This window comes from Endozoicomonas sp. ALB091 (assembly GCF_049310265.1).
In the GTDB taxonomy this organism is placed as follows: Bacteria; Pseudomonadota; Gammaproteobacteria; order Pseudomonadales; family Endozoicomonadaceae; genus Endozoicomonas.
In genome coordinates this window covers 807,207-922,549 of the sequence record NZ_JBLYNQ010000003.1, presented here as the reverse complement: position 1 = coordinate 922,549, position 115,343 = coordinate 807,207, and the positions used below count along the sequence as shown (strand labels likewise).

Sequence of the window (115,343 nt, the reverse complement as noted above, 5' to 3'; positions counted from 1 at the left end):
GCAGTTACTGCTATTTTCCTAAGTGCGCCATTATCGGCTTGAGTGCATTGTTCAGGGGAATTACCGGTGGCATGCTGGATATTGACCATTAAATTTCGATTCGATAACTGTTTTACCGGTATTTTCTGATGTTCAACCGATGATGGCTGAGGGGGCAATAAAGATGACTTTGTCTGACTTGCAATAGGGGGGGGATGATTAATTGTGTTCACAACTTTGAATCCTTTGTTTTAGTGGTTATAAAAAATTTTCTGGATTTCAAGTCATCTTCGGCTTAAAAAATTCTTTTAATGTAAGCTGTCAATCAATCAGTTTTAAATCACACGTATCCTCTGAAGACATTCAAACATTTTTTCTTTGTCGTCTTCGGACAGGTGCGTTGCATTTACTAACCTGACAAAGTCTTGCTGCATGTTATTATCAAACTTTCCTCCATTGTAAAGATATGCGCTGATTTGACTCACGATCTGTTTACCAAGCTCTATCAGCCTGGGCCTGACCTCAGAATCCAGGTCACGGTATTTTTTATTTGCTGGCCTGGCAGAAGACCATTGATCAATATACCCCTGTTGAATAGCCTTGGCCGCATTCATCTGTGCCTGAAAAAAATGTTTCATGGAATTCGAGTCTAAACCAGCATTTTCAGCATCAGACATGGCCTTCTTAAGCACCATTTTTTCTCTGGTTAAATCTTCAACAGCCCGATTCTCCGTGCCCTTGAATAAGGCTACATCTTCCATATAAGTCAGCCGCTGGTTGATTAACTCAAAGATGCCATGTAATTGCTGATTTTTGCCCGGTAAAACCTCAGTTACTGGTGTTGTTTCAGGGGGGGTATCGGGCTGTAGAGTAAAGCCTGTAGAATTTACCAGCCTGTTTTGTTCAGTTATTGCAACTTTTTGAAACGTGCCATCACTGGCTTGGGCACATTGTTCCGGAGAATGCTTGATATTTACCATTAAATCTGGATCTGTTAGCGGTTTTACCGGTTTTTTTTTATCTTCAACCGATGATGGCGGAGGATATTCGGAATTTGTCGGACTTTTCGTAGTGGATGCTTGATTAACCGGGTTCACAGATTCGAGTCCTTTGTTTAAGGGATGTAATAATTTTCTTTGATTCAAACCATTTTCAGGCTATCAGCAATACAGCTTAACAGGAGCTATCAATCAACAAACTAACTATGTTGTCAGTAACTCTAACGGACTGTCATTTATGAGGCAGGTTTCGGCGCACATTCAGTGAGATAAGCAGAATGAGCAAGCAGCAGTGCACAAGGCAGGAAATGGCTGGATTTTCATCGGTGGGGCAGGAATATGGTATTCGAATCTATTGAGCAATTGGCCAGGCGGGTTCCTGTTCAGCCAGTGGATACCGGGTGGCTATATGAACTGGGCGTATCCCTGGATATTTTGCGCCTGGATCAACTTGACCCCGAGATCAGCGGTAACAAGTGGTACAAGCTGAAACACAATCTTATTACCGCGCAGCAGGAGGGCAAATCGGCCATTCTCAGCTTTGGTGGTGCCTGGTCCAATCATATTCATGCACTGGCTGCGGCGGGTCATCGGTTTGGCATGCCAACCATTGGCGTTATCAGGGGAGAGCCGGGGGAATCTCTGTCAGCAACCTTGACCGATGCGGTTAACTGGGGAATGCAATTACACTACCTGTCCAGAAGTGATTATCGTCGAAAGAATGAAGCCGTCTTTGTTAACCATCTTTTGCATCAATCAGGTTTGTCAGCCCGGGATGTGCATGTTGTACCGGAAGGCGGGAGTAATGTGTCCGGTGTGCAGGGTTGCCGCGAAATTCTGGCCGCAGGGGGCATCACTGCGGGGAGCTATGATGAGATCTGGCTGGCTTGTGGCACGGGGGCCACGCTGTCAGGGGTGGCGCTGGCTGCGGCAACAGAGATGCCACAGACGCAGGTGACCGGTGTCGCCGTCCTTAAAGGAGGCGATTTTCTGCGCGGTGATATTCATCACTACACCGGGCAGGCATTGGCTAACTGGACACTGTTGACGGACTATCATCATGGCGGTTACGCTCGCACTACCGAGGCGTTGCTGTCGTTTATCAAATCCTTTGAGATGGAGACGGCAATCCCTCTGGATCCGGTATACACCGGCAAGGTCATGTTTGCCATTCGGCATTCACTGGCGGAAAACCTGAAGCAAGGCCTTCCCTGCCGGGGCAGACGGCTGTTAATGGTTCATACCGGAGGGCTTCAGGGGCGGCGCGGAATTGATATAAAAATATAAGAGCAATGGTGCAGTGATGAATACTTCAATAGCCCGACAGATTGCCAGAATTGTTCTTGAAGGGTTCAGTGACTATCGAACACGCTTTACTGACATCACCCTGGGGGCTCGGGACCGTTTTCTGAAGGCGGACTGGAGTGCTGCACAAAATGCTGCCTCAGACCGGATTAACCTTTACCATGTTGCCGTCACCGATGTGATGACAACCCTGGCATCCCGGATTGAAGCGTCCTATCTCAGCGACAGTAGCTGCTGGCAGGATGTGCATGACGCTTACCTGGATTTGATCTCTTACCGGACCGACCCGGAACTGGCGGAAACCTTTTATAACTCCATCTACCGCAAGTTGTTCAGGGGCGAAGCGGTGAACCCCCGTCACTGTTTTATTCAGTCGGAATTTGATGGTTTTAAGGTGCACAGCGCCAGGGGCATTTATCGATCCTATGCTTTTAATGATAAAAGTAATGACCAAAGCCAGCAGCAGGGGCTGGTCAGCCAGGTTGGCCAGATACTGGATGATTTTCAGTTTGAACTGCCCTGGGAGTACCGGCGCAGGGATATTCGCAATATTATCCATGCGTTGCAGAAAGCTCAGCCATCATGGGTTCGGCGCAGTAATGTTCGGGTGGATGTGCTGAAGTGGGTCTTTTATCGGAATAAAGCCGCTTACCTGGTGGGAAGGCTGGTGGCCGGTGACGACCTGCAACCGTTTGTTCTGGCGGTTCTGAATAATGAACAGGGCGCGCTCTACGTTGACGCCCTGCTCTGTGAAAACGACAGCGTCAGTGTGCTGTTCAGCTTTACCCGCTCTTATTTCCTGGTTGATGCCCGGATTCCCTCCGAGTGTATTGAGTTTTTGCACACGCTGGTGCCTGAAAAAAAACGTGCCGAGCTTTATAACTCCATCGGTTTCTTCAAGCATGGTAAAAGTGTCTTCTATCGGGATTTTCTCCAGCATTTGCACCACTCTTCTGATCAGTTTGTCATCGCTCCGGGTGTCAAGGGCATGGTGATGTCGGTGTTTATGCTGCCTTCCCTGGATATGGTGTTTAAAGTCATAAAAGATCATTTCGCCCCGCCCAAAGATATCAGCAAGGCCATGGTTAAAGACCGGTACTATCTGGTAAAAACCCATGACCGGGTAGGGCGGATGGCCGATACTCAGGAGTACTCCAATCTGATATTGCCCCGTTCCCGGTTCAGTGATGAGTTGTTGCAGGAGTTGCGGCAGGTAGCGCCCTCTACCGTTCTTGTCTATGACGATAAGGTGCTGATTCGCCATCTATATACTGAGCGGCGAATGATGCCCATGAATATCTATGTTGAACAGTTGGTTGACCATGGCAACGAGCAGGCACTGGAAGCGGTGCTCGATGAATATGGCCGGGCGATCAAGCAATTGGCCGCTGCCAATATCTTCCCGGGCGATATGCTGCTGAAAAATTTCGGGGTCACTCGCCATGGTCGTGTGGTTTTCTACGATTACGATGAAATTATCTATCTGACCGAGTGCAATTTTCGCGATATACCGGAGGCGCTCTATCCAGAGCAGGAAATGTCCGCTGAGCCCTGGTATTCCGTTTCACCGGGGGATATTTTTCCGGAAGAGTTTCCGGTGTTTCTGTTTCCTGATCTGGCCATCCGCAAACGTTTTACCCGTCTTCATGGTGATCTTTTTACCGCCAGCTACTGGCGCAGTGTTCAGCAGCAGATTTCCCAGGGGCAGGTGATGGATGTATTGCCATACACGCCATCACTGCAACTGAAAAAACACCATGTTGACCGGGCTGCGTCCCGTCAAAAAACAGCGCCTGTGGTTTAACAGGCGCTACTTATGGTGTTCACGCTTTTTTCAGGTACTTGGTCAACAGAACAATTCGGACACCATTGACACGGCCTTCGATCTGTTCAGGATTACCGGTCAAAGAGATATTGCGTACAGCTGTGCCGCGCTTGGCAGTAAAGCCAGCACCTTTGACCGGCAGATCCTTGATCAGCGTGACTGTATCGCCCGCATTCAATACACTGCCGTTGCTATCCAGTGTGGGGGCTGCTGATTCTTCACTGCTTAATCCGGACTCTGCCCACTCACGGGTCTCATCATCCAGATACATCATATCCACCAGGTCCCGGGCCCAGCCTTCCGATGACAGACGGTTGAGCAGACGAAATGCCATGACCTGAACGGCGGGAACCTGGCTCCACATACTGTCATTCAGACAGCGCCAGTGATGAGTATCCATGGTATTTGACTGGTTGATCTGCCCAAGGCAGTTATCACAAACCAGAAGGCAGTGGTCCGGATGGGATGCATCGCTCTTTGGCGGCACAGGGTAAACGCTCAGGTCATTTTTTGAACTGCACAGTTCACATTGAGCGCCGCTGCGCTCCATCAGAGTTTGTTCGGTAGTCATAGGAGGGAATATTTGACCAAATGGAGGGAAGGCTAGTATGCCGGTAATTTCAGAAATCTCCAATCAAAGACTTATTAAACACTACCGTAGCAATTTGCAGTTTTCCTTTGCTGTGTGAGTAATACATTGGGTCAGTTCGCCATTGATTGTCACTCATCGGTTTTAGCCACTTTCATCGCTCTCTCAGGCCAGTCATCAGGCACAATAAACAAATGCATCTGCTGTTGCAGCGCCTGATGGATTGCCCTGATATACACCGGTCGTTTTTGCGGTTGCAGCTGGCGTATCAGCGCATCATGATCGAGCCAATCTGCAACAGGGTTCTGATTCAACCACTGCACTTTCTGAGGTATCTGGAAGCGGACATTCTTGGTGATGGACCGGGTACCCAGAAGGAAATGGCTTTGGGTTAACCAATAACCTTTCAGGTGATTCTGGTTGCAATACTCCGGTGGCGGGCATTGCGCTGTTATATGCTGTTCTGCCTGAGTTATCAGTTGGATGTCGTTCAGTTGCGGTATGGCTGTTTTATCTGTGCGGTACAGGGGATAAAAAAGCCTTCCCTGTATCAGGATCTCTTTAGCAACCGGCTGGACAATACCCAGCGTTAATAATGTTTCCCGCCCTTCATGGCTATCACTCAACAGGGCTTGATGATGGAGCAGGCAATCCATCTTGCGATCCAGCCGGTCCCTGAGCCCGGGGCCGACCCAATGTTGCCATGAAGACCCCACGGCATTGTCAGCTTCACCAGGCATACCCAGATAAAATTTAACGGCCAGCTCCCGATGGATAAACCGGTTTTTCCGCTGGTAGATAAGGTCATATTCACCCAGTGTGGCAGGCTGACCATTTTTCTCACCATTCACCTGCAGGTTAGCGACGATGGTCTGGCTATCAGGCAGCTGGCTCAGCAGGAATTGCCATAGGGTTTCGTTGAAAATGCCGAGCAGGGGATTGCCTTTTTGGTTAACCAGACTTTCCAGAAGGGCCAGTTGCTGTTGATCAAGAATCACCGGGGCTGTTCCGGCCGGTAAGGGGGAGTCAAGAAACAGAGGGCTGGCCGTACGATTAAATAATGGCGGGCTGTTTTGTACCCATTCTACTGCCTGTTGTAGAGTGCGATGTATGCTTTGATGTGAAAATCTGTTCATACTGACGTTTATATACTATTACATGATTTCAATGTAATTGATGGGTTCTTTTTATCAATGGCCTCCAAACTCTGTTTGTCCTGAGGAGCCGAAGGACGCTAAGAGTGAAAGGAGATTGTACACATCAAAATCATCGAAATAATGTACTATGGATAATATCAGTCAGAATCCACCTTGTTCATCTGCTGAAATACCTCAGAAGGATTCTCAATCTGTCAAGACAATCCTCACTGGATTTTCGCGAGCTGTTAAGTCTGTTGATCCAAAAAACATTCCCGGTGAAAAGAAAAGTAAGTCAGTAAATGTTCCCCAACATGTATCTCTGATTAGCCGTAAAGTCGAACAACTTAACCATCAGGGACGCACTTACCTGTTGCAGGTGGATAAGCCCCTGGATAGTGGCAATACAACCACAGAGTCTTCGGCCCTGCCTGTTAATACCTCCGGGATTTTGCAATACGTATCAAAGGGCGACCTGAGAAGATTCAACGGCAGGGCGAACAGTCTCTTTGATCATAAACCGATTGCTTGCAGGCATTTGGCCTATGCGTTTGCTACAGGCAAGTTTGGCACGAAAGATGGTGGCAAATTCACGTCCATTGATCGGCTTGATAAAATTTCCCGTCACAGCGGTATTAAAATGGATCAGGCCCTGAATGACACCACGGCTCATGGATATAAAACTGCACAGGAAGGTTATTACTTTGACCGGGCTGGCTTAGGCCAGGCACTTTATGCGGCTTGTCAACAGCAGCTGGTCGATAGCGAACAAAATAAAACCTATCTGTTTTCGTCACCGAACCATTTGATGGCTCTAAAGATAAACTGGTCGCCTGAGCGACCGGAAATAAAACTGGCCTTTTATGATCCCAACGACACCCTGAGAGTCCGACGACTCATCGTCCCTGACCTGCAAACCCTTAAGGCAATTAAAATAGAGCACCTTTTCCTGGATTCTTATTCAATCAAATTATATTACCCCGAGCCTTCTTTGGGGGGATGTTTAACTACGACAACGGTTGAGAGCCGGGCCGGTAACTCGTTGGTCAGGATTCTGGCGGATATGAATTCGTCCATCCTGTTTTTAATGCTCAGGAATGGACATTTTTCTTCGAAAACGGTGGATCAATTCATGGGGCAACTGAACCGGCTTGATCCATATAATCAAAAGATTGCCCTGATGGCGAAATCCGACAGTGGTTTTTCCGGGCTCTACGTAGCACTGCAAAATGGCCATGGTGAGTGTGTGGTGAGTTACCTGGATCGGGTCCTGGCCAGCTCCCTGAGCGACGAGGTCAAACTGAATCTGCTGATGGCGAAGTCCCCCAAGGGTTTTTCCGGGTTCTGTGTGGCGTTGCAAAACGGCCATGGTGAGTGCGTCAGGATTTACTGGGATCGGGTGATGGCCAGCCCCTTCAGCGAGGAGGTCAAACAGGGCTTGCTGAGGGCGAAATCCGACTGGGGTTTCGCCGGGCTCTGCCTGGCATTGCAAAACGGCCACGGGGAGTGCGTGAGGAGTTACTGTGATCGGGTGATGGCCAGCCCATTCAGCGACGAGGTCAAACTGGATCTGCTGATGGCGAAATCCGACAGTGGTTTTTCCGGGCTCTACGTAGCACTGCAGAATGGCCATGGTGAGTGCGTCAGGATTTACTGGGATCGGGTGATGGCCAGCCCCTTCAGCGAGGAGGTCAAACAGGACCTGCTGATGGCGAAATCCGACAGGGGTTTTCCCGGGCTCTGCATAGCACTGCAAAACTGCCATGGTGAGTGCGTCAGGATTTACTGGGATCGGGTGATGGCCAGTCCCTTCAGTGACGAGGTCAAACTGGACCTGCTGATGGCGAAATCTGACAGGGGTTTCCCAGGGCTCTACGTAGCACTGGAAAAAGGCCATGGTGAGTGCGTCAGGATTTACTGGGATCGGGTGATGGCCAGCTCCTTTAGCGAGGAGGTCAAACAGGACCTGCTGATGGCGAAATCCGACTGTGGTTTTCCAGGGCTCTGCGTGGCACTTAAAACTGGCCACGGGGAGTGCGTGAAGAGTTACCTGGATCGAGTCCTGGCCAGCTCCTTCAGCGACGAAGTCAAACAGGGCTTGCTGCGGGCGAAATCCGGCAGTGGTTTTCCCGGGCTCTATGTAGCACTGGAAAGTGGCCATGGTGAGTGCGTCAGGATTTACTGGGATCGAGTGATGGCCAGCCCCTTCAGCGAGGAGTTCAAACAGGACTTGCTGAGGGCGAAATCCGACAGTGGTTTTCCCGGGCTCTCCATAGCACTGCAAAATGGCCATAGTGAGTGCGTCAGGATTTACTGGGATCGGCTGATGGCCAGCCCCTTTAGCGACGAGGTCAAACTGAATCTGCTGATAGGGAAATCCGACAAGGGTTTTCCGGGGTTGTTTAAGGCGCTGCTAAATGGCCATGAGGCGTGCGCCAGGGATTACCTGAGTCTGGTTATGGCCAGTCTCTTCAGCGATGAGGTCAAACAAAACCTGCTGATGGCGACCCGGGGCAATGGTATTTCCGGACTCTACGTGGTGTGGGAAAATGGCAAACGGGAATGCTTCAGGACCTATGTTACAGAGGTTATCTATAGCAGCTTCAGTAACCTTGTTCAGTCTTGATAATGGTTTCGAAGCTTTATTGTGGCTGTTCAGGATGAGTTCTGCACTGTAAATACTGCTTTATTGGCCTTAATGTCTACCCTGAGAGCCTATGTATAGTATCAGGCAGAATCCTCCTCGCTCATCTGCTGGAACACCACAGAAGGATTCTCAATCTGTCAATGAAGCGACAATCCTCAATGGATTTTCGCGAGCTATTAAGTCCGTTGATCCAAAAAACATTCCCGGTGAAAAGAAAAGCAAGTCTGCCAATGTTCCCCAACATGCATCTCTGATTAGCCGTAAAATTGAACAACTTAACCATCAGGGACGCACTTACCTGTTTCAGGTGGATAAGCCCCTGGATAGTGGCAATACACCCATAGAATCCTCGACAGAGGCCCTGGCTGTTAATCCCTCCGGGATTTTGCAATACCTGTCAAAGGGCGACCTGAGAAGGTTCAACGGCAGGGCGAACAATCTCTTTGATCATAAACCGATTACTTGCAGGCATTTGGCCTATGCGTTTGCTACAGGCAAGTTTGGCACGAAAGAGGTTGGCAAATTCACGTCCATTGATCGGCTTGATAAAATTTCCCGTCACAGCGGTATTAAAATGGATCAGGCCCTGAATGACACTGCGGCTGATGGCTATAAAACGGCACAGGAAGGTTATTACTTTGACCGGGCTGGCTTGGGCCAGGCACTTTATGCAGCTTGTCAACAGCAGCTGGTCGATAGCGAACAAAATAAAACCTATCTGTTTTCGTCAATGAACCATTTGATGGCTCTAAAGATAAACTGGTCGCCTGAGCGACCGGAAATAAAGCTGGCCTGTTATGATCCCAACGACACCCTGAGAGTCCAACGGCTTATCGTCCCTGACCTGCAAACCCTGAAGGCGATTAAAATAGAGCACCTGTTCCCGAATTCTCATTCAATCAAATTATATTTCCCCAAGCTTTCCTTTGGTGGATGTTTAACCACGACAACGGTTGAGAGCCGGGCCGGTAACTCGTTGGTCAGGATTCTGGCGGATATGAATTCGTCCATCCTGTTTTTAATGCTCAGGAATGGACATTTTTCGTCGCCAATGGTGGATCAATTCATGGGGCAACTGAACCGGCTTGATCCATATCATCAAAAAATTGTCCTGATGGCTAAAAATGACAATGGTGTGCCAGGGCTGAGCATGGCATCACACAGGGGGAATGTTGAGTGTGTCAGGAAATACCTGGATTGGGTCCTGGCCAGCGCCTTGAGCGACGAGGTCAAACAGGATCTGTTGATGGCGAAATCCGACAGTGGTTTTCCCTGGCTCTGCGTGGCACTGCAAAACGGCCACGGGGAGTGTGTGAAGAGTTACCTGGATCGGGTGATGGCCAGCTCCCTGAGCGACGAGGTCAAACAGAATCTGCTGATGGTGAAATCCCCCAAGGGTTATCCCGGGCTTTACGCAGCACTGCGAAATGGCCATGTTGAGTGCGTCAGGAATTACCTGGATTGTGTCATGGCCAGCCCCTTCAGCGACGAGTTCAAACATAACCTGCTGATGGCGAAATCCCCCAAGGGTTTTCCCGGACTCCTTGAGGTACTGCGACATGGCCATAGTGCGTGCGTCGCGAGTTACCTGGATCGGGTCCTGGCCAGCGCCTTGAGTGACGAGATCAAACAGGACCTGATCAGGGCGAAATCCAACGATGGTTTTCCCGGGCTCTACGTAGCACTGCAAAATGGCCATGTTGAGTGTGTGAAGAGTTACCTGGATCGGGTGATGGCCAGCTCCCTGAGCAACGAGATCAAACAGAATCTGCTGATGGTGAAATCCCCCAAGGGTTATCCCGGGCTTTTCGGGGCGCTGCAAAACGGCCACGAAGAGTGTGTGAAGAGTTATCTGGATCGGGTGATGGCCAGCTCCCTGAGCGACGAGGTCAAACAGAATCTGCTGATGACGAAATCCCCCGGGGGGTATCCCGGGCTCTTCATGGCACTGGAAAATGGCCAGGCGGAGTGTGTGCAGAGTTACCTGGACCGGGTCCTGGCCAGCTCCTTAAGCGACGAGATCAAACAGAATCTGCTGATGGCGAAATCCCCCGGGGGGTTACCCGGGCTCTACGTGGCACTGCAAAATGGCTACGTTGAGTGCGTCAGGCGTTACCTGGATCGGGTCCTGGCCAGCGCCTTGAGTGACGAGATCAAACAGAACCTGCTGAGGGCGACATCCAACGATGGTGTTCCCGGGCTCTTCGAGGCATTGCAAAATGGCCATGGTGAGTGCGTCAAGAGTTACTGTGGGCGGGTGATGGACAGCGCCTTCAGCGACGAGATCAAACTGGATCTGCTGCTGGCGAAATCCGGTAAGGGTTTTACGGGGCTGTTCAAGGCGCTGCAAAATGGCCATGAGGCGTGTGTCAGGGATTACCTGAGTCTGATCATGGCCTTCAGTGATGAGGTCAAAAAAACTGCTGATGGAGACCTGGGGCGATGATATTTCCGGACTCTACGTGGTACTGGAAAATGGCAAACGGGACTGCTTCAGGACCTATGTTACAGAGGTTATCTATAGCAGCTTCAGTAATGATTCAAAACAATCAATGATATCGTCGACTCAGGCTAACTGAATGACCTTGCCCCGGATTCTGATTGCTTCAAATTATATTATCCCGGGCCTTCTTTGGGTGGAGCACCACTCTACTTGTCTTTTGTAGAACCTGTTGAAGAGTATGATGTATGCTTTGATGTAAAAATCTGTTCATGACTAACGTATACTAACTCACATTCTAAGGCGACATCACTGAGTTTATGGAACACTTCAAAATTGTCGGAGTAACCGGCCGCCAGGGGCGTATTCAGGTGGAGGATACTCTGAGACATCTGGCAGACTTTCTGCAGCAGCGGGGGGTGACCGTAGTTCTGGATGAACAGCTGGACGGTCTTTTGCCAGGTCACTCCTTTTCCATGATCAGCCGTGAGCAAATGGGGCAGCAGTGTGACCTGGTGATCGTGGTGGGTGGTGATGGCAGTATGCTGGGCGCTGCCCGGACACTGGCGCTGTACGATATTCCCGTGATCGGTATCAACCGCGGGCGGTTGGGATTTTTGACCGATATCTCCCCGGATGAGCTGGATGACCAGCTGGCAGAAGTGCTTGAGGGACGCTACCTGGCCGAGAGTCGTTTTCTTCTTGAGGCCCGCGTTCGCCGCCAGGGCAAGGTGATCGGCCAGGGGGATGCGCTGAATGATGTAGTGCTGCACCCCGGTAAGTCGACCCGAATCATTGAGTTTGAACTGTATATCGATGGGCAGTTCGTCTATAAGCAGCGGGCTGATGGACTGATTATTGCCACGCCAACCGGTTCAACCGCCTACGCGCTGTCCGGCGGTGGTCCCATTATGCACCCGAGGCTGGATGCCATTGTTCTGGTGCCCATGTACCCCCACATGTTAACCAACCGTCCCCTGGTGGTGGATGGCGATAGCGAGCTGAAACTGGTGATTCGCCATGAAAACACCATATCCCCGCAGATCAGCTGTGATGGACAGATTCATATCACCTCGGCACCGGGGGATGAAATCACGATTCATAAGAAGTCTCAGCGTTTAAAGCTGCTGCACCCTCTGAACCATAATTTTTATGAGTCCTGTCGTTCCAAGTTGCGTTGGAACTACCAGGAAGAGCGTTGTTAATTCAAGGACTTTTTTCACATTATGCATAGGGCATTGGAACTCCCCGGAGACATCGACCTGAGCGACCTATCCTACTTTCTCTATGCCCGGGGGATTCCCCATAAGGTCACAGAAGAGTCAGGCAAACAGGTGGTCTGGACTGAGAATGAGGAAAAGTCCCGTATTGTCACCAGCCTTTACCAGCAGTGGCAGTCCGGTGATTTAAAAGTGCTGGCAGCGCCCCCCAGGCCCGGTGTGAATGCGGGTGCCTTGCTCAAGAGCATTCCCTGGCAGAGCATACCGGTCACCTTGCTGTTGATGGTGGCCTGTATGGTGGTCGCGCTGATCACCCGTGCCGGTGCCAACTGGCAGGCAATAGCCTGGTTCTCCTTTATTCCCTTCGAGGTGGCTAATGGTTATCTCTACTTTGGCAGTTTTGTCATGGGGCTTGAACAGGGGGAGTACTGGCGGTTGATCAGTCCGATCTTTCTGCATTTTGGCCTGAGCCATCTGGCGTTCAATATGCTGGCTCTGTATATTTTTGGCAGTCGGCTGGAGACTCTTCAGGGGGGCATTCATCTACTGGCCATCATCGTCTTTACTGCGGTGATTTCCAATGTTACCCAGTACTTCTGGGGGGGCGATGAAACTATTTTTGGCGGCTTTTCCGGTGTGGTGTACGGCCTGATGGGGTATTGCATGACCCGGGAAAAGGTAGACCGGAACTGGCAGTTTGGACTCCCGCCATTTTACTACGGCTTTATGCTGACCTGGCTGGTGGTCGGTTATACCGGCGTTCTGGGTACTATTGGCTTTGGTAATATGGCCAATGCCGCACATACCGGAGGCCTTGTGGCAGGTTGTCTGCTGGGTGCCATTGCCGGTTTACTGTTTAAAGAAAAGGATTGAGATTCGATACCATGCAGTTAGATGCTTTTCTGGAGAAGATGACGCCTGCTATCCATCAGGCATTGAAGTTGGCGCTGGAACTGGGTAAGTGGCCTGATGGACGGGCCATGACGGAAGAAGAACGGGATGTCAGCCTGCAGGCGGTGATTGTTTATGAACACGAACACTTGCCAGAGTCACAACGGGTCGGCTATATGCCCGGCAAGTGCAAATCCGGTGGTACATCTTCTAAAGAGGACAGCTCTGCTGAAGAGGCCACCATCCTTCGTTTCAGGAACTAAAGACTCTCTATTTATGTTGATGTCGCTCTGTTGGTTGATAACAGGGCCGTTCTTACCCTACACAAGAGTACAACTGTGTCCGAAAGTACCATCACCGGATCGCTCAGCAAAATGCATTCAGACCTGTTGACCGGGACTGACAACAGCAAGAGCCAGGTTACCTACCAACTGCCCGTTGGCGATCAATTGCTGCCATTGAATGAGCTGCTGGGACAAAAGTTGTCCATGCAGTACCAGGGGGAAATTCATTGCTGCCACTGTGGCCGGAAAACCAAAAAGAGTTTTAACCAGGGCTTCTGCTATCCCTGTTTTAAAAAGCTGCCCCAGTGTGACAGCTGCATTATGAGCCCGGAAAAGTGCCATTATCATCAGGGCACTTGCCGTGATCCCGCCTGGGGAGAAACATTCTGTATGACAGATCATGTCGTCTATCTGGCCAACTCATCCGGTTTGAAAGTTGGCATTACCCGGGCAACCCAGGTGCCAACCCGCTGGATTGACCAGGGTGCCACGCAGGCCATGCCATTTATTCGCGTGGCGACCCGTCAGCAATCGGGGCTGCTGGAAGTGATCTTCAAGGAATTTATCAATGACCGGACCAACTGGCGGGCTATGCTGAAGGGGCCCGCTGACCCTCTGGACCTGCAGGATACCGCCCGGGAACTGTTGGACATGAACCATAGTCGGATTACCGCATTGCAGGAGCAATTTGGCATTCAGGCGATACAACCTTTGGCAGGTGTCAAGTCAGTAGATATCGACTCTTCTGCCGTACTGAATATTGATTACCCGGTGATTGAATACCCCGCCAAAGTCACATCCCGATCCTTTGACAAGGAGCCGTTGATTGAAGGTACGCTATTGGGTATCAAGGGACAGTATCTGATTTTTGATAATGGTGTGGTCAATATTCGTAAACATGCCGCCTATGAGGTGAGCGTGGCTGTAAATTAATCACAGTCCCTGTGCAAACGCTTATGAAAAAGACAACAGGATGGACAAGATGAAAGACTCGCAACCAAAAGCGATTTACCTGAAAGATTATCAGGCACCTGACTACTGGATTGATCAGACCAACCTGACCTTTGATCTCTTTGAAGACCATGCGATGGTTACCTCAGTGCTGAGTATTCGTCGTAATCCTGATAATCCCTCAGCCAGCGCTGCAGAAAACGCTCGGGAGAACATGCTTCCTGAGCTGGTACTGGTGGGGGATGACCTTGAACTTCTTTCTCTTGAAATTGATGACCAGCCATTCACGGACTTCAGGGAAGAGGATGGTTTTCTCAGGATTGCCTCACCCACAGAAGCGTTCACTTTAAAAACCGTCTGCCGCATCAAGCCCCAGGAAAACACCTCCCTGGAAGGGCTCTATAAATCCAATGGTATGTTCTGTACCCAGTGTGAGGCAGAAGGTTTTCGCAAGATTACCTACTACCTGGACCGTCCTGATGTGATGTCCCGGTTTATCACCCGAATCACCGCCGACAAGGCAGCGTATCCGGTGCTTCTCTCCAATGGTAATGATATTGAACGTGGCGAACTGGACCATGGCAGGCACTTTGTCACCTGGGAAGACCCCTTCAAAAAACCAAGTTACCTGTTTGCTCTGGTCGCGGGTAATTTGCAGTATGTGGAAGATCACTTTACCACCATGAGTGGTCGTGAGGTGAAGCTGAGGCTGTTTACCGAAGCGCACAATATTGACCAGTGCGATCATGCCATGATCTCTCTGAAGAAATCCATGAAGTGGGATGAACAGGTCTATGGTCGTGAATACGATCTGGATATTTTCATGATCGTCGCCGTTGATCATTTCAATATGGGGGCCATGGAAAACAAAGGGCTGAATATCTTTAATTCAGCCTGTGTGCTGGCCAGCCCGGAAGCGGCGACAGATGCCCGCTTTCAGCGGGTTGAAGCGATTGTTGCCCACGAGTATTTCCACAACTGGTCCGGTAACCGGGTGACCTGCCGGGATTGGTTTCAGCTGAGCCTGAAAGAAGGTTTTACCGTGTTCCGGGATTCGGAATTTTCCGCGGATATGAACTCCCGGGGGGTAAAACGCATTGAGGATGTCAATATTCTCCGTACCGCCCAGTTTGCCGAAGATGCCGGGCCAATGGCGCATCCGGTAAGACCTGAGTCGTTTATTGAGATTTCCAATTTCTACACCGTCACCGTTTATGAAAAAGGGGCGGAAGTCGTACGGATGATCCATGGTATTCTCGGGCCAGAGGATTTCCGCAAAGGGTCAGATCTTTACTTTGCCCGCCATGATGGTCAGGCCGTGACCTGCGAAGATTTTGTCAAAGCCATGGAAGATGCTTCTGGCCGCGACCTGGGGCAGTTCCGTCGCTGGTACAGCCAGGCAGGTACTCCAGTACTTAAGGTCAGTGATGAATACGATGAAGAGAACAGGCAGTACCGGCTGACCATTGAGCAATCCTGTCCCGCGACACCGGGGCAGAAGGAAAAGCTGCCGTTCCATATTCCGGTACGTATTGGCCTGCTGGACGGAGAAGGTGAGGATCTGCCGCTTAATAACGCCGGAGACACCGATCAGGTAGTGGATGTCAAACAGGAAAAGGAAACATTCACCTTTGAAAATATAGAAGAGCGCCCACTGCCTTCTATATTAAGAGGGTTCTCTGCGCCGGTGCGGGTCAGGTATGACTACTCCCGTGATGACCTGCTGTTCCTGATGGAAAACGACAGCGATCACTTTAACCGTTGGGATGCCAGCCAGCGTCTGGCCAGTGGTGTGATTGATGAAATGGTGGCGGCCCTGGAACAGGGCAGGGAGTGCAGCCCGGATGAAAGCCTGATCAAGGCGTTTGGGACGGTTATCACCGATGAGTCACTGGATCTGGCGGTAAAAGCTGAGATGTTGTCATTGCCATCGGAAGCGTCCCTGGCGGAACAGGCGATTGAGGTTTACCCGCAGTTTATCCATCAGGCACGCTTGACCGTCAAGAATGCGATTGCCTCTGCGCACCGTGAGTCGCTGGAAACTCTGTGGCGCTCTTTAAGCATCAATAAGCCTTACCGACCTGAAGCAGAAGATATTGCTGAACGCACGCTGAAAAATATCAGCCTGTCCTATCTGACCAGTCTGGATGATAAAGGCATGTTGGCGCTGGCGGAGCAACAGTATCACGGCGCGTCCAATATGACCGATCGTTTTGCGGCACTGGTCAGTATCGTTAATGCTGGCTGTCAGAATCGTGAGCTGATTGACGAAGTGCTGGCGGATTTCCTGGAACGTTATCAGGATGATACCAATGTTATGGACCAGTGGTTGTCGGTACAGGCCGCCAGCCCATCACTGGGAACCCTGGAACATATTCTGGCACTGATGCAGCATGAGATTTTTGATGCCACCAGTCCGAATAAACTGCGTTCTGTGCTGGGTGGTTTTGCCGGCAATATGAAGCAGTTTCACCGTGTGGATGGCCTGGGGTATGAGTTTCTGACAGATCAGCTGCTGGATCTTGATAAGAAAAACCCCCAGATTGCTGCACGGCTGATGACGCCTTTAACCCGCTGGCGTAAATTTGAGCCTGGCTGTCGTGAACGTATGCGTAAGGCATTGGAGAGAATTAAAGCAACGCCCGGCCTTTCTTCTGATGTTTATGAAGTAGTCACCAAAAGCCTCTGAGGTTTCGATTTAAGCCGGCTTCCTGAATAAGGTGCCGGCTTCCACAAGAATTCGCCCCATTCGTCCGGCGGCACAATAGCAGCGCTGGTTACATGACCCCAGCTTTTGGCATGTAAATCGATGGCAATGATTAAGCCGTGCGTTTCCACACCAGCTTATCGGCGAAGTCACCATCGGTGGCGCTGAGGGTTAGCAGGTCACCGTCAAACTCATACTTTCTTTCCAGAACAGTACCTGTCCACTGGGGTATCAGACTGTTTTTAATATGGTGTTGTACCATATCTCCGTTCACAGTAAATGGGCCACAATAGGCAACATAACCCATGCCGGAGCGGCAGAAGAGTTCTTTCAGTCGATCAAACTTCTGTTGTTTTTCAGCGGTCAATTCTGGTGCCTGGATACCTGCCGGGGGGGCGAGTTGCATACGAGCGGCAAACAGATGGCGACGATCCTGCGGTACGGGTGGACGATCTGTTTCCATCAGTGTGGCTGATACCCAACCGTTTTCAGTGTAGATAATATGGCCTTCGGAATTACCGTCAAATGGGTAGACAACATAGCCGGATGGTTTGTGGGTAACGGACCATTCCTCAAGAGCCCAGACGCCGACAAAGTCGTTAGTGTCAATCATTCTGTGTTCTCCTGCCAGGGGCTGTTGCCACCTTGGTGCCTTGATAGGACGAGCTGTTTATTATTCATGACAGGTGCCTTTTTTTATTGTTTTTTGCAAATATAAAACCGTTGGCTCGGCTAAAGCAGCCGTATACTAACACAAATTGCCGTTTATTATGCTCAACAGCCGCTGACAAAGCTGGTTGCTATCGGCAGCGATACCCTGCAATGAACACAACATGTTCAAGCGGGCAGATGGCTTTTTTTATCCACAATCGTTTTATTTTCACTATCTGCACCCGGATATACTTCGCTGTTCAATAATGTTTGTTTATACTCGTCTCACTAAAAAAATAATATAAAAAGAAGGGAAGTCGTATGCCTGTTGCCATTCTGTCTTTCGTATTACTGTCTGTTGCCATTCTGTCTTTCGTATTACTGTCTGTTGCAATCTTGTCAGCCGAATCGGTGTATGCCTTACCTTCAAAGTCTCCTGTTGACCGCCCGGCGGTCCAGTCCATAAAGGCAGCCAACAGTCTTCTACTGGATGTGACCCGCACTGATGGTGGTGTAAGGCTGGTTTCTGTCGGTGAGCGTGGTCACATTGTCTACTCCGATGATCACGGGGTCAGCTGGCAGCAGGCCAGTGTGCCAACCATGCAAATGCTGACGGCGGTGCACTTTCCCTCAGAAACGATTGGCTATGCCGTCGGTCACGATGCCATAGTACTGAAGACAGAAGATGGTGGCGAAACCTGGCAACAGGTGTATGTTGATCGTGAGGCAACAGTACCACTGCTGGATGTATGGTTTAGCGACAGCCTTCACGGCTTTGCCGTGGGTGCGTACGGTTACATTATTGAAACGGTAGACGGCGGCAGGAGCTGGGAATTTATCGATGACCGTATCGCCAATGACGATGAGTTTCACTACAACGCTATTAACGACGATGGTCAGGGCAACCTGTTTCTGGCCGGTGAGGCCGGTATCCTCTTTCGCTCTTCTGACGCGGGCCATTCCTGGGTAACTTTGGAGAGCCCGTATGAAGGTTCCTGGTTTGGTGTAAGTGGCGGGCATGGTCGTGTTCTGGTTCATGGTTTGCGGGGGAATATTTATCAGAGTGCGGACCTCGGGGAGACCTGGCAACCACTCAGCTCCGGTACCGATCAAACCCTGTTTGGTTCCACCAAACTGACCGATGGCAGTATTGCGCTGGTTGGCAATTCCGGGGCGGTACTGACCGGGTCTGGCGCGGAGCTGGCTTCAGGTACCAACAGTGGTCTGTCGGTTTCACACCGGCCGGACCGGATGACACTGAGTGCACTGGCACCCAGCAGCGATGGGTTTATTGTGGTTGTTGGCCAGGGTGGTGCCTACCGGATGACCCTGGAAGGCAGGGTGTTGGAGTAAAAACAGCTTTAAACGGTTTTATATTGTACGACTGTGAACGTGTTTGAACCAGACCATAAAAATAATTAAAAAATCCGGGGCAGCCAGTTATGTCGTCTTTTCATCATTCATCCCAATCCTCTCTATCCAGAGAAGGCAGCGAACCAATAGTGGAACGGATGATTTTCAATAATCGTCTGCGGGTTTGCCTGTTGTTCCTGCTGGTATCACTGTTTCTCACCTGGCAGCTGGTGACCGGACTGCGGATGGATGCCAGTTTCCAGAAAATGGTGCCACTGGAACACCCTTTTATCCAGAATATGCTTCGTCACATGGAAGAGGGGGGCAACTCCGGAAATACCATTCGCATAGCGGTGGCTCCCCGGGATGGCGATATTTTTTCCGCTGAGTATATGGAGTTGCTCAAGCAGATTAATGATGAAGTGTTTTATCTTCCGGGGGTTGATCGAAGCAATCTGAAGTCCCTCTGGACGCCATCGGTTCGCTGGATTGAAGTAACGGAAGAAGGCTTTACCGGTGGGACGGTGATTCCTGACACCTATGACGGCAGTCGGGCCAGCCTGGACCAGCTTCGGGAAAATATTCTGAAATCCGGCCAGGTCGGAAGGATCATTGCCAACGATTTCCGCTCCAGTATCGTCAGTGCCCCGTTGTTTGAGAAACATCCGGAAACCGGCGAAAGCCTGGATTACCAGCACCTTTCTGCCCAGCTGGAAGTACTGCGCAGCAAATATGCGGCACAGGGTGTTGATCTGCATATTACCGGAATTGCCAAGATTTTTGGGGATCTGTTTGAGGGTGTGAAAGCCATTGTCTGGTTCTTTATTATCGCCCTTGGCGTTACCAGCCTCCTGTTATTCCTTTATTCCCGCTGTCTGAAAAGCACTTTTATTCCGCTGTTGACGTCCATCATAGCGGTGGTCTGGCAGATGGGTCTGTTGGCTACCCTTGGCTATGGTCTTGATCTTTACTCGGTCCTGGTGCCTTTTCTGGTGTTTGCCATTGGCGTGAGCCACGGTGTCCAGATCATTAACAGTATCAGTGCCGAAACGGCCCGGGGGGCAAACGCCCTGACCGCTGCCCGCCGGACATTCCGAACCCTGTATATTCCCGGTATGGTGGCACTGATTTCTGATGCCATCGGTTTCCTTACCCTGCTGGTGATTGATATTCAGGTGATTCAGGATCTGGCGATTACCGCCAGTATCGGGGTTGCGACCATCATTTTAACCAACCTGGTTCTGCTGCCTGTGCTGATGTCGTTTATCACAGTCAGCAAACGCTCCGTTGACCATGCCAGAAAGAGCCAGCAGAAGGAGTCCCGGGTCTGGCAAGTGGTCGCCAAACTGGCCAGCCCGAAGGTAATGCCGGTGTCTATCCTGATTGCCCTGCTGGGCTTTGCTGCGGGCGCTTACAAGGCAACTGACCTGAAAATTGGTGACCTTGACCCCGGTGCCCCGGAGTTTCATCCGGACTCCCGCTACAACCTGGATAACCTGTTTATTAATAGCCATTACGCCACCAGTGCCGATCTGTTCGTCACCTATCTGGAAACTCAGCCCGAAGGTTGTAGCCGTTATCCGGTGATGGATGCCATCGACCGATATATGTGGCATATGGAGAATGTGCCGGGGGTTCAGTCTGCGCTCTCGCTGGTCACCGTGTCCAAGCAGGTGATTAAAGGGCTGAATGAAGGAAGTTTGAAATGGCAAAGCCTCTCCCGTAATCCTTATGTGCTGAACAACTCGGTGGGGAATGCGGCTGCACTGTTTAATGCCGACTGTTCCAGTGCACCGATTATCCTGTTCCTGGATGATCACAAGGCCGAAACACTGGAGCGGGTGGTTCAGACAACTCAGGCGTTTGCTGCTATCAATAACACCGAAGAGTTCCAGTTTGTGATGGCCAGCGGTAATGCCGGAGTAGAAGCGGCCATCAATGAGATTATTGCCCAGGCGCAGAATAAAATGCTGTTCTGGGTGTATGCGGTGGTCAGTATTCTCTGCCTGATTACCTTCCGTGCTGTGAAAGCGGTGCTCTGCATTATTATCCCACTGGGACTGACTTCGGTGCTCTGTCAGGCGCTGATGTCTTACCTGGGGGGTGGTGTAAAAGTTGCGACCCTGCCGGCCTGGGTGTGGGGATTGGCGTGGATTACGGAATATATATCTACAGTCGTTTAGAGAGTTTTATGAGGCAGGGTATGTCTCTGGAAGAAGCCTATTACGCAACGCTGAAAATAACCGGTAAGGCCGTTACCTTTACCGGTGTCACTCTGGCCATTGGGGTCGGTACCTGGATCTTCTCGCCGCTGAAATTTCAGGCGGATATGGGGATTTTGCTGACCTTTATGTTTGTCTGGAATATGGTTGGGGCTATTTGGTTGTTGCCTGCTTTGGCCAGGTTGTTGTTGGTGCCTCGGGTTGGGGGAGGGGTTTTGGCTGAAACATAAAAAAGTTGGCAGTGGGCAGTTGGCAGTGGGCAGTGGGTAGGTTTTTGATGGGGGGTGTTATTGTTGGGTAGTTATTTGTTGGTGGTTCATTGCTTTTCAAATTGAAACAAATGTATTAGTATCCGATCACGAAAAGTCACACGACATTCGCACAATAATAAAAATGCACCTTAATAAGATGTGCCTGAAGGGAAGTACTAATGAAAAAAATCAATCAATCCCTCTTTGCCCTGTCGACACTGACATTGGCCGTGCAGGCTGGTGCTGCTGGTTTTGCTCTGAATGAATCTTCAGCGGCTGCGGCAGGTACTGCTTATGCGGGGCGGGGTTCTAATGCAGAAGATGCTTCTATTATGGCGGCAAACCCTGCAGGTATTGCTCTGTTGAAAGAGCGGCAGGTGACTGTGGGTGGCGGTGTGGTTGTGCCAAAAGGTGATTTTAAGGGTACAGGTACCACTCCTTTAGGACCTACTAGCAGTAGTAATGATGAGTTTCTGAGCACTTCTTTGATCCCATTTGGTTATTTTTCAATGCCCGTAGATGATCGGCTCTCATTCGGTTTCGGTATCTACGCGCCATTTGGTTCTTCTACAGACTACAATGACGACTGGGCTGGGAAATATCTTGCTGATGAAACTCAAGTTACTATTGTTAATTTCCAGCCAACAGTCGCCTATAAGTTTTCTGATCAGCTCTCTTTAGGTTTAGGTGTTTTCGCTACCTATGGAGAAGGAGAACTCAGCCGTTTTATCAACCCTGCTTCACCCAGTGATAATGTTGTGATCAAAGGTGATGATGTGGCTTATGGCTGGAATATTGGTGCAATTTGGCAGCCACAAGAGTCAACATCCATGGGTGTTAGCTATAGATCAAGTATTAAGCTGAAGCTAAAAGGAGATGCTACTGGAACTGGTTCTATCTGGAATGCTTTAGGAGGTAGTGCAACGGAGAAAGCCAAGCTAGACATAACCTTGCCAGAGACCCTGGAGTTCAGTGCTACCCACGAGCTGGATGACCGGTGGACAGTAATGGCTGGAGCAACTTGGACACGATGGAGCCAGTTCGACAAGCTGGTCATTAGTTCTGATCAAGGAACTGGCCCTGTTTCTGGAGGTGATCCTTCAGATGCAGCAGTAATAACATATGTACCTGAAAACTGGAAAAATGTGTGGGCGTTCGCTGTTGGCGGTAGCTATAAATATGATGATAATCTCACCTTAAAAGCAGGTTATGCATTTGATCAAAGTCCAGTTAAAGATGAGTTCAGAACAGCTCGGATTCCTGATAGTGATCGTAACTGGCTGACACTTGGTGCCAAGTATGAGTTGGGCAATGACTGGACGGTAGATGCTGCTTATGGATATATGTTCGGATCCAAAGTAGAGATTGATGAGAAAAACTATCGATCTAATGGAAGCCCCGCAGGAAACCTGAACCTCAAAGGCGAATACAACAACACCGCCCACGTATTCAGCGCATCGGTAACCAAACGCTTCTAAAACCAAAGGGGCTTGTCTGAGCCTGTAAAAGTGATTGTAAAAGAAAAGCCCGGCCGTCGCCGGGCATTATTTTTTCTGCGGGTGGTGAATTTGTTGACTACTTTGTTGATATGAATAAATTAACAAAAGAAATCCCATGGGGGGGTATGAGTGCTAATGTATACACCTGCTTCACTTCAGCTCACCCTGGCGGCGCAGTCACTCCCTTCCGATAGTGAGATTGCCAGTGGCAAACAGGTATCTTCAAGGGCTGAAAAAAATGCTGGTACGTCTTTTTCAGGTCATATAATCAATGATTTCTCAGAGGCATGTTCAGGTACATCGACGTTAATGCCTGACTCAGATGGTGTTGCTGAAGCAAAGTTGGAAACCCCCAGTGACGAGCCAATAGTTTGCCGTTCTGTTACCTCTGCTGACGAGCTTTGCAGGAGAATCCGCCTGTTGACTCATTCAGCTTCCAGACCGTCCACCAGTGCAAATATTTCGCTTCCGGACATAAGAGAAGAGTGTGCTCATGATCCTCAGCCAGATATGGTACAGAAAAAGTATGTCCAGAATTTACATGGAAAATACGATTTCCAAACGCTGCGCATTAGCTTGATTCGGCAACATTTACACCAGGCACTGGAACCATTGCTATCTCTGTTGGCTGAGGACAAAAATGTAAACGGCGTCGTCAGGCATAAGGAGGATCCCCTTGTCGTATCCGTCGATATGGGGGCTTATAATCAGGGAAAGCTCCCTTCCTTAGGGCCCCATTTTGCTTCTCTGCTTATATACGAGGCTGATGATTCCCGCTACCCCTATGTATTCTGGGATACTGAAGGTTGCATTACGGTTAACAACTTGCTTCTGATCCGTTACAGTACGCCGGCTTTTTAATTGCCTGTTGCCGTTAAAAAACCTGTTCCCGTTAAAAAACCTTCTCGTTAAAAGAATAACGCCGCAAAACACCCGCAAACGGTCATTACCAGCAGTAGCTTTTTCAGTGTGTCTGGTTTGGCCTTAATGGCAAACTTTACGGAAAGATGTGCGCCAATGATATAGCCGATGGACAGAACCAATGCCGGAATCCAGGCCACCTGGTCACGGGCAATAAAGACGACCAGGGCCACTACCGTAAAAGCCAGGGTGCAGACCAGTTTCAGGGCATTGCCCCGCACCAGATCGTAACGGAGAACGCCACATACCGCCGCCAGCAAAATAAAGCCGACACCTGCCTGCACAAAGCCGCCATAGAATCCGGCTATGGCCAGGCCGACCCACGATTTCGGTGAGTCTGCCACTTTCAATGGCACAGTGCCTTCAGGTGGAACAATCATGGCTGGCCGCAGTACCATAATCAGGCTCATGGTGACCATGGCTCCCAGCAGCATGGGCTTTAATGCCCACTCCGGGCTGTAAGACGCGGTCACTGCCCCCGCCAGACCTCCCGCCAGGGTAGGGATCATCATGGGCAGAATCTCTCCAGTCTCCAGACGATTATGTTGCCTGAAGCCCAGGGCACCGGTCAGGCTCTGCAGGAAAATGCCAACCCGGTTGCTGGCATTGGCAATATCAGCGGGCATGCCCATGACCATCAGGGCTGGCAGCGTCAGGTTGGAACCTCCCCCTGCCAGTGTGTTGATGATGCCTGCCAGTATGCCCAGTGTAATCAGTATTGCGGATGATACTACCGTGACTTCCATAAATCGTTCCTGTTGTCGCCTTTTTGTTCGGGGAACCGAGGCTTTGTCAATTAAGTAAATCTATTAGGGGTATTCTTTTAATTAATTTTGATGTTCGATGGTTTGGCCGTAATCTTTATCACGTGAAAGACAAACGTTAAACCAGAAAACACTCTCCAAGAGAAGCGAAAAGGAAAATCAAATGACTCAATCTCTGATTAACACTGTGATCAAGCCATTCAAAGCCACTGCTTTCCACAAAGGCGAGTTTATCGATGTGACCGAACATAGCCTGCTGGGCAAGTGGTCAGTGGTCTTCTTTTACCCGGCTGACTTCACCTTTGTCTGCCCAACGGAACTGGGTGATCTGGCTGACCATTACGAGAAACTACAGTCCCTGGGCGTCGAAGTGTACTCCGTGTCAACGGATACCCACTTCACCCATAAGGCATGGCATGACAGCTCTGAAACCATCAAGAAAATCCAGTTCCCGATGATCGGCGATCCAACCGGCACCATCACCCGCAACTTCGGTGTGATGATTGAAGAAGACGGCCTGGCACTGCGTGGCACCTTTGTAATCAATCCTGAAGGTGAAATCAAGGCCATCGAAACCAACGACCTGGGCATCGGCCGCTCAGCCAAAGACCTGGTGCGTAAGGTACAGGCTGCCCAGTACGTCGCTGAGCATGACGGCGAAGTTTGCCCGGCCGCATGGCAGCCAGGTGAAGAGACTCTGGCACCGTCCCTGGACCTGGTTGGCAAGATCTAAGTAATAGATTACCGCTGATAGCCTGCCCGGACAGCCTGTTCGGGCAGGGCTCAAAGGCTGACCAGGAATACTGAATAAACCGTTGTTCAATATTCCTGGTCAGCTTTACAGAGGCTTGTCTGAGAAGCCCGGTCAGAACAAGCCTGATCGAAGCAAGTAAGACACCATTTTTATCATAAACAGGGGTGCGACCATGCTCGACACAAATATGAAAGTCCAGTTACAGAGTTACCTGCAAAACCTGAAAACAGCCGTTGAGCTGATGGTATTTCTGGACGACAGCGATAAGTCAGCGGAAATGGCCGCCTTGGCCAACGACATTGCCAGCCTGTCTGACAAGGTATCTGTCACCAAATCAGACAGCAGCAATGAGCGCAAACCCTCCATGCTGGTTCGCTCGGCGGCAACGGGCAGTGAAATCCGCTTTGCCGGCCTGCCCATGGGCCATGAGTTCACCTCCCTGGTACTGGCGCTGCTACACAGTGGAGGTCACCCCATTAAGGTGGATGATTCCGTGGCAGAGCAGGTAAAAGCACTGGAAGGTAACTACCGCTTTGAAACTTACGTTTCCCTCAGCTGTCAGAACTGCCCGGATGTGGTGCAGGCGCTGAATATCATGTCAGCCCTGAATCCCAACATCACCAATGTGATGATCGATGGTGCCTTGTTCCCGAACGAAGTGGACGAACGGAAAATCATGGCCGTACCCTCGGTTTACCTGAACGGTGAACTGTTTGCCCAGGGTCGTATCTCTCTGCAGGAAATCCTGAACAAGCTGGATACCGGGGTAGCAGCGCGTCAGGCCGAAGCCATTGCTGAAAAAGCACCGTTTGATGTGCTGGTGGTTGGCGGTGGCCCTGCCGGTGCCTCTGCTGCCATCTACAGTGCCCGAAAAGGCATTCGTACCGGTATTGTGGCGGACCGTTTCGGTGGTCAGGTGATGGATACCGTTGGTATTGAAAACTTTATCTCCGTTAAGGCGACGGAAGGCCCTAAACTGGCCGCAAGCCTGGAAGAACATGTCCGCGACTATGACGTGGATATCATGACTCAACAGCGTGCCAGCCGGATTGTGGCGGCGGAGCAGGTCGGTGATCTGATTCAGGTTGAGCTGGAAAGTGGGGCAACATTGCACAGTCGCTCACTGGTTATCGCTACCGGTGCCCGCTGGCGGGAAATGAACGTGCCCGGTGAGCAGGAATACCGGGGTAAAGGCGTCGCCTATTGCCCACACTGTGATGGCCCGCTGTTCAAAGGGAAAAAAGTCGCCGTCATTGGTGGTGGTAACTCCGGTATTGAAGCAGCAATCGATCTGGCAGGTATTGTTGAACATGTCACTGTTCTGGAGTTCGACAGCAAACTGAGAGCAGATGAAGTGCTGCAACGCAAGGCCCGCTCCATGGGTAATATCGATATCATTACCGAAGCACTGACCACTGAAGTGCTGGGCGATGGTGAGAAAGTGACCGGACTGCGTTACACCGACCGGGCAACGGATAACAGCAATACAATTGAGTTGTCGGGTATTTTTGTCCAGATTGGCCTGGTACCTAACGCCGAGTTCCTCAAGGGCACTCTGGAGTTAAGCCCACGTGGTGAGATTATCACCGGTGCCCAGGGGGAAACGTCTCTGCCCGGCGTGTTTGCGGCCGGTGATGTAACCACCGCACCTTACAAACAGATCATTATTGCAATGGGCGGTGGTGCAAATGCGGCGTTGGGTGCCTTTGATTACCTGATCCGGACGCCAGAGCCACAGCAGCAGAAAGCGGCTTGATTGTCGGTACTTTGGTATTTTGACATAAAACTTTTGAAGTTGTCATAAAGCTTTATTTTTGACCAAACAGACCTCGGTAACAATACTTCACGTGTTGTATAACCGAGGTCTTTTTTTATGTACTGCAGAAAACCCGGGAAATCCAGGGTTAACAATATTCATGTCGACGACAAATAAACAACCATATTTTGACTGGCCAACCTTGTTTCCCACGGTTATGTATTTCAGGGCTTTTTCACATCATCAAATTGTCTCGACACTGTCTAGACAATTGCACTGGAGCAATTTTCTGGAGCTGATCTACCTGAAAGAGCCGTTGGCACGAGACTTTTATGTGCAAATGTGCGGCATTGAGCGCTGGAGTGTTCGCACCCTGCGAAAACAGGTGGGAAGCTTGCTTTTTGAACGGACTATGGCTGCAAAACAGCCCGAAAAGTGCTTGAGGCGCGACTGAATGCCCTGCAAGAAACTGGCAGTATAGAGCCCGAGGTTTTGCTGAAAGACCCTTATTTACTGGATTTTCTCAATCTCAATGACCGCTACCTGGAAAAAGATCTTGAAGATGCCATTTTGTTGCGGGATATGGAGCAGTTTCTATTGGAGCTGGGCAAAAGCGGTATTCATGTGGCTGACTATCTGACCAGCCTGCCTCCCAGAGAATTACTGGAAGCCCGGTTCCAGCAAGCCATAAACAACGCTCGCCAGCGTCTGGCCAATAAAACCAGTGAGTCGTCTTCATGAGCATGGATGTCAGCAAAGAGATCGAGTTCCAAAATGACATTATCGCCCGAATGCAGGCCAATGGCTGGCAGCTGGGCAAGCCGGAACATTATGATCGGACGACAGCACTCTATACCGCCGATGTACTGTCGTTTGTTAAAGGCACCCAGCCCAAAGAGTGGCAGAAGTTCTGCAAGGTTTATCTGCAGGATTCTGAGGCGCACTTTATCAGGCATCTGGAAGGCACAGGCAGTGTTCAAGTAGAGCTTCTGCAATTGCTGATGCTGTTTTGCGGCAGCTTAAGTAATAGGTTTTATCAAAACCGTCCAGCGTTAATACAGTGCGTGCTGTTTTGTCATGATTAGCAACTCAATATTTTCATGATTGATCAGTAATGGTCTATGATTCTTTGGATTATAAAAAAATTATTCCAATTGCATGTAAAGGTTATATTGATATGAACACTGTAATAACCAAACAATCCGTTCCAACAAGTCAACCCGATACAACAAGTCAACCCGTTATAACAAGTCAACCCGTTCCAACAAGCCAACACATGCTGCAAAAAGTAAGTGAAAGCCGTGTCAAAAAGGCCGGTAACTGCTTGGCCAATACCGGCGGTGGAGTATTTTTTGGCTGGGTGTGTGCAATGTATTGGGGCGCTAGCTATCCTGCACCCATACTTACCGGGGTACTTGTCGGCTGCTTAGCTACCAGTGGCTCCGAAACAATAACAAAAATTTATAACAGAGTCATAACTTCAAAACCCCCGGCCGAGCAAGCACCTGAAACGGTTTGAACATTTGTTATGGGTTATTGCACCGGTTGACCGGTATGGAGTTCCAGACCGCCTGACACCGGCAGGTTAACGCCATTGCAGGAGCGGGAGGCATCGGAGGCGAGGAAGTACATGGCCTCGGCCACCTCTTGCGGGGTGCAGATGCGTCCTAGGTGGCTGACCGAGAATAGACTGCCCTACTGCGGTGGCAGCAAATTGGTCTAAAAATCCGCTTTTGTTCGGCAAATAGCCCCGCTATTCACCTCACAAAACCGAATTTTTATCCTCAATTTTCTGCCATTCTCGTTACGGGCGCTATTCTCGGTCAGCCTCCCAGGGGGTTAGCCTGGTTGAACTGATCGACGACATCGGTCGGGTTGGCCAGAAACATCGGCGTTGCACTGGCAGAAGGGCAGACATTATTCACCCGAATATTGTACTTGCCATAATCCAGGGCCATTGCCCTGGTCAGATTGACCACCGCTCCTTTTGCAGCATTATTAGCGGCCATGTTGTAGTCACCGTTCAGTTCGGACACCGAAGCGGTGTTGACGATAGTACCACCGCCGTTGGCAATCATGGATGGAACAAAGTATTTACTGGTCAGGAAAATGGATTTCACATCCACAGCGAACAGCGTGTCCCAGTCCTTGTGAATGGATCTGAGTCAGCACAGTGTCACCTTAAATACAGAAAAAACTTTTACAGCTCATTAGATTTTTTGACGCACGCGTCTAGTATGGTTCTACCTACAACAAATTGGCTGATGTTATGGATCCAGCAGCGCTTTCTAAAAAATCACCTGACATGTTGTCTGATGTAGTTAGCTCATCCAGAACAGTTGATACTCGTCTAGCCAGTACACCAGAAGTTAGAAATACGGCAGTTTATGGCAGGTTTTCCATAGCACGAACTTCTGATGCGCAGCCAGTCCATGGCGTGGATAGTGTAATACCCATGGTACCACAGGTAAGGGAACTTTCCCCTCTTTACATGTTTGGTTACGGAGTTTCAAGTGTCGATAATATACCAAGGAATTTGTCCCTGTATAATCATTATGCCATGGCCCCGGCGCTTGACCATTATCACCTGGGAGTACAGGCAGGGTTTGATATGGGCTCTGTTTACCGGTCACCTTATCGGATTGCTACTTCTACCCAGGTAGTGGATGTGGGTGGGGAGCCTTGTTCGTCAGCTTCTGCTGATACGGTAAAGAGCAAAGCTGATACGGTAAAGAGCAAAGCTGATACGAGCGAAATGGATGCCCAGCCAGTAGAACCTGAGTTTCTGGCACGTAGATTGCGGACCACCTTTCAGGATTGGCAACTTCAGAAACTTAATAATGCTTTTAAACGCAACAAGTATTTAACAACGTTTCAAAAGTATTCATTGGCTTCAAAGTTGAAGGTAAAAGAATCACAGGTACAAATATGGTTTCAGAATAAAAGATCGGCCATGAAAAAGCAGGCCTCTTTAGCCAGAGAAAGCAAAAGTGCTCGGTCTGTCACGGCATCGAAAGCAGCTGCTTCCCGGGTCCGTTCGACGAAGCAGCCAATGCCTTCAGCATCACGGCAGGAAGTTGGTGCTCAGCAGAGATATGAATTACTGCGCGAGAGGAAAGTAATCAGCTCGGCTATGGCTCAATCACCAGATGAAGCGTTGCAGTTAATATCAGCGAATCTCAAAGATATTCCTCAGGCACAATCTCCCCTTTCACTTGCTGACTATAGTCAATCCGGCAGTTCCGGGCCCGGACTTCCTGCAACTGCTCCAAGGGTTGAATTAACTGATGCTGATGATGAGTCATATTCTTTCACCTCAACTGAAACATGAGCTGGCAACTAAACGTCAACAGGCTTTACAGAATAACTTCTACCTGTTGACTGGATTTTTTGATGCTTGTATCTATTACCTATAACTAACTGGCTGATTTCATGGACCCTGCAGTGCTTTCCCCCGACCAATCTGGCACATCGTTGCGTGGCGCAGTTAGCGCATCTGAAAATGCTGACCCTCGTTCAGCCTCTGGACCAAAACCTGAAAATGCGACTTTCTGCGGCAGGTTTGCTGCAGCCCATCCTGATACTGAGCCAGTTTATTCCGGGCAAGAACCAGTTTGTTCTGTGGATGGATTATTACCCTGGACGTCACAGGCAAGGGACTTTATTGCGCTGGATAGATTTGGTATGGGAGTTGCCAGTATTGGTAATGTGTCAAGGAATATTCCCCTGCTTGACCAGCCTGCCATGGCATCAGCGTTTCCTCCTTATCACAATAGGCATCAGGGACTGGCTGGGCCTGATATGAGTTCTAGTCCCTGGCCTTTTGACCGGGCCGTTACTTCCACCAGAACAGCGGATGATCCGGTAGGAAGTTGCCAATCAGTTCCTTCAGGGAAGATAACGAGCCAAGCTGATACGAGTGAATCATATCCCCGGCAGGCAAGCACGGAACCTGCAGTACTCAGAAAACGATCATATGTGCCTGAATGGAAAGCTAAACAACTTGATAAGGCATTTCAATGCAGGGCTTATGTAACAATCCAGGAACGAGCTTTTCTGGCTTCAGAGCTTGATATGACAGAAGAGGAGGTTAAATTATGGTTTCAAAATAAAAGAACGAATATTAAAAAACGGTGTTTGTTGGATAGTGTAAAAAACAGCGCTCAAAATATGATGCCATCAAGAGCGGTTTCACGGGCCTTGGGGGATCAACAGCAAAGTGCTTCATTGCCCTGGCGTGGGTTTGGTGTGAATCAGACATATACATTATCTTGTGAGAAGTATGTAATCAGCAGTACTGTGGCTAAATCACCAGTTGAAGCGTTGGAAGATATGTTAGTACACATCGAAAGGAGTCCCGCAGTACGATTTTCCCGTTCAGTCGCTAATTACTGCCAATCCAGGCTTGCTCAACCTGAATCCTCTGCAACGACTTCAAATACTGCTCCGGGGAACTGAATAAGGTTGGTAATAAGCCAACTGTCGGCTTATCCATGATGGGCGACTGCAAAGGGAACACCAGGTGGCTGATAGCCATCTGACCTTTCTCACTGAATCAAGGTAAGGTAGCACTATCTTCATTTTCCACAATCTTCACAATGGCATCAGGGCAAAAAGGATTTCTTTTAAGTCGGCAGAGTTCAGACCGGCGTAATCAGACGGAAATGGTCTTCTGGGTAGTGACTGATGGGCAACCGGTATGCCTGTGATAGATAACGAGCTGGCCATCTTTTTTCTGCCAAGTCTGCTTTTCAGCAGGCTGAAGCATTACTGCTCCATGCTCAGATAACCTTTACCTTCCTGCCGTTTGTTGATATGGATTTTGACAACATCATCACGTCACAAACCAGTCTGTTTTAAAGTGTCAGTTTGAGCTTTCACCGGTAGGTGTCTATGTTCTGGGGAGTCCATTTTATTTCCCCGGGGTGTTGGTTTCATGCCCAATCTTGCTGATTTCCTGTTCCGGAGCGCTGCTGTTTATCCCGATAAAACCGCCATTGTTGCGGGTGAACGGCGTATCAGTTATCAGGTATTAAAAGATACGGCAGCCACTATTGGTCAGGGGTTGCAGCAAACAGGTATCCGGCCCGGTGACCGGGTGGCGGTCAGTTGCCCGAATATTCCCCAATTCATGATGGTTTATTACGGTATTCTCAGTGCCGGTGCGGTTGTGGTGCCGTTGAATATTCTGCTGAAGCCAAAAGAGATCGCCTATCATCTTACCGACAGTCAGGCTGTCGCCTATCTGTGTTTTCAAGGTTCGGATGAACTGCCATTGGGGCAGTTTGGACTTGAAGCCTGTCAACGGGTGAGCAGCTGTGAACACTTTTTTGTTATTACCGTAGACCTCAGCCAGGATGAATGGCGAGGTGAGTCCACGCTATCCGCATTGCTATCCGGCGGCTCAATGGCCGACCCGCAGGACAGGGCCCCGGAAGATACTGCCGCCATTCTCTATACGTCCGGCACCACCGGACGGCCAAAAGGTGCTGAGCTGACTCACTATAACCTGTCGATGAATGCGCTTATCTGCTCGGCCTTATTGATGACCGGTGTCAATGATAGTCATCTGGTGGTTTTGCCGTTGTTCCATAGTTTTGCCCAGACGGCCCATATGCTCCATGCCGTGGCATCAGCATCCACCATGGTGTTGATGGTTCGTTTCGAGGCATTGACAACCCTGAAGCTGCTGGCGCAGGAGCAGATCAGCTATTTCGCTGGTGTACCCACCATGTATATTGCCCTGAATGGTGCGCAGGCGGAGTTGTCTGCCGGTGAACGACAGGCCATTACCGATAAGTTGCGGTTGTGTGTCAGTGGTGGAGGCCCTATGCCTGTAGATGTTTTGCAGGCATTTGAGGGCAATTTCAACGTCACCCTTCTTGAAGGTTATGGTCTCTCGGAGACGTCGCCGGTCGCCTGTTTCAATACTCTGGATCAGGCACGCATTCCCGGCTCCATTGGTCGGCCGATTCCCGGTGTAGCACTGAAAGTGGTTGACGATGAGGGAAATGCTCTGCCTTTTGGTCAGGATGGTGAGCTGGCCATTCGTGGTCATAACGTGATGAAAGGGTACTTTAACAAGCCGGAACAGACGGCAGCGGTGTTGCAAGATGGCTGGTTCCGAACCGGCGATATTGCCCGCTGTGATGAAGCGGGTAACTACTACATAGTAGACCGGAAGAAAGATCTGATTATACGTGGCGGTTTTAATGTTTACCCCCGTGAGGTTGAGGAGGTGTTGCTCGCTCATCCCGATATTATGCAGGCGGCGGTCATTGGGGTACCTGATGATTATTACGTTGAAGAGATTATGGCCTGCCTGATCCTGCGTGAAGGTTGTGAGCTGTCGCCGGAATTGGTGAAGACCTGGGCACGGCAACAGCTTGGGGACTACAAATACCCGCGCTATGTACGGATTTTTCAGGAATTCCCGCTCAGTGCCACGGGTAAAGTATTAAAAAGAGCGTTGCGAGAGCAGGTGAAGGGAGAGCACTGACGGTAGACATTAAAAAGTAACCGGTTTTCTGACATGAATTCCTTAATGTCTACCCTGAGAGGGAGAGCATAAAGGGCTGTAGTCTTCGTTGTATTGACAGTTTTTTATGGCAATGGGCCGGTTTGTCTTATTAACCTTTCGCTATTTGGTGGTTGTTGATTTAAATACCGGGGTAGGACTGACGGGCGATTTCTGTGAAAATAGCCGGTTTTTCATCACAGCACCCAAGAATCCATGCCCACACCGAAAACCGCACCGGACCTTTTCTCCTATCCCAAGTACTGGGCTGAATGCTATGGCACGTCGCCCTGGTTGCCCATGTCCCGTAAAGAGATGGATGCGCTTGGCTGGGATTCCTGCGACATTATTATTGTGACCGGCGACGCCTATGTTGACCACCCCAGCTTTGGTATGGCGGTGATTGGCCGTTTCCTGGAATCCCAGGGTTTTCGGGTTGGGATTATTGCTCAGCCGGACTGGAGCAACCCGGAAGATTTCAAACGGCTGGGCAAGCCAAACCTGTTCTTCGGTGTGACTGGCGGCAACATGGACTCCATGATTAACCGCTACACTGCCGACCTGAAAGTGCGTAATGACGATGCCTATACACCGAACGCACAGCCGGGCAAGCGACCGGACCGGTCGGTGATCGTCTATAGCCAGCGCTGTAAGGAAGCATACAGTGATGTTCCGGTGGTGCTTGGTGGTATTGAAGCCAGTTTGCGTCGTATTGCCCAGTATGATTACTGGAGTGATGAAGTGCGTCGTTCCGTATTGATCGATGCCACCGCCGATATTCTGCTTTATGGTAATGCCGAGCGGGCGCTGGCCGAAGTGGCGGATCGATTGGCGAAAGGCATGACCATTCGGGAGATTGATGATATCCGGGGAACCGTGGTGATAAAACCGGCGCTGCCTTCCGGCTGGACTGAAATTGATTCATCACGGATTGACTGGCCCCGGGATATTCAGTCCCTGGAAGAAGCTTATGGCCTGAGCCCTTATGCTGAGGTAGAAGAGACGGTTTGTGATAGCAAAACCGGCAATCAGCCTGAGTCAGCGGGTGAGAATGACGTGCAGCCGGTGCGCATTATCCCCATGCCTCTGCATCGCAACCAGCAGCTGGACCCGGCCTCCACCTGCATACGGTTGCCATCATTTGACAAGGTGCGCAAAGACCCGGTGCTTTATGCCCATGCTTCCCGGGTACTGCACCAGGAATCCAACCCCCATAATGCCCGGGTGCTGGTACAGAAGCATGGCAACCGTGAACTCTGGGTGAACCCGCCACCCATCCCCCTGGCAACCCCTGAGATTGATGGTGTGTTTGGCCTGTTTTACCAGCGTCGTCCACACCCGTCTTATGGCAATGCCAATATTCCGGCCTACGAGATGATCAAAACCTCGGTCAATATCATGCGTGGCTGTTTTGGAGGGTGTTCTTTCTGTTCCATTACTGAGCATGAAGGTCGTATTATCCAGAGTCGCTCCCATGAATCGGTGATTGCCGAACTGGAAGATATTCGGGAAAAAGTACCGGGCTTTACCGGGCAGATATCCGACCTGGGTGGTCCAACCGCCAATATGTACTATCTCAATTGCAAGGATGACAAGATCCAGGCCAGTTGTCGTAGACTTTCCTGTGTCTTTCCGGGGATTTGTAAAAACCTGAAAACCTCCCACAAGAAGACCACAGAGCTGTATCGGAAAGCCCGTGCCCTGCCGGGTATCAGGAAAATTGCCATTGCCTCCGGCCTGCGCTATGACCTGGCGGTGGAAGACCCGGAATATGTGGAAGAGCTGGTGACGCACCATGTGGGTGGCTATTTAAAGATTGCCCCGGAACATACGGAAAAAGGCACCCTCGATCTGATGATGAAGCCGGGGATGGGCACCTATGACGCCTTTAAAAAGATGTTTGAACACTTCTCCCAAAAGGCAGGTAAAAAACAGTATCTGATTCCTTACTTTATTGCCGCTCACCCCGGCTGTGAAGATGAAGATATGTTGAACCTTTCTTTATGGCTGAAGAAAAACAAGTTCCGTGTGGATCAGGTGCAAACGTTTTATCCATCGCCCATGTCGCTGGCCACGGCCATGTATTATGCCCAGAAGAATCCGCTGAAGCGGATCAGCTACAAAAGCCCCCGTTTGTATACGCCAAGAACATTGGATCAGCGTCGTTTGCAAAAGGCCTTTCTCCGTTACCATGATGCGAAAAACTGGCCCTTCCTGCGCCAGGCCCTGCGGGATATGAATCGTTCCGACCTGATTGGTTCCGGTAAGCATCAATTGATTCCGGAAGAGGAAAACAAGGGGCAAAGAAGATCTGGCCAGCGGATACAATCGCAGGGTGATTTCCAGAAAGCCCGGGGCGGTCAGTGGGATAATCGCAATTCCAGAACATCAAAGAGTCCAACATCCCGGCAGAAAAAAGGTCGGGGCAGGTAAACTTAATGACCGTTTAAATATCTCCCGGGCATGGGAATGAACATTGTGTACATGGTTTCAATGAGTTTGACGAGCACAATCTCCGTTCACCCTGAGCGGAGTCGAAGGGTGCTTGGCACGATCTATCAGAGTCCGGAGTTTCCGCCTTTAGGCCCTATGGGTCCTTTGACAGGCTCAGGACGAACGAAGTGCGGAGGCACGACAACCCGTCAAACTCATTGACACCATGTGTCAGGCCAGTCCGGATGTCCGGACTGGCCTGTCTGTTAAAATAGCGCTGATTTTTCATTCTTAATGATATGCGCTTTATCTTCCTTGCATGTTCAGTAATCTATTCAGCAGATTGATTGCATAGTTGTGGGAAACAGCGCAGTTGACCGGATTACTCAACATGATGTCCCCTTTGTAATGGAACAGGTATTGTTCTGCGGGATTACTCTCGTCCGGAGTGTACTGGGGGTGAACAAACAGGCATGAATCTGCCGGATTCAGTTGTTCTGTTGCCAGGTACTGCTGATAGATGTCGGCCGCGTAATTGATCAATGTGTTCATTGTTTCAGGTTTTCCCAGCATAATTTCCAGAACACTGGTACGCTGTATGGGTGGGTACTGGGAAGGGCTGGCATTGGAATTTTCCCGTAAAGACACAGTTAGTCCCAATTCCTCTGCTTTTGCCTGCAATACATCGTATAACTCATCAAATCGGCCGTTATCCTTGTGCTGATGGTCGAGGTGCATGTGTATTGCATCCGGTTCCCGGGGGGTAAAACCGGAAATCAATTGGTTGATTTGATGATGGACCTGTTTGGCTTCGGCACTGTCCACTTTTGTCATGGATTCAGCTTCAACATGGGCGTAGTAGGCAAATAGCTGGGATTCAGATGGATAATACACTTGGCGTTCAATACCAAGCTTTGCCGCAAAGGATTCAGTTTCAGGGCTTTGTCCATGAAAGATTGGCTCTGATGCGAAACTGATACTGATCAGGGCAAAGGTACTTAGAAGGCCCAGGGCAAGAGATTTCATCTTGATATAATTCAACATATTAATGTTCCTTTTTGTTATCTATTTAATTATTTTTTCCAAGCTATTATATTTTTTGAGATTTTAAACTGACCTCCTGGTTAGTATTGCTAACAATCAATCCGTCAGTGGCAGTAACCGCTATAGGTATTGCCGGATCATAGTGTCCAAATCCTCAGCAGAAGATGGAATCCCGCGCCCGTGCATGGCGACAGCCATGTTGCATAACAGGAACAGGTTCAATGTGCCATTTTCCTGCAGTTGAGGGTGATCGAGGAGTTGTTCCAGTCCTCTTAATTGGGGTAACCCCTGTTTGTGCATCATGCCCGCAATGGCGCTGAAAAGGGTCATGTTCACTGCGCCATTTTCCTGCAGGTGAGGGTGATTGAAGAGTTGGTCCAGCTCCCTCAACTGGGGTAACCCCTGACTGTGCATCATGCCTGCAATAGCGCTGAAAAGAGGTATGTTTAATGCACCATTTTCCTGCAGGCGGGGGTGATTGAGGAGTGGCTCCAGCTCCCCCATGCGGGGTAACCCTTGATGGTGCATCATGCCTGCAATGGCGATGAAAAGGGGCATGTTTAATGCGCCATTTTCCTGCAGGCGAGGGTGTTTGACCAGTCGTTCCAACTCACGCAATCCAGGAAACCCGTGCCCATGCATCATGCCAGTAATGGCGTAGAATAGGGGCAGGTTATATGTGCCGTTTTCCTGCAGGCAGGGGTAATTAAGGAAGCGGTCCAGCGGACTCATTCGGGGCAACCCGTGATAGTTCCTCATGCCCGCAATGGCCCTGAAAAGGGGCAGGTTCAAGGTGCCATTTTCCTGCAGGCGAGGGTGATTGAGGAGTGCCTCCAGTTCCACCATTTGGGGTAGCCCACGACGTGGCATCAGTTCTGAAATGACTCTGAAAAGGCGCAGGTTCAATGCGCCATTTTCCTGCAGGCGGGGATGATTGAGGAGTTGTTCCAGCTGCCCCGTTCGAGGTAACCCGCGCCCGCCCATCATGCCTGCAATGGCTGTGAAAAGGGGTATGTTCACTGTGCCATTTTCCTGCAGGCGGGGATGATTGAGGAGTCGGTCCAGCTGCCCCATTGGGGGTAACCCACGCCTGTCCATCATGTCTGCAATGGCTGTGACAAGGGGCATGTTCAATGCGCCATTTTCCTGCAGCCGGGGGTGATTGAGGAAACGGCCCAGCTCACTTATTCGAGGTAACCCACGCTCGAACATCATTTTTCTAATGGTGCAGAAAAGTGACAGGTCCACTGCGCCATTTTCCTGCAGGCGGGGGTGATTGATGAATAGTTCCAGCGCCCTCATTTGGGGTAACCCTCGCCCTCGCATCATGCTTGCAATGATCATAAAAAGGGGTCGGTTCAATGCGCCGTTTTCCTGCAGGCAAGGGAGACTGAGGAGTTGGTTTACATGCGTCATCCGAAGAGAGCTGCGCCCGCTAGTCATGCTGGCCATGGCTCTCATAACGTCATGGTCCTGCAGGCTGGGGTGAGCGCCGGTTTGGCTCAACCAACTCATCAGGCCGGAGGGGAACCAGCGCCCGGGGCGGGCGGCAAATAACGAACGGGTGTTTGGATCTGGATAAGGGGTGTAGCGCTCGACGATAGGCCTTTGTTGGGCGCTCCTCTGGTTAAGAGTGGCTCTACATAGAGGACAGATATTTTCTTCCAGCCGCCAACGCCTCAGGCATTTTCTGTGAAACATGTGACGACAATCAGTCACCACGACTCTTTTTCCTGCAAACGGCGAAAGACAAACAGGGCAGTTGTCCAGCTCAGTTTGATAAGAAGTCGCTGGCTGGTTATTTTGGGCCGAGCCTGGTACTTGCATGTGCTTTATCTGACTTGAATCGGTTTGCGTTATCTTATTTGGTTCCCCGGGAGGCATTTTTCTGTGGCAACCAACGCTGAATGAATGCAATGCCAGTGTTAACCGGGTCCCGCTAATTTGTCGGCTGGTGTTCCAGATGTCAGGCCCCGAATACAATCAGGAGATCCATGCACCGTCTGTGGCCATGGATGGTCGCCAGGCTAAGAGCCGACATACCATCGTCAGTATGCTCATCGATCTGGATGCCCGGAGTGAACAGCATCGCTTCGATACACCTGAAGTGGCCGTGTGTTGCCGCCAGGTGGAGAGCCGTCCTGCCATTAACCTTTTTATTGACCTGGATACCGGGAGAGGCCAGTAACGCTTTGAGAGATCCTGTATTGCCGTGTTTAGCAGCGATCTGGAGAGCGGTCCAGCCCTTGTTGGTTTTCATATTGACCCGGATGTCTGGATTGGCCAGTAGTGTCTCGACGGACTTTGTATTATCGTATTTTGCAGCGATGTGGAGAGCGGTCAAGCCCTTGTAACTCCGCTTATTGACCCGGGAGCCGGGAGTGGCCAGCAACACCTTGAGGGACTCTGCACAGTTATTTATGGCCGCTAAGTGGATAGCCGTAAAACCATAAATATCCTGCCTGCTGACCTTGTCGCGTTGAACATGGGGCAGTAACAAATCGATGGCGTCTGGACAGTCGCTTAAGGCAGCGAAATGGAGAACTGTCCAGTTTATATTATCGGCGATATTGCTATCTGCTCCTGCGTCGAGCAGCAATTTCAGATGCTCGGATTTGCCCCATAATGCTGCGATCATCTGGGGCGTGACGCCATCGTAATTACTGGCATTGGTATTTACTTCGCTGTTAGCAAGCAGCTCTTTCAGGCATCCTGTGTCGTTTTCTTTTTTGCTGGTATACGGTTTGAGCATCCGGTAGCCAAAGAAGGCTTCATTGATATTTAAGCCCCTGGCAACGTATTGTTGACGGACCTCGGTGATGCCGATTTTGGTGGCAATATGCAGGGGCGTTTCGCAGAACTTATTGGTGGCATTGACACTTGCTCCATGGGTAACCAACCATTTCAGGCACTGGACGTTGCCATTCTCAGCCGCAATGTGCAGGGGCGTCCGACCCTCCTGATCAGCGGCTTTGACATCGGCCTGGTGGTTGATCAGTGCCTGGGCGCAATCGATATGGCCGGAATCAATGGCGATAGCTAACGGGTATACAGCCCAATCGGTGACCGCCGAGAGGTAAATCTGTGCTGCCAGACTGGCATCAAGGGCCAGAAGCTTGTTCAGTGTTGTCAGATCCCCGGTACGACAGACATGAAGCACCAGGGATTCACAATAAAATGAATCATTTTCCAGGATGCGGCTCCCGTTCACACGAACCAGCGGCAGTGCCGGTTGTTTGCAATCACAGCATTGGCGTTGATCGAGGCTTTTTCCCTTTTGCAGGTCACCGTCAAGCCATTCGGTGATGCATCCCAGGTGGAAAAAATGAGGTTTTGGTTGGCAGGAAGTTCGGACCGGTGTTTTGTGCCAGGCAGATTGCCCTGTGGTGACTTCGTTGCTACCAAGGCAGATAGAACAGGTAAATGAGGGATTTGTGTTGCTGCTGACGCTATTCATTTCTTTGGGCTGTTTTGATGCAGATAATGACTAGGACTGAAAACAGCAGGAAAAATTCCATAAAACAGCATTATGAACAAGGTGTTTCTGGATAAGCGTTTATAGTCGTATAAAAACAGCCACGGTAATTCAGAGCACGCTGAATAGATGGCGAACCTCTTCAATTCTGGCAAACCGTTTGACGCCGTGTTGGCGACTGTCAAAACGGATGGAGAAATTACGGTCATTAACCTCAATCACTTCTCCGCGACCAAAGATGGCATGATCAATAATGGCCTTGAGCTGCCATGGCGCGTCGGAGGGTATACTGGCTCCTGTGTTGGCAGAGCCCGTGGATTCGTCGTTTATCGCAATGTCGGGCACTGCTTCCAGTCGTTCGGCCAGTGTCGCCCGGGCTGAGCAGACGTAACGTCTTGATACTGGCGTAAGACCGATTTTATCGATGGCTTCAGCCAGGTCGTCATCGGCATCTTCATGGAGCAGGTTGCCCAGGGATAAGACATGGGGCAGGTTCATTTCCAGTAAAAAGGGGCTGATGCTGTCCTGGTGATCTTTTCCGGCAAGGGGTTGGCCATCAGCTGACCGTGAACGTTTTCCGGAATCTTTTTTGGCATCTTTGTTGGCATCTTTGTTGGCATCTTTGTTGGAAAGACGGGTGAGCTCGCCCTGTGCGGTAAACAGGTGTAATTGCTGTCTGGCACGGGTCATGGCGACATAGAGCAGGCGACGCTCAGACTCAATAGCATTACTGGTCCTGGCCGACAGGTTAGCCATTTCATCTTCCCTGAGGAACGGCCAGTATTGGCGGGTCAGTCCGGGGATTAACACAACCGGCCATTCCAACCCCTTGGAGCGATGGCAGGAGCTGAGCTTGATGCCGTGGTTCGATTGTTGTCTCTGATCTTTCTGTTGCTTCTGCTTCTCGATTAATTCAGCAATGTGCAGGCAACAGTGGGCGGTGTCTTCGTTCAGCTGTTTGAGGAAACGATGAAAACCTTTGATTGCCAGAATCTGTTCATCCGTTCTCTGTTCATTGAGGCTCATGGATTTGAGGCTGTCGTATATTTCGGATTGTTGAATATACCGGGCGATCAGCGTATGGGCCTTGTGTTTGTTGCCATTGTGCTCCAGCCATGAGAACAGTTCTGCCCTTTGTGTCAGTTTTCGCACCTGAAAGTCACTGATGTCTTTGATGTTGGCTGCCAGCTTGCCCAGGGTTTTACCCAATTGGTGGCTCTGGTCCTTCAGCTGCTGGCAAAGCCAGTCAATATACTGTTGTTTAAGGCCGATATGGGGCAGGGTCAGAAGTCTGGCCAACTTATGGGAACGAACCTCTGGCAGTAGCCCGGCAAAGCCACCACTGGCCAGGGTCATGGCATCGATCAGTGAGGCAATTTCCGGCCTTTGAAACAGCGAGGGGCCGTCACTGCTGTAGGGAAGGCCTATTTCCAGCAGGTTCAGCTCAATGGGCACGGCCTGGGCCCAGACCCGCACCAGAATGGCAATATCTTCCGGTGGTGTTCCGGATGCCAGATATTCGGTCAGCGCCTCAACCACAAAACGACTGTCGTCTGCACCCGGTTGGCTGATGCGAATCAGGGAGGGCGCGTTGTCCGGATGGGCAATGCAGAGCACATTTTTGCGGGACCGGTTCTGGCTGATTAAATGGCTGGCAGCCAGGGCAATACTGTGACCATAACGGAAGGTGTGGGGCATGGTGAGTTCTTTAACGTCACCGGTAGTGCCATAGTCCTGCTGGAAATGGTTCAGAATGTTGTCGATATTGGCACCGGCGAATTCGTAGATCGTCTGGTCGGGATCGCCAACGGCAATCATTCGGGCGCGCTGTCCGGCAATCAGCCGGGTAAACTGATGCTGAAGGGTTGAGGTATCCTGGTATTCATCAACGATAATAAAGTCCATTTTATCAGCCACTTTAGGCACCAGTTCCGGATGTGCCCGGATCAGAGTCACCGGGTCGTACAGCATATCGGTGAAGGTGATTGATCGTTGTTGATGGCGCCACTGCTCAAACTGATGAAACAGTTTGATGAAAAAGCGATACTCATCGGTATAACCGGATTGCTCAAACCATAGCTCAGGGCTGGTTAAATGGGCTTTGACCGATTCAATAAAGCTGATGGCTGCTTCGATCAGACGGGCGGCATCCGAGCGCATCCGGTCCTTAATGGTTTCCGGTGCCAGTTTCAGGATCAGTGTCCTGACCTGTAGCTCAACGACTTTCTCCGATAACGGTTGTTTGTTGTAGGGGGTTCTGATTTGCCAGCCTTCCAGAGTTCTCAGCAGTTTCAGACCTGTGGCGTGGTAGGTTCTGATTTCCGGAAGCTGCCGCTGGTTTTCCGGCATGTCTGCCAACGAACCACTGGCCAGGGTGCGAAGCTTTCTGGAAAAGTCGATCTGGGCCGCTTTATTAAACATCATCACCATCAATCGACGCGGGTCAGTCTCTTTGCACAGCAGGTTGCTGACCAGTTGTGCCAGGGTTGAGGTTTTGCCCGAGCCAGCCACGGCAATACAGAGGGCATGGTCTTTATCGTGGTCGGCAACTGCTTGCTGGTGGGGCGTCAGTTTCATTCAGTCAGGTGCTGTTGATAGCGTTTGGAAAGTGCAAGGCTAGCAAAATTTGCGCGACTTCCATAGATAGCGCATGCGTCATCTTCCGAAGCCGGGGTACGGAAATTTCGGTGGAGATAAAGCGACAATGACGGAATAATGAGGCCATCAACACCAAGGATCACCGTGTAATGGCTTCACTTTATTTCTATTTTTCTTCCATGGATTCGGGCAAGAGTACCTATCTTCTGCAGTCAGCTCATAATTATGAGAGTGCCGGTAAACGGGTGTTGTTGCTGGCTCCGGTGATTGATGATCGTTTTGGTGTCGGCAGAATCACCTCAAGGATTGGCCTGCAAAGTGAAGCGGTGGCCATTTCCCAGAGTGATGACCTGAAGCAGCAAATCGCCAGAGAGCACAGTGAAGACTATATCGCCTGTGTTATGGTCGATGAAGCACAGTTCCTGACCCCGGAGCAGGTGTGGCAACTGTCGGATGTGGTGGATGTGCTGGGTATTCCGGTACTTTGCTTTGGCCTGCGCACCGATGCTTTTGGTAAGGCGTTTGCCGGCAGTGAAGTGTTGCTCAGTATTGCTGATGAACTTACCGAGCTGAAAAGCATCTGCAAGTGCTGTGAGAAAAAGGCCAATATGCAGCTGCGTCTTGACGGTGATGGTAAGCCGGTAAAAAGCGGCAGCCAGGTGCAGATAGGGGGCAATGACCGCTATCTTTCTGTTTGTCGAAAGCACTATAAGTCGATGATGGGGCTTGGGAGCTAAGGAAATAACTTCCCTATTTTCATTGCCTGACTCCGTTCGGACTGAGCTTGTCGAAGTTCGGTGGCACGACCCTTCGACAAGCTCAGGGTGAACGGAAATAAAAGACAATTCCTAAGCGCTTCCCGTTGCCCGCCTTCCGCATAAGCATAAGCAGGCTGTCTTTTTCGGGCGGCAGGCAGCTTATTGACCATTCCTAACTCATCCAGCGCTGAACCCCTAGGGCGGTCATCACCAGTTCTACCGACAGTGCGGCCAGTATCATGCCCATTACCCGGATGATAATGGCCGAGCCATTGTGGCCAATCACCCGAAAGATCCGGTCGGCAAACAGCATCAGGCCACAGGTGACCAGAAGCACCAGCGTCATGGCACCGGCGGTCATGGCCTGCTGGCTGAAGGTTTTGACGTGATTGTCGGTCAGTACAATCACCGCCATAATGGCCCCGGGGCTGGCAATGGAAGGGACCGCCAGAGGGAATACGGCCAGTTGATGACCGGGTTCCCTGGATCCGGAACTGTCTTCAGGGTCAGAAAAAATCATCTGCAAGCCGAACAGGAACAGGATGATTCCGCCTGCCAGCTGCAGGGAGATCAGCTGAATGTTCATCGCCTTTAGAATAATCTGACCAAGAACCAGTGCCGAAAGGAGAATAACAAAGGCGTAAATGGTCGCTTTCAGGGCGACTCGGCGTTTTTGCGTTTCTGACAATCGTGCCGTCAGTCCAGTGAACAGTGCCAGAGTGCCGACCGGGTCAATGGTGGACCAGAGCATGATAAAGTCTTTGAAGAAAAGCTCCATAATAGTACCTGCCCAGTTGGTTATGGGTGTTATAGGATGAAGCCGGGCAGCCATTCCTGGGAATAGCGGTCAAACTGCGCAAATACCTGACGACATCTGTTCGTTATTTCATGGTTCCTGTACACATCCAAAATCTGGAAAAATGGCAACCATGACTGAATAAAAATATTCCTTCTTCTTCAATTAAATAAGACAAACGTCAATTGTCCAGTGATTAGGTACACAGCAGGAAAAAAAGTGACCAGTACCTATGTTTTGGCTATCGCTAACTATATATAATTTATTCTTATTTTTTTATTCGAAAAAACAATATAACAGAGCCTGAGTTAATTTCTAAGGCTGGATGTCGTTGCATGGAACTGTCACTTCTGCACGTTGTTGCTGCCATGGGGGTTGTTGGCCTGGGGGCTATTGTCCAGGGAACCATCGGCTTTGGCATGGCGGTTGTTGCCGCACCTTTTCTCTATCACATAGATCCTGCCCTGATACCGGGACCGCTGATTTTTTCCGTGCAGTATTTCAGGTATAACCGCTATTCTGTCTGCCGTTTGAAGGTATCCGGAGGTGAGACCGGGAGAGTGAGAAAGTTGACAGAAATCACTATTTTGGATAGTTTGTCACGCCATGCGCTGATTTGACCTTGGCTTGCGAGCGCATTACAAATTCCGCTAAAAGAAGGGTTTCAATTAAGAATTCCTTATGAAACCACTCTGTTAGCATCAGGGTGGTTTTTTTATGCATATGATTGAATTGAATAACCTGACCAAGGTGTTTGCCGCCGGGGGTACCGAGGTCAAGGCCATTGACGGAGTAAATCTGTCGGTGCCTGAAGGTGCCATCTACGGTGTGATTGGCTCCAGTGGCGCAGGGAAAAGCACGCTGATTCGTTGCGTCAACTTACTGGAGAAACCAACTTCCGGCCAGGTGCTGGTGGATGGTCAGGACCTGACTCTGCTACCAGAGAAATTATTGCGTCAGGCCCGTCACAACATTGGAATGATTTTTCAGCATTTCAATCTGCTGTCCAGCCGCACTGTGTATGATAATGTCGCTCTTCCCCTGGAGTTGGCCGGTGCCAGCAAATCAGAAATAGAACAGGCCGTTCTGCCCCTGCTGGAACTGACCGGGCTGGACTCGAAAAGAAACAGTTATCCTGCCCAGCTGTCCGGCGGTCAGAAACAGCGGGTGGCCATTGCCCGGGCCCTGGCCAGTAAGCCGAAAGTGCTGTTGTGCGATGAAGCCACGTCCGCACTGGACCCGCAGACTACCCGGTCAATTCTTGCCCTGCTGAAAGACATCAACCGTCAGCTTAAAATTACCATTCTGATCATTACCCATGAGATGGATGTGGTGAAAACCATCTGTGATCGAGTGGCCATTATGAGCTTTGGCAAGATCATTGAAGAGAATGAGGTAGAGCAGTTCTTTCTTAACCCCCGGACGGATCTGGCCAAAGAGTTTGTGCGCAGTGCGATTCATGAAAAGCCGGTGGCAGAAATTGAAGCCCGGTTCCAGTCTGAGCCCTGTGAAGGTGCCAGGCCGGTGGTGCGCATTACCTTTGTCGGGCAGGGGGTTGTCCAGCCGTTGATTACCAGGGCGGCAAGACAGTTCAACACGGACTTTAATATCCTGCAGGCAGATATTGAAACGGTCAATGAAAAAGCCATGGGCTTTTTGATGGTGGAAATTATGGGTGAGCCGGAAGGCATTGAGCAGTCGCTGCAGTTTTTGCAGGGCTTGCATAACTCACCAGACAATACGGTCCAGGTAGAGGTGATTGGTTATGTCAGCTGATGCATGGTCACTGTTGTTCAAGGCGCTCTGGGAAACCCTCTATATGGTGGCCTTTTCCGGAGGCATCAGCTTTCTGCTCGGTATCCCGCTGGGAGTGCTGCTCTACGTGACCCGGGAAGGGCGTATTCTGGAAAACCGCATTGCCAACCTGGTTCTGGGCGGTATGGTCAACGCCGGGCGTTCCATTCCTTTTATTATTCTGATGGTGGCTATCATCCCGTTGACGCGACTGTTGACCGGTACTTCCATTGGTACCACCGCCGCGATTGTGCCACTGACCGTGGCGGCGATCCCGTTTGTTGCCCGCATTGCCGAAGGTGCCTTGAATGAAGTGCCTTCCGGATTGGTGGAGGCCGCCCAGTCCATGGGGGCCAGCCCGTTGCAGATTGTTACCCGGGTGTTGCTGCCGGAGGCCAGGCCCGGGCTGATTAATGGCATGACCATTACGCTGGTAACACTGGTGAGCTACTCGGCCATGGCCGGTGCCATTGGTGGCGGCGGTCTTGGTGACCTGGGCATCCGTTATGGCTACCAGCGGTTTGATGGAGTCATCATGCTGGCCACGGTGGTGGTGTTGATTGCCCTGGTGCAATTGCTGCAGATGGTGGGTGATCGCCTGCAGCACTATTATGATCGCAGTCACTAATAATTATTTGTAAGGTGGGAATCCATCAACGTCACTAATGTTGATGGCATGTTGTTAAAGTCCGGGAGTAATCAATGACTTTTAATATTCTAAAAACAGTAAAAATCCTGGCCAGTTCGGCGGTATTAGCGTCAGCAGCATTGCTGGCAGGCTGTGGTCAGTCGGATGATCCAGAAGGCCCGCTGAAGGTGGGGGTGATGGCGGGGCCTGAGGCCGATGTGATGAAAGTGGCGGTAGACATCGCCAGACAGGACCATAATGTGGCTGTGGAGCTGGTGGAGTTCTCTGATTATGTGTCGCCAAACGTAGCGCTGTCGGACGGCAGTATTGATGCCAATGCATTCCAGCATCGCCCTTACCTGGACAGTATGGTGCGTGACCGGGGCTTTAAGCTGGTTGCCGTTGGTAACACCTTTGTTTATCCCATTGCCGCTTACTCAAAGACGTTGAAAGACATCAGTGAGTTGCAGGATGGAGCCAAAATCGCTATTCCCAATGACCCAAGTAATGAAGGCCGTACACTGATTCTTCTGCATCAGCGTGGCTTTATTAAGCTGAACGATGTGAATAATCTGGAAGCAACACCGGCAGATATCATTGAAAATCCCCGTGACTTCCAGTTTATTGAACTGGATGCGGCTCAGCTGCCCCGCTCACTGGATGATGTGGATATGGCCTTTATCAACAACACCTATGCGGTACCGGCGGGTTACACCCCAACCCGTGATGCCCTGCTGGTGGAAGATAAGGACTCTCCCTATGTGAACATCATCGTCACCCGTGAAGATAATCAGGCAGACCCGCGTGTACTGGCCCTGGTTAAGTCGTATCAGACGGATGCGGTGGAAACCAGGGCTGCGGAGCTGTTTAAAGGGAGTTCTGTGGCTGGCTGGAAGTAAATGTTCTACATGCTGGAAGCGGTTTGCTTCCGGCATTATTTATGCTTTATGGCCTTGAGGCCGTTAATCATCGTTACCCCTTCGTGTAAAGTGACCATCATCTGCCTCTTCTGGGATACTGATACCACTGGCCGGTTGGTTTGCGTTTGCGTTTGCTTAAGACGCTCAAGGTTCTTTATGACTTGTTGAGAAAGATGGTTGACCTTTAGAATCGTTATTTCACTTTCACTTTCACTTTCACTTTCACTTTCACTTTCTTCTCTTGTTTCTTTTTCTATAGAATGGCTTTGTGCAGTTTGGCTGCCAGTGTTGTCACAAGTGACCTCATCCGTATCATCAACAGTTGATTCGTCGCTGTCGTAATCAGTTGATTCGTCGCTATCATAAACAGTTGATTGGTCGCTGTCGCAAACAGCTGAGTCGTCGGTATTACTGCATGATGGCACATAATCTTTGGCATTTATCTCTAAGAAGGTACTGTGGTTTTCTCGCAACTGCTCATTTCTGACGGGTAAAACCTCAGTTTCTGTCGTCAGTTTATTGATTTTACTGGGCTGTAGAGGATCGCATGTAGAATTTGTCAGTCTTTTTTGAGGCGTTACGTTTTCTCTACACGAAGAAGCATCCACCAAAGGTTCTTTATTGTTCTGGCTGGTTGGCTGTTCAATTCCGGCATCATGCTCAGCATCGGGCTGTGCTGAGGTTCTCTCCAAATCTGATGGTTTTTGTGTATCGGCCTTTTTCTGTTGATTATCTGGCAAACACTGATGATTGTTACCGGAACCTGAAAGCGTAATGTTTACGGCTGAGGGGGAGGCGTCGTTTTTTTCTTCAACTCTCAATTTTTTGCGCGGCCGTGGTATGAGTATTTCAGGAATTGGTTTTCGTTTATGTCTTTCAGGTCGACATTTTACAACGGCAAAATCTCTCCATTTGAACAGATCTTTTCTATGAAAGTCCGGAGACATTGCATTTGATAACTCAACCCAAAGCGCCAAAAGGTAATAGCCATTGCGATCAGCTGAAATATTTGGTCCGTCTTTCATTCCCAGGGAAATATCTCGTAGAAACTTGAAGTGATCTCCGTCACTGTTCCTTTTTAAAAAATCCAGGAGTTTTTCTTTCTTTGGCCTGAATTTCCAGGCGCTTTCCTCAATGAAATCGTGATACTTAAACGCTTTTCCAATCATTTCATAGGCAGCTTCCACCCTGGTATTATCAGACTGACATATTTTCCTCAGAATGGGAGGAGTGAAAAATTTTTTGACCAGCCTGGGGGTTCTCTGATCCACGGTATTTTTTGTTAAACCAGTAAAACAGAAACGCTTGCCATCAAGAATGTAAATGGTTTGGTCATCATCTTCACACGGAGGAATTTTTTTGGAGCCAAAGTGGACATCAACATCCCGAAAGCCAAAGCTCCTGGCCTTTTTCAGTACGTCCTCAGCACTGGAGGTAGTCTTGGTAACAAAGTCCTCAAAAGTTCTGGGTTTGGAATATGTGTGATCAGTAGCAAATGCTTTGTCAGCACTCAGATCCATAATTTTATTCTCTTTAAATAGTCCGGAAAATCTAGCTCTCGACTTTGTGGTTGACAAGGAATCAGAAATGGTTGGAAAGTGGTTTCGCAGTGTGCAGGTTAATTCAGGCAATAGCAGAAGGATTAACCTTCTACCAGGTGGGTAAATGCTGCTAAAGCTTCCGGATCTCCACGTTTGATTTTATTCGCAATGACATAATGGAAAAAGTAATGGAAGTGTTCGTGATCCTGGGCCGCAAACAGGCATTCATCGCCCGGTAGTACCGGTGTGTTTTCGACCTTTTTATCATCGGCTACCATGGCCATGACCCGGCCATCGTTGTATAAACGCCAGCTGGTTACATGAACCAGTACAATCGTTTTAAACTGGTCTTCGGTCAGAATGGCATGGGTGCCGATGGTGTCGGGGATTTCCTGAATAATGACAGCTTCATCAGACTCTATGGGTGGGTAGTAATTGGCCGCGTTTTCCAGTTCCGCAACCTTGTGATCCGGTACGTCAAAAAATGCATGGTCGTGTATCTTGTCAAAGTAACCTTCCCAGTGGCCATTTAATGGGTCATTGAGCTCACGGGCAGGTACCACCTTATTCAGCCAGGGAATGAGGGCATCAACCGTGCCGTCTTTCATCATTGCCCAGCAGAGAATTTTCATGCTGAACAGCTTGCCCGGATTGGCATCATTGCTGTAGAGCATTTCCATACCGTCCAGTTCAGGAGCAATGCGCACAATCTGATGAAGGTTAACCTCGTCCAGAGGCTTGCGGGTGAACATATCGATGACATTGCCACTGTTATCATCGGGCTGAGTTTTATCTTCAGGTTCTTTGGCCATGAACAATCCCGGGTAAAGCTGAGTCTGGTAAAAATGAAGGAGTTCATAGCCCATATCGGCATGGTCGTATCATCCTGCACTATTGGTTGCAGTGGGGGAGCACAAACAGGAAGGTATGAATCCTGACGCTGATTAACAGACGCTTTGCACCACAAAGGCACAAAGAAGACTGGTAAGAGCAAAGATCAAACAAAAAAAATGCTTTTACTTTGTGTCTTTGTGGTTAAAACAAAAATATTACCGCAGGAGTATTAAGGCACTGGCCAGGTTTCTGGCTGCCCGGATCAGGTTCTCCTCACCTTTGGCCAGGGCCTCGGACAGTGGGACTGCACCGTGAACAATCGGGAACAACGCATCAATGCCACAGTCGTAGACCGCGTCAACATCGGAACCCACAGAGCCAGCCAGAGCAATCACCGGAAGATTGAACTGTTTGGCAATCCGGGCAACCCCCACGGGTGTTTTTCCCTGCGCGGTTTGTCCATCAATCCGGCCCTCTCCGGTAATCACCAGATCAGCGCCGATCAGTTTTTCTGCCAGGCCGACGGCATCCATGACGATGTCAATACCCGGTTTCAGTTCAGCATCCAGAAACGCCAGCAGGGCAGCACCCATGCCTCCGGCAGCGCCTGCTCCCGGCTGTTGCCCAACATCTTTGCCAAGGTCCCGTTGCAGAACGCTGGCATAGTGTGTCAATGCCTGGTCCAGTTGTTCGACCATCTCAGGAGTCGCCCCTTTCTGGGGACCAAACACTGCTGAGGCACCATTGGCTCCGGTAAGTGGATTGTCCACATCGCAGGCCGCAATAAACTCGATGGTCTGGAGTCGTCTATCCATCGCACCGGTATCAATGCGACACAGACGTGACAGCGCTGCACCACCCCGGGGCAGCTCCCGGCCATCAGCATCCAGCAGTTTTACCCCCAGTGCCTGCATCATACCTGAGCCACCGTCGTTAGTGGCACTGCCGCCAATACCGACGATGATGCGTTTAATGCCCTGGTCCAGGGCGCTGAGAATCAACTCTCCGGTCCCCCGGGTGGTACTGAGCATCGGGTTGCGTTGATCCCTGGGTACCAGCTCAATACCTGAAGCCCCGGCCATTTCAATGACAGCGGTTTCAGCATCACCCAGCAGGCCGAAGCAGGCCTGAACGGTCTCTCCCATTGGGCCGGTTACCGCAACATCCACCAGTGTGCCACCGGTAGCGTCCACCAGTGACTGCAGCGTACCTTCGCCACCGTCGGCAACCGGAACCTTGATGCACTCGGCATCCGGCAGGACCTGCTGCAAACCGGTTGCAATGGCCTGTGCTACTTTGGCTGCGGTAAGACACTCCTTAAAGGAATCGGGTGCAATAACAATTTTCATGGTCTGTTCCCCCAGTATTGAAGAGTGCCGTAAATCAGTGTGGCGGCCCCGGAAAAGCAGCAAAAACAGTGCCTGTCCACTTAGTTAGAAAATATGATTTCATTTGGTTAACTACTTATTCAGGGGGATAATCATAGTCCGTTGGACGATCTGTTGAGTTACAGGTTCCGTAGAGAAGTTTTTATAGAAATAATCGGTTAAACGCAACGCCATTCAGCCTGTCTGCCTGAGGCTGTCTTCTAAATAAGGTTTTCTAGCCAGATATATGGAGTGCTCCATGACAGAATTGAAACTGGACTCATTTGCCGAGGGCTTGCATGTTGCTGTCATCGGAGCCTCCGGTGCCATCGGCAAAGCCATGGTCCATTGGCTGGAGCAGGTACCAACAGTCACCAGAATTTATGCCTTTTCACGCAGTGAACCTGAGTTTGGCCAGGTGAATAAAACCGTTTTTCACCCCATGGATCTTCTGGATGAAAACAGCATTGCCAAGGGTGCGGAGCAAATTTCGGAGCCGTTGGACCTGGTGTTAGTCACCACCGGTATCCTCCATGAGGGGGAAGGCCTGAAGCCGGAAAAATCCATCAAGGATTTCCAGCCCGATCACTTTGCCAGAATCTTCGCCGTCAATACCACCGGACCCGCCATGGTTGCCAAATATTTTCTTCCCAAGCTGGCCAGAAACCGTAAGAATGTGTTTGCCGTGTTATCCGGCAGAGTGGGCAGCATTTCTGATAATCAATTAGGCGGCTGGTATGCCTACCGGGCATCAAAGGCAGCGCTGAATATGATTATCAAGAGCCTGGCCATCGAAATTGCCAGAAAAAACAAAGCATCGATTATTGCTGCATTGCATCCGGGCACAGTGGATAGTCATTTGTCCATGCCGTTTCAGTCCGGCGTGCCTGAGGGTAAACTCTTTTCAGCGGACTACTCGGCAGAACGGCTTTTGCATGTGATTGATCAGTTGACACCAGGGGGCAGTGGTCACATGTTTGCCTGGGATGGCGAAAAGCTGCCTTTTTGATGGTGCAAAACCTAAGGAGACAAGATGGTTATTATTCACTGGTTTCGTCAGGATCTCAGGTTGTCTGATAACCCCTCTCTGTTCGAGGCGGCTGGCAATGGCCAGGTGCTTCCGGTATTTATTCTGGATGATCACTCTGCCGGTCAATGGGCTCCCGGCAGGGCCAGCCGCTGGTGGCTGCACCACTCACTGGCAGCATTAAACGACGCTCTGAAAGGCCGACTGCTGGTGCTTCAGGGCGACGCGGCAAAAGTGCTTCCGGAGGTGGCGGCGGAATATAAGGTGGATGCCGTTTATTGGAATCGCTGCTATGAGCCCTGGCGGATCCAGCGGGATCAGCAAATAAAGAAAGCCCTGCGAAATGACGGGCTGGAAGTCAAAAGCTTCAATGGTTCCCTGCTCTGGGAACCATGGACCGTGCTGAAAAAGGATCGAACGCCCTACCGGGTATTTACGCCTTACTATCGCAAAGGGTGCCTGGTAGCTGAACCGCCCAGGGAGCCATTGCCGGTACCGAAAAAAATCCGGTGTGTTGATACCACCTCGAAAAGCGACATCAATGACCTTGAGCTATTGCCAGCCGGAGGTTTTGTCCCCGCCCATAATCCTGAGTCTGCCGGTGAGGCAAAACAGGTGCGCTGGGACCATAATCTGTATGCCTACTGGTGTGAGCAGGGCAGAGGGGTTGGTGAGACAGCGGCAAAAAACAAACTCCAGGATTTTCTGGGCGAGGGGCTGAATGGGTATAAAGTAGGGCGTGATTTCCCTGCCAGGCGCAGCATTTCACAACTGTCTGCCCATCTTCATTTTGGTGAGGTATCCCCCAATCAGGTCTGGTACGCGTCGGCGGCTGCTGCAACCGACAGTAATGTGGAGACGGACCTTGACTGTTTTCACTCAGAACTGGGCTGGCGTGAGTTTTCTTACTATTTGCTGTACCACTTCCCAACACTGCCGGAGCAAAATTTCCAGCCAAAGTTTGACGGCTTTCCCTGGCAGGATGATCCCGAAAAACTCAGGCGGTGGCAGAAGGGACTGACCGGTATCCCCATTGTCGATGCCGGGATGCGCGAACTTCGGCAAACCGGGTTTATGCACAACCGGGTGAGAATGATCGTCGGCTCATTTCTGGTCAAAAATCTGCTACAGCCTTGGCGGCATGGGGAAGCCTGGTTCTGGGACTGCCTGGTGGACGCTGATCTGTCCAGCAACTCGGCAAGCTGGCAATGGGTGGCGGGTTCAGGTGCGGATGCGGCACCCTATTTCCGGGTTTTTAATCCGGTTACCCAGGGGCAGAAGTTTGATCCTGATGGCGAGTATATACGTCGATATGTACCTGAGCTTTCCGGGGTACCGAATAAGTATCTGTTTGCGCCCTGGGAAGCCGACGACAATGTCCTTTATCAGTCAGGTGTTATCCTGGGGGAAAATTACCCATCGCCTGTGGTTGATTTGAAAAAGTCCCGGGCTAAAGCGTTAGAGGCGTGGCAGGCCATTCGCACTCAATAAGCTGGCCTTGATATAGAAGCATCTTCATTTTGAATAGCTTCTAACTCGTATGAACGCGTTTGTGTCTTTCCAGATTTGCCTTTCTGATAAATCCTTTATTGCAAATCTCACATTCATACGGCCTCTCCCCTGTATGAGTGCGTTTGTGTCTTGTCAAACATCCCTTTCTGATAAATCCTTTATTGCATATCTCACATTTATGCGGCTTCTCCCCTGTATGAGTGAGTTTGTGTCTTGTCAAACATCCCTTTCTGATAAATCCTTTTTTGCAAATCTCACATTCATGCGGCTTCTCCCCTGTATGAGTGAGTTTGTGCATTTCCAGATTACTCTTCTGGATAAAGCGTTTATCGCAATTCTTACATTCAAACGGTCTCTCTCCCGTATGAATGCGTCGATGTCTTTTCAGAACAGACTGATAATAAAATCTGCTATCACAACCCTCAAACTCACATTTCAATGGTCTGTGACCCAGATGAGTGAGTTGGTGTCTTTTCAGATGCTCATTGCGGGTAAATGTTTTATCGCAACCATTCAATAAACATTGATAAGTCTTGCGCTTTTCTGATGGTAGGGCTGCTGTATTGGGCTGCAGGTACTGCTGTTCATTAGTTTGTGAATTTTGACCGTAAAACCCAGTCGGGTGATAAAATCCGACACGTTGACTTGCCTGACCTGGCCCTGAAGACTGTTGACCCAGTCCGCCAGCAACCTGGTTTTCAGGGGTGGTTAATTTGCACATTCTCTCCCTGAGGTCTTGAGCCACAGACCTTTCCTCCCCCTGCTTTGGTTTTATGCCCAAGTCAAGAGGCTGGCCTTGAACTCTTACCTCTCTGTGAGAGGACGTTGTGCCCGATACTGGTTGCTCAGAACTGGCCCTGGTCAATAAATATGAGGCTATGGCCTCAATTTTTGCACCTGAAGCATTTAAACGTGCTGAATTCATGTGTTTATCATTTGTATGATAATCCTCCCGGGAGGCCGATCGATTTACTGTCGAGTAGGGTAGTCTATTCTCGGTCAGCAACCCGGCTTTGACATATTTGTAGGTTTATGGTTCCCGTTCACAATCGTTCATTTGATTATATTCAGATACCTGTTTATGTATTAAAAATGATTATCCTGTCATTTATTACACGTCTTAAGGCGTGTATTTAGCTGGATTAGATGATCAAAGGGGCATTTGATGAGATGTCTTCACTTGGGACATCCTACTGCCAGGGAAGTTTAATGAACGTTGATTGTTATAGAGAGCGAAGTTTTGCGAAAGCTGAAAAAACAATCCTTGAGGTGGGTGACTTTTCTATTGCTCCTGGTTTGAATTTTGCCGCCAGATTACTGGCGGCCATCTTTAAGTAGCTAACCATATGATTTCATATGGTTAGCTACTTATAGTTACAGATTATCAACGGTGTTAAATAAGGTTCTTAATTGTGCGTCAAGTTCGTTAAAGTGAACAATGTCCGCCTTTGGCGCTTTTTCAACGGGTTCTGGTACATATTTGAGATTGCAAATTTCCCTGAAGTAAGGGGCATCAAATTCAAAACGACTTTCCAGTTGATGACCGCAGAGTTGCCATTTGTCCTTGTCAGCAGATTTGGTGGCAATCAGCTGGTTAATTGTATGTCGTATAAGCTTAATGGGTTTAATTGAGTCATGAAGCTTATATTTTTCAGGACGAGTAGTATGGATCAATGATTCAAGCGGTTGCTTAAATTCTTTTATAATTTTGATAAACCCAGCATTGTTTGGTTGAGAATCTGGCGGAATATCAAAGAATTTATCACTAAAACCTAAATCCAGAGTTTTGTTAACTTCCTTTAAAATGGTAATATCCTTGTCAATGTTTTTCCTTTTGATTTTTGTAGGATTAACCTTAAGATTGCTGGAAATAATATTTTTGGCAATAAATATATAGTAGGCCTTTTGTTTTAACTCTTCTAAAAGATTCAAGTAAAGCTCCAGGCAGTTTGTAAATGAGGTGTGCAAATTCTCAAGCACATCATCTTCTAGCTTTTCAGTTGAAACCGTATCAGTTGAAACCGTGCGTGAATCCAGGGTTTTGTTGGGAGCTTGACTCTGTTCGGAGTTGTCTGATCTACAGGACAGGTAATTAAAGGCAGACGAAATCGCCTTTACGACCCTGCCGAAGCAATAGCCGATCAGTTTAAACGGAGCTTTAATCGCCTCAATCAATATATTACCGGCGGAAGCTGCAATTTCAGAAATACTTTTCATAGTTTGTTTTCCCTAAGTTATTTTCCATTGTCAAAGACTGAAATTTCAATAAATTTCATGCAATGCACCGATAGAGATGCAATAGTTATTCTTTTTGGACATCGTTCTGATAAGAAAGTTCCATGCAAGTTGATTCATCAGAGATTATCAATGGTGTCAAATTAAGTCGCTTAATCGCGCTTCGAGATAGATAAATTGACCGCTGTCCGCCTCTGGAGCTCTCTCACCGGGTTCTGGTACATATTTGAGAGCACAAAGTTCCCTGATGTAAGGCTCATCGAAGGCAAATTGCTCCTTCAGTCTTTCTCCACAGCGTTGCCATTTATCCTTGTCGGCACAGGTTGTTTTCCCTTGGCTATTTTTCATATGGTTAGATACTTAAGTGGGTATCTGATGCAATAACTATCTATATAGCTTCATATTTTGAATCAGGGAACTTTTGGATAACTTTTCGACTCATAATATAAGATAAATGAATAACTAAAATAATTAACAAGTAAGGATAAACTGATGCTTCCAACCATAAAAGTAAATGTAACCGTAGAAATTGCGTATCCTTCAGCCTCTGGTTTGAAAAATGGATTGAAACTGAATCAACCCGATCACACGGGTTATTTCCCGGGACGTGGAAAAACCAGCGTTGGCAGCTGGGGTAAAAAACTGCCAGTTATGGGAAAGTGTCCCTCTTGTGATTATTCAGGGGGGGTTAAACTTGCTGATCGAACCACGGCTGAAAAAAGAAATATGACCTCCCTGCTCACAAATGTGATGCAGCAGACAAGTCCAGGAAAAGAAACGATCAGTAATAAAGTGCTGCTGAAAAGGATATTGCTCGCAGGAGATCCCTGCTCAGAAATTCAACTCAACACAAGTCTCGGTTTCTGGCAGAACTTCAAGCAGAATGGATTGGTAAAAAAAGCAGTGAGTGATTTCTTCAAAAATTCAACCCATGATTGTTTTCCTGATGGCTCAGTTTGCGGTTCACTGCTACAAGCCGAACGGCTGCTGGATACGTTTGTCAAAACGAAATCTGCTCGAAGGTTGTATAGAAAAGCCGTTGCGAATAATCTGGTGTGCCTTGAAAGTCTTTTGAGAAAGGCGGGTGTTGATATCAATTATCAAAGCCTTAAAAGTGGTAACACACCAATAATGGCCGCAGCCCGGGCAAAACACTGGGAAATGGTTAGTTTATTGCTCGATAAAGAAACCTGCGTGGATACACACAACAAATCTGATTATCATTTATTGGAAATAATTTTTTGTGCCAGGGATAAGAAAAAGATTACCGATAAGCAGCAATATGAACTTACTTTACAAGTGCTTAAGCGTCAGCCTAATGCCAGGATTAAGGTTGCACAAGGCAAGGAGGAAATGCTACTTGCCCTTTATGCCTTTAAATATGCAATCTCGGAAAAGAATTGGCTATTATGCGATGCTTTACTGGAAAAAAACGAATGTCTGGTCACCGAATTACAACAAGAACCGATAAGATCCAAGATTATCATGGATGTAGTGACGGGCTATTATGATCGGCCAATAACAACGAAGTATCTGGCTAATTTGACAAATAGTAAAGGGCAGCCATTGTTAAATCTCAACTGTAAGACAGCTCGTGGCGAAACGCTCCTGATGCTGGCATTAAAAAAAGGCAAAACCCAAACTGTGTTATCCCTTCTTAAGACCCCGGGTGCTTTGCAAAATATTAATGATACCGTCTATTTTCAATCAAAAAATCCTAATTGGTGGTCAGCATATACTTATGCTCATTACTACAGTAACTACTATCAAAACGGCTTTCTCCTCGATGAGCTAGAGCGTCGTGGAGCATTGCCGAGACGTGCTGATTTTTTGAAAAAAAGACCATCAGATAATAACCATGGTCATTCCTACAGTTTCGGTGCCTTTGTCCTTGATGATGGTGATTGTGATGGCGGTGGCGGCGGCGGTGGCAGCTGTGATGGCGGTGGCGGTGGCGATGGAGGTTGTTAGTTTTTTTTCGATAAAACTGTGATGATACTCAGGTTATTTTGAACTGGTGATTTAGACCGTGAGTCATAAAAACTCAGGTGCCAGATCTTTTACGGAGAGAGACCTGACGCCTGATTTCATTTGGTTAACTACTCAGGCTGGTATCACTTGCGCCTACTAATTCAGACAACTCCAGGCCTGTATCAGGGTTTGCGGTGGAAAAACGCTGGCTTATGGTTTCTTTGATCCGGGTAAGCGGGTAGATGGCCAACGCTTTACCTTTTAACCCTTGCCAGTAGCCCTGGTACCACTGGTACAGGGCATAAAGGGTCACACCACCGGCAATCATCCCCCCTGCCACAATGCCGCTGGTCAGGGCTGTTGGAAATTCAACGTCAACTTCCTCGCTGTTATTATGAAGGGCTGAAGCCGTGCTGTTGACGATCCCGTTACCGGCCGCAGCAGATAGTGACGACCCATTTTGCCGGGAGGGTATTTCTGTTGACGACAAGTGTTTAATGGTGGCTGGTATCCGGTCACTGGTGGCCACACTTGAGCTGTCGGCTCTTTCGGTTGCGGGGCAACTGGCATTATCGCAGGCAAGATTTACCGTAGTGCTGATACCATCAGCAAAACTGGTTAACTCAGTATTGCAGGCAACTGTGCCGGAAAAGTTGCGATGAGGATCACCAGCTGCTAAGCCGGCGCGATACCCTTTGATGACACTGCCGCAGACCCGGGTATCGCTGATACTGCCAAAGTTATCCTGGCGACCGGCAGCAACACCGACCGCTGCACTTCCTGTATAACGGTTCGTGTCTTTTTCCCAGGCAAATAGTCCACAGTCAACGGCGGTTGTTTGGTGTACTGTGGTGTCAGCATCGTTAAACGCCGCAGCAATTGCAACGGAACTTTTGTCCGTTTCAGCATCGATTATCGTCTCTCTGGCAGTTGTGTTATGAATGCTACAGCCTTCGGCAACAGCCGCAGCAACGGCCGCATGGCCTCCCGCCGAATCTTCTCGAAAGCTGCTCTGGGACAACTCCAGATCAGAGTCGATGTCCAGGGTATGTTTGATGGTGCTATTGTGACAATCTGCGGTAACGATACCAACATGTGCCGGTAAGAAAGAGTTAACGGTTGCCTGCAGGTGGTTGTCGCGGGTGGTAGTATCCAGAATTGTGCAATGACGGGCATCAGCAACCACCATTGCGATGCGTCCATCAATTATTATGGAATGATAATGAATTTTGTTTTGATTGTGGGCCTGCGTATCTTCAATACGGGCAAAATCGGCCCTGCCGGCAACACCACCGATATTGGCCGCGAAAATGCCCGGAGAGCTTTCAATGCGGTTATGAATCAACGTTGAGTTTTTAACGACCACATTGTTATGTTCGTTACCAACTATTTTCCCTGCGATCAGGCCGATGTTGATATTGGTCTCGGCCCGGGACCTGTTCAAGGTACGTCTGCCGCTGCCAATTCCTGAGAGGAATACCTTGCAGTTTTCAACCTGGTTGCTGTCGATGGTGGCTCTATCCAGTGCTTGCCCGGCCAGCATGCCGACGTCAATCCCACTGCCCTGAATAGCAATGTTGACGTTGTTGATCTGGTTGTCCCTGAGTACGGCGCTGTCGTTCATCTTGCCTGCCAGCATCCCCAGCTGTCTGTGTTGTTGTACCCAGGGTTTTACAGCTGTAACCCTGATCTTTGAATTTTCTACGACGATGTTTTCCTGCCTTGAGCCCCCTGACATGGTACAGGCAACCAGTGCTGCACTGCCTGTGTCGTTAGTCCCGGGCAGTCCTGCACGGTCAATATGGCCATTAGTAATTGTGAGATTGCGGACTGTTCCATTGCCCTCCAGGCTGTTAAACAGGCAGCCCTTCAGGTTGCTGATGGTATTGCCGTTACCGTTGTACTCACCGGTGAAGTGCGGGATAGGCGAGTGGTTGCCAGCATCAATATCAGTGGTCTGTGCGTAGGTACCATTGGCTGGACAACAGGGATCCTTTCCGACTTTGGCCAGGACTGCGGCTCCATCAACAGGAATCGGTTTGCCCCTGCTGCCCGTGGGGGCGGTTGAGGCTGCCGTGGTGGGTGCTGAACTTGTGTCAGGACTGCTGGCCCGCTTTGTTGGTTTGTTACTGCCAGTGGTGTTGACTGTGGCCGAACCATGAGTGCTGGCAGGATTGCTCCCCTCTGAAGAAGCCCCGTCACAACCGGGCAGGCTGGCCAGCGCCATACAGGCCATGACGAGTTGATTAATGGTATTCAGATAGCTATTGGCCGGTATGGTTTTCTGGACCAGGCGCAGGGCCAGCTCTCTGGGTTGAATATTCAGTTGTATCCATGGGGTATCCGGCTGATCAGACCCTTGATGGGGGTCAAAGCCCGGATGGATGGATTTAGCTATCGACTTACTGATATTCCAGTAGCGTGACCAGCCAGAAGCCTGCTCCGGGTCGATGTTGCTATCAGTGCCAGCCGAATCAGACGTTGGCGTCAGGGTTATGCAGGAAGTGAGTATAGGGGGCATTGCAGGGATTCCGGGTTGAAAAGATTCTGATTACACATGTAGATAAAAATGAGAATAATTGTTTTTTATTTTTGTAATTCCGGGATTGTTCAGCGTTTTTGCTGCTGATGTCCCGGGACTGCTGTAGAGCAGAAACGGGAAATCAGTGAAACGATGTATTAATGTGCTGCTTTGACGGGATTGTCTTTTAACAGATAATTGTTGGAAACCACTTTAAAAGAGATTCTTTCCTCCGGATCGTTGCCGTCGAATACATAGACCAGACCTTCTCGTTTTTTCTGATTGTTTAACTTTGATTTTCCGTTAGCATCCACCAATACCTTATCAATAGTTGCAGCCAGCTCCTTGTTATTGGACACAACAGGGCAGGTGGGTAAACCTATTTCCTGGCATATTTTTTCCATTTCTGCCTTTTTTATATATGACTGTTTGTCAATATCATAAATATTAAACACAAAAAGCTGGAGTTCCTCGAGTTCGTATGGATTAGCTTCTATTTTGTGACCGACGACTTCAGCCTGGATCGCTATATTTTTTCCCAGGCTCCTGAGCTTTGATTCAATGTCATTCTTACTGGCTACCTTACCCAGTGGGTGAACTCTATCTGTTTTCAGTTCGTAGTTCTTTGAGCAAATACCGAAATCGTTATTTCTCAAATAAAATGTTGAACTTGTTCCGTTCAGTTTCTCTGAGACATAGAATTTTTTATCTTTGAAGGAATCAAAAATAGAATGCAGGTTTTGTATTCTTTCTTCATCGGTCTTTGGAATAAAAAAGGGAAAGTAACCTTTGATAAAGTCACGGTCCGATAAGCTTCCCGGTCGCTCATATTTTTTTATATCGAGTTTTGCGGTTACATCATCCCCCAAATTGACAGTTACATCATTTCCTAATGATGAAAGCGGCAGCACCAGGCCTTGTGACAGCTGACCACGGAGTTTGATGGTTTTCAGGCGAAAACCTTCACTGCCATCAGGTAAGACTGTATGGGAGGATTTTCTGAGAAACTCGTACTCATCCCTGACCGGCAAGACGCTATCAATTTCGCAAAAAATAACCGATTGGCCTGGTTTAAATTCGGATTTTTCAACAACCACTTTCCAGCCATCGACCGTAGCAACTTCAATTTTATCAGCATTTTTAATAGGCTGTATTTCTGAAATGGTTCTAATGGTTGCTAACTTTCTTACATCATCAGGGATGCCCGTATTGGCCAATGGCTGGGGAGCGTCAGACTGACTTGCCGCAATCGAACGATCAGTGATAGACGTTGAATCTTTTGCAATGTCTTGTGCAAAACCCGGGGGCTCCGTGTTGAGCGGCGGCAATTGTGGTAAAAATTCACCTTTCTGACCAGAATCAGCTACGGTCTTGCCAGAAAAAGTCGAATTGTTTGCAGAAGCAGTGTTATCAATACTCGATTGCACGGAATCACTGCCGGAAACAGTAAAGTTTGCAGCACCTCTGCTGAGGCTATCGGAGGGCAAGGACACTGGCTAATACTCCTGATAATTAATTGATCGGGATTTGCGACATAATCTGACCATTTGTTTTAATAAAAGTTTCCTTTCCATGCCGTTGGGATCAATTTCAGACAGCTTTGCTAATTAATTTGTAACGCTGGTGCTTTGCCACATTGATCCAGAAATTCAGCCCAGATGGTCGTATGGTGCTTAATGCTCTGTTCCAGCTGATACCAGGGGCTGTGAATGTTTGACGCTTGCGTGATCAGGCTGAGATAGTGTTGAATGTCATCCCGGGGTGCAGCTGGCAAGAGGGAGAGCAGACGCTTGAAGTCATTCCGGATAATGGTTCCTTCCTGATCAACCCTGGCAAGATAGGGCTGAATCTTTTCCCGATAAAACAGTCGAAAGACATTGTGCAGCCTTTCTACTTCCGCAGGGTCAGCAGCGGGGCAAACAGGCCCTTTTTCCAGACGAAGCTGCAGTATATTGGCAGCATGGTTTAGGGTCTGACTTAACAGGGCAGCGGAGTAGATGAGTTCTCCCAGGTACCGGCTGGTGGTAACCTGTTGCAAGTGACGTTCCAGATCAGTGGCGGTATAGGGGGGCTCAAGTAATTGATCGGGCAGTAATCGGGTGAGGTAGTTAAGTGCTTCGCGGGTTCCCCGGAAACTCGCCTGATCGTCAATGGCGAGCAACCTGCCCTGACTGTGCAACTGTTTGCTGAATTCAGTATTGGCAAATACCAGGTTCCACTCAATGGCTGGAAACGTTGCCAGTTTTTCGCTGAGTATCTCTTGAAGTTTGGCAATGACTTCCCGGTTGTCATTGGTTTTTTGTAAAGAGCCGATGCATTGGGGAATCAATGATAACAGGGTTTTCTCATAGAAATAGTGTTGCGAGGGGAGCATCTGCTTGCCCAGGCTGCTGTTTCTGTAGGCCACAGCCTGACTGAGGGCAGGGCATTTGAGCAAATCCAGTGCTTCCAGAGCTTTTATACGGAGATCGGGTGCCGGATAAGCGCGCTGTCTTAACGGGGGCAGCGTGGGGATAGCGATCTCTGGTTCAGGGATATCGACACCGGTAACCCGGCTGAGTCGATGGGGGTATTCCTCAAGAAAATACTCAGGCGAGGAGTGGTCTGAGCATCCGGATAACATCAGGGCAAAGACAAATAACAGGGTTGGAAACCGGTCTACCGTTATCTTGATCACTGGACCCTCAGGCAGGGATGCTGTTTTTGAGGCTTTCATGTTGGTATAACATAGCCAGTTTATTATTTTTAGCTTTTTTTAAGGGTCAGCGCTGGCTGTTAATGACAACAATTTTATGAAACATCGTGTATGAAAATAGTGGCTGATGAAAATATTCCCTTGCTGATGGAGTGCTTTGGGGCGATGGGGGAGGTGGTTGCTCTGCCTGGCCGGAACATTTCACCGGAGGATGTGCAGGATGCGGATGCTTTGCTGGTTCGGTCCGTGACTAAAGTGAGTCGGCAGCTGGTGGAAAACAGTTCACTGAAGTTCGTCGGTACTGCCACCGCAGGTTTTGATCATATCGACCGGGAGTATCTGGCCAGCCGGGGAATTGCTTTCAGTCATGCGCCGGGTTGCAATGCCACGGCAGTGGTTGAATACGTTCTGGCGGCTTTGGATATTCTGGCAGAACGAGACGGTTTTGAACTGCGTGATCGAACAGTCGGCATTATCGGCAAGGGGCAGGTGGGTGGTCGTCTGTATCAGATGATGGAGCGGCTTGGGGTAGAAGTGTGTGCCTGCGACCCCTGGCTGGCATTGGCAGAAGGCAACAGTGGTCGCTATGTCAGTGTTGATCAACTGATTGCATGTTCGGATGTCATTTGTCTGCATACCCCGCTGATAATGGATGGCCCATATCCAACCCACTATCTGATCGGTGAGCAGCAACTCAAGGCAATGAAGCAGGGAACGGTGTTAATTAATGCAGGGCGGGGGCCTGTGATTGATAATGCCGCTTTAAAGCAGTGTCTGGGCGAGCGTGACGATCTGACCGTTGTGCTGGATGTCTGGGAGTATGAACCCGATGCTGACCCGGAATTGATGACTCGGGTCGATATTGCGACCCCCCATATTGCCGGATACAGCCTGGACGGAAAGATTCGCGGTACGGAAATGATTTACAAGGCACTGTGCCGGCACTTTGGGCTTCCTGCCAGGGTGCGTCTGCCTGCGATTACGCCATTGCCGGTACTGAAACAGATGAAGTTCAGTGAGGGAATGACCTTTTCAACCACCTGTTCCAGGGCGATCCGTTCTGTTTACGACATTCGTCGTGATGATGCCACGATGCGCAAGGGGCTGATAAGGGCTGAAGAATCTCAACGCAAGCTGACGTTTGATTTGCTGCGTAAGGATTACCCGGAACGTCGGGAGTTCAGTACACTGCGAGTGGAGTTGAAAGACTGTGCACCGGAATTAGTGCATATCTTTCAGGCATTGCAGTTCAGGATTGGTGATGAACTCTGAATGGAGTTCATTCTACTCTCCTAGGAGGCTGACCGAGAATAGCGCCCGTAGCGAGGATGGCAGAAAATTGAGGATAAAAAGTCGGAAATTTTTAGTAAATAGTGGTTCTATTTGCTAAAAAATTCCGACTTTTTAGACCAATTTGCTGCCACCGCAGTAGGGCAGTCTATTCTCGGTCAGCCTCCTAGATATTCAGAAAGTCCTGCCAGCAAACCAGGAGAGTTTTAAAGTCATCCAGGCCACAGTGGCTGATGGATTCATGGTCGTAATAGTCCAGGTCTTCCATCTCTTCACAGTCCATTTCGGTATCCAGCAGGGCGGCCCGAACTTCGGCGTGATCCCGGGTCAGATGAAGGCGATAATCTGTGCCATCATCAAAATATTCCCAGCGCTGTCCTTTCTCCAGACTTTCAACCACCAGTAACAGGTGCTCCAGTTGTTGCCTGTTACTGCCCAGCTCTTCGGTCAGCCAGATGCCCATGGTTTCATGGTCCATGGAGAACTGAGCTTCCGGACGACCGGAAAAGTTGCGCTGGAAATGATAGTCCATAGTGGTGTGATATCAGAGAAACCAATAAAAGCGGGAAAGCTATTTTAGAAGGCTGCGCAGGTTTGCCAATAAGTAGTTCAATCAAAATTAATCAATAATCAGGTTTCATCGACCTGAATTCTCTGAAACTTTAAAAGCCTCCTATGCGCCAGGTCAACTGGCAAGCGGGTGTGAGTACTGAAGCGTTCTTTTGCAGTGATGCCTCAAAGCAGTGTGATGCACCAGAATTATTCCCTGAATGTCGTTCACTTACATTTTTGGTCTTATTTTGGTGCATGGATTATCGATGGCCGGAAACCTGAAGGCATTTTGCCACCGGCAACAAGCTGCCGCTCCGGCAAATCCTGTTGTGACAGCGCTTTGCGTGTTTTGGCATATCCCCTGCATGTGGGGAGGAAGAATTTGGTTTATTAAAAGGGGAATTAGCCGAAATGAGCGGGAAACAAACCCTGGTAGTGGTCGGTAATGGCATGGTCGGTCACAGCTTTATGGAAAAACTGGTGGCTGCTGGTGGATTAGAGCAATACCAGGTGGTTGTTTTTGGTGAAGAGCCCCGCCCTGCATACGACCGTGTTCATCTGTCCGAATTTTTCAGTGGTCGCAGTGCAGAAGATCTGTCCATGGTGCCTGACGGTTTTTATCAGAAACACGGCATTGACTTGATTCTGGATGAAGCAGTTATTGCCATTAACCGTGATACCCGGGAATTAACCACCAATAAAGAGAGACGTATTCATTACCACAAACTGGTGCTGGCTACCGGTTCTTATCCTTTTGTGCCGCCGGTACCGGGACATGAGCGGGACAACTGTTTTGTCTATCGCACCATTGAGGATTTGCAGGCCATTGCCAAAGCGGCTGGCAGCAGCAAGGTTGGCACCGTGGTTGGTGGCGGGCTGTTGGGGCTGGAAGCCGCCAAAGCGTTAAAGGATCTTGGCCTTGAAACCCATGTTGTTGAGTTTGCGCCCCGCTTGATGGCGGTCCAGGTGGATGATGGCGGCGGTGCCATGCTGCGACAGAAAATTGAAGCGTTGGGTGTGCAAATCCATACCGGCAAGAATACACGGCTGATTACCGATGGTGAGGGGACTGTCCATCAAATGCAGTTTGCTGATGGTGAGGTTTTAAACACCGATATTGTGCTGTTCTCGGCGGGTATTCGCCCTCGGGATGAACTGGCAAAACAGGCCGGGCTGGTGAGGGGTGAACGAGGGGGGATCGTTATCAATAACGACTGTCTGACCTCGGATGAATCGATTTACGCCATCGGTGAGTGTGCATTGTGGGATAACCGGATATTTGGCCTGGTCGCTCCCGGTTACCAAATGGCCCAGGTGGCGGTTGATCATATAACCGGTAAAGACAGCAGCCAGTTTACCGGCGCAGATATGAGTACCAAGCTCAAATTGATGGGGGTGGATGTTGCCAGTATTGGTGATGCCCATGGCAATACGAAAGGCTCCCTCAGCTATCAGTTTATCGATGAGGAAAAACAGGTTTATAAAAAACTGGTGGTTTCCAAAACCAAAAAGCGGGTATTGGGCGCGGTGCTGGTGGGTGATGCAGACGACTATGGCACGTTACTGCAAATGATGTTGAATGGCATTGTGCCACCGGCCAATCCGGCTGAGTTGATTTTACCTCAAAGCGATGGCAGTGCCAGTGCCGGACTGGGTGTTGCGGCACTGCCGGAGACTGCCCAGATCTGTTCTTGCTTTAATGTCAGTAAGGGGGATCTGGTCGATGCAGTGGCCGCAGGTTGCCAGGATATTGCTGCACTCAAAGGGGCAACCAATGCTGGAACCGGCTGCGGTGGTTGTGCCCAGCTGGTAAAACAGGTGCTTGACCATGAACTGACGCAACTGGGAGTCGAAGTCAAAAAAGACATCTGTGAACACTTTCCCCATTCACGACAGGAGTTGTATCACCTGGTCAGGGTGGGTGAGTTGACAACGTTCTCTCAGGTGATCGAAAAGCATGGTCGCGGGATGGGCTGTGATATCTGCAAACCAACCATTGGTTCTATTCTGGCTTCCTGCTGGAACGATTACATTCTGAAGAGTGACCATGCCCCGCTGCAGGACACCAACGATTATTTTCTGGGGAATATCCAGAAAGACGGCACTTACTCCATTGTTCCACGGGTTCCCGGTGGTGAAATTACCCCTCAGAAGCTGATTGTTATTGGCGAGGTGGCCAGAGACTTTAACCTTTACACCAAAATCACCGGCGGGCAGAGAATTGATCTGTTTGGTGCCCGGGTGAATGAGTTGCCCGCTATCTGGCAGCGGTTGGTGGACGCCGGGTTTGAAACCGGACATGCCTATGGAAAATCCCTGAGAACAGTTAAATCCTGTGTCGGCAGTACCTGGTGTCGTTATGGTGTTCTGGACAGTACCAGTATGGCCATTGCCATTGAGCACCGTTATCGCGGGGTGCGTTCACCCCATAAAATCAAAATGGCTGTTTCGGGATGCACCCGGGAATGCGCTGAAGCCCAGAGTAAGGATGTTGGCGTTATTGCCACCGAGAAAGGCTGGAATCTTTATGTTGGTGGTAATGGCGGTATGAAACCCAGGCATGCTGACTTGTTTGCCACCGAACTCGATGATGAAACCCTGGTGAAATATATTGACCGTTTCATGATGTTTTATATTCGCACCGCTGACCGGCTCCAGAGAACCTCGGTCTGGCTGGATAATCTGGAAGGTGGTCTGGATTATCTCAAGTCAGTGATTATAGACGACAGCCTTGGCATTAATCAGGCGCTGGAAGATGAAATGACCCATCTGGTGGGCACCTATCAGTGTGAGTGGAAAACGACACTGGAGAGTCCTGAAAAACTCAAGCGTTTCAGCCATTTTATTAACAGTGACCAGCCGGACAGCCATGTTGTTTTTGTCGATGAAAGGCATCAGATACGACCAGCAACAAAGCAGGAAAAAATACAGCTGAAGGAGGTTATCTAATGAGCCAGTGGACGACAATCTGCCAGGATGAACAACTTTCTGCAAACCTGGGCATCTGCGCCCTGGTGGGTGCTTATCAGGTGGCGGTATTCCGGGTAAAGGATCAGGTGTTTGCCCTGGATAACTTTGATCCATTCAGTGGTGTCAATGTGATCTCCCGGGGCATTGTGGGGGATCTGCAGGGGCATCTTGTTGTGGCGTCGCCTATTTACAAACAGCACTTTGATTTAACCACCGGACAATGTCTGGAAGATGACACCGTCAGCCTCAATGTATTCCCGGTGCGAGTCCATGAAGGTGCCATACAGGTGCAGCCTGCACCGCTGGTAAGACCAGTTGCTGAGCAGGTTGCCTGATGTGCCATTATCAACAGCCGGATGGTCGGCAAAAACTGGTGATTATTGGCAATGGTATGGGCTCGGTCCGCTTTCTTGAACATCTATTTAACGGTGGTCAGTGCCCTTTTCATGTGACCGTACTCTCGGAAGAGGGCTGCCCGGGGTATAACCGGATTCAGCTGTCCAAATTGTTGGCGGGCAGTGTCGATCTGGATGGGATTCAGCTGAAAAGTGCCGCCTGGTATCAGCAGCAGGGTATCGAGCTACTGATGGGCGAGAACTACAAAGCGATCCGGATTGATCGCTCATTAAAGCGGGTGGTCACCCACGGTGGTGATACGTTTGACTATGACCGTCTTGTTCTTGCCACTGGCTCTTTGCCCAATCAGATTCCGGTGCCCGGGGCGGACCTTCAGGGCGTTCTGGCCTTTCGCAGTCTGGCCGATGTCAACCTGATGCTGGAAGCAGGTCAGGGGCAGGCCGTGGTGATTGGCGGTGGTTTGCTGGGGCTGGAGTGTGGTAGTGGTCTGGCCAAACGGGGTATGTCAGTGACCATCGTCGATAATATGCCCATTCCCATGGCCCGTCAGCTGGATCAACATGTCGGTGGGCTATTGCGAAAGGAACTTGAGGGCAGAGGCATTGCTTTTCGCAGCAGTGCTACGCTGCAATCCTATCAGGGCGTTGATGGTCGGGTTTGTGGTGTGCAGATTGATGGGGAATATCTGCCCGCATCGCTGGTGGTGGTGACTGCCGGTGTCCGGCCTAACATACAACTGATGCAGGAGGCGGGCCTGACATGCGACCGTGGGGTTCTGGTCAATGAGCGGCTACAGACGTCTGATCCTGATATCTTTACTGTGGGTGAATGCGCGCAGATGCAACTGACTGGCGGGCAGGAAGCGCAGTCATTGTTGTTTGGTCTGGTTGCTCCGGTGTATCGGCATGCGGAAATTGTTGCTGCATCGCTGCTGGGGGACCATGATCAAACGTTTACGCCGGTCCCCATTCCCACCAATTTGAAAGTTGATGGTATCAACCTGTTTTCCAGTGGTGAGCTCATTCCGTCTGACTCGGATCAAGTGATGACACTGGATGCCTCAGACGCTGGAATCTATCGCAAACTGGTACTTCAGAATAATCGCATCAAAGGTGTGCTCCTGTATGGTGATGTAACTGATGGCCTTTGGTACCAGGAGTTGATGGAGTCAGGCACTGACATCTCATCCATCCGGCAACAACTTATTTTCGGGCAGCGTTTTCTGGCTGCATGACGGTTCTGATTCAGGCAAACATCATGGCAGTAAATCAATTGGCAAAGGCTATCAATACAACATGTGCCTACTGTGGTGTGGGTTGCGGTATTTCCGCCAGGGTGGTTGATCCTGAGCTGCACCTGGTGGAGATTAGCGGGCGGGAAGATCATCCAGCCAATTATGGTCGGCTCTGTTCCAAAGGCAGCGCCCTGGGGGAAACGGTATCACTGGACGGGCGCCTTCTTTACCCAAAAGTTCATGGTCGTCAGGTAGTCTGGTCTGAAGCCCTGGATCAAGTGGCCTCACGGCTACAGGAAACCATTGAACAGTATGGGCCGGACTCTGTGGCCATTTATGGGTCGGGTCAGCTGCTGACAGAAGACTACTATGTCGCCAATAAACTGATGAAAGGGTTTATCGGCAGTGCCAATATGGATACCAACTCACGGCTCTGCATGGCTTCCACCGTGGCTGGCCAGAAGCGTGCATTTGGTTCGGATACCGTACCGAATACTTATCAGGATCTGGAGCTGGCTAATCTGCTGGTGCTGGTGGGCTCCAATACGGCCTGGTGTCACCCGGTGTTATTTCAGCGTATCCGGGCGATGAAAGAACAGCGGCCGGATATGAAAGTGGTGGTGATTGACCCGAGACGCACAGAAACCTGTGATCTTGCTGATCTGCATCTGGTGATAAAACCGGGGGCGGATGTATTGCTGTTTAATGGTCTGCTTGTCTGGCTTGCCGATCAGGGTGCTTTGGATCAGGACTATATTGAACAACACTGTCAGGGCTTCGATCAGGCACTGGAAGCGGCCAGGGCCAGTGTTGGTGATATACAACAGCTGGCGTATGCCTGTGGTGTAGAGCAAAACGAACTTATCCAGTTTTATCACTGGTTTTGTACCACCGATAAAACCGTGACGGCCTGGTCGCAAGGGGTGAACCAGTCAGCAGCCGGGACGGATAAAGTGAATGCCATGATCAACTGTCATCTGGCTACCGGTCGTATCGGTCGTCCCGGCAGTGGTCCATTGTCACTCACCGGGCAGCCCAATGCCATGGGTGGCAGGGAAGTGGGTGGGCTGGCCAATCAGTTGGCTGCACACATGGAGTTTACGCCTGATGATATCGCCAGGGTCGGGCGTTTCTGGCAGGCAGCCAATATGGCGCAGTCTCCGGGAAAGACGGCGGTTGACCTGTTCAAGTCAATGGATCGGGGCGAAATACGTTTTGTCTGGATTATGGGGACTAACCCGGTTGTCAGTTTGCCGGACAGTCACCGGGTGATAAAGGCTCTGAAAAAGTGTACGACAGTGGTCGTTTCAGACTGCATCGAACACACGGATACGGCTGAATTTGCCGATATTTTATTGCCAGCAGCACCCTGGAGTGAAAAGGATGGCACGGTAACCAACTCTGAGCGGCGAATTTCCAGACAGCGTGCGTTATTTCCCACGGCCGGAGAAGCCAGGCCGGACTGGTGGATGATCAGTGAAGTGGCAGGCCGTCTGGGGTTTGCCGAGGCGTTTAACTATTCCGGCAGTGCTGATATTTTCCGTGAGCATGCGGCACTGTCAGGTTATGAAAATAACCGGGAAGGAAAAGTCCGGGATTTTACGATTGCTCCCCTGGCCGATATCACTGACTCAGAATATGACGGTTTGGAACCGTTTCAATGGCCATTATCAGCGGTTCAGGGTGATGGTTCCGGGGCGCTGTCTGACACGCAGCCGGTAATATCAACAACAGCAAGCAAGGCACGATTTTTTAAGGATGGCGGCTTCTTCACCGGGAATGGCCGGGCCAATTTTATTGCCACTGATGTTCTGCGCCCCCTGAATGCTCCCGGAAAGTCTTATCCACTGTTGCTGAATACCGGGCGGGTGCGTGATCACTGGCATACAATGACCCGAACCGGGCTTTCAGCCCGGTTGAATCAACATACCGATGAGCCGTTTCTGGCCATACATCCGACAGATGCTGAAAGTTACCAGTTGCGTGATCAGGCGTTATGCCAGATTTCATCGGAATTTGGCAAAGCGGCGGTGCGAGTGCAGGTTTCTGAAGCTCAACGGCCTGGTGAAGTGTTTATGCCCATGCACTGGACACGCCAGCACAGTGAGACGGGATTTTCCGGGGTGCTGGTGAATCCGGTGCTTGATCCGGTGTCCAAACAACCGGACCTGAAGTATACGCCGGTGGCTGTTGAACCTTACCACACTGAGCGGTATGGCGTGCTTATCACTCGGGAGAGAGTAGCTTTTGGCGACATTGGTTATATGACTGAGGTCCGTATTGAAAATGGCTATCGCTATGAAATGGCGGGTAGCAACCTGGACCAGTTATCACTGTTCTCAAGGCTCAAGAGCTATCAAAAGGTTGAGTTTACCGACAATACCGTTGGTGAGCGTCGGGTGGCCTGGTTTAGTGATGCTCAGCTTCAGGCTATTTGGGTATCAGGTCAGGCGATATCTTCCTGTGATCGGCAGTGGTTACAGTCCTGGTTTTGTCAGACGGCCTCAATTGAGGAAGCCTGGTGGGTTCTGTCCGGCAAGCCTCCCCGGGGAGAAGATGCCGGCAGGCAGGTTTGTGCCTGCTTTGGAGTTGGTGAGAAGACGATCTGCCGGGCCATTGCTGAACATGGGTTGACCGATCCTGTGCAAGTGGGCAGTCATTTGCAGGCGGGAACCAACTGTGGGTCCTGTATTCCTGAAATCAGAGGATTAATCAAGAGAGGTTGACATTAGCCTTTGAATTCCGGACATAGGTACAACAACAAAACAAGTAACAGGGCAAGGAACTAAAAGAACTTTGGTTAGTCTCATAGCAATAGGGATAATCCGCAATAGGATTGCGCTATTGAGAGGACTCAAGAGGTTTATAATTATGAGTAACCCTTTAAATAACTCAGCATCACTATACATTGGGAGTGCATCGCCACGTCCACCGGGACCGGGCCGACCTGATGGCGCGGCAAGAGGAGCAGACCCCGGATTCCCCGATAGAGCCCAAGATGGTATTCCCCGAAATTTTCGCGGCAGAGGTATTACCATCGCCGAGCAACACCCATCATCGGTACATCAAGGGGAATTGAAAATCATTAATGAGGGACGTAGTTACATTGGTACTCATTTACCAACCGGCCCTATGGCGTTTATTCCACCAGATCGCGTAATCCGTGAAATTAACAACCCTGCTTGGCTGACCAATTCTCCCAGTGCCGTTTATACACCAGAATCTGGAGGAATAATTGGACCTTCCCGTAACCCTGACGCCCCCGGCTTCAGTTCTGAGATTCAGGTGCCGGATCACTGGGTGAATCCGGGGAATACGCAACCGTTTGCGCCTCCTTCCGATGGCCCCAAATTACCAAAACCCAGAACTCTCTAGACAAGTTACAAGCCCGACCATGCTCAATTCTAAGAGCTGTCGGTGTTTCCCGGCAATAATTAACACCTATTGCATTTTCTAAGTATCTGTTGGTTTATGACTTGTCAGACAGTGATAGAATAAATGGTACGGGCTAAAAACAAATAAAAACACGGATATTCCTGTGCCTGAATGGGCATGGAAAAATTATAAAAATGAAAATTTACTCGGAAACAATCCAGGATATAAAAGTACTTGTCGAACAGAATGAAATCAGAGACAAGCAGGATATCGCACAATATCTGGACCGCTGTTCAGAGCTTGATCCTGTGGCAGAGGGTGTTTATGCCACGGTTTATAACCTGCCCGATGAACCGGATAAGGTGGTCAAGGTGTGTCCTGACAAAAAAGATGGCTATTACCTTTTTGCCCGATGGTGTATGACACCGGAAAACCAGAGCAACCCACACCTGCCTGTTATTCATCGTGAAGATGTCATTACCTTACCCTGCGGGATGGTGGTTCGGGTTTACGTGGTGGAGCGTCTGTCAGACTTTATGGATGATGGGTCGCGGGCAACAGAACCCCGGCACTTTCATGACTATGACTTTGGCCTTTTATGGGGTTCCTGTAAGGCGGTCATGCAGTCTTTTGGTGTGGATAACAGTGAGTTTCCTAAGGAAATCAAAACACTGGAAGTGTTTGTTGAGAAGATAAAAATATCCAGTTCTGATTTGGTGCAACGAGCAGGCAACAATATCTCCGATGTGGTTGATGACGGTATCATTGAATCCCATGAAGACTTTCTGCAAACACTCTTTGATGTATTGACCCAACTGTCAACGGTGGGCTCAATGGACCTTCATGGCGGTAACTTTATGCTTCGTGGTGATACTGTTGTGATTACTGACCCAATTGCCCACAGGTATTAAGTGCTGTTCTGAAAACTGAAGCTGAACTGAAGACGATAATATTGACATATTGAGCTGATAGCGTGTTCTGCTTTAGCCCTGATACTCTCAAACTCCTCTTTATTTGGCAAAGTATCGTTATGGATGGTTATCTCTACATTGACCCATAACCATCTGCCGAGCCAGATCATGCTGATATTGATTTGCTGGCCGTCCCATTGTTCTGCGATGACTTTTTTTGTCGATTCTAACAGCTCTGGTGTTACCACATCTTTTAACAGCAATTGTTTAAAGTTTTTGTGCAGTGTCTTGAGGGGGAGCCCGACCAGAAACAGCAGTAGCCCTATGGTGAGTATGGAGTCAATAAAAGGGGTAATCGGGTGACTATTTCCTAACCGGTAAGCTATGGCAAACGCTGCCGTGGCCGCTGCACTGACGGCAGAGTCAACCAGCCACTCCTGGCATTCAAAATAGATCAGCGGGGAGGGTTTAGAGCGATTAAGCAGAAAAAAAAGTGTGGCTGTAGCTCCCCCGATGATCGTTGAAAAAATCTCGTAAGCCAAGGCAAGGTCAAACTCCGGTATATACCCACCGGTGATGAGTTTGCAGATAGAAAAAGACAGTAAGGCAAGGCAAAGTCCCAGTAAAATAATGCCTTCAAAAAAAAGCATTAATGGCTCAAGGGTTGGGTAACCATAAGGGCTTTCAGGGGATGGCGGCAGCTTGACGATCTGGGATATCCTGACGTTTGCCATCATCGTCAAGGTGCAAAGCAGGGAATAACAACCGTCCAGCAGTACAGCGTTTGAGCGGCTGTAGAAGGCTACGAGAATACCTGTCACTCCAAAAAAAAGCTCCAGCACAACAGAATAGCGCAGGATGTTGAGCTCATTTAGCTGTAGCCAGTGATACATATTGTGCTCATCATAGGTCTTTCAGGAGCGTTAGAACCTGCTCTTTACCATCGTTGTCGATGACTAAGCTATGAGACATTGCACTGTCTCGAATGAAGGCATTCATTCCCGGATTTTTAATTGGGTAATTACCAGGGTTCGCTTAAAGGTCATCATGGCAAATCAGGTATGATTTATAGCAAATCACAGAGCCACGTGTGCTTTATTCTGTGCTGAAAAAGCAGGGAGTCATATTATCCCTTCAGGTGTCTCAGCTTCAGGGATTAAGGGATAACTCTCCACGTTGGGTAGCTGGTAGTGCCACCACACGGTTGCCAAGGGCTTAAAACCGGCAATATTCATCACGCCTGCCAGCATAAGTCGGTTGCGCTGTGCTTCTTCTGAAACCAGAGCGTTGCCATGATGGGCCAGCGGACGAAAGTCATCAAATTGGCTGCCCATGTCAAGCTCTCTGCCAAAACGGTCGGTGATGGTGAGATCTACCGCAACGCCTCTGCAATGTGGGCAGGGATCGGATTCCGGGTTGCCAACATAGTCAGGGTTCGGCATGTGGTGAAACAGGATGTGCTGTGCCGACAATGGACGAAAGGCATCCCAGATTTTGAGCCGGAGATTCAGTGGTCTGAGCAGCTCGGTCGCTTTCAGCAGGCAAGTCAGTGCGTCAATATGCAGAAAGCATTGGCTGCTTTGGTAAATGGGCTTGCCGGTAAAGTTGTTGCTACTGGCATAGGTAATATCAAGTGTAACGGGGTGGTGCTTTTCGCTAAGTAGAACCAGATTGCCATTACTATTTATTGTCGTCACTGGAGTCTCCATACCAGGGCAAATAGCAAGCATAGTCACTATTTCACAGGTTTCCTGTATTTTTAGCGGGATATGGGGATCTGTTCATGCTGAGTCTGTTGAAGGGCGAGAACTTCTGCCCCACATCATTTTGCCACTACCTGAAAACCAAACATCTGAACTATCAGTAAACAAATCGGTCTTGTATGCAAAACCCTTTATTCAGGTCAGCATGTTTATGGAAAGTCTTCATCAGTCAATTCCCAGGTGTACGCCACTGACTCGTTGCGAGCAGAACTTTGATTTGCAATTGGGGCCACAGTGCAAGGTTTATGCCCTGGCCGTTGTGCATCATGTTTTATGTGCCTGCGGCCAGCTACTGCCCTACAAAAATGGTGATGCGAGTGCATTAAGCGCGCGTAAAATTGCCAAGTCCTGCGGTTCAGCCGTTGGTGAGATTACCTCGCCCGAGCTGTTCCAGAAAGTGGCCTGCGGGATGGGAATGGCCACCAGTTTACATGAATATAAAGACCCGGTTGAGATGGTGTCGCTGCTCGACCATGCCTTTCGAGCGGGACGTCATGTCATCGTTTTTGTCCAGATGGACCAGGATACCATCAGTCACCCGGCCTCATCCGACTGCCACAGTCAGTGGCTTGAGCACGCCATTGTGGTTGTCGGTTGGGGTTCAGACACTCTGACAACGCTTAAAGCCGAGGTTGATGTCAGTAAAGTGGAGTACAAAACCCTCAGCGTGACCTGTTTTAACCGATCCGGTGGTATAGAAGACATCAGCCTGTCCGAGATCTACAACAGCTCCTGTCAGGTGGCGGAACAGAGAAAGTGTGAGCGTTTCTACAAACATTTGACTCTCAAGCACCATTTACCAGATCGTACTATCAAGGACTCCTGGCTTGGCATCTGCAATTCATTTCGCAAAGGTAGGGGTTCTTGCTACTGGCACGATTTTGATTCCAGTTACCATCTTTACCTCAAGCTTCATCGCGAAAAGTATCCGGATTTGTACATATCCTACGACTCGGATGCCTTATTCGACAGGGCTGCATCGGGGCTTATTCCTGAAATTGTTACCCGCGAATCATTTTCGGACAACGGCAGTTTCCGAAAGAAACTGGTCGTTGTCTCCTTGAAGACGACAGATGATACCCATCGTGCGTTCTGACTCCCGTGATGGGCATCTGATAACTTTGATGCTTGGTCGGGCTTGTGGCGCGTGTTATTAAACTTGTATCGATTATCAGCTGCGCTGGTCGAAAAAACTGAAGATATACAAGACCAGCAGGTGGCTTTATGGACGGAGTATCCGGGAATGGGAGCGATCGGCCTGTGGATGGTCAGGATCAGAAACTACCAGGACAGTCAGTTGTGAGCGTGGTGGATAATGCTGAAAAGGCGTTACCTGAGTCTGAGCTCCATCATCATGAAACGGGTTTACGGGCACGAAGCGTATCCGGAACGGATCTCTCTGTGGGCTGGTCTAGCGCAGATGAAGACGCCTCCAGCGGGGACGAGGACAGTGCTGACAGTGTCAACGGTGATGAAGGTTTTGCTGATGTTGAGATTCCCGGCCTCAACAGTAGTCTGGATTCTTTTTCCCGGGCAGATGAAGACGACGATAACGATATCATCTTCAGAGATGACAACTCATCCGGGATTGGAAGTGCGCCAACGACTCCCGGCGAGAAACCAGAAGACCCCTGGTCGGTGCCTGCCAGCGCTGAAGAAAAGTTACCCAGGCCGGTCTCCCTGGGGGAAAATCCAGATAAGTCCAACGCTACTGCCAGTGAAATCAGCTGTAATAGTAATGCTGAATCTTCAGCCTGCGAGACGCTTGTGGTCAGATACTCACCCCGTGCCCCGGCAAAGAAGCCATGGATAATCCGAAGCCGCAGTATTGATGCCAGTGATGAAGAGGCTAAGGCGGTTTATGAGGCCGATCATCATGAGGCTCTGTTGCTCAGGTCGCTGAGCAGTGATTTTATTATCGGTTTTATTGGCTTTAACGGAATCATTGATACGAAGGACTACACCACGGAGCTGGTGCTCCAGGATGGCGGACTCAATATGGCCCGGGCGATCACTCAGGTGCTGCCGGATGAACGCGTCCCGACCATCGTTTCCTGGCTGTATGATCTGGCTCGTGGTCTGACGGTGCTGAAGCAGAACCGCATTTTGCACCGGGATATCAAACCGGACAATCTGCTGGTTGATATGATTGCGAACCGTCTGCGGATCGCCGATTTTGGTAATGCCCACCGGGTGGTTGAGGACCGCTTTCCCTGCGATGCCTCCGGTTCTGCCCGATATTCTGCGCCAGAAGTGAGAGAGTGCAAGCGACAGAATTACAGTGCTGATATTTACTCCGCTGGCATCTCATTTGTTGAGATTATGATGGATGCAGACTTGTTAACCATGCATACCTGGCAGGAATTTTGCCGAGAGAAGTTACCGGTAACACTTGCTGAACCTCATTGTCAGCATCGGTCAGCTCCCGAGCTGACGGCATTGGTCAACGGGATGATTGAAAAAAAAGCCAATCGGCGACCCTGGGCGGAAACGATTGTGCACACACTGCAGGGGCATGGTTTGCAACCATAAGTCGTTAACCAAATGAAATCGTATTTTCTGGCTAAGTGAGGAAGCGGTTACGTCAGTGTCGATGGTTTCTGCTCCGGTTTAATAATGGGGTAGCTTGCAGCCTCCGGCAGTTGATAGTGCCACCATTCAGTATCTAAAGGGTCAAAGCCAGCAAGATTCATGACGCCTGCCAGAAGCAGACGGTTGCGCTGCGCCTCAGCAGAAATCTGTTTATTGCCATGGTGTGCCAGGGGGCGAAAGTCATCAAATAGGGTTCCCATCTCAAGCTCATGACCAAAATGGTCAATAATAGTGAGGTCAATTGCTATCCCACGGCAGTGGCTGCACAGGCCGCTCTCCGGGTCGGAAACGTAATCAGGATCAGGAAAAAGCAGGAATAATTCTGCCTGAGCCGTTATTGGCCTGAAAGCATCCCATACTTTCAATTTCAAATTCAGTGGACGTAACAGCTCTGAAGCTCGTTTGATTCCCTGCGCGGCCAGTGGGTGAAGATAGCAGTCGTGGCTTTTATAAATCGGATGTCCGGTAAAATTCTTGCTGGTCGCATACGCCATTTCGATATCAATGCCAAACTGTTCTGCGGTAATGAGTTTCAGTTCTGTGGGCGCTTTCATGAAGACGATCTCACGTTTAATAACAGGAGAATTGGCTGTGACCAGATAGAAAGAATATGTTGAACTCAGTGTTTCAAGTGCTGGCTTTAAACCGCAGGAGTTATTATTTATCTGAGTTTAGACGATGGGCAGAAAGGGAGTACTAAGCCCGGTATCGCTTTTGCGAGAGATACCGGGATAGAAAAGCAGCTGAGGATTAACTGCGATCAGTTACAGCTATGTAGTCACGTTTTGTCTCACCGGTGTATAGCTGACGAGGACGCCCAATACGGTAATCACCGCTGATCATCTCATGCCAGTGGGCAATCCAGCCCGGAGTTCGACCGGTAGCAAAGATTACCGTGAACATTTCGGTTGGAATACCCAGTGCCTTGAGAATAATCCCGGAGTAGAAGTCCACATTGGGGTAGAGCTTCTTCTTGATAAAGTACTCATCCTCCAGGGCGATTTTCTCCAGACGCTTGGCAATCCGGAACAGAGGGTCATCTTCAAGGCCCAGTTCCGTCAGCACTTCATCGCAGGTTTGCTTCATGACTTTGGCGCGAGGGTCAAAGTTCTTGTAAACACGGTGGCCAAAGCCCATCAGGCGGAATGGGTCGTCTTTGTCTTTTGCTTTGGCAATGTACTCATCGATATTGGCTTCATCCCCAATCTCGTTCAGCATCACCAGCACCGCTTCATTGGCACCGCCATGAGCAGGGCCCCAGAGGGCAGCGATACCGGCGGCGATACAGGCAAATGGGTTGGCTCCGGAAGAGCCTGCAAGACGAACGGTGGAGGTGGAGGCATTCTGCTCATGGTCCGCATGGAGCAGGAAAATGCGATCCATTGCCTTGGCCAGAACAGGCTTGACTTCATACTCTTCACAGGGTGTGGCAAACATCATGTGGAGGAAGTTGCCACCGTAGCTCAGGTCATTGCGTGGGTAAACAAACGGCTGGCCAATGGAGTATTTGTAGGCCATGGCAGCAAGCGTAGGCATTTTGGAAATCAGGCGATAGGCACAGATTTCGCGATGCACTTCATTGGTGATGTCCAGTGAGTCGTGATAGAACGCCGACAGGGCTCCGACAACACCACACATAACCGCCATTGGGTGAGCATCACGACGGAATCCGGAAAACAGATCGCTCATCTGTTCATGGAGCATGGTGTGACGCATGATGGTGTTTTCGAACTTTTCTTTTTCCTGGCGATTGGGGAGGTCTCCATAAAGCAGCAGGTAACAGGTTTCCAGATAATCAGACTGCTCGGCCAGCTGTTCTATTGGATAGCCACGATGCAGGAGGATACCTTTGTCGCCATCGATGTAAGTAATTTTCGACTCACAGGATGCAGTGGAAACGAAGCCCGGATCGTAGGTGAACAGACCGTTGGAAGTCAGCCCCCTGACATCAACAACATCAGGCCCGAGAGAGCCTGAATAAATGGGTAACTCCAGTGTCTGGTCCGTGCCGTCAATGGAGAGTAGAGCTTTCTTGTCAGCCATTTATGGCCTCCTGTCATGCCGTTTGGTCTCGTTATAGTTACTTTAGATGGATACTTTTTACAAAATGAAGCCGGAAAAAATCACAAATAAAGCCGGGAGACTGTTTAAAAAATATTCAAATTAGTTGTAAGTAGCTCCCTTTTACGGTTTGACCACTATAGAGACATAAATTTTTTTGTCAAACGAACTGATTATGAATGTAATCCGTAACAAATCTATGAAAAACGGCTTGGTCTTTTAGGGGTAATTGCCTAACAAGGTGAGCAATTGTAATTACCTGTTAGAGTGTATATACTCCGATCCCGAAGCCGTTAGGGTTGGTTCTTCGGTCCACCGGCTTTAAATTGAGGGGAAATCGTATATTTCGCATTTAGCGTTTCTCCACTTGCTTGTCGTAGGGTCCAGAGAACCTGGATGTTCTTGCTGATTCTGCTGTGTACGCTACCGAGCGTTGGGGCAAAAGAGTGAATAGCAAAAGACCTGTCAATCTCGATATAACAACAATCAAATTACCCCTGCCTGCATACACTTCGATATTGCACCGCATATCGGGTGTTATCCTGTTTATTGGTTTGGGTTTTATTCTTTATGGACTGGAATTGTCGCTTGCTTCCGAGGAGTCATTTAACGCCCTCAAGGCCTTGCTGTCAGCTCCCCTGGCAAAATTCATAATCTGGGGCATTCTGTCTGCCCTGATTTATCATTTGATTGCCGGAGTGAAACATCTGTTGATGGATATGGATGTGGGTGATGGCAAGGAGTCTGGAAGTCTCGGATCTATTGTGACTCTGGTTCTTTCAACAGTGCTGATTATCCTTGCGGGGGTTTGGGTATGGTAACCAATATTACCAATTTGTCCCGCAGTGGGCTTTATGACTGGATGCTGCAAAGGCTGACGGCAGTGGTTCTTGGTGTCTATTCAGTGTTTCTACTGGGCTACCTGGTTATCAATCCGGATCTGCAGTATGACCAGTGGGGTGAGCTCTTTGATGAAACCTGGATGCGGATTTTTACCCTGCTGGCGTTGATCTCTATCCTGGCTCATGCCTGGATCGGTATGTGGACGATCACCACTGACTATTTTAATGATCGCGCTTTTGGCAGTAAGTCTGTCCTTATCCGTTTTCCTTTGCAGGTTGTGTGCTTTATTGCTCTGTTCAGTTATGTGATCTGGGGCGTGCAAATTCTTTGGGGGCTTTAACCGATGTCAGCACTTCGTACCCTGACCTATGATGCCATCGTTATAGGTGGTGGGGGAGCAGGCATGCGTGCCGCGCTCCAGCTTACCCAGGCCGGAATTAAAACGGCCTGCGTCAGTAAAGTATTTCCTACCCGTTCTCACACGGTATCTGCCCAGGGCGGTATCACCTGTGCTATTGCCAGTGCCGATCCTAAAGATGACTGGCGCTGGCATATGTTCGATACCGTGAAAGGCTCCGACTATATTGGTGACCAGGACGCCATTGAGTATATGTGTTCGGTGGGTCCGCAGGCGGTTTTCGAACTGGAGCATATGGGCTTGCCATTCTCCCGGACTGAAGAGGGACGAATTTACCAGCGTCCGTTCGGAGGTCAGTCCAAAGATTTTGGTAAGGGTGGTCAGGCTGCCAGAACCTGTGCAGCAGCAGACCGTACTGGTCACGCACTGCTGCACACCTTGTATCAGGCTAACCTGAAGGGCGGCACAACCTTCCTTAACGAGTGGTATGCCGTTGATCTGGTGAAGAATCAGAAAGGTCAGGTTGCCGGTGTTATCGCCATTGATATTGAAAGTGGCGAAACCGTTTATATCAAAGCAAAAGCCACAGTCATGGCCACCGGTGGTGCAGGTCGTATTTACGCTTCCACTACCAATGCCCTGATCAATACCGGTGACGGTATCGGTATGGCTTTGCGTGCCGGATATCCGATGCAGGATATGGAGATGTGGCAGTTCCATCCTACAGGCATTCATGGTGCAGGCGTACTGGTGACAGAGGGTTGCCGTGGCGAAGGTGGTTACCTGATTAACAGTGAGGGCGAACGCTTTATGGAGCGTTATGCGCCAAACGCCAAAGACCTTGCTGGCCGGGATGTCGTTGCCCGTTCTATGGTGATCGAGATTCTTGAAGGGCGTGGTTGTGGTCCCAATAAGGATCACGTTCTGCTGAAGCTGGATCATCTCGGTGAAGAGACTCTGAACCTGCGTCTGCCCGGTATCTGTGAACTGTCTAAAACCTTTGCACATGCCGATCCTGTGAAAGTGCCGGTACCTGTGGTGCCCACCTGCCATTATATGATGGGTGGGATTCCCACCAACGTTGGCGGTCAGGCTCTGCGTCAGGATGGGGCCGGTAATGATGAAGTGATTGAAGGCCTTTATGCCTGTGGTGAGGCGGCCTGTGTTTCTGTTCATGGTGCCAACCGTCTGGGTGGTAACTCTCTGCTGGATCTGGTGGTCTTTGGTCGCGCTGCTGGCCTGCAGATTGAGAAAAACCTGAAAGATGGCTTTGACTCTGTGGACGCCTCAGACAGTGATGTGGAAGCAGCCTTGTCACGACTCGATCGTCTGAACAAATCAAGCAGTGGTGAAAGCGTTGCCAAAGTGCGTGCTGACTTGCAGAACACCATGCAGCTCTATTTTGGTGTGTTCCGTGAAGGTGAGAGCATGCAGAAAGGTCTCAAGCTGCTGGATGAGCTGGGTGAGCGGCTGGCCAATCTGCATCTGGAGGACAAGAGTCAGGCATTCAACACCGCCAGGGTTGAAGCACTTGAGTTGGAAAACCTGTATCAGGTGGCTTATGCAACAGCTGTTTCCGCCGAGGTCAGAACAGAGTCCCGTGGTGCTCATGCCCGTAATGATTACCAGGAGCGGGATGATGAAAACTGGCTGGCGCACTCGCTTTACTCACCGATTGATCAATCAGTAAGTAAGCGTGCTGTTAACTTTGCTCCGGCAACCATGGAGGCATTTCCTCCCAAGGCAAGAAGCTACTGAGGGAGAGAGGCTTATGAAGGTAAGTATCTATCGCTATAACCCGGAAGCCGACAAAAAGCCCTACATGATGGACTTTGATGTCGATATCCCGGAAGGCCGGGACCTGATGGTTCTGGACGTTCTGAATCTGATTAAAGAGCAGGATCCAACGCTGGTTTACCGACGTTCCTGTCGAGAGGGTGTTTGTGGCTCCGATGGCTTGAGTATTGGCGGTACCAATGGTCTGGCCTGCATTACCCCTTTGTCAGAAGCTGTCAGGGGAAATAAACTGGTTATTCGTCCGCTGCCCGGGTTGCCAGTAATCAGGGACCTGGTGGTTGATATGAGTCTGTTCTACAAACAGTACGAAAAGATCAAGCCATACCTGATTAACGATACGCCAGCGCCAGCCATTGAACGGCTCCAGTCCCCTGAAGACAGGGAGAAACTGGATGGGCTTTATGAGTGTATTCTTTGCGCCTGCTGCTCAACAGCCTGTCCTTCCTTCTGGTGGAACCCTGATAAATTTGTTGGTCCTTCCGGCCTGTTGCAAGCTTATCGTTTCCTTGCCGATAGCAGGGATACAGCGACAGAGGAGCGTCTGGCAGATCTTGATGACCCATTCAGTGTTTTCCGTTGCCGGGGTATCATGAACTGCGTCAATGTCTGCCCCAAAGGCTTGAACCCGACACGGGCTATTGGTCATATCAGGCAGATGTTGTTTAAGAGTGCAACATAGTATAGTTGCGGGTCATTCCAGCCTGTCTTTGCTGGTTGGTGGTAAAAAGGTACCCCTGTAAATTCTTTTTCCGGGGTACTCAAGAACCATAAAGCTGAAAAGTCAGCTATGCTCTGTCAGGAGAGTGCAGGCGACCTCTGACAATACAAAGCCTGTAATTGAATATATTTTTAAACTAAATAAATTGTGCTGCTGCCATCCGGAATTATGGGGCCGCAATAGCTTGAACCAGCAGGGGCGGTCGGAAAACATCCGACCCTATCTGAGGGGGATCGTTCACTGACTGGCTATCGACATCATCAGTGACCTCTGTTTTTCAGCCAGTCAGGCTTGTCAAAGCAGATTTCCCGGGATAAGCCCCAGACTCACGGGGTAATGATCATGCAAGAAGGTGTAATGCAGCGGATGTGGAGTTCTTCCCACATTGCAGGGGGAAATGCTGCATACGTCGAGGATATGTACGAACGCTATCTGCGCGATCCCAACAGCGTAGAAGTACAGTGGCGTGACTATTTTGAAAAGTTGCCCCCGGTAAGTGGTGGTGGAGCGGATGTTCCACATTCTACCATCCAGGAAAATTTCATCCTTATGGCGCGTCAGCGTCAGACTACCCGCCCGATTCAGACATCATCGGTTTCCAGTGATCACGAACGCAAGCAGGTTCAGGTTTTGCGTTTGATCAGCGCTTTTCGGATTCGCGGTCATCAGCAGGCTGTTATTGATCCTCTCGGTGTGATGAAACGGGAAGAGTTTCCTGATCTATCCCTGGCATACCACGGTCTCAGCGAAGCGGATCTGGATACCGAGTTTCATACTTCAACGTTGTTTATTGGCAAGGAACACGCTTCTCTCCGGGAAATATACGATGCCTTAAAAGCCACCTATTGCCAGTCAATTGGTGTTGAATATATGCACATTCCCCAGACAGAAGAACGCCGCTGGTTTCAGAGTCGTATGGAAAGTGTTCGCAGCCGCCCGGAAGTAGGAGTAGAAGCCAAGCTGCACTTGCTGGAACGATTGACTGCAGCGGAAGGTCTGGAAAAATACCTGGGGACCAAGTTTCCCGGAACCAAACGGTTTGGCCTGGAAGGTGGTGAGTCTCTGATCCCCATGCTGGATGAGATTATTCAGCGCTCCGGCTCCTATGGTTCGAAGGAGCTGGTGATCGGCATGGCTCACCGTGGCCGCTTGAACGTACTGGTCAATATTCTGGGTAAGAAGCCCGGAGATCTGTTTGACGAATTTGAAGGCAAGAAGCTGGTTGAACGCGGCTCTGGTGATGTGAAATACCATCAGGGCTTCTCTTCCAATGTGATGACGCCGGGTGGTGAGGTGCATCTTGCCCTGATGTTTAACCCATCGCATCTGGAAATTGTTACCCCGGTGGTTGAGGGTTCAGTCAGAGCCCGTCAGGACCGTCGAAAAGATTCAGTGGGCAACAAAGTAGTGCCAATTGCCATTCACGGTGATGCCGCTTTTGCGGGGCAGGGGGTTGTGATGGAAACCCTGCAAATGTCCCAGACCCGTGCCTATAAAACCGGTGGCACCATCCATATCATCATTAACAACCAGGTTGGCTTTACCACCAGTTTCCGTGAAGATGCCCGTTCCACAGAATACTGTACCGATGTTGCCAAGATTGTCGGGGCACCGATCCTTCATGTTAACGGTGATGACCCTGAGGCGGTTCAGTTTGCTACCAAACTGGCCCTTGATTACCGAATGGAGTTCCATAAAGACATTGTTGTAGACCTGGTCTGTTACCGTCGTCGCGGGCACAATGAGGCGGATGAGCCGTCCGCTACTCAGCCGATGATGTACAGCAAGATTAAATCCCACACGACCACCAGGGATCTTTATGCCAAGGTTCTGCTGGGTGAAGGTGTGATCAGTGAGGCGGCTGATAAAGAGCTGGTAGAGAGTTTCCGTAATGCCCTCGACAACGGTGAGCATGTGGTCAAGGCCCTGGTAAAAGAGCCTAATAAAGAGCTCTTTGTGGATTGGGCACCCTATCTTGGTCACGAATGGACTGCCCGCCATGATACCCGTGTCGCCGTGGGAACACTGCAATCATTAGGCCAGAAGCTGTGTGAAATTCCCGAAGGTTTTGTGTTGCAGCGTCAGGTCAGCAAGATCGTTGAGGATCGTCGTAAAATGGCGGCAGGAGCCCTGCCGATTAACTGGGGGTGTGCTGAACTGCTGGCCTATGCGTCACTGCTGATGGAAGGCAGTGAAGTTCGAATTACCGGGCAGGATGTCGGTCGGGGAACATTTTCTCACCGCCATGCGGTATTCCATAACCAGAAAGATGGCTCGACGTTGGTGAACCTGACCAAACTTTCCCCGGAGCAGCCACGATTCCAGATCTGGGACTCATTCCTGTCCGAGGAAGCGGTTCTGGCTTTTGAGTACGGCTACGCAGCAACAACGCCCAATGCACTGGTTATCTGGGAAGCTCAGTTTGGTGATTTTGCCAACGGTGCCCAGGTGGTTATTGACCAGTTTATTTCCAGTGGCGAGCACAAGTGGGGGCGCCTGTCAGGCCTCACCATGCTGCTCCCTCATGGTTATGAAGGTCAGGGGCCGGAGCACTCATCGGCCAGACTTGAGCGATTCCTGCAGCTGTGTGCGGAACACAACATTCAGGTCTGCGTTCCGACAACGCCAGCACAGGTGTTCCATATGTTGAGACGGCAGATGCTGCGTCCGCTGCGTAAACCGTTGGTGGCATTTACCCCCAAGAGTCTGCTCCGTCACAAACAGGCCACCTCCTCTCTGGAAGAGCTGGCAGAGGGCAGTTTCCAGACGATTATCCCCGAGGTTGACGGTCATGAGCCATCAGTGATCACCCGGATGATTATGTGCTCAGGCAAGGTCTACTATGATCTGCTGGAAAAGAAGAGAACGGAAGGGCTGACTGATACGGTGATTATCCGCATTGAACAGCTTTACCCATTCCCTCAGGATGATCTGGATGAACTCATTGTCAGTTATCCAAACCTGAAAGATGTGGTCTGGTGTCAGGAAGAGCCAATGAACCAGGGGGCGTGGTACTGTAGTCAGCATCACATGCGTCGCTCAGTTGCCGTTCATCCGAATAAAACAATGAGTCTCAAGTACGCAGGGCGCGAAGCATCAGCCGCTCCGGCATGTGGCTATATGTCAATACATGCCCAGGAACAGCAGCAATTGGTAAATGATGCTTTCAGCATTTGAATAATGATAATTTACTGCTCATGCTGAGCAGTAATATTGGTTAAACGGCCAGCAGGTACTATTTATCGATCTGGCCAGAGCGTTTAACACAGTTTCTGTGAATAACGCTTAAAGGGGCGAAGACGCAAAGGATCAATAATGGCCACAGAAATTAAAGCACCTACCTTTCCTGAATCCGTTGCTGATGGCACCGTTGCAACCTGGCACAAGCAGCCCGGTGAACAATGCCATCGGGATGAACTGCTGGTTGATATTGAAACCGATAAAGTGGTTCTTGAAGTTGTTGCACCGGCAGATGGTGTTTTGAGTGAAATTATCAAGCCTGAAGGTGAAGTTGTTCTCAGCAGTGAAGTGGTTGGAATTTTCCAGGAGGGGGCTTCTGCTGGCACCGCCCCGGCTGCCGCTGAAGCTTCAGCTACTCCTGCAGCTTCACCGGAAGCCATTAAGGAAGAGCCCATTCTCAATCCTGCAGCACGCCGGATGGCTGATGAGAAAGGCCTTGATCCAGCAGCTATTCCCGGTACCGGTAAAGGTGGCCGTGTAACCAAGGAAGATGTGGTTCGTCATGTTGAAGCTGGTGCTCAGGTGTCACCAGCCCCGACAGTTGCTGCCACTCCGGCAGTGTCCACGGCTGCTGCACCAGCACCTCAGGTCGAGGCAACCGCACCGGTGTTTGCCGGTGAGCGTGTAGAGAAACGGGTACCCATGACCCGCCTGCGAGCCAAGGTTGCCGAGCGTCTGGTTCAGGCCCAGCAGAATGCGGCCATGTTGACTACTTTCAACGAGATCAACATGAAACCGGTTATGGAGCTTCGTGCCCAGTACAAAGATACCTTTGAGAAGCGTCATGGCGTACGACTTGGTTTTATGTCTTTCTTTGTCAAGGCCTGTGTTGAAGCGCTCCGCCGTCATCCAGTGGTCAACGCCTCTATTGATGGCAATGATATTGTCTACCATGGCTACCAGGATATTGGTGTTGCCGTTTCCAGTGATCGCGGGCTGGTAGTACCAGTGCTTCGTAACACCGAAGATATGAGCCTTGCTGATATTGAGGCAAAAATCCGTGAGTTCGGTAAAAAGGCAATGGATGGCAAGCTCGGCATCGATGAAATGACCGGTGGAACGTTCACCATTTCCAATGGCGGTGTATTCGGTTCACTGTTGTCAACGCCCATCCTGAATCCACCACAGTCGGCCATCCTGGGAATGCATAAAATTCAGGAACGTCCCATGGCGGTTAACGGCAAGGTTGAAATTTTACCCATGATGTACCTTGCCCTGTCCTATGACCACCGTCTGCTGGATGGCAAGGACGCAGTTACCTTTCTTGTGACCATCAAGGAACTGCTGGAAGATCCGGCCAGAATGCTTCTGGACGTTTGATTCCGGATTGTACCGGGCAGCCTTATTTTTTCTATTAAGCGGTGCTGCCCATTATTGACTTGACCCGTATACCTTGTTTTATAAACCGTTTTGGAAATAACTTATGGCAAATCAGTTCGACGTGGTAGTTATTGGCGCAGGCCCTGCCGGTTACGTCTGTGCTATTCGTGCAGCCCAGCTGGGGCTGAAAACTGCCTGTATCGAGAAGTGGTCCGATGACAAGGGTAAGGCCAAACTGGGCGGTACCTGCCTGAATGTTGGCTGTATCCCTTCCAAGGCCCTTCTGGATAGCTCCCACAAATTTATTGAAGCCAAGGAAGATTTTGTCAGGCACGGCATTAAGCACAGCGGTGTAGATATCGATGTCCCTGCAATGCTTGCCCGCAAGGACAATATTGTGAACCAGCTGACTACCGGTGTTACCGGTCTGTTCAAGGCAAATGGTGTGACCTTGCTGGAAGGTGCCGGTAAAGTGCTGTCTGGCAAGCAGGTTGAATTAACCAGGGCTGACGGTTCTGTCGAAGTGGTTGATGCTGCCAACGTGGTGATTGCCACTGGCTCCCGTCCCATTGAAATTCCCCCCACACCGCTGACTGAAGGCCTTATTGTTGACTCTACCGGTGCTCTTGAGTTTCAGGAAGTCCCGAAGCGTCTCGGGGTTATTGGTGCCGGTGTTATTGGTCTGGAACTGGGGTCTGTCTGGGGAAGGCTGGGCGCTGAAGTGGTTGTCCTTGAAGCCCAGGATAAATTCCTGGCCCTGGCTGACCAGCAAATCGCCAAAGAAACCCAGAAGATTTTCAAAAAGCAGGGACTGGACATTCGCCTGGGTGCACGGGTGACCGGTTCTGAAGTCAAGGGTAGCGAAGTTGAAGTAACCTATCAGGATGCCAATGGTGATGAACAGAAGCTGACCTTTGATAAACTGATTGTTGCTGTCGGTCGTCGCCCCTATACAGAAAACCTGCTGGCTACTGACTCCGGTGTCAATCTGGATGAACGCGGTTTTATTTTTGTTGATGATAACTGTGCCACTGACGTTCCCGGCGTTTATGCGGTTGGGGACGTGGTCCGGGGTCCGATGCTCGCTCATAAGGGCAGTGAAGAAGGCATTATGGTGGCGGAAATCATTGCTGGTCAGAAAGCACAGATGAACTATGACCTGATTCCTTCGGTGATTTATACTCACCCTGAAGTGGCATGGGTTGGTAAAACCGAAGAAGAAGTCAAGGCCAGTGGTGACGAGTACAAAGTGGGTACCTTCCCGTTTGCCGCCAGTGGTCGTGCGCTGGCTGCCAATGATACCCATGGCATGGTCAAGGTGATTGCCGACAAGGTAACGGACCGTATTCTTGGCGTTCATGTTGTGGGCCCAAGCGCAGCTGAGCTGGTGCAACAGGGGGTTATTGCCATGGAGTTCGCTGCCAGCAGTGAAGATCTTGCGCTGACCATTTTCTCACACCCAACCCTGAGTGAAGCACTGCACGAAGCAGTTCTGGCGGTTGATGGCCACGCTATCCATATTGCCAATCGCAAACGTCGTTAAACGTATCTTAAGGGGAGCGGTCATGGTCGACTTGCTCCTTTCTTCATAGACAATATCCAGGGATATGGTTTGACGAGAAACTTAAAAACAACGCTCAAATAAGAAAGAGGGCCGCGTCAGAATGAATCTTCATGAATATCAGGGCAAACAACTCTTTGCCAAATATGGACTGCCCGTCTCTCAGGGCGTCGCTGCGGATACGCCAGAGCAGGCTGCTGCTGCTGCCGATGAAATCGGTGGTAATCAGTGGGTGGTTAAGGCCCAGGTGCACGCCGGTGGTCGTGGTAAGGCGGGTGGTGTGAAGCTGGTCTCCAGCAAAGACGAAATCCGCGCGTTCGCCGAGCAGTGGTTAGGTAAAAACCTGGTCACTTATCAGACCGATGAAAATGGCCAGCCGGTCAGCAAGATACTGGTTGAAAGCTGCACTGATATTGATCAAGAGCTTTATCTTGGCGCTGTTGTTGATCGCGCAACCCGTCGGATCGTGTTTATGGCCTCCACTGAAGGTGGGGTTGAAATTGAGAAGGTGGCGGAAGAAACACCGGAAAAAATCCTTAAGGCGACCATTGATCCCCTGACCGGTGCCCAACCTTATCAGGCCCGTGAGCTGGCTTTCAAACTGGGTCTGGAAGGAAAGCAGATCAAGCAGTTTACCCAGATTTTCCTTGGTCTGGCGAAACTCTTCCAGGAATGCGACCTTGCCCTGCTGGAGATCAACCCGCTGGTAATCACCAAAGAAGGTGACCTGCACTGCCTGGATGCGAAAATCAACATTGATAGCAACGCCCTGTACCGTCAGCCACAGTTAAAAGCCATGCATGATCCTTCCCAGGAAGATGCCCGTGAAGCCCATGCCGCTGAGTGGGAGCTTAACTACGTCGCACTGGATGGCAACATTGGCTGCATGGTGAATGGTGCAGGCCTTGCTATGGGGACCATGGATATCGTTAAGCTGCATGGCGGTGCGCCTGCCAACTTCCTGGATGTTGGTGGTGGTGCAACCAAAGAGCGTGTCACCGAAGCCTTCAAGATCATTCTCTCTGATGACAGTGTGAAAGCCGTTCTGGTCAATATCTTTGGTGGTATTGTCCGCTGTGATCTGATTGCTGAAGGTATTATCGGTGCGGTTAAAGAAGTCGGCGTTGAAGTTCCTGTCGTGGTTCGCCTGGAGGGCAACAATGCCGACCTGGGTGCGCAGACCCTTGCCAACAGTGGACTTGATATCATCGCGGCCAACAGTTTGACCGAGGCTGCCCAACAGGTAGTTAAGGCAGCGGGGAACCAGTAATGAGCATTTTAATTAATAAAGACACCAAAGTTATCTGCCAGGGGTTCACCGGTGCCCAGGGGACTTTTCACTCCGAACAGGCCATTGCTTACGGCACTCGCATGGTGGGTGGCGTAACACCGGGCAAAGGTGGTCAGACTCATCTGGACCTGCCCGTCTTCAATACGGTGGCTGAAGCGGTTGATCAGACCGGTGCAGAAGCGTCGGTTATCTATGTTCCTGCGCCTTTCTGTAAGGACTCCATTCTTGAAGCTGCTTATGCTGGCATCAAGTTGATTGTCTGCATCACTGAAGGTATTCCTACGCTGGATATGCTGGAATGCAAGGTCAAGTGTGATGAATTGGGTGTTCGTCTTATCGGTCCCAACTGCCCGGGTGTTATCACGCCAGGTGAGTGCAAGATCGGTATTATGCCGGGCCATATCCATCTGCCGGGCAAGGTGGGTATTGTTTCCCGTTCCGGCACGCTGACCTATGAAGCGGTCAAACAGACCACCGATTATGGCTTTGGTCAGTCTACCTGTGTTGGTATTGGTGGTGACCCTATTCCCGGTTCCAACTTTATCGATATTCTGGAACTGTTCCAGAATGATGACAAGACTGAAGCTATCGTGATGATTGGTGAAATCGGTGGTTCTGCTGAAGAAGAAGCGGCTGCTTATATCAAGGAGCATGTCACCAAACCTGTCGTCTCTTACATTGCCGGTGTCACAGCGCCTCCGGGCAAGCGGATGGGCCATGCCGGTGCGATTATTGCCGGTGGTAAGGGGACTGCCGATGAGAAGTTTGCGGCACTTGAATCTGCAGGTGTCAAGACGGTTCGCAGTCTGGCGGATATCGGTGAAGCTCTGAAAGAAGTGACCGGTTGGTAAAACAACCGGTTCAGGTAGCACGAAAAAGGCCGGATTTATATCCGGCCTTTTTGTGATGTAAAATACTTAATCAGAGGTCAGGCTGCGTAAGCATCTTCAAGGATTTCACGGGAAGTATTGAGATCCTGGTCACCGGTCTCTGACAGAGCCGTCATGCCATGGGCTTCCAGAGCCTTGATCACGTTCTCAAGCTGGTTATGCTCAACACCATACTGCGACAGTCGTGTTTTTACACCCAGTGATTCAAAGAAATCACGGGTTTTCACAATAGCGAGATCAACCTTTTCATCGTCACTACCTTCTCTGATATCCCAAACGCGTTCTGCATACTGCACCAGTTTTGCTCGCTTCTTATCTTTGCGCAGCTTCCACAGGGATGGCAGAACCACCGCCAGACTCTGGGCGTGGTCCAGGCCAAACAGGTCAGTCAGCTCGTGGCCAATCATGTGGGTGCCCCAGTCCTGGGGAACGCCGACACCAATATAGCCATTCAGGGCCGAAGTGGCACTCCACATCAGGTTGGCTCGGGCATCGTAGTTGTCTGGCTCAGCCAGCGTTACCGGGCCCACTTCAATCAGCGTTTTCAGAATACCTTCCGCCATACGATCCTGAATCCGGGCGTCAACAGGGTAGGTAGCATACTGTTCAAGTACATGAACGAAGGCATCCACTACACCATTAGCGATTTGCACCGGTGGCAGGGTGAAGGTCAGTGATGGGTCCAGAATGGAAAACTGAGGGTAGAGTAGTGGACTCATAACCGGCAGTTTGCCAATGTCGTGAGAAATAACGGCACCCATGTTCATCTCAGAACCTGTGGCCGGTAAGGTGGCAACCGTACCCAGTGGAATGGCAGTGGTGATCGGCGCACCGGCAAAACCTGCCTTGAGCAGATCCACTTCGTCACCTTCATAAGGTGCTGCCGCAGCAACAAACTTGGTGCCATCCATGACAGAGCCGCCACCAACCGCCAGCAGGAAGTCAATGTTTTCAGCACGGACGATCTCAACTGCTTTCATCAGGGTGTTAAAGGTTGGGTTTGGCTCGATACCGCTGAACTCAAAAACTTCACGGTTACCTAATCCGGCCAGCACCTTTTCCAGGGTACCGAATTTCTTCACACTGCCACCGCCGTAAAGGACCAGTACTTTGGCATTAGCCGGTACCAGTTGATCCAGTTCCTGCAGACGGTCCTGGCCAAACACAATGTGGGTTGGATTCTGATAATTAAAATTCATCATTGCGATTCTTCCTCATTAAATTTCCTAGCCAGCGTAGATTATCCTTTCTGTGCAGGAATAGAATAACCATAACTTGCAAAGTCATGCCTAAAACGATCAGTAGTGGTTTTTTTATGTATTGGGTGAAGCTATGCTGTGCCTAAATTACCGATCAGAAGATAAGACATGACGCCATTAGCCCAGACCCTCTCTCCTTTGGCCAAAGAAGAGGGCTATAACAAAACCCATATTCCCGGCGTTGGCGTTTTTAAAGCCAGCGAATCCAGAGAACGTGAGCCACTGTGCTATAGCCAAGGTATTATCATTGTAGCCCAGAGTGCAAAACGGATTTACCTGGAGCAGCAGGCTTATGAATATAATCCGGATAACTATCTGGTACTGACTTTGCCTATTCCTGCGGAATGCGAAACCATTGTTGCTGAAGATAAGCCATTATTATCCATGCTGGTCGATATCGATATCAGCCTGTTGCATCCGCTGGTGCGATTGTTCGACCACCATCAACAGGCGACAGACACCATGGAAGATCTGTTAGAGGCACGAAGCAGTTTATATGTCAGCCCGGTGACGGATGTTTTCTCAGCAACGGTGTTAAGGCTGGCTCAGTGCCTTCACTCGCCGCTGGAGAGTGAAGCCTTAGGCAAAGGGCTGGTGCAAGAGTTGCTTTTTCATGTTCTTAACGGGGAGCAGGCTGCGCCATTATTTGCCCTGGCCAGACACAATACGCATATCGCCCGTCTGGAGCGGGCAATGAAGTATATGCACGAGCATTATGATCAGTCCCTTGATGTTGGGCACCTGGCCTCTATGGCTAATATGAGTCCATCAACCTTCCATCGTAATTTCCGGTATATGACATCATCGTCGCCTATTCAGTACCTGAAGAAACTGCGCCTGAGTCGGGCCAGAGAGTTGTTACAGGATCACGGGGTCAGAGTAAAGCAGGCAGCTGCAGAGGTTGGCTATGAGAGCCCAACGCAATTCAGCAGGGAATTTAAACGTTACTTCGGGTTAACGCCTCAGGCATGTGCGGCAGCCTGATTTTGTCAGGCGGTGGCAGGGTTGATTAAGTAGTTAACCAAATGAAATCATATATTTCTGACTAAGTTGTCAGTCACTCTGCGGCGTTGCAACTCCGGTCACATAGCTACGGCTATGCTCCCTACGTTGCGCCTTGCATAGCAACTGCCCACTTAGCCAGAAATATATGATTCCATTTGGCCAACTACTTATTAGCCATTGTCTGAAGTTACTTTCAATTTCATTGCTGCCTTTTTCTGGTGTTCTTATAGCCATCGTCGTGAAATTTCCTTATCCTCGCGCTTTTTTCTCAGGAGCCTGCCAGTGGATGCCCTTGATCTGAATCCGGACAAATATCGACTTGCCAGAGCTCTACGTCCTTTCTCATATTCTGTTGCCCTGGTAACCTGCGGCCTTGGCGTGGTAATGGCTTATCAGCAGGGTGTTGGCGACTGGCGCAGAGCACTGCTGGTTATGTTGGCTGGCGTATTGCTTCAGGCTGCCAGCAATCTTGCCAATGACCATGCTGATCTGGTGTTGTGGAAAAAACGTTCTGGAGAGTTGGCAAGGCAGGTGGTTAAGCAGATTCATCGAAACTTTATCCTGGCGGGGTTTTGTGCCCTGATTGCCTGCATGATGGGACTATTGTTGGTAATCGATGTTGGCTGGCCGTTATTGTTGCTTGGTGTCTTTGGTGTCGTCGGCGGTTATTTTTATACCGGTGAACCCATTGTCTATAAACATCGCGGCTGGGGGGTGCCGGCAGTATTTCTGTTTACTGGTGTACTGATGGTCAGTGGTGCCTTTTATGCCGTTGGAGGGTACTGGAATAATGAAGTGGTCTGGATGTCGATTCCGGTGAGTTTGCTGGCTTCTGCGTTGTTGCTGTCCAATGAGATCCGGGATTACCTGGATGATATCAGTCACAATATTCGCACGTTAACCGTTCGTATGGGACTGGTTCCAGCGAAATGCCTTTATGCCGTGCTGTTACTGGCAGGGTTTCCTCTCAGTTTTCTGTTGTATTATTCGGGCGAGTTGGATAACCCGCTTTATCTGCTGATAGCGCTGCCTTTTGCCATTGCGCCGCTCAGATTGCTTGCCAACCATTCTGGTGATGCTGAGATGGTTCGTTTGCCTCCTCTGACAGGACGTTTTTTTATCGTCTTTGGCCTGGGATTTATGCTTTCAATTGTATTTTAAGTGAGAGGGCGTAAAGGGGCTCTGAAATACAATAAACCCTATGCCGTTTATCGGGTATCTTAAAACCCCGCTTGAGTCTCGGCACAATACAGGCCATTACCGTCAGTCCTTGTTTCTCAGATCATAGGTTTTTGCATCAAATAACTCTTCGGGTTGGTTCGGAAGGTTAATAGCCTGTCTGCCGTTGCTATTACCGATAAGCTTCAGTTTGGTGAATCGATCCCGGGTCGCTTTTACCAGTGTTTCCGAGTTACGCATAATGGTGGGGCGGATAAACAACATCAGGTTCTTTTTTTCATCGCCGCTCTGGTTATAACGGAAGAGGTTGCCCAAAATTGGGATGCTCCCAAGCAGTGGTACTTTTTTCCTGCTTTTGGATTTGATGTCTTCAATCAGTCCACCAATAACGACGGTTTGTCCATCATCCACCAGTACCGAGGTCTTCAGGGAGCGGGTGTTGAACAGCAGGTCATTGCTATCGGAGCCAAGCAACTGTTTGGTGGTGCCCACATCCAGTGAAGAAACCTCTTGCTCCAGCATCAGTCTCAGGCTGTTGCCTTCGTTGATATGGGGGGTGATCTTGAGTTTTAGCCCCACATCCTTGCGTTCAGTGGTGGTAAAAGGGTTATTACTATTGCCACTGGATGACGTCTGATATGAGCCGGTTTTGATGGGAATGTTTTTGCCGATAATCAGCTCTGCCTCTTCATTATCCAGGGTCAGCATACTGGGGGTAGAGAGGATATTGTTATTGGACTTTGAGCTTAAGGCGCTGACCAGAACACCAAAGTTATCAGCACGCAGCGCCAAGGATCCGAGGGCAATACCGGTGTTATCCAGAATATGCCCGGTTATGCTGCTTTTAATACTGTTACCTGAATCGGAGCTGGTTGATGTACCACGAATCGTGTTAGTCCCATCAATGCCCCATTGAACACCCAGCGCATCGTTAATCCCACCAGACACTTCAACAATAACGGCCTCCAATAACACCTGGGCCCTGGGCACATCAAGCTGGCGGACAATTTTCTCCATCTCCTGAAGGGTTTCCGGGTCGGCAATCATCACCAGGGCATTCTGGGTTTCATCCGCTTTGACAAACGCCGTCGTGGCTGCGGACTTGCTTTTGGCACCAGACTTGGTGGTGGCCTGGGATGAGGACTGGTTTGATGAGCCGGGGGAGACTGAGCTTGATGCAACCGATGACGATGGCGTTGCAGCGGTTCTCTTTCCCTGGCTGTCCTGAATAATGCCTGAGGCTTCCGACAGAATTTCCGCAATGTTTTTGGCATCGGCAAAACTCAGGAACATGACTTTGGTGGTCGATTTTCGAATACCTTCCTTATCAAGGGTGTCAGCCAGTTTTCTGACCCGTGCCCGTTTGCTGGCGTTGCCCTTAACCACCAGACGATTGCTTCGCTCATCGGCGATCACCTGGAGCCCGCTGGGGAGCTGTCCCTTGCCGGTGACCAGGGTATCCGAGATTATTTTTGAGACATCTCCCACCCAGGCGTGTTTCAGCTGGATGACTTCATAGTCGTTATTGCCGGCATCATCCAGCTCCCGTATCAGTTTGGTGATGCGCTCTACATTATCGGCAAGGTCACTAATGATGACCGCATTACTGGAAGCAGATGCAGCAGCATGGCCATACTGGGCAATCAGGGGGCGAATAATCGGGATGACTTCGACAGCGGATACACTGTGCAGATCGACAACCCTGGTGGTCATCACGCCATCAATGGGCTTCGGAGTGTCTCCGGGACTGCTGGTTTTTGCCGTGGTTGTGGGAACAACATTAATAATATGGCCATCGGCTTTTGGTATGACGGTATAACCATTAGCGGACAGGACTTCCAGGAAAACATCGTAGACTTCATCCCGGGTCAATGGCTTACTGGAAATGACGGTAACGGTATTGCCTCCCTTAATCCGTGGATCGATAACAAATGTCTCTCCGGTTATTTTGGCCACCTGGGTGATAAATTCACGGATATCGGCATTCTGCTGATTCAGTGTCCAGAGCTTATCATTGGGCACCGGTACGGCGCTATTGGCAGCAGGCTGTAAACCGGTATTTACCTTGCTGGCAAACAGTGGGGTGACAGCCATCATCAGCACCAGAGGAATGGCTCTTATTAACTTTCTGTTATGAGAGTGTGGTAAACGTGGTAACAAGAGTAGCGCTCTGGTGTTCATGATGTGACCATTAACTTAGCAGTTTGTCATTGTTGTCATTACAGTTCCTGACTGGCGTCCTGCAGCTTCTCCCTGAGGTCCTGCATTCGCTGTTCAAGAGACATATCATCCGGGTAATCATGGTTGCCCGGACGCTGCTCCATTGATTCGGGGATGTCTTCCGCCACAGGCCTGAATTCCTGAAAGGCTCTGGAATCCCTGGCTGTTTCCGGAAAGTATAGTTTTTCAAGCTGGTTACCCCGTTGAATGACAATGTGATCGGAATAAACCTGATTCAGAATGGCACCTCCGGGAAGAGCGTCACCAATTTCATATAACTTGTCCTGGTTGGCTATCTGAATAATTGCACTTGCGTACTTTTTGTTTTCAATGCCTGAGAGTGCCCCTCTGAGAATCAGGTTCATTTTTGTTATGGGGATCTCTTTATTGTTTTGAGTTATTTCCAGATTGTCACTAAAACCAAAAATCAGCTCAAAGTCTTCATGTTTGATGGTTGAGGAGTTTTTCAAAACGATAGTTTTATTATTAACACTATTTTTCAAGGGTTCGCTGCTGACGATTTGATAAAAGTGAAATGCTTGAAAACTGAGGCTAAGGATCATAACGATGAAAATAATCAGAATGATAAGATTCCGATTATTTTTATGCCCCCATTGCAGAAATGTGGTGAAAACCACTGGTTTCATGGTCATATCTTCTGAAGTTAACGAATAGGCTATTCTTTACTCTAAATAAAAGCATAAGAGTTTTGTTTTTTAAAGAAATAAGTTTTTTCAAAAAGGAAAGGCCTAACCGCCTCCCGGGTGCTTCCTTTTTGATTTAAGGAGTTCATGATATTGGCTACACCTCTGACCACTGACTATGACACCGAAGATGATGCTGAAAGCGAAGCCAGCGTTTTACCAAGACTGCCTTTTAGTTTTGCCAAAAGGCATGGCGTTGTGCTCATTGAGAATGATAGTGGGATAGCCACACTCTATTTTCATAACACACCACCGGCTGAGCTGATTGCTGAAATCAGTCGCTTTTCCGGTGTTTTTCCTGCCTATGAGCAGGTCGATGCCGAAAAACTGTCAGAGGTGCTGGCTCACTGCTATCACAATGACAGTTCAGAAGCATTGCAGGATGCCGCCGGCATCAGTGATCACCCGGACCTGACCAGTCTGGCGGATGCCGTTCCGATCACGGAAGACCTGCTTGAGCAAAGTGACGATGCCCCGGTTATCCGTTTAATTAATGCGCTGCTCACTGAGGCGATCAAGGAAGGTGCTTCCGATGTGCATATTGAAACCTTTGAGTCGGCACTCGTGGTTCGGCTGCGGGTGGATGGTGTATTAAGGGAAGTACTGTCACTTAAAAGGACCATTGCCTCTTTGCTGGTTTCCCGCATCAAGGTGATGGCCCGGCTGGATATTGCCGAGAAACGGGTACCCCAGGATGGCCGGATTTCGCTGAGGGTGGCCGGTAAGGAAGTGGATGTCCGGGTGTCCACGCTGCCTTCCAGTAATGGCGAGCGGGTCGTACTCCGGCTTCTGGACAAAGCAGCAGGCCGTCTTGAACTCAGGCACCTCGGTATGACCGAGCGGAACCGTGCACTGATCGAAGGACTGCTGCAAAAACCTTATGGCATTATTCTGGTGACAGGGCCAACAGGATCCGGCAAGACAACGTCTCTATATGCCAGCCTTACCCTTCTGAATGACCAGACCCGAAATATTCTCACCGTTGAAGACCCCATTGAGTATCACCTGGAAGGGATTGGCCAGACCCAGGTAAACACCAAAGTCGATATGACCTTTGCCCGGGGATTGAGAGCTATTCTGCGACAGGACCCCGATGTGGTGATGGTCGGAGAGATCCGTGACCGGGAAACCGCTGAAATAGCGGTACAGGCCAGTTTGACCGGGCACCTGGTACTTTCCACGCTTCATACCAATACGGCGGTCGGTGCCCTGACCCGTCTTCAGGATATGGGCATTGAACCTTTTCTGATGTCGTCCAGTCTACTTGGGGTGATTGCCCAACGTCTGGTCAGGGTGCTCTGCAGTGACTGTAAATTGCCATACAGCCCTGATGATGCCGAATGCCAGCAGTTAGGCATTGATGCTTCTGATGGGGTAACGCTGTATCACGCGCAAGGGTGTAAAGCCTGTAATTTCAGTGGCTATCGCGGGCGTACCGGCATTTATGAAGTTTTTGTTATTAATGAGCAGGTCCGGCGAATGATCCATGGGCTCAAAGGGGAGCAGGAGATTACGGACTGTGTTCGTGAGTCCAGTCCCGGCATCCGTGAAGATGGCAGCAGAAAAGTGCTGGAAGGGGTTACAACACTTGAAGAGGTACTTCGGGTTACCCAGAAAGACTGATTATGGCTGCTGAAGAAAAAGGCTCAGGATTATGGCCGCGTTTGAATATATAGCCCTGGACCATCAGGGTAAACAGCATAAAGGTACCCTGGAAGCGGACAGTGGGCGTCAGGTTCGCCAGATGCTGCGGGATAAACAGTGGACACCGCTGTCAGTTAATACGCTTGCCGATCGCAAACAGCAGGGAGAGGAAGGCCGAAGCTTCTTTCTGCGCCGGGGCATTTCAGCCGTTGAGTTGGCTACAGTAACCCGGCAGCTGGCTACGCTGATCCAGGCGGCAATGCCTATTGAGGAGGCGCTCAATGGTGTGGCAGCCCAGCAGGAAAAAAGACGAATAAAAAATATGTTGCTGGCTGTTCGTTCACGGGTGCTTGAAGGCTATACCCTGGCCAAAAGCCTGGAAGCCTTCCCGGAAGTCTTCCCCCAGATGTATCGGGCAACGGTTGCGGCAGGGGAGCATGCCGGTTATCTCGACCGTGTTCTCAATCGTCTGGCCGACTACACTGAGGCCAGAATGCGTTCTGGCCAGAAAATACAGCAGGCACTGGTCTATCCGGTCATACTGATGTTGGCGTCCATTGGGATTGTCAGTTTCCTGCTGGGATTTGTCGTGCCGGATGTTATTAAGGTCTTTCTGGATTCCGGTCAGGAGCTGCCATTAATCACAGAGCTATTGATTAATGCCAGTGAGGGGTTTCAGACATGGTGGCCGGTGATTTTTGGTGTGATTGTTGCGGCTATTGTGGTTGTCCGGCATTCACTGAAAAAGGCCTCCGTACGACTTTCCTGGCACCGGGTTCAGTTAACGTTGCCGTTGGTTGGGCGATTTGTCCGAACGGCCAATGCCGCCCGCTTTGCCAGTACATTGAGCATGTTAACCCGCAGTGGGGTTTCGCTGGTAGAGGCCCTGATGATTGCTGCCCAGGTGGTTAATAACGATGCCATCAAACATGCCGTTCAGGATGTTGCCCGGCGAGTCAGTGAAGGAACCAGTCTTCACAGGGCACTGGCAGAAACCGGCTACTTTCCACCCCTGATGCTCCACATGATCGCCAGTGGCGAGGCAACCGGAGAGCTGGATCAAATGCTGGAGAGAACTGCACAGAATCAGCAGATGGAGCTGGAAGGGCGCATAACCGTCATCCTTGGACTGTTTGAGCCTTTGATGCTGGTCCTGATGGGGGGAGTGGTCATGATGATTGTTCTGGCTATCCTGTTGCCGATACTCAATATGAATCAGCTGTTGAATTGAGGCCAGGAGTGAAACAGAGCTAAATCGTCCTGGATGAAAAATGCTGAACGGCCTATTCACAGAAAATCGAGGTCAACCAACATGATAAAAAACCGGCTTAGAAGAAGAGGGCCTGATGCGGCTAATTCAGTGCACGCTGAACGGGGCTTTACACTGATTGAAATTATGGTGGTGGTGGTCATTTTGGGAATTCTGGCAGCTATGGTGGTTCCCAAAATTCTTTCCCGGCCTGATCAGGCAAAGGTCACCGTTGCCCGTGCGGATATTGAAGCGATTTCTCAGGCGCTGGAGCTTTTCAGGCTTGATAATGGTTTTTATCCCACCCTGGACCAGGGGCTTGAGGCACTGACTCAGAAACCATCTTCTCCTCCAGAGCCTAGAAACTGGAATCCCGAAGGGTACCTGAAAAAAGTGCCATTGGATCCGTGGGGGAATCCCTACATGTATTTACAGCCCGGTAATCACGGCAAGTATGACCTTTATTCTTTCGGAGCGAATGGCCGTGAGGGCGGCGAAGGTCTCGATGCTGATATTGTGAACTGGGATAACTAGGAGCCTGTCGGACTTAAGACTGCCCTACTGCGGTTGCGATAAATTGGTCTAAAAATTCCTGCTTCTTCGTCAAATAGCCCCGCTATTCTCCTCAGAAGCAGAAATTTTTACCCTCAATTTCTCGCAATCCTCGCTACGGACGCTTAAGTCCGACAGGCTCCAAGGTTTTTTTGGCAAACAGGACAAGGAAATGGCATCACCTCAACAGCAAGGATTTACCCTGATCGAAATGCTGGTGGTGGTGGTCATCATTGGGGTTCTTCTGGGTATTACCCTGCTAAGCCCGATAACCGGCAGCATTCACAAGGTGGTGCAGAAAGAAGCGACACGATTGCAGGCATTATTTACCCAGGTTCGTGACAAAGCGCTGCTGGAAAATAATCACTACGGCTTCTCAATTGATAACGACGGGTATTACCGCTGGTGGGTATTACCGGCAGATACTCAGGAATGGGCTGAGTTGGCGCAATCCCCTTTTCAGCCCAGGTTGCTGCCAGACACATTAAGCCTGAGCCTTGAGTCCAGTGAGAATTTCATGCCTTTTGATGTGGATGAACAGTATCCATCCGTTGTTTTCTATTCAGACTACCAGGTAACCCCCTTCAGGCTCGGCATTGTTCCGGTTGGCAACAGCAAACAGTCACTCTATCTGCGCACAGACGGATTGTCCGATATTGAATGGGTCAGGGAGTAACGAGCGTTGCTATGAGTTATTGGGGTTTCAGGCTAAACCGGCTTTTTCTACCCAGCAGAAACCTGAATCGTGGTCAGGGTTTTACCTTGCTGGAAGTTATGGTGGCTCTGGCCGTATTTGCCCTGGCCGCTTCTATGCTGATTCTTTCTGATGGCAACAGCATTCGCCAGACCCGATACCAGAAGGAAAAAATACTGGCTTCGCAGATTGCCGACCACTATCTCAATACACTTTATGCCGAGGGGCGCTGGAGTGGTTCGGCAGTGAGGCCTCAAATTGAAAGCTATGCCGGTTTTCAGTGGTATGTCCGGGAAACATCCGCATCCACCGGGTCACCCGATTTCAGACAGGTGCAGGTCGAAGTATTTATCGGTGAGTCTGAACCAGAAAAAGGTGCTGTTCCCCTGGCAAGGTTATCTACCTGGCTGAGGAGGCCCCGGCAATAATGCTCAACAAACGTTTTTGCCTGGCTATGGGTAGACACTTGAACATTGTTCAGGTACCGGGTGGCTTTACCCTTCTCGAGTTAATGGTTGCTATCGTACTGTTCAGCATGATCAGTACGGCAGCCTATAAGCTGTTTATGTCAGTCACCCGTGCACAGGAAGCAACGCAGTTGGTGCTGGATGACATGGATAAATTACAACGGGCTGAAATCATTCTGGAAAAAGACGTGTTCCAAATAACCCGAAGACCGGTCAGGGATGAACAAGGCTTGCAGCAGCCTGCACTGAAAGCCCCGGGTCCGGGCAGGACGTTAATGGAGTTTACCCGTTCAGGATGGCAAAACTCCCTGAAGGCAGCACGAAGTACACTGCAACGTGTGGCTTATGCTGTGGAGGGTCATCAGTTAATCCGTTATTACTGGCCTGCTTTGGACAGGGCTCCGGAATCTACTCGTATTCGTCAGGTTGTGCTGTCTGGTGTGAACAGCATGAAAGTACGATTCCGCAATGATCACAAGGAATGGATAAGCAGCTGGCCTCCAAAACAGAACCTGCAGTCAGTTGCCAATGTGGGACGCGCAGATCAAGTACCGACGGCCGTGGAGCTGACCATTGTTCATGAGACGATGGGGTCCATGGTCACCGTGGTTCCGCTGATCACGTACAAACCTGATCAGGGCAATAAAGAGGGAGACCCATCCCAGGAGAACAGGAATAACGCGCCGGGTAACATACGGCCACAGCCCACAGGCCGATCCGGAGATAGTGTCGATGGTTATTGAGCCTGCTGAAAACCGCCAGCCAGTCAGGGCTTCGCCTGGTAAATTCCCATCATGCCACCAATCAGGGATTGCTCTTATTTATGTGCTGCTGATTTTTTTGCTGATCACAACGGTCGCTTCTGAGATTGTTATGAATCTCTGGCTGCACACTGAGAAGAACGCCCGATATCTGGAAAGAACCCAGGCAAAACACTATGCACTGGGCGCTGAACAGTACGTCGCATGGCTGCTGGAACAAGATTTTCAACAGGATAAAAAAAATAACCGAATGGTGGATCATGAAAATGAGCTGTGGAATGTTGAAACCATCAACTATGACGTAGAACAGGGCGTTATCGAATTACAGGTTCAGGATGAACAGAGCCGGTTTAATTTGAACTGGCTTGCTGATGAGAGTAAGCCCTCAGGTGAACCGCGGGCGGAAAGAGGTGGTTCACCGGCTGTGCAAATGTTTGAGAATCTGCTGACAGCGCAATCCATGGATCCGCAACTGGCCGACAACATAGCTCGCTGGATGAACAAAGAGCAGAAAAGTGTCTCAAGGGGAACGGAAGATCAGGTCTATCTATCCCTTGTTCCCCCAAGACGAACCGGACAAACTGAAATGACATCGGTCTCGGAATTGATATTAATTGATGGTTTTAATAACGAGGAAGTTGAAAAACTGTTGCCATATATTACGGTTATACCCAGATCATCAAAAATGAATATGAACACAGCTCTGCCAGAGGTTATCCGTTCGTTAAACAAGAATATCTCCGAAGGGGATGCCTTAATGATCATTAGCCGCCGGGGTGATGCCGGGTTATCCAATATTGAAGAATTGAATCAGCTTGTCGCTCTATCTGGAAAGGCCGGGATTTTTAATGAGAGAAATCAAAATGAGCGGGTAGTATTCGACAGTCAGTATTTCAGTGCCCGGATTAAGGCAACCTTTAGAGAGACCACCTTTTACTTAAAAACGATTTTTTACCGAAGCAGTGAGGGGCATGTGCAGGTTATCGGCAGAGAAATCGGGCCGGGTCAATATTGGGCTCCTGCTAATAAGGCCGATTTAACAGGGAACTCAGGGGCTAATAAATGAAAAAAATACTATTGGTTCGAATGCCTGCTCCAGTCAGCTCTGTTGATGCCAGTACCGTTGTCCAGTGGGGGAAGTTTACATCGGCAGGCTCTTTGACCGGAGAACTCCATCTGACAGCGATTGATCAGCTCAGAGCAGCATGGTGTGCTGACGAGCCTGAAGATCGAGAGGACGTTGACCGCCTGCCGGATGAGGTCATTCTGCTCCTGGGGGGATCGCTTTGTTTGTATAAACACCTGATGATTAATGCGGGCCAGAAAAAGCACCTGGCAACCGCACTCCCTTATCTGGTGGAGGAGCATCTGGCCCAGGATATTGAAACCATGCATATTGTTCATGGTTTTCCTGACAGGGACTTGCAGGTTTCTGTCGCCGGTATTCCCCACTCAACCCTACAGGCCATGCTGGCCCTCTTTGAGGAACATCAGTTACCCCTGACCAGCATCCTGGCTGAAATGCAGTTTCTGAAGGCTGAGCCGGGATATACCTGCCTGATAATGGACAATGATGCGGTGATGATGGCCTCACCCGGTCGTGAAGGCGTCACCCTGAATTACGAAGCGCTCCCCATCGTATTCCCGGATCATCCCGATCAGGGAGATCATCAACTCCCTGATACTCTGGCCAGCTCTCTGGATAATACGGTTGCTGAAACAGTGAATGAGCTGCCCTCAAAAGTCAGATTGATGTTCTCTGACAATACGCTGGCGGTTACCGCAACCAGAATGGATGAAACATCCGGTTTGCTTGCTGAGCGTGGCTGGCTCGTCGATAAGTTACCGCTTAAGGGCTCGGTCTTTGAGTATTTTGCCGGGCTCTATTTTACTGCAAGGCGCAACAATCAGCTGCTTGATTTCCGACAGGGGGCCTATCAGTGCCCGAGAAGAACCGGGCGATTTATCCGGCGCTGGTGGCCACTGTTGGCTGCGGCTGGCTGCTGGCTGATTCTTGAGCTTGGACTGTCAGTTACAGAAGGTGTGATTTATCAGAATAAGTCGGAATCCCTCTGGAGGGATTCCATAAAAAACTACCTCTCGGTATTCCCCAGTGACCGACAAGCCCAGCAGGCACAGGCACGACAACAGATGTCTTTTAATGTGAAGCAAATAATGGAGCACCGCTTTCGTACTCTGGATGCTCAAATCTCCGAAACCCCTTTTCTATCCATGCTTCAGGCTCTTTCCCATGTTTCTGGCACCATGGGCGACAAAGTAAAACTTGAGCCCAGGCATCTGGATTTCAACGAGGCTACCGGTCAACTGGTCTATGAATTTGAAACCGGTGAGTTAGACACGGTGAACCAGCTTCTGGAAAAGCTCAACACTTCCGGCTTACAAGGTAAGCTGGATAACGCTAACCAGGGTAAGTCCGGTGTGATTGCCAGAGTTACGATCAGGAGATGATTGGGGGGGACCATGCAAAAACTGAATCGCCTGCTAATGGCTAACCCGTACTGGCAGCACTGTAAATCCTGGTATGAAATGCGGCCTTCCGGAGATCGTAAAATACTCCAACTGCTTGTTACTCTGGTGTTTGCAGCGCTGATCTATCTGCTGATTTGGGAGCCCGTAAGCCAATGGTCGAAGGCTCAGAAAAGCAACTATCTCTATCAGCAGGAAATGAACACCTGGTTACACAATAATTTACCCAAAGCCCGTGACCTGCAGAAAAATCAACAAAGAGCTTCACCCCGTCAGGAACTCTCCTCCATAGCTGCCAATGTTGCCCAACAGGCAGGTATTACCCTGGGAAGAGTGCAGCCAGACCGCAAGGGCCTCTCGGTTTGGGTTGAAGATGCAGCCTACCAGAAACTGCTTAAATGGCTTGTGCTGCTGCAAACAAAGCATGGTGTTGCCATCCAGCAGGTGCGTATTGATCAGCTGAAAGAAGAGGGGCGGGTAAAGAGTTATATCCATCTGGGGGGCTGAACAAAGCAGCATAAGGTTCACCCTGAGTTTGATGCTTGTTATCCGACGCTCTTGTTGTTTGAAATTGTTGTTCGAGGATTGTTCAGATAAATACCGCAAAAAGGGATTGACACACTCTCTCGATTCGATATCATACCGGCCACAAGCGCAGGGTGATTAGCTCAGCTGGGAGAGCATCTGCCTTACAAGCAGAGGGTCGGCGGTTCGATCCCGTCATCACCCACCAGCTAGAAACTAGTATCTTGAAACTAGAGACTAGATAGCGGACCGGTAGTTCAGTCGGTTAGAATGCCGGCCTGTCACGCCGGAGGTCGCGGGTTCGAGTCCCGTCCGGTCCGCCATACAACTTAACCCTTACGATATCTGTCGTAAGGGTTTTGTCGTTTATAGGGCCTGTAAACAAAGGGTTAAACGCACTTCGCTGGAGGATTCGCCCTCCCCACAAACAAGCTATTTTCCACCTTTTTTTGCCGTTTTCTCTCTGCTCTCTGAAAAAGTGGAGGATTTTGCCTTGCGAGGTCTCCAGCGGTGTTTTTCCTTATTAAAGTCAGATTGTTAGGCTAAATGTCGTGCTGGAGGTTTCAGGGCGTAAGTCTGGTAGGGGCTTGGAACTAAATCTGGAAAAATATGCTTCTGGTGCTCATCAGCAAACAAGCTATTATTCTCGTTATTTCTATTTGAGATGTACTATGAATCTGAGAGATTTGTCTCGATCTGAGCAAGCTAAGATACTCGCAGATTATCATGACAACAGAGATATCGGTCGGGAAGTATTCGAAGGCATTAGTGACTGTTTGTCTGGTGATGCTGTCATTAAGTCAGCCAAAAAGCTTGGGTTAGCTGCTGGCAAGGAGATTATTGCTCAGAATGAGAATGAGCTAACGATATTGATGGATTATGCTTATCACAATCAAAGGAATGGGCTCTTTAATGCCATAGAGCGCTTCACAAACATGAATTCTAATGTGGTTGCGGAGTACCCTGAGTTTTTCAAAGCAATAAATGCGTCGTTTTATTCAGTTTTCTCTGTAACGTCAGTGACGCCGGGACTTGGAATCACGGTTGAGGATATGCTGACTGGAGAAAATATACACATCATTGATGTAGGCTTTTCACACTCTCCACGAGTTCCAAATATGTGTGGTCGGATAATTCCTTTTAAAGAGGGGTATTACTGTACTTCGGGTGCGATGCTGCCACTTTTCAAGGCCCACCAACAAGAAGCTGTAGATAGAATTCTGGTTAAGTTCTCGGCTCATAAACTGTCCATGCAACAGCCGGTTTTTTCAAAGAAGCAGGAAGCTGCTTTTCAGGCTGAAATCATTCGGTATCTTTTGAAAACGGATGCCTGTGAGAGAGTTGGCTTTATTTAGTTCACCATCCTTGATCGCAGCCAGGGTTTCATCAAATTGGCTGCGTAGCTCTTCAATCCAGAAGGTCACTTCGCCGGGTGTTTCAGAAGTGTTGGTGAGCAACATAGCTCAACTTAACCCTTACGATATCTGTCGTAAGGGTTTTGTCGTTTTTAGAGTTTGCAAAAGAAAAAGCGGAAGAATTGCCCCTTCGAGTTCTCCACTTTTTGTCTTTCAAGATTGGTGCGTTTGTTTAAAAATTTGCCGAAGTTCACACCGGTGGTTAGCAGGTGCTTTTCCAATAGGGTTCGGGGCTGGATTCAAAATGATCCCTGTTCTCGCCTCTTTTGGCCAATACATAACTGTGCCCGTGTGATTCGATTACTCTGATATTGGAAGCAGGAATTCCCGACTGGTTTAACAACCTCGAAAGTCTCTGTCCTTTGGTAATATTGCCATTACCTCTATCAATTCCCGCGATAGTAATAACCAGAAGCCCTCTGAGAGGGGCCAGCAGTTCATATATTTTCTGGAAGAACTCTTTTGCCTGCTCTTCATCCTGGTGGTCAAACTTCTCAATAAAGGGAATGTATATCTGGTCAAATGTCTTTGAAGCCTCAGTTTGTTGTGATTGATTATTATCGTTGGCAAGGCTGTCATCCATAAGTTCACCCGGATCAGGTGTGATAACCTGCATTACCCTGTCATTAATCCAGTCCGTCAGAAAATTATCAAAAACCCAGCCATAGGTTGGGTGAGTGCTTATTTGATCCGGGAATAGTTGAGATTGATCTGAGGGGAAGGGAAGATTAAAAATAGAGCGAAACACAGGCTCTTCATCGTAGATACCATTTAAGTCATTTAGCCAGTCCCTTAAATCACCATAGTTTATATGGTCATCCTTACTCAATATTCCTTGTGGCCAGGGATCGGACGGCGGACTGTTCTTGATCATTGAGTAATTGTCGTGAAGCCCTGAGTTCTGTTCAATGCTGATGCTGGTGCCGGGCGTCGCTCCGGCTGACATATCGGTGGCTGTTGAGCTAATACTTCCAGTGTCTTGAGTATCTATTTCGCTACAGGATAAACAGCCTGGAGTAGTATTTTCGTCAAGCTCGACTATTTGATAGTCGTTAAGTTCTTTGCTGTTAATTGAGGAGCTGTCGTGGGTAGCACAAGACGCTGAGAAATAAAGTGCTGCTGGTGAGGGTATCGGGTAAATGGGCAGCTGTTGTTTTGCAGCGGCAATGTCAGACGGTGACATGTCAAGCTGATTTATCGAGTCGATGGGGCTCAACTCACCGGTCAGTAAAGATTTGGCGCTGCCCGTAATCAGGGCTATCAGAGGAATCATTTGTAATCGGTCGCTTCAGATGTTTGTGCAGATAAAACGGTAGCATGCTTACCAGTGATCTTCTCTTGTTCCTGATCACAGGTATGCTTGAAAGCTTCATGGGAGGCACTCTGTAAAGCCTTCATTTTCAGGGACTGTTTCCGGGCTCGATAAGTAGCTTTCCCTTTTTCGGATTGTGTGTAAGCTCGTTTGGAAGCTTTTCCTCTCTCGGACTGTGAATAAGCCTTCTTGTAAGCCTTCCTTTTCAGAGATTGTTCCCAGGCTCGTTGGGTAGCTCTCCCTTTTTCGGAGTGCCTGTAAGCTCGTCTGGCAGCTTTTGCTCTTTCGGACTGTGAGTAAGCCTTCAGGTAAGCCTTCCGCTCCTTGGACTGAGAGTAAGCCTTCTGGTAAGCCTTTCCTTTCTCGGAATATGCGTAAGTCTTCCGGTAAGCTCTGCGGCAAGTCTTCCCCTTCTCAGAATTTTCCCAGGCTCGCGTCATAGCCTTTCCTCTCTCGGACTGTGACCAGATCTTATAGTAAGCCTTCCGTTTCTCAGTCTGTTCGTTTGTCTTCCTTTTCTTGGCCCCGGTACAGGGGATCTCTTTCCCGGGCTTAGCCTGAGCTTGTTTGGCAACGCTTACTTTCCCGTGCTGCGCGTTAGCCTTCCGGTCAGGCTTATCATGAGAGAGGGGCAGAGATTCACCAGAGCTGGAAGCAAAGGCATTAAAATGCAGCTCATTTCTTGCGGGAGGTATATTTTGTTGAAGCTGTTCACTATTTGTTCGAGGGTTGATTATAGAAACTGGCATTGCTCGCACAAAGCGAGGATCAACAAGATGTTGATTGTTGGGTAATGGATCAGTAACTTCACCAGGATTGTGATGAATATTAATAGCTGAGGAGCTTTGAGAGTAAATAACCCTGACTGGCACTTTTTTAAAGCGGGAATCACTGAATGGATTATGTAGACTTGCACTGCATGGAATCAAGTTGTTGAAATAATTACTGGGTTCAGTTTGACCAACGCGCAGCCCGAACACCAAACTACTTTGCTGTGGACAGGCTTTAAAAACCAATCCACTGCCTGACATAACAGACTCATACGCTTTTTGAAATTCCGCATACAGTGAGTGTGAGGTTAAATAGGGATTAGTCATTGAATTATAGAATTAAAGGCTTACAGTGTGAGACCACTCGTTCTTATAAAAGTTCCTCTCTAATACAATGTGGTCAATACAAATTCTTCAAAAGTCAGCGCCTCATGAATGATGAGAACGCTGGTGGTTGGATGGTTGGGTTTCCCTGCTGTTGGGCAAGAATTGGTGTTACGGATTATGATCCGGCATCGTCAGTGAAATGATGGCAGTGAGCATGATAAAGAGTGAAGAGATCCACAGGCAGGCTGCCAGTCCTCCCCATTGAAAAGCCAATCCCGAAAGCACGGTTCCGGTTAAGCGCCCCATGGCGTTGGCCATGTAATAGAAGCCAACATCCATGGATGCACCTTCTTCCCGGGCAAAAGAGACAATCAGGTAAGAGTGCAGCGATGAGTTGATGGCGAAAACCCCGCCAAAAATCAGTAGGCCGATAATCAGACTCAACTGTGGATACCACTGGCATGTTATCGCCAGTGCCAGCAGGATCGACACCAGTAATAGCGTTGCTGACCACAATGCCAGGGCGGTACGACTCTGGATATGCTGGTTCTCAGCCCCGGTAATTTTGGGTGCTATACCCTGAACCAGGCCATAACCAATCACCCATATAGCCATGAAACTCCCCGTTTCCACGTGGCTCCAGCCAAAAACGGCACTCAGGGAGACAGGAAGGGCGATGACAAACCATACGTCCCGGGAGGCAAAGAGAAAAAGGCGGGCCGCAGAGAGAGTATTGATGGCCTTGCTCTTGGAGAATATCTGGGTAAATTTGGGCTTGCTGCGGGCTTTACCCAGGTCTTTTTGCAGCCATATCAGGCTGCCTGCCAGTACCAGGGTCAATACAGACGACATGGTCAGCATGGCACTCTGAAAACCAATCAGACTGAGCAGGGCCCCGCCCAGAAAGAAACCTGCACCTTTCAGGGCATTTTTGGACCCCGTCAAAATCGCTATCCAGCGATAGAGTTTTCCCGCCTGTTGGCTACTGACCAGGGTTTTTATGGAGGTCTTCGCGCTCATCTTGTTCAGGTCCTTGGCGATGCCTGAAATCGCCTGGGCAAACATCACCAGAGGTATAGACAGGAACTGGGCAGGGACTGACAGCATCAGCAAAGCGGTGATCTGCATAAACAGGCCGATATTCATGGTTCTGTTCAGACCGATTCGGGCACCCAGCCAGCCGCCAAGCAGGTTAGTGACTACCCCGAAGAACTCATAAAAGAGAAACAGCATGGCAATTTCCAAACCGGAATAACCCAGTGCATAGAAGTGGAGAACCACAAGCATGCGCAGGGCACCATCGGTCAGGGTGAAGTTCCAGTAGTTGAAGGTGATAAGCGCATAATTTCTTATCTGCTGTTGCCGGAACTGCCTGGTGTTTTCAACGTGGGTAGTCTCAGTCATCAGGCGTTCTCTCTGCCAACCTTGAGCGCAAGTTCGGCCGTACGACAAGCGTAGCCCATTTCATTATCATACCAGGCATAAATTTTTACCATGCGCTGGTCAACCACCATAGTGGACAGTGCATCAATAATTGAAGAGCGCTGGTCGCCACGGTAATCGATGGAAACCAGGGGCCTCTCTTCATAACCGAGGATGCCGTTCAGTGAATCCCCGGCGGCGGATTTCAACAGCTGATTAACTTCCTCCACCGAAGTATCCCGGGATACGTCAAACACCATATCAGTGATCGATGCATTCGCCAGCGGCACACGGATAGCATGGCCATTCAACCGGCCCTTCAGATCAGGAAAAATCTGAGTGATGGCAGTGGCAGAACCGGTTGTTGTCGGGATCAGGGACATGCCACAGGCGCGGGCTCTTCTCAGGTCCTTATGGGGGGCGTCCAGAATCGTCTGGGTGTTGGTCAGGTCATGAACGGTGGTGATAGCGCCGCGGGTAATGCCAAGATTTTCGTGAATGACCTTAACAACAGGCGCTATGCAGTTGGTGGTGCATGAGGCGGCGGTGACAATGCGATGCTGGCTGGCATCATAGAGATCATCATTTACCCCCATAACCACATTCAGAACGCCTTCTTCCTTGACGGGGGCGGTGACGACCACTCGTTTAACGCCCTGCTCAAGATATTGGTTAAGTTTGGCTGTTGCCTTGTGAACACCTGTGGCATCGATCACCACATCACAATCCGACCAGTTTACGGCAGTGATCTCTTTTTCCTGAAAGCACTCAATACTCTGACCATTGATGACAATATGCCGGTCGTCCGATGAAATGGTTTCCTGCCAGGTGCCTTGTACAGAGTCAAATTCCAGCAGGTGGGCCAGTGTTGCGCTGTTCCCGGCCATGTCATTGATTCTGACGAACTCAATGTCCGGCCAGTGCCATGCGGCTCTCAGTGCAAGCCTGCCAATACGGCCGAAGCCATTGATACCAACTTTGATCGTCATTTTCTTACTCCTTAACAGGGCGGTCAGGCATGGATTCCAGCCGACCGGTATCCTGCTGGTACTCACTTTTCAGACAGTTTGAGTGGCGAAGGCCGTCAACGATTTTGTTCATCCAGCCGGGCAGACCTTCTGCTACGGAATAGAAAATCCATTGATCTTTACGACGGGTTTTTAACAAACCGTGATTTCGCATTTGTGCCAGATGTCGGGATATCTTGGGCTGTGGCTCATTCAGGGCAGATACCAGTTCATAGACACACAACTCACCTTGCCGGGCTATCAGCAGCAGGCAACGGAGGCGAATTTCATCCGCCATCATTTTGAAGAACTCAGGGGGTAGCATCAAAATTGCTCAAACATGTGGATATGCGCATATTCACATATTGTGGATAAAATACAAGTCCAATATGCGCAGACTAACGAATTTTTGAGTAGTTGTGTGCTGGTATTGATTATGGCAGGAGTAATGAGGGGTTGGTTCAATTAGTATTCGTTATTGAAGACTTAGAGAGCGCCTGCTACTCAGGCGGTAGAGAAGGGCGGTTCAGGTTTACATAAGATAAAGCATGGCCATAAAGACAAAGCCGGGCAGAAAAAAACCAACCAGGGCTCCGGATTCCCTGTCTCCCCAGCGTTTCTCAGTCACCTTGCCGGAGTAGTGGATGATAGCAATCCATGACAGCAGGCAGATAGCTGCAATCATCCAGCTGGTGGGTGTCATTCCCTCGATAATTTTCATCAGATTGAACACAATCAGGAGCCCTCTCAAGCATGGTTTACTAGAAAGATAGACTCTTTTTGATGAAATAAGTTCCCTTCCCGGGGAAAGGTGAAAAATGGTTATAACAAAAAGGGGCCAGAGCCCCTTAAAGAATGAGATGAATATTACATGGCCGGGTAAGTGTAAGAAGCCTGAATACCCAGTGGCAGACCAAGCGCCCAGTAAGCCAGCAGGAAGATAGTCCAGCCGATCAGCATGGCGATGGAGTATGGCATCATCATGGAAGCCAGAGAGCCGATACCGGAGTTCTTCACATAACGCTGGCAGTAAACCACCACCAGTGGGAAGTAAACCATCAGCGGAGAAATGATGTTGGAAACCGAGTCACCAACACGGTAAGCCGCCTGAGACAGTTCCGGAGAGATGCCCACCGCCATCAGCATAGGTACCAGGATTGGACCAATCAGGGCCCATTTGGCAGAAGAAGAGCCGATCACCAGGTTAACGGTGGCGGTCAGCAGGATCATGCCAATAACAGTGATTTCGGCAGGCAGGTTCATGGCCTGCAGAACTTCCGCACCGCTCAGGGCCAATACGGTACCCAGGTTAGACTGGGAGAACGCGTACAGGAACTGCGCACAGAAGAAAGACATCACCAGGTAAGAGCCCATGGTGGACATGGTGCTGTTCATGGCAACCACAGTGTCTT

General features: G+C 49.7%; 97 protein-coding genes, 2 tRNA genes and 2 pseudogenes (2 of these 101 cut by a window edge). 64 read left to right on the top strand and 37 right to left on the bottom strand.

Annotated elements, in window-relative coordinates:
* Together ACO6UX_RS06940 and aroQ are read right to left on the bottom strand one after the other, a co-directional pair.
* Nucleotides 1–212 carry the 5' portion of a hypothetical protein gene (locus tag ACO6UX_RS06940; protein ID WP_422446098.1) on the bottom strand. The gene continues 1,036 nt to the left of window position 1, outside the view, so only the first 212 of its 1,248 coding nucleotides appear in the window; it begins with the start codon at nt 210–212; the stop codon falls past the left edge of the window.
* Nucleotides 213–314: 102 nt separating this feature from the next.
* The gene (gene aroQ, locus ACO6UX_RS06935) at nt 315–1,124 is read right to left on the bottom strand and encodes a gamma subclass chorismate mutase AroQ (RefSeq protein WP_422446096.1); all 810 of its coding nucleotides are present in this window, start codon (nt 1,122–1,124) and stop codon (nt 315–317) included.
* Nucleotides 1,125–1,316: 192 nt separating this feature from the next.
* Between aroQ and ACO6UX_RS06930 the strand changes: the two genes are divergently transcribed.
* Both ACO6UX_RS06930 and aceK read left to right on the top strand, forming a co-directional pair.
* On the top strand, nt 1,317–2,264 hold the full coding sequence (locus tag ACO6UX_RS06930; RefSeq protein ID WP_422446094.1) for a 1-aminocyclopropane-1-carboxylate deaminase/D-cysteine desulfhydrase: 948 nt from the start codon (nt 1,317–1,319) through the stop codon (nt 2,262–2,264).
* 16 nt (nt 2,265–2,280) lie between these two features.
* On the top strand, nt 2,281–4,086 hold the full coding sequence (aceK, locus tag ACO6UX_RS06925) for a bifunctional isocitrate dehydrogenase kinase/phosphatase (protein WP_422446092.1): 1,806 nt from the start codon (nt 2,281–2,283) through the stop codon (nt 4,084–4,086).
* Between the two features lie 19 nt (nt 4,087–4,105).
* Here aceK and ACO6UX_RS06920 read toward each other — a convergent pair whose 3' ends face one another.
* Together ACO6UX_RS06920 and ACO6UX_RS06915 are read right to left on the bottom strand one after the other, a co-directional pair.
* Nucleotides 4,106–4,678 carry a PhnA domain-containing protein gene (locus ACO6UX_RS06920; protein ID WP_422446090.1) on the bottom strand — a complete coding sequence of 191 codons (573 nt, stop codon included), beginning with the start codon at nt 4,676–4,678 and terminating at the stop codon, nt 4,106–4,108.
* Nucleotides 4,679–4,827: 149 nt separating this feature from the next.
* Nucleotides 4,828–5,832: a DUF1853 family protein gene (locus ACO6UX_RS06915; RefSeq protein ID WP_422446088.1), complete on the bottom strand. Its 1,005-nt coding sequence runs from the start codon at nt 5,830–5,832 to the stop codon at nt 4,828–4,830.
* 148 nt (nt 5,833–5,980) lie between these two features.
* Here ACO6UX_RS06915 and ACO6UX_RS06910 point away from each other — a divergent pair, with 148 nt between their 5' ends.
* From ACO6UX_RS06910 to pepN, 7 genes are all read left to right on the top strand, one after another.
* Nucleotides 5,981–8,458, top strand: a complete 2,478-nt coding sequence (locus ACO6UX_RS06910; protein WP_422446086.1) for a ShET2/EspL2 family type III secretion system effector toxin — start codon at nt 5,981–5,983, stop codon at nt 8,456–8,458.
* Between the two features lie 91 nt (nt 8,459–8,549).
* Nucleotides 8,550–10,925 (top strand): ShET2/EspL2 family type III secretion system effector toxin, encoded by a 2,376-nt coding sequence (locus ACO6UX_RS06905; protein WP_422446084.1) that lies wholly within the window; start codon nt 8,550–8,552, stop codon nt 10,923–10,925.
* Nucleotides 10,926–11,239: 314 nt separating this feature from the next.
* Entirely contained in the window at nt 11,240–12,124 is an 885-nt protein-coding gene (locus ACO6UX_RS06900) for an NAD(+) kinase (protein ID WP_101747476.1), read from the top strand.
* A 21-nt stretch (nt 12,125–12,145) separates the two neighbouring features.
* A complete protein-coding gene (locus ACO6UX_RS06895; protein ID WP_422446082.1) occupies nt 12,146–13,012 on the top strand; it encodes a rhomboid family intramembrane serine protease in 867 nt (288 codons plus the stop codon).
* Between the two features lie 11 nt (nt 13,013–13,023).
* Nucleotides 13,024–13,293, top strand: a complete 270-nt coding sequence (locus tag ACO6UX_RS06890) for a YeaC family protein (RefSeq protein ID WP_101747473.1) — start codon at nt 13,024–13,026, stop codon at nt 13,291–13,293.
* A 75-nt stretch (nt 13,294–13,368) separates the two neighbouring features.
* Nucleotides 13,369–14,247 carry a DUF2797 domain-containing protein gene (locus ACO6UX_RS06885; RefSeq protein WP_422446079.1) on the top strand — a complete coding sequence of 293 codons (879 nt, stop codon included), beginning with the start codon at nt 13,369–13,371 and terminating at the stop codon, nt 14,245–14,247.
* Between the two features lie 49 nt (nt 14,248–14,296).
* A complete protein-coding gene (pepN, locus tag ACO6UX_RS06880) occupies nt 14,297–16,954 on the top strand; it encodes an aminopeptidase N (protein ID WP_422446077.1) in 2,658 nt (885 codons plus the stop codon).
* Between the two features lie 130 nt (nt 16,955–17,084).
* Here the strand turns inward: pepN and ACO6UX_RS06875 are convergent, their stop codons facing one another.
* Entirely contained in the window at nt 17,085–17,585 is a 501-nt protein-coding gene (locus tag ACO6UX_RS06875; RefSeq protein WP_422446075.1) for a lipocalin-like domain-containing protein, read from the bottom strand.
* A 359-nt stretch (nt 17,586–17,944) separates the two neighbouring features.
* Here ACO6UX_RS06875 and ACO6UX_RS06870 point away from each other — a divergent pair, with 359 nt between their 5' ends.
* The 4 genes and pseudogenes from ACO6UX_RS06870 to ACO6UX_RS06855 all read left to right on the top strand — a co-directional run bounded on the left by ACO6UX_RS06870 (nt 17,945) and on the right by ACO6UX_RS06855 (nt 23,809).
* Nucleotides 17,945–18,976, top strand: a complete 1,032-nt coding sequence (locus tag ACO6UX_RS06870) for a YCF48-related protein (protein ID WP_422446073.1) — start codon at nt 17,945–17,947, stop codon at nt 18,974–18,976.
* Nucleotides 18,977–19,065: 89 nt separating this feature from the next.
* Nucleotides 19,066–21,428 (top strand): annotated as a pseudogene (locus ACO6UX_RS06865) (efflux RND transporter permease subunit).
* Between the two features lie 200 nt (nt 21,429–21,628).
* Complete coding sequence (locus ACO6UX_RS06860) at nt 21,629–22,927, top strand: OmpP1/FadL family transporter (RefSeq protein WP_422446071.1); 1,299 nt, start codon at nt 21,629–21,631, stop codon at nt 22,925–22,927.
* Nucleotides 22,928–23,083: 156 nt separating this feature from the next.
* On the top strand, nt 23,084–23,809 hold the full coding sequence (locus ACO6UX_RS06855; protein ID WP_422446069.1) for a hypothetical protein: 726 nt from the start codon (nt 23,084–23,086) through the stop codon (nt 23,807–23,809).
* Between the two features lie 47 nt (nt 23,810–23,856).
* Here ACO6UX_RS06855 and ACO6UX_RS06850 read toward each other — a convergent pair whose 3' ends face one another.
* Nucleotides 23,857–24,615, bottom strand: a complete 759-nt coding sequence (locus ACO6UX_RS06850; protein WP_422446067.1) for a sulfite exporter TauE/SafE family protein — start codon at nt 24,613–24,615, stop codon at nt 23,857–23,859.
* A 181-nt stretch (nt 24,616–24,796) separates the two neighbouring features.
* On the opposite strand from ACO6UX_RS06850, the gene ahpC reads away from it, so the two are divergent.
* From ahpC to ACO6UX_RS06820, 6 genes are all read left to right on the top strand, one after another.
* Nucleotides 24,797–25,366, top strand: a complete 570-nt coding sequence (gene ahpC / locus ACO6UX_RS06845) for an alkyl hydroperoxide reductase subunit C (RefSeq protein ID WP_422446065.1) — start codon at nt 24,797–24,799, stop codon at nt 25,364–25,366.
* A 193-nt stretch (nt 25,367–25,559) separates the two neighbouring features.
* A complete protein-coding gene (ahpF, locus tag ACO6UX_RS06840; RefSeq protein WP_422446063.1) occupies nt 25,560–27,143 on the top strand; it encodes an alkyl hydroperoxide reductase subunit F in 1,584 nt (527 codons plus the stop codon).
* Between the two features lie 160 nt (nt 27,144–27,303).
* Nucleotides 27,304–27,597, top strand: coding sequence for a DUF1016 N-terminal domain-containing protein (locus ACO6UX_RS06835; protein ID WP_422446061.1), 294 nt, complete (start codon nt 27,304–27,306; stop codon nt 27,595–27,597).
* Nucleotides 27,579–27,884 (top strand): PDDEXK nuclease domain-containing protein, encoded by a 306-nt coding sequence (locus ACO6UX_RS06830; RefSeq protein WP_422446059.1) that lies wholly within the window; start codon nt 27,579–27,581, stop codon nt 27,882–27,884. The genes ACO6UX_RS06835 and ACO6UX_RS06830 overlap by 19 nt, the downstream gene beginning before the upstream one ends.
* Nucleotides 27,881–28,228, top strand: coding sequence for a hypothetical protein (locus tag ACO6UX_RS06825; protein WP_422446057.1), 348 nt, complete (start codon nt 27,881–27,883; stop codon nt 28,226–28,228). Before ACO6UX_RS06830 ends, ACO6UX_RS06825 begins: the two co-directional genes overlap by 4 nt.
* Nucleotides 28,229–28,257: 29 nt before the next feature.
* Nucleotides 28,258–28,662 (top strand): hypothetical protein, encoded by a 405-nt coding sequence (locus ACO6UX_RS06820; RefSeq protein WP_422446055.1) that lies wholly within the window; start codon nt 28,258–28,260, stop codon nt 28,660–28,662.
* Nucleotides 28,663–28,676: 14 nt separating this feature from the next.
* On the opposite strand, the pseudogene ACO6UX_RS06815 reads toward ACO6UX_RS06820, so the two are convergent.
* Nucleotides 28,677–28,808 (bottom strand): annotated as a pseudogene (locus ACO6UX_RS06815) (SDR family oxidoreductase); the annotation flags it as partial.
* A gap of 158 nt (nt 28,809–28,966) precedes the next feature.
* Nucleotides 28,967–29,299 carry an SDR family NAD(P)-dependent oxidoreductase gene (locus ACO6UX_RS06810; protein ID WP_422446163.1) on the bottom strand — a complete coding sequence of 111 codons (333 nt, stop codon included), beginning with the start codon at nt 29,297–29,299 and terminating at the stop codon, nt 28,967–28,969.
* Between the two features lie 113 nt (nt 29,300–29,412).
* On the opposite strand from ACO6UX_RS06810, the gene ACO6UX_RS06805 reads away from it, so the two are divergent.
* The 4 genes from ACO6UX_RS06805 to ACO6UX_RS06790 all read left to right on the top strand — a co-directional run bounded on the left by ACO6UX_RS06805 (nt 29,413) and on the right by ACO6UX_RS06790 (nt 36,093).
* Nucleotides 29,413–30,474 carry a homeobox domain-containing protein gene (locus ACO6UX_RS06805; RefSeq protein ID WP_422446053.1) on the top strand — a complete coding sequence of 354 codons (1,062 nt, stop codon included), beginning with the start codon at nt 29,413–29,415 and terminating at the stop codon, nt 30,472–30,474.
* Between the two features lie 101 nt (nt 30,475–30,575).
* Nucleotides 30,576–31,601, top strand: coding sequence for a homeobox domain-containing protein (locus ACO6UX_RS06800; RefSeq protein WP_422446051.1), 1,026 nt, complete (start codon nt 30,576–30,578; stop codon nt 31,599–31,601).
* A 478-nt stretch (nt 31,602–32,079) separates the two neighbouring features.
* Complete coding sequence (locus tag ACO6UX_RS06795) at nt 32,080–33,642, top strand: long-chain-fatty-acid--CoA ligase (protein WP_422446049.1); 1,563 nt, start codon at nt 32,080–32,082, stop codon at nt 33,640–33,642.
* A gap of 234 nt (nt 33,643–33,876) precedes the next feature.
* Entirely contained in the window at nt 33,877–36,093 is a 2,217-nt protein-coding gene (locus ACO6UX_RS06790) for a YgiQ family radical SAM protein (protein WP_422446047.1), read from the top strand.
* A gap of 306 nt (nt 36,094–36,399) precedes the next feature.
* Here the strand turns inward: ACO6UX_RS06790 and ACO6UX_RS06785 are convergent, their stop codons facing one another.
* From ACO6UX_RS06785 to ACO6UX_RS06770, 4 genes are all read right to left on the bottom strand, one after another.
* Nucleotides 36,400–37,137, bottom strand: a complete 738-nt coding sequence (locus tag ACO6UX_RS06785; protein ID WP_422446045.1) for a hypothetical protein — start codon at nt 37,135–37,137, stop codon at nt 36,400–36,402.
* Between the two features lie 120 nt (nt 37,138–37,257).
* On the bottom strand, nt 37,258–38,964 hold the full coding sequence (locus ACO6UX_RS06780) for an RING finger protein (protein ID WP_422446043.1): 1,707 nt from the start codon (nt 38,962–38,964) through the stop codon (nt 37,258–37,260).
* Nucleotides 38,965–39,103: 139 nt separating this feature from the next.
* Nucleotides 39,104–40,594 (bottom strand): ankyrin repeat domain-containing protein, encoded by a 1,491-nt coding sequence (locus ACO6UX_RS06775; protein ID WP_422446041.1) that lies wholly within the window; start codon nt 40,592–40,594, stop codon nt 39,104–39,106.
* A gap of 129 nt (nt 40,595–40,723) precedes the next feature.
* On the bottom strand, nt 40,724–43,189 hold the full coding sequence (locus ACO6UX_RS06770) for an ATP-dependent helicase (protein ID WP_422446039.1): 2,466 nt from the start codon (nt 43,187–43,189) through the stop codon (nt 40,724–40,726).
* A gap of 170 nt (nt 43,190–43,359) precedes the next feature.
* On the opposite strand from ACO6UX_RS06770, the gene ACO6UX_RS06765 reads away from it, so the two are divergent.
* Complete coding sequence (locus tag ACO6UX_RS06765; protein ID WP_422446037.1) at nt 43,360–43,947, top strand: thymidine kinase; 588 nt, start codon at nt 43,360–43,362, stop codon at nt 43,945–43,947.
* A gap of 193 nt (nt 43,948–44,140) precedes the next feature.
* Here the strand turns inward: ACO6UX_RS06765 and ACO6UX_RS06760 are convergent, their stop codons facing one another.
* Nucleotides 44,141–44,746 carry a MarC family protein gene (locus ACO6UX_RS06760; RefSeq protein WP_269674865.1) on the bottom strand — a complete coding sequence of 202 codons (606 nt, stop codon included), beginning with the start codon at nt 44,744–44,746 and terminating at the stop codon, nt 44,141–44,143.
* A 353-nt stretch (nt 44,747–45,099) separates the two neighbouring features.
* Here ACO6UX_RS06760 and ACO6UX_RS06755 point away from each other — a divergent pair, with 353 nt between their 5' ends.
* The 4 genes from ACO6UX_RS06755 to ACO6UX_RS06740 all read left to right on the top strand — a co-directional run bounded on the left by ACO6UX_RS06755 (nt 45,100) and on the right by ACO6UX_RS06740 (nt 48,085).
* Nucleotides 45,100–45,384 (top strand): hypothetical protein, encoded by a 285-nt coding sequence (locus ACO6UX_RS06755; RefSeq protein WP_422446035.1) that lies wholly within the window; start codon nt 45,100–45,102, stop codon nt 45,382–45,384.
* 103 nt (nt 45,385–45,487) lie between these two features.
* Entirely contained in the window at nt 45,488–46,540 is a 1,053-nt protein-coding gene (locus ACO6UX_RS06750; RefSeq protein WP_422446161.1) for a methionine ABC transporter ATP-binding protein, read from the top strand.
* Nucleotides 46,530–47,186, top strand: coding sequence for a methionine ABC transporter permease (locus tag ACO6UX_RS06745; protein WP_422446033.1), 657 nt, complete (start codon nt 46,530–46,532; stop codon nt 47,184–47,186). The genes ACO6UX_RS06750 and ACO6UX_RS06745 overlap by 11 nt, the downstream gene beginning before the upstream one ends.
* 74 nt (nt 47,187–47,260) lie before the next feature.
* On the top strand, nt 47,261–48,085 hold the full coding sequence (locus ACO6UX_RS06740) for a MetQ/NlpA family ABC transporter substrate-binding protein (protein WP_422446031.1): 825 nt from the start codon (nt 47,261–47,263) through the stop codon (nt 48,083–48,085).
* 35 nt (nt 48,086–48,120) lie between these two features.
* On the opposite strand, the gene ACO6UX_RS06735 is transcribed toward ACO6UX_RS06740, so the two are convergent.
* The 3 genes from ACO6UX_RS06735 to ACO6UX_RS06725 all read right to left on the bottom strand — a co-directional run bounded on the left by ACO6UX_RS06735 (nt 48,121) and on the right by ACO6UX_RS06725 (nt 51,830).
* Nucleotides 48,121–49,626, bottom strand: a complete 1,506-nt coding sequence (locus ACO6UX_RS06735; RefSeq protein WP_422446029.1) for a hypothetical protein — start codon at nt 49,624–49,626, stop codon at nt 48,121–48,123.
* A gap of 122 nt (nt 49,627–49,748) precedes the next feature.
* The gene (locus tag ACO6UX_RS06730) at nt 49,749–50,459 is read right to left on the bottom strand and encodes a hypothetical protein (protein WP_422446027.1); all 711 of its coding nucleotides are present in this window, start codon (nt 50,457–50,459) and stop codon (nt 49,749–49,751) included.
* A gap of 237 nt (nt 50,460–50,696) precedes the next feature.
* Nucleotides 50,697–51,830 carry a glycerate kinase gene (locus tag ACO6UX_RS06725; protein WP_422446025.1) on the bottom strand — a complete coding sequence of 378 codons (1,134 nt, stop codon included), beginning with the start codon at nt 51,828–51,830 and terminating at the stop codon, nt 50,697–50,699.
* Nucleotides 51,831–52,107: 277 nt separating this feature from the next.
* Between ACO6UX_RS06725 and ACO6UX_RS06720 the strand changes: the two genes are divergently transcribed.
* Together ACO6UX_RS06720 and ACO6UX_RS06715 are read left to right on the top strand one after the other, a co-directional pair.
* On the top strand, nt 52,108–52,857 hold the full coding sequence (locus ACO6UX_RS06720; protein WP_422446023.1) for an SDR family NAD(P)-dependent oxidoreductase: 750 nt from the start codon (nt 52,108–52,110) through the stop codon (nt 52,855–52,857).
* 24 nt (nt 52,858–52,881) lie between these two features.
* Nucleotides 52,882–54,366 carry a cryptochrome/photolyase family protein gene (locus tag ACO6UX_RS06715; protein ID WP_422446021.1) on the top strand — a complete coding sequence of 495 codons (1,485 nt, stop codon included), beginning with the start codon at nt 52,882–52,884 and terminating at the stop codon, nt 54,364–54,366.
* Between the two features lie 40 nt (nt 54,367–54,406).
* On the opposite strand, the gene ACO6UX_RS06710 is transcribed toward ACO6UX_RS06715, so the two are convergent.
* Nucleotides 54,407–55,312 (bottom strand): C2H2-type zinc finger protein, encoded by a 906-nt coding sequence (locus ACO6UX_RS06710; protein ID WP_422446019.1) that lies wholly within the window; start codon nt 55,310–55,312, stop codon nt 54,407–54,409.
* 221 nt (nt 55,313–55,533) lie between these two features.
* On the opposite strand from ACO6UX_RS06710, the gene ACO6UX_RS06705 reads away from it, so the two are divergent.
* The gene (locus ACO6UX_RS06705; protein ID WP_422446017.1) at nt 55,534–55,725 is read left to right on the top strand and encodes a hypothetical protein; all 192 of its coding nucleotides are present in this window, start codon (nt 55,534–55,536) and stop codon (nt 55,723–55,725) included.
* A 36-nt stretch (nt 55,726–55,761) separates the two neighbouring features.
* Here ACO6UX_RS06705 and ACO6UX_RS06700 read toward each other — a convergent pair whose 3' ends face one another.
* Both ACO6UX_RS06700 and ACO6UX_RS06695 read right to left on the bottom strand, forming a co-directional pair.
* On the bottom strand, nt 55,762–56,604 hold the full coding sequence (locus tag ACO6UX_RS06700; protein ID WP_422446015.1) for a hypothetical protein: 843 nt from the start codon (nt 56,602–56,604) through the stop codon (nt 55,762–55,764).
* Between the two features lie 156 nt (nt 56,605–56,760).
* On the bottom strand, nt 56,761–56,970 hold the full coding sequence (locus ACO6UX_RS06695; RefSeq protein ID WP_422446014.1) for a hypothetical protein: 210 nt from the start codon (nt 56,968–56,970) through the stop codon (nt 56,761–56,763).
* A gap of 144 nt (nt 56,971–57,114) precedes the next feature.
* Between ACO6UX_RS06695 and ACO6UX_RS06690 the strand changes: the two genes are divergently transcribed.
* A complete protein-coding gene (locus ACO6UX_RS06690; RefSeq protein WP_422446012.1) occupies nt 57,115–58,593 on the top strand; it encodes an ankyrin repeat domain-containing protein in 1,479 nt (492 codons plus the stop codon).
* A 124-nt stretch (nt 58,594–58,717) separates the two neighbouring features.
* Here ACO6UX_RS06690 and ACO6UX_RS06685 read toward each other — a convergent pair whose 3' ends face one another.
* From ACO6UX_RS06685 to ACO6UX_RS06675, 3 genes are all read right to left on the bottom strand, one after another.
* Nucleotides 58,718–61,114 carry a hypothetical protein gene (locus ACO6UX_RS06685; protein ID WP_422446010.1) on the bottom strand — a complete coding sequence of 799 codons (2,397 nt, stop codon included), beginning with the start codon at nt 61,112–61,114 and terminating at the stop codon, nt 58,718–58,720.
* A gap of 158 nt (nt 61,115–61,272) precedes the next feature.
* The gene (locus ACO6UX_RS06680) at nt 61,273–62,607 is read right to left on the bottom strand and encodes an RNA ligase (ATP) (protein WP_422446008.1); all 1,335 of its coding nucleotides are present in this window, start codon (nt 62,605–62,607) and stop codon (nt 61,273–61,275) included.
* 110 nt (nt 62,608–62,717) lie between these two features.
* Entirely contained in the window at nt 62,718–63,791 is a 1,074-nt protein-coding gene (locus tag ACO6UX_RS06675; RefSeq protein WP_422446006.1) for a DUF3080 family protein, read from the bottom strand.
* Nucleotides 63,792–63,920: 129 nt separating this feature from the next.
* Between ACO6UX_RS06675 and pdxB the strand changes: the two genes are divergently transcribed.
* Nucleotides 63,921–65,081, top strand: coding sequence for a 4-phosphoerythronate dehydrogenase PdxB (gene pdxB, locus ACO6UX_RS06670; protein ID WP_422446004.1), 1,161 nt, complete (start codon nt 63,921–63,923; stop codon nt 65,079–65,081).
* A 184-nt stretch (nt 65,082–65,265) separates the two neighbouring features.
* Here the strand turns inward: pdxB and ACO6UX_RS06665 are convergent, their stop codons facing one another.
* Nucleotides 65,266–65,631, bottom strand: coding sequence for a YacL family protein (locus tag ACO6UX_RS06665; protein ID WP_422446002.1), 366 nt, complete (start codon nt 65,629–65,631; stop codon nt 65,266–65,268).
* Between the two features lie 431 nt (nt 65,632–66,062).
* Here ACO6UX_RS06665 and nirB point away from each other — a divergent pair, with 431 nt between their 5' ends.
* The 6 genes from nirB (at nt 66,063) to ACO6UX_RS06635 (ending at nt 74,498) form a co-directional block, all read left to right on the top strand.
* Nucleotides 66,063–68,600 (top strand): nitrite reductase large subunit NirB, encoded by a 2,538-nt coding sequence (nirB, locus tag ACO6UX_RS06660; protein ID WP_422446000.1) that lies wholly within the window; start codon nt 66,063–66,065, stop codon nt 68,598–68,600.
* Complete coding sequence (gene nirD / locus ACO6UX_RS06655; RefSeq protein ID WP_422445998.1) at nt 68,600–68,956, top strand: nitrite reductase small subunit NirD; 357 nt, start codon at nt 68,600–68,602, stop codon at nt 68,954–68,956. The genes nirB and nirD overlap by 1 nt, the downstream gene beginning before the upstream one ends.
* The gene (locus tag ACO6UX_RS06650; RefSeq protein ID WP_422445996.1) at nt 68,956–70,212 is read left to right on the top strand and encodes an NAD(P)/FAD-dependent oxidoreductase; all 1,257 of its coding nucleotides are present in this window, start codon (nt 68,956–68,958) and stop codon (nt 70,210–70,212) included. The genes nirD and ACO6UX_RS06650 overlap by 1 nt, the downstream gene beginning before the upstream one ends.
* 23 nt (nt 70,213–70,235) lie before the next feature.
* The gene (locus tag ACO6UX_RS06645; protein WP_422445994.1) at nt 70,236–72,938 is read left to right on the top strand and encodes a molybdopterin-dependent oxidoreductase; all 2,703 of its coding nucleotides are present in this window, start codon (nt 70,236–70,238) and stop codon (nt 72,936–72,938) included.
* A 145-nt stretch (nt 72,939–73,083) separates the two neighbouring features.
* Entirely contained in the window at nt 73,084–73,587 is a 504-nt protein-coding gene (locus tag ACO6UX_RS06640) for a hypothetical protein (RefSeq protein WP_422445992.1), read from the top strand.
* A gap of 194 nt (nt 73,588–73,781) precedes the next feature.
* Entirely contained in the window at nt 73,782–74,498 is a 717-nt protein-coding gene (locus ACO6UX_RS06635; RefSeq protein ID WP_422445990.1) for a hypothetical protein, read from the top strand.
* Here the strand turns inward: ACO6UX_RS06635 and ACO6UX_RS06630 are convergent.
* Nucleotides 74,495–75,391 carry a cation transporter gene (locus ACO6UX_RS06630; protein ID WP_422445988.1) on the bottom strand — a complete coding sequence of 299 codons (897 nt, stop codon included), beginning with the start codon at nt 75,389–75,391 and terminating at the stop codon, nt 74,495–74,497. The two genes, ACO6UX_RS06635 and ACO6UX_RS06630, sit on opposite strands and share 4 nt — an antisense overlap.
* A gap of 228 nt (nt 75,392–75,619) precedes the next feature.
* The gene (gene ddpX / locus ACO6UX_RS06625; RefSeq protein ID WP_422445986.1) at nt 75,620–76,195 is read right to left on the bottom strand and encodes a D-alanyl-D-alanine dipeptidase; all 576 of its coding nucleotides are present in this window, start codon (nt 76,193–76,195) and stop codon (nt 75,620–75,622) included.
* Nucleotides 76,196–76,412: 217 nt separating this feature from the next.
* Between ddpX (ACO6UX_RS06625) and ACO6UX_RS06620 the strand changes: the two genes are divergently transcribed.
* Together ACO6UX_RS06620 and ACO6UX_RS06615 are read left to right on the top strand one after the other, a co-directional pair.
* Nucleotides 76,413–77,357, top strand: coding sequence for a hypothetical protein (locus ACO6UX_RS06620; RefSeq protein ID WP_422445984.1), 945 nt, complete (start codon nt 76,413–76,415; stop codon nt 77,355–77,357).
* A 128-nt stretch (nt 77,358–77,485) separates the two neighbouring features.
* Nucleotides 77,486–78,793: a protein kinase domain-containing protein gene (locus tag ACO6UX_RS06615; RefSeq protein ID WP_422445982.1), complete on the top strand. Its 1,308-nt coding sequence runs from the start codon at nt 77,486–77,488 to the stop codon at nt 78,791–78,793.
* Between the two features lie 47 nt (nt 78,794–78,840).
* Here the strand turns inward: ACO6UX_RS06615 and ddpX (ACO6UX_RS06610) are convergent, their stop codons facing one another.
* Both ddpX (ACO6UX_RS06610) and gltA read right to left on the bottom strand, forming a co-directional pair.
* Entirely contained in the window at nt 78,841–79,407 is a 567-nt protein-coding gene (gene ddpX / locus ACO6UX_RS06610; protein ID WP_422445980.1) for a D-alanyl-D-alanine dipeptidase, read from the bottom strand.
* Between the two features lie 196 nt (nt 79,408–79,603).
* The gene (gene gltA / locus ACO6UX_RS06605; protein ID WP_269674837.1) at nt 79,604–80,896 is read right to left on the bottom strand and encodes a citrate synthase; all 1,293 of its coding nucleotides are present in this window, start codon (nt 80,894–80,896) and stop codon (nt 79,604–79,606) included.
* A 464-nt stretch (nt 80,897–81,360) separates the two neighbouring features.
* Here gltA and sdhC point away from each other — a divergent pair, with 464 nt between their 5' ends.
* The 9 genes from sdhC (at nt 81,361) to sucD (ending at nt 92,893) form a co-directional block, all read left to right on the top strand.
* Nucleotides 81,361–81,735 carry a succinate dehydrogenase, cytochrome b556 subunit gene (sdhC, locus tag ACO6UX_RS06600; RefSeq protein WP_422445978.1) on the top strand — a complete coding sequence of 125 codons (375 nt, stop codon included), beginning with the start codon at nt 81,361–81,363 and terminating at the stop codon, nt 81,733–81,735.
* Entirely contained in the window at nt 81,729–82,097 is a 369-nt protein-coding gene (sdhD, locus tag ACO6UX_RS06595; protein ID WP_269674836.1) for a succinate dehydrogenase, hydrophobic membrane anchor protein, read from the top strand. The genes sdhC and sdhD overlap by 7 nt, the downstream gene beginning before the upstream one ends.
* 3 nt (nt 82,098–82,100) lie before the next feature.
* Nucleotides 82,101–83,873: a succinate dehydrogenase flavoprotein subunit gene (gene sdhA / locus ACO6UX_RS06590; RefSeq protein ID WP_101746868.1), complete on the top strand. Its 1,773-nt coding sequence runs from the start codon at nt 82,101–82,103 to the stop codon at nt 83,871–83,873.
* A gap of 13 nt (nt 83,874–83,886) precedes the next feature.
* Nucleotides 83,887–84,591 (top strand): succinate dehydrogenase iron-sulfur subunit, encoded by a 705-nt coding sequence (locus ACO6UX_RS06585; RefSeq protein ID WP_101746869.1) that lies wholly within the window; start codon nt 83,887–83,889, stop codon nt 84,589–84,591.
* Between the two features lie 381 nt (nt 84,592–84,972).
* Nucleotides 84,973–87,807, top strand: a complete 2,835-nt coding sequence (locus ACO6UX_RS06580; protein WP_422445975.1) for a 2-oxoglutarate dehydrogenase E1 component — start codon at nt 84,973–84,975, stop codon at nt 87,805–87,807.
* A gap of 138 nt (nt 87,808–87,945) precedes the next feature.
* Entirely contained in the window at nt 87,946–89,190 is a 1,245-nt protein-coding gene (gene odhB / locus ACO6UX_RS06575) for a 2-oxoglutarate dehydrogenase complex dihydrolipoyllysine-residue succinyltransferase (protein WP_422445973.1), read from the top strand.
* A 103-nt stretch (nt 89,191–89,293) separates the two neighbouring features.
* Nucleotides 89,294–90,733, top strand: a complete 1,440-nt coding sequence (gene lpdA, locus ACO6UX_RS06570) for a dihydrolipoyl dehydrogenase (RefSeq protein ID WP_422445971.1) — start codon at nt 89,294–89,296, stop codon at nt 90,731–90,733.
* A gap of 121 nt (nt 90,734–90,854) precedes the next feature.
* Nucleotides 90,855–92,021 (top strand): ADP-forming succinate--CoA ligase subunit beta, encoded by a 1,167-nt coding sequence (sucC, locus tag ACO6UX_RS06565; RefSeq protein WP_163370820.1) that lies wholly within the window; start codon nt 90,855–90,857, stop codon nt 92,019–92,021.
* Nucleotides 92,021–92,893, top strand: coding sequence for a succinate--CoA ligase subunit alpha (gene sucD, locus ACO6UX_RS06560; protein ID WP_422445969.1), 873 nt, complete (start codon nt 92,021–92,023; stop codon nt 92,891–92,893). Before sucC ends, sucD begins: the two co-directional genes overlap by 1 nt.
* Before the next feature lie 77 nt (nt 92,894–92,970).
* Here sucD and ACO6UX_RS06555 read toward each other — a convergent pair whose 3' ends face one another.
* On the bottom strand, nt 92,971–94,134 hold the full coding sequence (locus ACO6UX_RS06555; protein WP_422445967.1) for an iron-containing alcohol dehydrogenase: 1,164 nt from the start codon (nt 94,132–94,134) through the stop codon (nt 92,971–92,973).
* 165 nt (nt 94,135–94,299) lie between these two features.
* Between ACO6UX_RS06555 and ACO6UX_RS06550 the strand changes: the two genes are divergently transcribed.
* Together ACO6UX_RS06550 and ACO6UX_RS06545 are read left to right on the top strand one after the other, a co-directional pair.
* Entirely contained in the window at nt 94,300–95,175 is an 876-nt protein-coding gene (locus ACO6UX_RS06550; protein ID WP_422445965.1) for an AraC family transcriptional regulator N-terminal domain-containing protein, read from the top strand.
* Between the two features lie 303 nt (nt 95,176–95,478).
* Entirely contained in the window at nt 95,479–96,357 is an 879-nt protein-coding gene (locus ACO6UX_RS06545; protein ID WP_422445963.1) for a prenyltransferase, read from the top strand.
* 102 nt (nt 96,358–96,459) lie between these two features.
* Here the strand turns inward: ACO6UX_RS06545 and gspD are convergent, their stop codons facing one another.
* Both gspD and ACO6UX_RS06535 read right to left on the bottom strand, forming a co-directional pair.
* Complete coding sequence (gene gspD, locus ACO6UX_RS06540; RefSeq protein ID WP_422445961.1) at nt 96,460–98,556, bottom strand: type II secretion system secretin GspD; 2,097 nt, start codon at nt 98,554–98,556, stop codon at nt 96,460–96,462.
* Between the two features lie 38 nt (nt 98,557–98,594).
* Complete coding sequence (locus tag ACO6UX_RS06535) at nt 98,595–99,158, bottom strand: type II secretion system protein N (RefSeq protein ID WP_422446159.1); 564 nt, start codon at nt 99,156–99,158, stop codon at nt 98,595–98,597.
* A 228-nt stretch (nt 99,159–99,386) separates the two neighbouring features.
* Here ACO6UX_RS06535 and gspE point away from each other — a divergent pair, with 228 nt between their 5' ends.
* From gspE to ACO6UX_RS06475, 12 genes are all read left to right on the top strand, one after another.
* Nucleotides 99,387–100,922 carry a type II secretion system ATPase GspE gene (gene gspE, locus ACO6UX_RS06530; RefSeq protein ID WP_422445959.1) on the top strand — a complete coding sequence of 512 codons (1,536 nt, stop codon included), beginning with the start codon at nt 99,387–99,389 and terminating at the stop codon, nt 100,920–100,922.
* A 31-nt stretch (nt 100,923–100,953) separates the two neighbouring features.
* Complete coding sequence (gene gspF / locus ACO6UX_RS06525; RefSeq protein ID WP_422445957.1) at nt 100,954–102,174, top strand: type II secretion system inner membrane protein GspF; 1,221 nt, start codon at nt 100,954–100,956, stop codon at nt 102,172–102,174.
* A gap of 81 nt (nt 102,175–102,255) precedes the next feature.
* Complete coding sequence (gene gspG / locus ACO6UX_RS06520) at nt 102,256–102,726, top strand: type II secretion system major pseudopilin GspG (RefSeq protein WP_422445955.1); 471 nt, start codon at nt 102,256–102,258, stop codon at nt 102,724–102,726.
* Between the two features lie 190 nt (nt 102,727–102,916).
* Nucleotides 102,917–103,420: a type II secretion system minor pseudopilin GspH gene (gene gspH, locus ACO6UX_RS06515; protein WP_422445953.1), complete on the top strand. Its 504-nt coding sequence runs from the start codon at nt 102,917–102,919 to the stop codon at nt 103,418–103,420.
* An 11-nt stretch (nt 103,421–103,431) separates the two neighbouring features.
* A complete protein-coding gene (gene gspI, locus ACO6UX_RS06510; protein ID WP_422445951.1) occupies nt 103,432–103,866 on the top strand; it encodes a type II secretion system minor pseudopilin GspI in 435 nt (144 codons plus the stop codon).
* Nucleotides 103,866–104,648 carry a type II secretion system minor pseudopilin GspJ gene (gene gspJ / locus ACO6UX_RS06505; protein ID WP_422445949.1) on the top strand — a complete coding sequence of 261 codons (783 nt, stop codon included), beginning with the start codon at nt 103,866–103,868 and terminating at the stop codon, nt 104,646–104,648. Before gspI ends, gspJ begins: the two co-directional genes overlap by 1 nt.
* Nucleotides 104,638–105,732, top strand: a complete 1,095-nt coding sequence (gene gspK, locus ACO6UX_RS06500) for a type II secretion system minor pseudopilin GspK (RefSeq protein WP_422445947.1) — start codon at nt 104,638–104,640, stop codon at nt 105,730–105,732. Before gspJ ends, gspK begins: the two co-directional genes overlap by 11 nt.
* Entirely contained in the window at nt 105,729–107,135 is a 1,407-nt protein-coding gene (gene gspL / locus ACO6UX_RS06495; protein WP_422445946.1) for a type II secretion system protein GspL, read from the top strand. Before gspK ends, gspL begins: the two co-directional genes overlap by 4 nt.
* Before the next feature lie 12 nt (nt 107,136–107,147).
* Nucleotides 107,148–107,660, top strand: coding sequence for a type II secretion system protein GspM (gene gspM / locus ACO6UX_RS06490; protein ID WP_422445944.1), 513 nt, complete (start codon nt 107,148–107,150; stop codon nt 107,658–107,660).
* 150 nt (nt 107,661–107,810) lie between these two features.
* Nucleotides 107,811–107,886: transfer RNA gene (locus tag ACO6UX_RS06485), tRNA-Val, on the top strand.
* Between the two features lie 38 nt (nt 107,887–107,924).
* A tRNA-Asp gene (locus ACO6UX_RS06480) sits at nt 107,925–108,001 on the top strand.
* Between the two features lie 264 nt (nt 108,002–108,265).
* Complete coding sequence (locus ACO6UX_RS06475) at nt 108,266–109,033, top strand: hypothetical protein (protein ID WP_422445942.1); 768 nt, start codon at nt 108,266–108,268, stop codon at nt 109,031–109,033.
* A gap of 262 nt (nt 109,034–109,295) precedes the next feature.
* On the opposite strand, the gene ACO6UX_RS06470 is transcribed toward ACO6UX_RS06475, so the two are convergent.
* The 7 genes from ACO6UX_RS06470 to ACO6UX_RS06440 form a co-directional block, all read right to left on the bottom strand.
* Complete coding sequence (locus tag ACO6UX_RS06470) at nt 109,296–110,366, bottom strand: hypothetical protein (protein ID WP_422445940.1); 1,071 nt, start codon at nt 110,364–110,366, stop codon at nt 109,296–109,298.
* The gene (locus ACO6UX_RS06465; protein ID WP_422445938.1) at nt 110,363–110,845 is read right to left on the bottom strand and encodes a hypothetical protein; all 483 of its coding nucleotides are present in this window, start codon (nt 110,843–110,845) and stop codon (nt 110,363–110,365) included. The genes ACO6UX_RS06470 and ACO6UX_RS06465 overlap by 4 nt, the downstream gene beginning before the upstream one ends.
* Nucleotides 110,846–111,670: 825 nt before the next feature.
* Entirely contained in the window at nt 111,671–112,906 is a 1,236-nt protein-coding gene (arsJ, locus tag ACO6UX_RS06460) for an organoarsenical effux MFS transporter ArsJ (protein ID WP_422445936.1), read from the bottom strand.
* Entirely contained in the window at nt 112,906–113,913 is a 1,008-nt protein-coding gene (locus tag ACO6UX_RS06455; RefSeq protein WP_422445934.1) for an ArsJ-associated glyceraldehyde-3-phosphate dehydrogenase, read from the bottom strand. The genes arsJ and ACO6UX_RS06455 overlap by 1 nt, the downstream gene beginning before the upstream one ends.
* A gap of 4 nt (nt 113,914–113,917) precedes the next feature.
* Nucleotides 113,918–114,256, bottom strand: coding sequence for a metalloregulator ArsR/SmtB family transcription factor (locus ACO6UX_RS06450; RefSeq protein ID WP_422445932.1), 339 nt, complete (start codon nt 114,254–114,256; stop codon nt 113,918–113,920).
* 207 nt (nt 114,257–114,463) lie between these two features.
* Nucleotides 114,464–114,664, bottom strand: coding sequence for a hypothetical protein (locus ACO6UX_RS06445; protein ID WP_269676331.1), 201 nt, complete (start codon nt 114,662–114,664; stop codon nt 114,464–114,466).
* A 134-nt stretch (nt 114,665–114,798) separates the two neighbouring features.
* Nucleotides 114,799–115,343 carry the final stretch of an AbgT family transporter gene (locus ACO6UX_RS06440; RefSeq protein ID WP_422445930.1) on the bottom strand. 1,030 nt of this gene lie beyond the right edge of the window, so the window shows 545 of its 1,575 coding nt (coding positions 1,031–1,575); the start codon falls outside the window, past its right edge; the stop codon is at nt 114,799–114,801.

Coding starts and splice junctions, on each gene's coding strand:
- ACO6UX_RS06715 (WP_422446021.1), top strand. CDS start 52,882: ATGGTTATTATTCACTGGTTTCGTCAGGATCTCAGGTTGTCTGATAAC.
- ACO6UX_RS06470 (WP_422445940.1), bottom strand. CDS start 110,366: ATGATTCCTCTGATAGCCCTGATTACGGGCAGCGCCAAATCTTTACTG.
- ACO6UX_RS06465 (WP_422445938.1), bottom strand. CDS start 110,845: ATGACGCGAGCCTGGGAAAATTCTGAGAAGGGGAAGACTTGCCGCAGA.
- ACO6UX_RS06855 (WP_422446069.1), top strand. CDS start 23,084: ATGTATACACCTGCTTCACTTCAGCTCACCCTGGCGGCGCAGTCACTC.
- ACO6UX_RS06775 (WP_422446041.1), bottom strand. CDS start 40,594: ATGAATAGCGTCAGCAGCAACACAAATCCCTCATTTACCTGTTCTATC.
- ddpX (WP_422445980.1), bottom strand. CDS start 79,407: ATGAAAGCGCCCACAGAACTGAAACTCATTACCGCAGAACAGTTTGGC.
- aceK (WP_422446092.1), top strand. CDS start 2,281: ATGAATACTTCAATAGCCCGACAGATTGCCAGAATTGTTCTTGAAGGG.
- ACO6UX_RS06770 (WP_422446039.1), bottom strand. CDS start 43,189: ATGAAACTGACGCCCCACCAGCAAGCAGTTGCCGACCACGATAAAGAC.
- gspI (WP_422445951.1), top strand. CDS start 103,432: ATGAGTTATTGGGGTTTCAGGCTAAACCGGCTTTTTCTACCCAGCAGA.
- ACO6UX_RS06915 (WP_422446088.1), bottom strand. CDS start 5,832: ATGAACAGATTTTCACATCAAAGCATACATCGCACTCTACAACAGGCA.
- ACO6UX_RS06780 (WP_422446043.1), bottom strand. CDS start 38,964: ATGCAAGTACCAGGCTCGGCCCAAAATAACCAGCCAGCGACTTCTTAT.
- ACO6UX_RS06555 (WP_422445967.1), bottom strand. CDS start 94,134: ATGATGAATTTTAATTATCAGAATCCAACCCACATTGTGTTTGGCCAG.
- nirB (WP_422446000.1), top strand. CDS start 66,063: ATGAGCGGGAAACAAACCCTGGTAGTGGTCGGTAATGGCATGGTCGGT.
- nirD (WP_422445998.1), top strand. CDS start 68,600: ATGAGCCAGTGGACGACAATCTGCCAGGATGAACAACTTTCTGCAAAC.
- ACO6UX_RS06825 (WP_422446057.1), top strand. CDS start 27,881: ATGAGCATGGATGTCAGCAAAGAGATCGAGTTCCAAAATGACATTATC.
- ACO6UX_RS06760 (WP_269674865.1), bottom strand. CDS start 44,746: ATGGAGCTTTTCTTCAAAGACTTTATCATGCTCTGGTCCACCATTGAC.
- ACO6UX_RS06930 (WP_422446094.1), top strand. CDS start 1,317: ATGGTATTCGAATCTATTGAGCAATTGGCCAGGCGGGTTCCTGTTCAG.
- ahpF (WP_422446063.1), top strand. CDS start 25,560: ATGCTCGACACAAATATGAAAGTCCAGTTACAGAGTTACCTGCAAAAC.
- gspK (WP_422445947.1), top strand. CDS start 104,638: ATGGTTATTGAGCCTGCTGAAAACCGCCAGCCAGTCAGGGCTTCGCCT.
- ACO6UX_RS06850 (WP_422446067.1), bottom strand. CDS start 24,615: ATGGAAGTCACGGTAGTATCATCCGCAATACTGATTACACTGGGCATA.
- gspD (WP_422445961.1), bottom strand. CDS start 98,556: ATGAACACCAGAGCGCTACTCTTGTTACCACGTTTACCACACTCTCAT.
- ACO6UX_RS06725 (WP_422446025.1), bottom strand. CDS start 51,830: ATGAAAATTGTTATTGCACCCGATTCCTTTAAGGAGTGTCTTACCGCA.
- gspE (WP_422445959.1), top strand. CDS start 99,387: ATGATATTGGCTACACCTCTGACCACTGACTATGACACCGAAGATGAT.
- lpdA (WP_422445971.1), top strand. CDS start 89,294: ATGGCAAATCAGTTCGACGTGGTAGTTATTGGCGCAGGCCCTGCCGGT.
- ACO6UX_RS06735 (WP_422446029.1), bottom strand. CDS start 49,626: ATGGATCTGAGTGCTGACAAAGCATTTGCTACTGATCACACATATTCC.
- gspL (WP_422445946.1), top strand. CDS start 105,729: ATGAAAAAAATACTATTGGTTCGAATGCCTGCTCCAGTCAGCTCTGTT.
- ACO6UX_RS06685 (WP_422446010.1), bottom strand. CDS start 61,114: ATGCCCCCTATACTCACTTCCTGCATAACCCTGACGCCAACGTCTGAT.
- arsJ (WP_422445936.1), bottom strand. CDS start 112,906: ATGACTGAGACTACCCACGTTGAAAACACCAGGCAGTTCCGGCAACAG.
- ACO6UX_RS06875 (WP_422446075.1), bottom strand. CDS start 17,585: ATGATTGACACTAACGACTTTGTCGGCGTCTGGGCTCTTGAGGAATGG.
- ACO6UX_RS06835 (WP_422446061.1), top strand. CDS start 27,304: ATGTCGACGACAAATAAACAACCATATTTTGACTGGCCAACCTTGTTT.
- ACO6UX_RS06455 (WP_422445934.1), bottom strand. CDS start 113,913: ATGACGATCAAAGTTGGTATCAATGGCTTCGGCCGTATTGGCAGGCTT.
- ACO6UX_RS06740 (WP_422446031.1), top strand. CDS start 47,261: ATGACTTTTAATATTCTAAAAACAGTAAAAATCCTGGCCAGTTCGGCG.
- ACO6UX_RS06535 (WP_422446159.1), bottom strand. CDS start 99,158: ATGATCCTTAGCCTCAGTTTTCAAGCATTTCACTTTTATCAAATCGTC.
- ACO6UX_RS06785 (WP_422446045.1), bottom strand. CDS start 37,137: ATGTTGAATTATATCAAGATGAAATCTCTTGCCCTGGGCCTTCTAAGT.
- ACO6UX_RS06645 (WP_422445994.1), top strand. CDS start 70,236: ATGGCAGTAAATCAATTGGCAAAGGCTATCAATACAACATGTGCCTAC.
- ACO6UX_RS06745 (WP_422446033.1), top strand. CDS start 46,530: ATGTCAGCTGATGCATGGTCACTGTTGTTCAAGGCGCTCTGGGAAACC.
- ACO6UX_RS06755 (WP_422446035.1), top strand. CDS start 45,100: ATGGAACTGTCACTTCTGCACGTTGTTGCTGCCATGGGGGTTGTTGGC.
- ACO6UX_RS06870 (WP_422446073.1), top strand. CDS start 17,945: ATGCCTGTTGCCATTCTGTCTTTCGTATTACTGTCTGTTGCCATTCTG.
- ACO6UX_RS06900 (WP_101747476.1), top strand. CDS start 11,240: ATGGAACACTTCAAAATTGTCGGAGTAACCGGCCGCCAGGGGCGTATT.
- ahpC (WP_422446065.1), top strand. CDS start 24,797: ATGACTCAATCTCTGATTAACACTGTGATCAAGCCATTCAAAGCCACT.
- ACO6UX_RS06860 (WP_422446071.1), top strand. CDS start 21,629: ATGAAAAAAATCAATCAATCCCTCTTTGCCCTGTCGACACTGACATTG.
- ACO6UX_RS06695 (WP_422446014.1), bottom strand. CDS start 56,970: ATGAAAAATAGCCAAGGGAAAACAACCTGTGCCGACAAGGATAAATGG.
- ACO6UX_RS06890 (WP_101747473.1), top strand. CDS start 13,024: ATGCAGTTAGATGCTTTTCTGGAGAAGATGACGCCTGCTATCCATCAG.
- ACO6UX_RS06635 (WP_422445990.1), top strand. CDS start 73,782: ATGAAAATTTACTCGGAAACAATCCAGGATATAAAAGTACTTGTCGAA.
- odhB (WP_422445973.1), top strand. CDS start 87,946: ATGGCCACAGAAATTAAAGCACCTACCTTTCCTGAATCCGTTGCTGAT.
- ACO6UX_RS06920 (WP_422446090.1), bottom strand. CDS start 4,678: ATGACTACCGAACAAACTCTGATGGAGCGCAGCGGCGCTCAATGTGAA.
- ACO6UX_RS06750 (WP_422446161.1), top strand. CDS start 45,488: ATGATTGAATTGAATAACCTGACCAAGGTGTTTGCCGCCGGGGGTACC.
- ACO6UX_RS06640 (WP_422445992.1), top strand. CDS start 73,084: ATGAGTAACCCTTTAAATAACTCAGCATCACTATACATTGGGAGTGCA.
- ACO6UX_RS06650 (WP_422445996.1), top strand. CDS start 68,956: ATGTGCCATTATCAACAGCCGGATGGTCGGCAAAAACTGGTGATTATT.
- ACO6UX_RS06800 (WP_422446051.1), top strand. CDS start 30,576: ATGGACCCTGCAGTGCTTTCCCCCGACCAATCTGGCACATCGTTGCGT.
- ACO6UX_RS06630 (WP_422445988.1), bottom strand. CDS start 75,391: ATGTATCACTGGCTACAGCTAAATGAGCTCAACATCCTGCGCTATTCT.
- sdhD (WP_269674836.1), top strand. CDS start 81,729: ATGGTAACCAATATTACCAATTTGTCCCGCAGTGGGCTTTATGACTGG.
- ACO6UX_RS06910 (WP_422446086.1), top strand. CDS start 5,981: ATGGATAATATCAGTCAGAATCCACCTTGTTCATCTGCTGAAATACCT.
- sucC (WP_163370820.1), top strand. CDS start 90,855: ATGAATCTTCATGAATATCAGGGCAAACAACTCTTTGCCAAATATGGA.
- gltA (WP_269674837.1), bottom strand. CDS start 80,896: ATGGCTGACAAGAAAGCTCTACTCTCCATTGACGGCACGGACCAGACA.
- ACO6UX_RS06580 (WP_422445975.1), top strand. CDS start 84,973: ATGCAAGAAGGTGTAATGCAGCGGATGTGGAGTTCTTCCCACATTGCA.
- ACO6UX_RS06615 (WP_422445982.1), top strand. CDS start 77,486: ATGGACGGAGTATCCGGGAATGGGAGCGATCGGCCTGTGGATGGTCAG.
- gspM (WP_422445944.1), top strand. CDS start 107,148: ATGCAAAAACTGAATCGCCTGCTAATGGCTAACCCGTACTGGCAGCAC.
- ACO6UX_RS06765 (WP_422446037.1), top strand. CDS start 43,360: ATGGCTTCACTTTATTTCTATTTTTCTTCCATGGATTCGGGCAAGAGT.
- ACO6UX_RS06665 (WP_422446002.1), bottom strand. CDS start 65,631: ATGGACTATCATTTCCAGCGCAACTTTTCCGGTCGTCCGGAAGCTCAG.
- sdhA (WP_101746868.1), top strand. CDS start 82,101: ATGTCAGCACTTCGTACCCTGACCTATGATGCCATCGTTATAGGTGGT.
- ACO6UX_RS06705 (WP_422446017.1), top strand. CDS start 55,534: ATGATCAAAGGGGCATTTGATGAGATGTCTTCACTTGGGACATCCTAC.
- ACO6UX_RS06620 (WP_422445984.1), top strand. CDS start 76,413: ATGGAAAGTCTTCATCAGTCAATTCCCAGGTGTACGCCACTGACTCGT.
- ACO6UX_RS06790 (WP_422446047.1), top strand. CDS start 33,877: ATGCCCACACCGAAAACCGCACCGGACCTTTTCTCCTATCCCAAGTAC.
- ACO6UX_RS06720 (WP_422446023.1), top strand. CDS start 52,108: ATGACAGAATTGAAACTGGACTCATTTGCCGAGGGCTTGCATGTTGCT.
- gspJ (WP_422445949.1), top strand. CDS start 103,866: ATGCTCAACAAACGTTTTTGCCTGGCTATGGGTAGACACTTGAACATT.
- pdxB (WP_422446004.1), top strand. CDS start 63,921: ATGAAAATAGTGGCTGATGAAAATATTCCCTTGCTGATGGAGTGCTTT.
- pepN (WP_422446077.1), top strand. CDS start 14,297: ATGAAAGACTCGCAACCAAAAGCGATTTACCTGAAAGATTATCAGGCA.
- ACO6UX_RS06710 (WP_422446019.1), bottom strand. CDS start 55,312: ATGAATTCAGCACGTTTAAATGCTTCAGGTGCAAAAATTGAGGCCATA.
- ACO6UX_RS06795 (WP_422446049.1), top strand. CDS start 32,080: ATGCCCAATCTTGCTGATTTCCTGTTCCGGAGCGCTGCTGTTTATCCC.
- ACO6UX_RS06730 (WP_422446027.1), bottom strand. CDS start 50,459: ATGGCCAAAGAACCTGAAGATAAAACTCAGCCCGATGATAACAGTGGC.
- sucD (WP_422445969.1), top strand. CDS start 92,021: ATGAGCATTTTAATTAATAAAGACACCAAAGTTATCTGCCAGGGGTTC.
- ACO6UX_RS06895 (WP_422446082.1), top strand. CDS start 12,146: ATGCATAGGGCATTGGAACTCCCCGGAGACATCGACCTGAGCGACCTA.
- gspG (WP_422445955.1), top strand. CDS start 102,256: ATGATAAAAAACCGGCTTAGAAGAAGAGGGCCTGATGCGGCTAATTCA.
- ACO6UX_RS06700 (WP_422446015.1), bottom strand. CDS start 56,604: ATGAAAAGTATTTCTGAAATTGCAGCTTCCGCCGGTAATATATTGATT.
- ACO6UX_RS06905 (WP_422446084.1), top strand. CDS start 8,550: ATGTATAGTATCAGGCAGAATCCTCCTCGCTCATCTGCTGGAACACCA.
- ACO6UX_RS06550 (WP_422445965.1), top strand. CDS start 94,300: ATGACGCCATTAGCCCAGACCCTCTCTCCTTTGGCCAAAGAAGAGGGC.
- gspH (WP_422445953.1), top strand. CDS start 102,917: ATGGCATCACCTCAACAGCAAGGATTTACCCTGATCGAAATGCTGGTG.
- ACO6UX_RS06585 (WP_101746869.1), top strand. CDS start 83,887: ATGAAGGTAAGTATCTATCGCTATAACCCGGAAGCCGACAAAAAGCCC.
- ACO6UX_RS06820 (WP_422446055.1), top strand. CDS start 28,258: ATGGTCTATGATTCTTTGGATTATAAAAAAATTATTCCAATTGCATGT.
- ACO6UX_RS06805 (WP_422446053.1), top strand. CDS start 29,413: ATGGATCCAGCAGCGCTTTCTAAAAAATCACCTGACATGTTGTCTGAT.
- gspF (WP_422445957.1), top strand. CDS start 100,954: ATGGCCGCGTTTGAATATATAGCCCTGGACCATCAGGGTAAACAGCAT.
- ACO6UX_RS06450 (WP_422445932.1), bottom strand. CDS start 114,256: ATGCTACCCCCTGAGTTCTTCAAAATGATGGCGGATGAAATTCGCCTC.
- ACO6UX_RS06690 (WP_422446012.1), top strand. CDS start 57,115: ATGCTTCCAACCATAAAAGTAAATGTAACCGTAGAAATTGCGTATCCT.